General features: G+C 38.6%; 97 protein-coding genes, 2 other RNA genes and 3 other annotated features. Of the genes, 21 read left to right on the top strand and 78 right to left on the bottom strand.

The window, feature by feature from the left end; genetic code table 11:
• Positions 1–83 precede the first annotated feature (83 nt).
• On the top strand, positions 84–2,201 hold the full coding sequence (locus tag LMF89_RS10820; RefSeq protein WP_229535082.1) for a transglycosylase domain-containing protein: 2,118 nt from the start codon (positions 84–86) through the stop codon (positions 2,199–2,201).
• A 583-nt stretch (positions 2,202–2,784) separates the two neighbouring features.
• Here LMF89_RS10820 and LMF89_RS10815 read toward each other — a convergent pair.
• Positions 2,785–3,189, bottom strand: coding sequence for a hypothetical protein (locus LMF89_RS10815; RefSeq protein ID WP_229535081.1), 405 nt, complete (start codon positions 3,187–3,189; stop codon positions 2,785–2,787).
• Positions 3,190–3,393: 204 nt separating this feature from the next.
• Between LMF89_RS10815 and LMF89_RS10810 the strand changes: the two genes are divergently transcribed.
• Entirely contained in the window at positions 3,394–3,714 is a 321-nt protein-coding gene (locus LMF89_RS10810; RefSeq protein WP_007961508.1) for a YbaB/EbfC family nucleoid-associated protein, read from the top strand.
• Positions 3,715–3,726: 12 nt separating this feature from the next.
• A complete protein-coding gene (locus LMF89_RS10805) occupies positions 3,727–4,311 on the top strand; it encodes a hypothetical protein (protein ID WP_229535080.1) in 585 nt (194 codons plus the stop codon).
• Between the two features lie 75 nt (positions 4,312–4,386).
• Here the strand turns inward: LMF89_RS10805 and LMF89_RS10800 are convergent, their stop codons facing one another.
• The 26 genes from LMF89_RS10800 to LMF89_RS10675 form a co-directional block, all read right to left on the bottom strand.
• Entirely contained in the window at positions 4,387–6,750 is a 2,364-nt protein-coding gene (locus LMF89_RS10800; RefSeq protein ID WP_229535079.1) for an endonuclease MutS2, read from the bottom strand.
• 42 nt (positions 6,751–6,792) lie between these two features.
• A complete protein-coding gene (locus LMF89_RS10795; RefSeq protein WP_229535078.1) occupies positions 6,793–9,300 on the bottom strand; it encodes a U32 family peptidase in 2,508 nt (835 codons plus the stop codon).
• Positions 9,301–9,433: 133 nt separating this feature from the next.
• Positions 9,434–10,060 carry a DUF421 domain-containing protein gene (locus LMF89_RS10790; protein WP_229535077.1) on the bottom strand — a complete coding sequence of 209 codons (627 nt, stop codon included), beginning with the start codon at positions 10,058–10,060 and terminating at the stop codon, positions 9,434–9,436.
• A gap of 66 nt (positions 10,061–10,126) precedes the next feature.
• Positions 10,127–10,381 carry a cell division protein ZapA gene (locus LMF89_RS10785; RefSeq protein WP_007934931.1) on the bottom strand — a complete coding sequence of 85 codons (255 nt, stop codon included), beginning with the start codon at positions 10,379–10,381 and terminating at the stop codon, positions 10,127–10,129.
• A gap of 149 nt (positions 10,382–10,530) precedes the next feature.
• Positions 10,531–11,919, bottom strand: a complete 1,389-nt coding sequence (locus LMF89_RS10780) for an amino acid permease (RefSeq protein ID WP_229535076.1) — start codon at positions 11,917–11,919, stop codon at positions 10,531–10,533.
• A 182-nt stretch (positions 11,920–12,101) separates the two neighbouring features.
• Positions 12,102–14,537, bottom strand: a complete 2,436-nt coding sequence (pheT, locus tag LMF89_RS10775; RefSeq protein WP_229535075.1) for a phenylalanine--tRNA ligase subunit beta — start codon at positions 14,535–14,537, stop codon at positions 12,102–12,104.
• A 39-nt stretch (positions 14,538–14,576) separates the two neighbouring features.
• Entirely contained in the window at positions 14,577–15,599 is a 1,023-nt protein-coding gene (pheS, locus tag LMF89_RS10770) for a phenylalanine--tRNA ligase subunit alpha (protein ID WP_007952628.1), read from the bottom strand.
• A 393-nt stretch (positions 15,600–15,992) separates the two neighbouring features.
• The gene (locus LMF89_RS10765) at positions 15,993–16,796 is read right to left on the bottom strand and encodes a TrmH family RNA methyltransferase (protein WP_229535074.1); all 804 of its coding nucleotides are present in this window, start codon (positions 16,794–16,796) and stop codon (positions 15,993–15,995) included.
• Entirely contained in the window at positions 16,793–17,452 is a 660-nt protein-coding gene (locus tag LMF89_RS10760; protein ID WP_229535073.1) for a potassium channel family protein, read from the bottom strand. Before LMF89_RS10760 ends, LMF89_RS10765 begins: the two co-directional genes overlap by 4 nt.
• 13 nt (positions 17,453–17,465) lie before the next feature.
• On the bottom strand, positions 17,466–18,821 hold the full coding sequence (locus LMF89_RS10755) for a TrkH family potassium uptake protein (protein WP_229535072.1): 1,356 nt from the start codon (positions 18,819–18,821) through the stop codon (positions 17,466–17,468).
• A gap of 131 nt (positions 18,822–18,952) precedes the next feature.
• Entirely contained in the window at positions 18,953–19,801 is an 849-nt protein-coding gene (locus tag LMF89_RS10750) for a class II fructose-bisphosphate aldolase (protein ID WP_229535071.1), read from the bottom strand.
• 192 nt (positions 19,802–19,993) lie between these two features.
• Positions 19,994–20,350: a 50S ribosomal protein L20 gene (gene rplT, locus LMF89_RS10745; RefSeq protein WP_229535070.1), complete on the bottom strand. Its 357-nt coding sequence runs from the start codon at positions 20,348–20,350 to the stop codon at positions 19,994–19,996.
• A 33-nt stretch (positions 20,351–20,383) separates the two neighbouring features.
• Positions 20,384–20,581: a 50S ribosomal protein L35 gene (gene rpmI, locus LMF89_RS10740; protein WP_007934943.1), complete on the bottom strand. Its 198-nt coding sequence runs from the start codon at positions 20,579–20,581 to the stop codon at positions 20,384–20,386.
• A gap of 15 nt (positions 20,582–20,596) precedes the next feature.
• A complete protein-coding gene (gene infC, locus LMF89_RS10735; RefSeq protein WP_071524641.1) occupies positions 20,597–21,115 on the bottom strand; it encodes a translation initiation factor IF-3 in 519 nt (172 codons plus the stop codon).
• Positions 21,116–21,143: 28 nt separating this feature from the next.
• Positions 21,144–21,269, bottom strand: a sequence feature (ribosomal protein L20 leader region).
• 60 nt (positions 21,270–21,329) lie between these two features.
• Positions 21,330–23,240 (bottom strand): threonine--tRNA ligase, encoded by a 1,911-nt coding sequence (thrS, locus tag LMF89_RS10730; protein ID WP_229535069.1) that lies wholly within the window; start codon positions 23,238–23,240, stop codon positions 21,330–21,332.
• 358 nt (positions 23,241–23,598) lie between these two features.
• Positions 23,599–24,516, bottom strand: a complete 918-nt coding sequence (ytxC, locus tag LMF89_RS10725; RefSeq protein WP_229535068.1) for a putative sporulation protein YtxC — start codon at positions 24,514–24,516, stop codon at positions 23,599–23,601.
• 228 nt (positions 24,517–24,744) lie between these two features.
• On the bottom strand, positions 24,745–25,902 hold the full coding sequence (locus LMF89_RS10720; protein ID WP_229535067.1) for a DEAD/DEAH box helicase: 1,158 nt from the start codon (positions 25,900–25,902) through the stop codon (positions 24,745–24,747).
• Positions 25,903–26,043: 141 nt separating this feature from the next.
• Positions 26,044–26,211 (bottom strand): hypothetical protein, encoded by a 168-nt coding sequence (locus LMF89_RS10715; protein WP_007952603.1) that lies wholly within the window; start codon positions 26,209–26,211, stop codon positions 26,044–26,046.
• Between the two features lie 148 nt (positions 26,212–26,359).
• On the bottom strand, positions 26,360–27,703 hold the full coding sequence (locus LMF89_RS10710) for an anaerobic C4-dicarboxylate transporter (RefSeq protein ID WP_229535066.1): 1,344 nt from the start codon (positions 27,701–27,703) through the stop codon (positions 26,360–26,362).
• 539 nt (positions 27,704–28,242) lie between these two features.
• A complete protein-coding gene (locus LMF89_RS10705; protein WP_229535065.1) occupies positions 28,243–29,967 on the bottom strand; it encodes a diguanylate cyclase domain-containing protein in 1,725 nt (574 codons plus the stop codon).
• The gene (locus tag LMF89_RS10700) at positions 29,930–30,493 is read right to left on the bottom strand and encodes a GAF domain-containing protein (protein WP_229535064.1); all 564 of its coding nucleotides are present in this window, start codon (positions 30,491–30,493) and stop codon (positions 29,930–29,932) included. Before LMF89_RS10700 ends, LMF89_RS10705 begins: the two co-directional genes overlap by 38 nt.
• Before the next feature lie 219 nt (positions 30,494–30,712).
• Positions 30,713–30,887: non-coding RNA, 6S RNA (gene ssrS / locus LMF89_RS10695), on the bottom strand.
• A 125-nt stretch (positions 30,888–31,012) separates the two neighbouring features.
• Positions 31,013–31,165 carry an amidohydrolase family protein gene (locus tag LMF89_RS10690; RefSeq protein ID WP_229535063.1) on the bottom strand — a complete coding sequence of 51 codons (153 nt, stop codon included), beginning with the start codon at positions 31,163–31,165 and terminating at the stop codon, positions 31,013–31,015.
• Positions 31,166–31,302: 137 nt separating this feature from the next.
• A complete protein-coding gene (locus LMF89_RS10685; protein ID WP_229535062.1) occupies positions 31,303–31,845 on the bottom strand; it encodes an amidohydrolase family protein in 543 nt (180 codons plus the stop codon).
• Positions 31,846–31,991: 146 nt separating this feature from the next.
• Positions 31,992–32,166, bottom strand: a non-coding RNA gene (gene ssrS, locus LMF89_RS10680) — 6S RNA.
• A 164-nt stretch (positions 32,167–32,330) separates the two neighbouring features.
• Complete coding sequence (locus LMF89_RS10675; protein ID WP_229535061.1) at positions 32,331–34,481, bottom strand: ABC transporter transmembrane domain-containing protein; 2,151 nt, start codon at positions 34,479–34,481, stop codon at positions 32,331–32,333.
• A 179-nt stretch (positions 34,482–34,660) separates the two neighbouring features.
• Positions 34,661–34,887: a binding site (T-box leader), on the top strand.
• Positions 34,888–34,979: 92 nt separating this feature from the next.
• Between LMF89_RS10675 and LMF89_RS10670 the strand changes: the two genes are divergently transcribed.
• Positions 34,980–36,542 carry a 2-isopropylmalate synthase gene (locus LMF89_RS10670; protein WP_229535060.1) on the top strand — a complete coding sequence of 521 codons (1,563 nt, stop codon included), beginning with the start codon at positions 34,980–34,982 and terminating at the stop codon, positions 36,540–36,542.
• A 103-nt stretch (positions 36,543–36,645) separates the two neighbouring features.
• Here LMF89_RS10670 and LMF89_RS10665 read toward each other — a convergent pair whose 3' ends face one another.
• The 21 genes from LMF89_RS10665 to LMF89_RS10565 all read right to left on the bottom strand — a co-directional run bounded on the left by LMF89_RS10665 (position 36,646) and on the right by LMF89_RS10565 (position 64,131).
• A complete protein-coding gene (locus LMF89_RS10665; RefSeq protein WP_229535059.1) occupies positions 36,646–37,197 on the bottom strand; it encodes a gamma-glutamylcyclotransferase family protein in 552 nt (183 codons plus the stop codon).
• A gap of 329 nt (positions 37,198–37,526) precedes the next feature.
• On the bottom strand, positions 37,527–37,847 hold the full coding sequence (locus tag LMF89_RS10660; RefSeq protein ID WP_229535058.1) for an XdhC family protein: 321 nt from the start codon (positions 37,845–37,847) through the stop codon (positions 37,527–37,529).
• 49 nt (positions 37,848–37,896) lie between these two features.
• The gene (locus LMF89_RS10655) at positions 37,897–38,613 is read right to left on the bottom strand and encodes an XdhC family protein (protein ID WP_229535057.1); all 717 of its coding nucleotides are present in this window, start codon (positions 38,611–38,613) and stop codon (positions 37,897–37,899) included.
• 60 nt (positions 38,614–38,673) lie between these two features.
• Positions 38,674–40,053 carry a dihydropyrimidinase gene (gene hydA, locus LMF89_RS10650; RefSeq protein ID WP_229535056.1) on the bottom strand — a complete coding sequence of 460 codons (1,380 nt, stop codon included), beginning with the start codon at positions 40,051–40,053 and terminating at the stop codon, positions 38,674–38,676.
• 92 nt (positions 40,054–40,145) lie between these two features.
• Positions 40,146–41,096, bottom strand: a complete 951-nt coding sequence (gene arcC / locus LMF89_RS10645) for a carbamate kinase (RefSeq protein WP_229535055.1) — start codon at positions 41,094–41,096, stop codon at positions 40,146–40,148.
• Positions 41,097–41,098: 2 nt separating this feature from the next.
• Positions 41,099–42,103 carry an ornithine carbamoyltransferase gene (locus LMF89_RS10640; RefSeq protein WP_229535054.1) on the bottom strand — a complete coding sequence of 335 codons (1,005 nt, stop codon included), beginning with the start codon at positions 42,101–42,103 and terminating at the stop codon, positions 41,099–41,101.
• Between the two features lie 63 nt (positions 42,104–42,166).
• The gene (locus LMF89_RS10635; protein WP_229535053.1) at positions 42,167–43,414 is read right to left on the bottom strand and encodes a YgeY family selenium metabolism-linked hydrolase; all 1,248 of its coding nucleotides are present in this window, start codon (positions 43,412–43,414) and stop codon (positions 42,167–42,169) included.
• 63 nt (positions 43,415–43,477) lie between these two features.
• Entirely contained in the window at positions 43,478–46,756 is a 3,279-nt protein-coding gene (gene ygfK / locus LMF89_RS10630; protein WP_229535052.1) for a putative selenate reductase subunit YgfK, read from the bottom strand.
• A 47-nt stretch (positions 46,757–46,803) separates the two neighbouring features.
• Positions 46,804–48,183, bottom strand: coding sequence for a nucleobase:cation symporter-2 family protein (locus tag LMF89_RS10625; protein ID WP_229535051.1), 1,380 nt, complete (start codon positions 48,181–48,183; stop codon positions 46,804–46,806).
• Between the two features lie 15 nt (positions 48,184–48,198).
• Positions 48,199–49,527 (bottom strand): putative aminohydrolase SsnA, encoded by a 1,329-nt coding sequence (ssnA, locus tag LMF89_RS10620; RefSeq protein ID WP_229535050.1) that lies wholly within the window; start codon positions 49,525–49,527, stop codon positions 48,199–48,201.
• Between the two features lie 26 nt (positions 49,528–49,553).
• On the bottom strand, positions 49,554–50,771 hold the full coding sequence (dpaL, locus tag LMF89_RS10615; RefSeq protein ID WP_229535049.1) for a diaminopropionate ammonia-lyase: 1,218 nt from the start codon (positions 50,769–50,771) through the stop codon (positions 49,554–49,556).
• Between the two features lie 399 nt (positions 50,772–51,170).
• On the bottom strand, positions 51,171–51,425 hold the full coding sequence (locus LMF89_RS10610) for an adenine deaminase C-terminal domain-containing protein (protein WP_369412581.1): 255 nt from the start codon (positions 51,423–51,425) through the stop codon (positions 51,171–51,173).
• A 35-nt stretch (positions 51,426–51,460) separates the two neighbouring features.
• Positions 51,461–53,209 carry a sigma 54-interacting transcriptional regulator gene (locus tag LMF89_RS10605; RefSeq protein ID WP_229535047.1) on the bottom strand — a complete coding sequence of 583 codons (1,749 nt, stop codon included), beginning with the start codon at positions 53,207–53,209 and terminating at the stop codon, positions 51,461–51,463.
• Between the two features lie 245 nt (positions 53,210–53,454).
• On the bottom strand, positions 53,455–54,732 hold the full coding sequence (locus tag LMF89_RS10600) for an amidohydrolase family protein (protein WP_229535046.1): 1,278 nt from the start codon (positions 54,730–54,732) through the stop codon (positions 53,455–53,457).
• A gap of 64 nt (positions 54,733–54,796) precedes the next feature.
• Positions 54,797–56,149, bottom strand: a complete 1,353-nt coding sequence (locus tag LMF89_RS10595) for an NCS2 family permease (protein ID WP_229535045.1) — start codon at positions 56,147–56,149, stop codon at positions 54,797–54,799.
• 179 nt (positions 56,150–56,328) lie between these two features.
• Entirely contained in the window at positions 56,329–57,147 is an 819-nt protein-coding gene (locus LMF89_RS10590; protein WP_229535044.1) for an FAD binding domain-containing protein, read from the bottom strand.
• Complete coding sequence (locus LMF89_RS10585) at positions 57,141–57,611, bottom strand: (2Fe-2S)-binding protein (RefSeq protein WP_229535043.1); 471 nt, start codon at positions 57,609–57,611, stop codon at positions 57,141–57,143. Before LMF89_RS10585 ends, LMF89_RS10590 begins: the two co-directional genes overlap by 7 nt.
• A complete protein-coding gene (locus tag LMF89_RS10580) occupies positions 57,608–59,722 on the bottom strand; it encodes a xanthine dehydrogenase family protein molybdopterin-binding subunit (protein ID WP_229535042.1) in 2,115 nt (704 codons plus the stop codon). Before LMF89_RS10580 ends, LMF89_RS10585 begins: the two co-directional genes overlap by 4 nt.
• 82 nt (positions 59,723–59,804) lie before the next feature.
• Complete coding sequence (locus LMF89_RS10575) at positions 59,805–60,422, bottom strand: nucleotidyltransferase family protein (protein WP_229535041.1); 618 nt, start codon at positions 60,420–60,422, stop codon at positions 59,805–59,807.
• Between the two features lie 63 nt (positions 60,423–60,485).
• Positions 60,486–63,041: a selenium-dependent xanthine dehydrogenase gene (gene xdh, locus LMF89_RS10570; protein WP_229535040.1), complete on the bottom strand. Its 2,556-nt coding sequence runs from the start codon at positions 63,039–63,041 to the stop codon at positions 60,486–60,488.
• 118 nt (positions 63,042–63,159) lie between these two features.
• Positions 63,160–64,131, bottom strand: coding sequence for an NTP transferase domain-containing protein (locus LMF89_RS10565; protein ID WP_229535039.1), 972 nt, complete (start codon positions 64,129–64,131; stop codon positions 63,160–63,162).
• A 180-nt stretch (positions 64,132–64,311) separates the two neighbouring features.
• Here LMF89_RS10565 and nudC point away from each other — a divergent pair, with 180 nt between their 5' ends.
• The 9 genes from nudC to LMF89_RS10520 all read left to right on the top strand — a co-directional run bounded on the left by nudC (position 64,312) and on the right by LMF89_RS10520 (position 75,742).
• On the top strand, positions 64,312–65,103 hold the full coding sequence (nudC, locus tag LMF89_RS10560; RefSeq protein ID WP_229535038.1) for an NAD(+) diphosphatase: 792 nt from the start codon (positions 64,312–64,314) through the stop codon (positions 65,101–65,103).
• A 507-nt stretch (positions 65,104–65,610) separates the two neighbouring features.
• On the top strand, positions 65,611–66,000 hold the full coding sequence (locus tag LMF89_RS10555) for a hypothetical protein (protein WP_229535037.1): 390 nt from the start codon (positions 65,611–65,613) through the stop codon (positions 65,998–66,000).
• Between the two features lie 310 nt (positions 66,001–66,310).
• Positions 66,311–66,994, top strand: coding sequence for a phosphatase PAP2 family protein (locus LMF89_RS10550; RefSeq protein WP_229535036.1), 684 nt, complete (start codon positions 66,311–66,313; stop codon positions 66,992–66,994).
• Between the two features lie 168 nt (positions 66,995–67,162).
• The gene (locus LMF89_RS10545; RefSeq protein WP_229535035.1) at positions 67,163–67,930 is read left to right on the top strand and encodes a polysaccharide deacetylase family protein; all 768 of its coding nucleotides are present in this window, start codon (positions 67,163–67,165) and stop codon (positions 67,928–67,930) included.
• Positions 67,931–68,289: 359 nt separating this feature from the next.
• Complete coding sequence (locus LMF89_RS10540) at positions 68,290–70,929, top strand: bifunctional diguanylate cyclase/phosphodiesterase (RefSeq protein ID WP_229535034.1); 2,640 nt, start codon at positions 68,290–68,292, stop codon at positions 70,927–70,929.
• Between the two features lie 315 nt (positions 70,930–71,244).
• Positions 71,245–72,129, top strand: coding sequence for a LysR family transcriptional regulator (locus LMF89_RS10535; RefSeq protein ID WP_229535033.1), 885 nt, complete (start codon positions 71,245–71,247; stop codon positions 72,127–72,129).
• 73 nt (positions 72,130–72,202) lie between these two features.
• The gene (locus LMF89_RS10530) at positions 72,203–73,138 is read left to right on the top strand and encodes a DMT family transporter (protein WP_255711192.1); all 936 of its coding nucleotides are present in this window, start codon (positions 72,203–72,205) and stop codon (positions 73,136–73,138) included.
• A 127-nt stretch (positions 73,139–73,265) separates the two neighbouring features.
• Positions 73,266–75,155 (top strand): thiamine pyrophosphate-dependent enzyme, encoded by a 1,890-nt coding sequence (locus LMF89_RS10525; protein WP_229535031.1) that lies wholly within the window; start codon positions 73,266–73,268, stop codon positions 75,153–75,155.
• Positions 75,155–75,742: a 2-oxoacid:acceptor oxidoreductase family protein gene (locus LMF89_RS10520; RefSeq protein ID WP_229535030.1), complete on the top strand. Its 588-nt coding sequence runs from the start codon at positions 75,155–75,157 to the stop codon at positions 75,740–75,742. Before LMF89_RS10525 ends, LMF89_RS10520 begins: the two co-directional genes overlap by 1 nt.
• Before the next feature lie 99 nt (positions 75,743–75,841).
• On the opposite strand, the gene deoB is transcribed toward LMF89_RS10520, so the two are convergent.
• The gene (gene deoB / locus LMF89_RS10515; RefSeq protein ID WP_229535029.1) at positions 75,842–77,026 is read right to left on the bottom strand and encodes a phosphopentomutase; all 1,185 of its coding nucleotides are present in this window, start codon (positions 77,024–77,026) and stop codon (positions 75,842–75,844) included.
• Positions 77,027–77,162: 136 nt separating this feature from the next.
• Positions 77,163–78,611: an amino acid permease gene (locus LMF89_RS10510; RefSeq protein ID WP_229535028.1), complete on the bottom strand. Its 1,449-nt coding sequence runs from the start codon at positions 78,609–78,611 to the stop codon at positions 77,163–77,165.
• A 214-nt stretch (positions 78,612–78,825) separates the two neighbouring features.
• Between LMF89_RS10510 and LMF89_RS10505 the strand changes: the two genes are divergently transcribed.
• Entirely contained in the window at positions 78,826–79,281 is a 456-nt protein-coding gene (locus LMF89_RS10505; RefSeq protein ID WP_229535027.1) for an aminoacyl-tRNA deacylase, read from the top strand.
• A 74-nt stretch (positions 79,282–79,355) separates the two neighbouring features.
• Here LMF89_RS10505 and ileS read toward each other — a convergent pair whose 3' ends face one another.
• On the bottom strand, positions 79,356–82,457 hold the full coding sequence (ileS, locus tag LMF89_RS10500) for an isoleucine--tRNA ligase (protein ID WP_229535026.1): 3,102 nt from the start codon (positions 82,455–82,457) through the stop codon (positions 79,356–79,358).
• Between the two features lie 63 nt (positions 82,458–82,520).
• Positions 82,521–82,739: a binding site (T-box leader), on the bottom strand.
• Between the two features lie 81 nt (positions 82,740–82,820).
• Positions 82,821–82,958 (bottom strand): hypothetical protein, encoded by a 138-nt coding sequence (locus LMF89_RS10495; protein ID WP_229535025.1) that lies wholly within the window; start codon positions 82,956–82,958, stop codon positions 82,821–82,823.
• Positions 82,959–83,220: 262 nt separating this feature from the next.
• On the opposite strand from LMF89_RS10495, the gene LMF89_RS10490 reads away from it, so the two are divergent.
• Positions 83,221–83,367 (top strand): hypothetical protein, encoded by a 147-nt coding sequence (locus LMF89_RS10490; protein WP_007952533.1) that lies wholly within the window; start codon positions 83,221–83,223, stop codon positions 83,365–83,367.
• A gap of 69 nt (positions 83,368–83,436) precedes the next feature.
• Here the strand turns inward: LMF89_RS10490 and LMF89_RS10485 are convergent, their stop codons facing one another.
• A complete protein-coding gene (locus LMF89_RS10485) occupies positions 83,437–83,604 on the bottom strand; it encodes an aspartyl-phosphate phosphatase Spo0E family protein (RefSeq protein ID WP_007952531.1) in 168 nt (55 codons plus the stop codon).
• A gap of 195 nt (positions 83,605–83,799) precedes the next feature.
• Here LMF89_RS10485 and LMF89_RS10480 point away from each other — a divergent pair, with 195 nt between their 5' ends.
• A complete protein-coding gene (locus LMF89_RS10480; RefSeq protein ID WP_229535024.1) occupies positions 83,800–84,042 on the top strand; it encodes a hypothetical protein in 243 nt (80 codons plus the stop codon).
• A gap of 73 nt (positions 84,043–84,115) precedes the next feature.
• On the opposite strand, the gene LMF89_RS10475 is transcribed toward LMF89_RS10480, so the two are convergent.
• The 4 genes from LMF89_RS10475 to LMF89_RS10460 all read right to left on the bottom strand — a co-directional run bounded on the left by LMF89_RS10475 (position 84,116) and on the right by LMF89_RS10460 (position 87,941).
• The gene (locus LMF89_RS10475) at positions 84,116–84,790 is read right to left on the bottom strand and encodes a superoxide dismutase (RefSeq protein ID WP_007952527.1); all 675 of its coding nucleotides are present in this window, start codon (positions 84,788–84,790) and stop codon (positions 84,116–84,118) included.
• A 78-nt stretch (positions 84,791–84,868) separates the two neighbouring features.
• Entirely contained in the window at positions 84,869–85,894 is a 1,026-nt protein-coding gene (locus tag LMF89_RS10470; protein ID WP_229535023.1) for a DUF3231 family protein, read from the bottom strand.
• A gap of 176 nt (positions 85,895–86,070) precedes the next feature.
• A complete protein-coding gene (locus LMF89_RS10465) occupies positions 86,071–87,099 on the bottom strand; it encodes a patatin-like phospholipase family protein (protein ID WP_229535022.1) in 1,029 nt (342 codons plus the stop codon).
• A 152-nt stretch (positions 87,100–87,251) separates the two neighbouring features.
• Positions 87,252–87,941, bottom strand: coding sequence for an HAD family hydrolase (locus tag LMF89_RS10460; protein ID WP_229535021.1), 690 nt, complete (start codon positions 87,939–87,941; stop codon positions 87,252–87,254).
• Between the two features lie 251 nt (positions 87,942–88,192).
• Here LMF89_RS10460 and LMF89_RS10455 point away from each other — a divergent pair, with 251 nt between their 5' ends.
• Positions 88,193–88,369, top strand: a complete 177-nt coding sequence (locus LMF89_RS10455; RefSeq protein ID WP_229535020.1) for a hypothetical protein — start codon at positions 88,193–88,195, stop codon at positions 88,367–88,369.
• Positions 88,370–88,618: 249 nt separating this feature from the next.
• Here the strand turns inward: LMF89_RS10455 and LMF89_RS10450 are convergent, their stop codons facing one another.
• The 3 genes from LMF89_RS10450 to rarD all read right to left on the bottom strand — a co-directional run bounded on the left by LMF89_RS10450 (position 88,619) and on the right by rarD (position 91,193).
• Positions 88,619–89,383, bottom strand: a complete 765-nt coding sequence (locus LMF89_RS10450; RefSeq protein ID WP_229535019.1) for a serine hydrolase — start codon at positions 89,381–89,383, stop codon at positions 88,619–88,621.
• 290 nt (positions 89,384–89,673) lie between these two features.
• A complete protein-coding gene (locus LMF89_RS10445) occupies positions 89,674–90,210 on the bottom strand; it encodes a pyruvate kinase alpha/beta domain-containing protein (RefSeq protein ID WP_229535018.1) in 537 nt (178 codons plus the stop codon).
• A gap of 47 nt (positions 90,211–90,257) precedes the next feature.
• Positions 90,258–91,193 (bottom strand): EamA family transporter RarD, encoded by a 936-nt coding sequence (rarD, locus tag LMF89_RS10440; protein ID WP_229535017.1) that lies wholly within the window; start codon positions 91,191–91,193, stop codon positions 90,258–90,260.
• 198 nt (positions 91,194–91,391) lie between these two features.
• Between rarD and LMF89_RS10435 the strand changes: the two genes are divergently transcribed.
• Complete coding sequence (locus LMF89_RS10435; protein WP_229535016.1) at positions 91,392–92,000, top strand: TetR/AcrR family transcriptional regulator; 609 nt, start codon at positions 91,392–91,394, stop codon at positions 91,998–92,000.
• 194 nt (positions 92,001–92,194) lie between these two features.
• On the opposite strand, the gene LMF89_RS10430 is transcribed toward LMF89_RS10435, so the two are convergent.
• The 3 genes from LMF89_RS10430 to dcuS form a co-directional block, all read right to left on the bottom strand.
• Entirely contained in the window at positions 92,195–93,520 is a 1,326-nt protein-coding gene (locus tag LMF89_RS10430; RefSeq protein WP_229535015.1) for a 2-hydroxycarboxylate transporter family protein, read from the bottom strand.
• 154 nt (positions 93,521–93,674) lie between these two features.
• On the bottom strand, positions 93,675–94,349 hold the full coding sequence (locus LMF89_RS10425) for a response regulator (protein ID WP_229535014.1): 675 nt from the start codon (positions 94,347–94,349) through the stop codon (positions 93,675–93,677).
• Positions 94,346–95,950, bottom strand: coding sequence for a DcuS/MalK family sensor histidine kinase (dcuS, locus tag LMF89_RS10420; protein ID WP_229535013.1), 1,605 nt, complete (start codon positions 95,948–95,950; stop codon positions 94,346–94,348). Before dcuS ends, LMF89_RS10425 begins: the two co-directional genes overlap by 4 nt.
• A gap of 359 nt (positions 95,951–96,309) precedes the next feature.
• Here dcuS and LMF89_RS10415 point away from each other — a divergent pair, with 359 nt between their 5' ends.
• Positions 96,310–98,004, top strand: coding sequence for a spore germination protein (locus tag LMF89_RS10415; protein WP_229535012.1), 1,695 nt, complete (start codon positions 96,310–96,312; stop codon positions 98,002–98,004).
• A 47-nt stretch (positions 98,005–98,051) separates the two neighbouring features.
• Entirely contained in the window at positions 98,052–99,242 is a 1,191-nt protein-coding gene (locus LMF89_RS10410; protein ID WP_229535011.1) for a Ger(x)C family spore germination protein, read from the top strand.
• Positions 99,243–99,438: 196 nt separating this feature from the next.
• Here the strand turns inward: LMF89_RS10410 and LMF89_RS10405 are convergent, their stop codons facing one another.
• From LMF89_RS10405 to LMF89_RS10370, 8 genes are all read right to left on the bottom strand, one after another.
• Positions 99,439–100,530, bottom strand: a complete 1,092-nt coding sequence (locus tag LMF89_RS10405) for a GerAB/ArcD/ProY family transporter (protein ID WP_229535010.1) — start codon at positions 100,528–100,530, stop codon at positions 99,439–99,441.
• 286 nt (positions 100,531–100,816) lie between these two features.
• Positions 100,817–101,338: a D-glycero-alpha-D-manno-heptose-1,7-bisphosphate 7-phosphatase gene (locus tag LMF89_RS10400; protein ID WP_229535009.1), complete on the bottom strand. Its 522-nt coding sequence runs from the start codon at positions 101,336–101,338 to the stop codon at positions 100,817–100,819.
• A gap of 245 nt (positions 101,339–101,583) precedes the next feature.
• Positions 101,584–102,846: a class II D-tagatose-bisphosphate aldolase non-catalytic subunit gene (locus LMF89_RS10395; protein ID WP_229535008.1), complete on the bottom strand. Its 1,263-nt coding sequence runs from the start codon at positions 102,844–102,846 to the stop codon at positions 101,584–101,586.
• 68 nt (positions 102,847–102,914) lie between these two features.
• A complete protein-coding gene (locus LMF89_RS10390; protein ID WP_229535007.1) occupies positions 102,915–103,976 on the bottom strand; it encodes a PTS fructose transporter subunit IIC in 1,062 nt (353 codons plus the stop codon).
• Complete coding sequence (locus LMF89_RS10385) at positions 103,973–104,281, bottom strand: PTS fructose transporter subunit IIB (protein WP_255711196.1); 309 nt, start codon at positions 104,279–104,281, stop codon at positions 103,973–103,975. Before LMF89_RS10385 ends, LMF89_RS10390 begins: the two co-directional genes overlap by 4 nt.
• A gap of 96 nt (positions 104,282–104,377) precedes the next feature.
• Positions 104,378–104,824 carry a PTS sugar transporter subunit IIA gene (locus LMF89_RS10380; RefSeq protein ID WP_229535005.1) on the bottom strand — a complete coding sequence of 149 codons (447 nt, stop codon included), beginning with the start codon at positions 104,822–104,824 and terminating at the stop codon, positions 104,378–104,380.
• Positions 104,825–104,866: 42 nt separating this feature from the next.
• Positions 104,867–105,313 carry a PTS sugar transporter subunit IIA gene (locus LMF89_RS10375; RefSeq protein ID WP_229535004.1) on the bottom strand — a complete coding sequence of 149 codons (447 nt, stop codon included), beginning with the start codon at positions 105,311–105,313 and terminating at the stop codon, positions 104,867–104,869.
• Positions 105,314–105,561: 248 nt separating this feature from the next.
• Positions 105,562–105,786, bottom strand: coding sequence for a helix-turn-helix domain-containing protein (locus LMF89_RS10370; protein WP_229535003.1), 225 nt, complete (start codon positions 105,784–105,786; stop codon positions 105,562–105,564).
• 121 nt (positions 105,787–105,907) lie between these two features.
• Between LMF89_RS10370 and LMF89_RS10365 the strand changes: the two genes are divergently transcribed.
• Entirely contained in the window at positions 105,908–106,249 is a 342-nt protein-coding gene (locus LMF89_RS10365) for a helix-turn-helix domain-containing protein (RefSeq protein WP_007952484.1), read from the top strand.
• An 86-nt stretch (positions 106,250–106,335) separates the two neighbouring features.
• Here LMF89_RS10365 and LMF89_RS10360 read toward each other — a convergent pair whose 3' ends face one another.
• The 7 genes from LMF89_RS10360 to LMF89_RS10330 form a co-directional block, all read right to left on the bottom strand.
• Positions 106,336–106,734: a hypothetical protein gene (locus tag LMF89_RS10360; protein WP_229535002.1), complete on the bottom strand. Its 399-nt coding sequence runs from the start codon at positions 106,732–106,734 to the stop codon at positions 106,336–106,338.
• Between the two features lie 31 nt (positions 106,735–106,765).
• Positions 106,766–108,292 (bottom strand): DndE family protein, encoded by a 1,527-nt coding sequence (locus tag LMF89_RS10355; RefSeq protein ID WP_229535001.1) that lies wholly within the window; start codon positions 108,290–108,292, stop codon positions 106,766–106,768.
• Positions 108,293–110,284, bottom strand: coding sequence for a DNA sulfur modification protein DndD (gene dndD, locus LMF89_RS10350; protein WP_229535000.1), 1,992 nt, complete (start codon positions 110,282–110,284; stop codon positions 108,293–108,295).
• On the bottom strand, positions 110,274–110,468 hold the full coding sequence (locus LMF89_RS10345) for a DNA modification system-associated small protein (RefSeq protein ID WP_229534999.1): 195 nt from the start codon (positions 110,466–110,468) through the stop codon (positions 110,274–110,276). Before LMF89_RS10345 ends, dndD begins: the two co-directional genes overlap by 11 nt.
• The gene (locus LMF89_RS10340; RefSeq protein ID WP_229534998.1) at positions 110,465–111,805 is read right to left on the bottom strand and encodes a restriction endonuclease subunit S; all 1,341 of its coding nucleotides are present in this window, start codon (positions 111,803–111,805) and stop codon (positions 110,465–110,467) included. Before LMF89_RS10340 ends, LMF89_RS10345 begins: the two co-directional genes overlap by 4 nt.
• Positions 111,805–114,528 (bottom strand): N-6 DNA methylase, encoded by a 2,724-nt coding sequence (locus LMF89_RS10335; protein WP_229534997.1) that lies wholly within the window; start codon positions 114,526–114,528, stop codon positions 111,805–111,807. Before LMF89_RS10335 ends, LMF89_RS10340 begins: the two co-directional genes overlap by 1 nt.
• 107 nt (positions 114,529–114,635) lie before the next feature.
• Complete coding sequence (locus LMF89_RS10330; protein ID WP_229534996.1) at positions 114,636–114,815, bottom strand: AbrB/MazE/SpoVT family DNA-binding domain-containing protein; 180 nt, start codon at positions 114,813–114,815, stop codon at positions 114,636–114,638.
• Positions 114,816–115,343: the final 528 nt, after the last annotated feature.

Here is a 115,343-nt window from a genome sequence, read left to right as displayed (position 1 = left end):
ATTGGTGTCATTTTAGCTTATAGACAAAAAGGATATTATTTATGTTATAATAATTAGCGTACTCAATACTAAGGAGGTTGCCAATGAACAAGGAGCGAAGCGATAGCCTTAAAGATGGCCGTCGTTCTTCTAAAAATGGTAATTCAAAACTAACGGTTATAATACTAATTGTATTTATTGTAATGATCACAGGTGCTGGACTTGGCTTTTTAACAGCAAGCATTCACACCATGCCAAGTCTGAAAGACGAGATTAGACCTGCAGCTTCTTCACAAATTTATGATGTAAATGGGAAATTAATTAATACGGTTCATTCTGTAGAAAATCGCGTTCCCGTTTCTATTAATAAGATCCCTAAAAATTTGCAAAACGCCTTCGTAGCTGCTGAAGATGCACGTTTTTATCAACACATAGGTATTGATCCTCGTGGTATTCTGCGGGCAGTCTGGTCAAATATAACCGATCGAGGCGTTTCCGAAGGTGGCAGTACCATTACGCAGCAATTAGCCAAAAATGCATTACTGTCCCAAGAACGTACATTAAAACGTAAAATACAAGAGGCGATCCTAGCTCTACAAATTGAACGTCAATACAGTAAAAATGAAATATTAGAACTCTATTTAAACCAAATATATTTTGGACAAGGAGCTTACGGAGTACAATCTGCATCCATTGTTTATTTCAATAAAAATGTTGAAGATCTAACATTAGCAGAATGTGCAATGTTAGCAGGCATCCCAAAAAGTCCAAATTATTATTCACCTTTTAATAACTTAAAAGCTGCAACAGAACGGCAAGCTACAGTACTTGATCAAATGGTTAAATATGAATTTATTAATTCGTCAACTGCTATACAAGCTAAGAATGCCAAACTTCGCTTGGCAATACGCTCATCTCAAACAGATACCACAAACCAGACAGCGAGCTATTTTATTGATTATGTTACGCAATATCTGATTGACAGATATGGGGCTGATGCGGTGTATAAAGATGGACTTAAAGTTTATACCACATTAGATCTAGATATGCAGGAAGCGGCGGAAGAAGCCATGAAAAAGCTTCCTAATATACGTACTGATAGTAATGGTTTGCAACAACCACAAGGAGCCCTCGTTGCGATTGACCCACGTACAGGTTATATCAAAGCAATGGTTGGTGGTCGTGGCAATGATCAGTTTAATCGTGCAGTTTTAGCTGAACGTCAGCCTGGTTCAGCATTCAAACCATTCGTTTACTTAGCTGCTTTAGAAGGAGGAATGACTCCTTCATCTATGATTGAAGATAGTAAAATCAGCTTTGGTAATTGGTCACCAATGAACTATGATGAGAAGTTCCATGGATCGGTTTCTTTACGTACAGCACTCGAACAATCCCTCAATGTGCCAACTGTTAAGATTGCCAATCAGACAGGTGTTGATAAACCATTATACTATGCTCAACAAATGGGGATTTCCACGTTAGTCTTACAAGGTTCTATTAATGACCGTAATTTAGCAATGTCCCTTGGAGGTCTAACACGAGGTGTCACGCCTTTAGAAATTGCCAGTGCATATGGAGTATTAGCTAACCAAGGTGTACATGTAGATCCTATAACAGTCATTAAAGTTATTGATCGCAATGGTAAGACGCTAGAGCAAGTCACTCCAAAGGAAAAGGCAGTGGTTAACGAGCGCTCTGCTTATGTTCTAACGGATATGCTACGTGGCGTCATTAATAATGGTACTGGTTCAGCTGCTAATATTGGGCGTCCTGCTGCCGGAAAAACTGGCACAACCAATGATTATAAAGATGCTTGGTTTGTTGGATTTACTCCTGATTTAGTTGCATCTGTATGGGTAGGTTATGATTCTGGCGAATATTTAAATGGTATAACGGGAGGAACTCTTCCAGCTACCATTTGGAAAACTTTTATGCAAAAAGCCTTGGCAAAAATACCATCTCGGGATTTCATTCGACCTAACGGTGTCGTAATTGAACCGAACCCCACTCCCGTTCTTACAGAACAGCCTGCTGATGGTAAGCAACCTGCAAATCCATTAACACCCGATGGTAAAAATTCGAAAACACCAAATCAACAAGATGATGACTCGCGACCAGTTGATAAAACCCTTCCCCCTCCACCTGTCAAATCTGATAAAAACACCGCCCCACCTCCACCACCGAAAAAAACAACTGAGACAGATAAAAAAAATAATCCTTAAATATAAAAAACACGCGTAATTTACGCGTGTTTTTTATATTTCTGCATATACATTAATATAAACTATAAACAAGTAGACGAGTCATCATTATTATTGCAAAGCAACAAAATGATAATAATGATAATAATCCACACACTACCGAATCCGCCACCAAATCCACCAAATCGACGTCCGCATGCCATAGGGATTCCTCCTCCGTCTATTGATAATAGAAGTATTATCAATCTTTAAATAGATGCTCTATTACTATATGAATATGAATAATCACAAAGGAGTTACCTCGTTTTAAAAATTCAGGAACACGCTAGAATAAGTAAGATATTATTTTATATTATGAGAAGCTACAATCATCATTGTTAAAGAAAAAGAGTAAAAGGATGATAATGATAATCCACCAAGATTGACCTCCACCAAAACCACAACCTCTTGCCATTTACATGATTACCTCCTTAAATATAACATTTAAAGAGCAGCTACCTAAATATCTGTCCTTAATTATTTAAGTATTGCCCCCCCTTCTAGTTCAATATATGGAGGTATCTTTAAAAGTGTTACTCAACCTACTTAGTTTTTTTATTAAATTCTATTCTAATATCCGTCGAATGCTTTTAGGAAATTCTGAAACCATCTTCATTGACTGCATACCACTATTAACTAGCTCAGTAATGTTACGAACCTTGTCGATGGTTGTCGACATTCCATCTATCCTTCTATCCATTTGCATATCTTCGGAAGTTAAACTTAACAAAATAACCATGAGCTGCAAGTTAAAATTAGGGTTCTTTAAGATCTGGCCAAATCCACTCATAGGATTGACTGGTCTGGCTTTCTTGACTTTCTTATCTTCTCGTTCCTCATCTTGTATTTTGATTTGCTTTGTATCCTTCACTTTTTCAACGATTTTCTCCTCAGTCATCATCATTTCAACATCCTTACTTTCTTGCGCAACTGACCTCTTGTAGTTTTTATAATGTCTCCGAAAGCGCATCACTCTCACCCCTTATTCAATCAATAAGTGATATTTAATCTAATATATGATGCAATCTTACAATTGGCTATTAATTGATACACACAAATTTATATTTTTGCATAAATTATAATGCTATAATTGACTTCGTTTTTTTGTGGAATTGATTTTTTAATAAAATGAGTGACCATTCATTGGACAAAATTAGAGCGGAGGCGATTTTCTATGTGGGAAAATTTAGGTAACATGATGGAAATGGTAAAAAAAATTCAACAAAATGTTGATAATGCACAAGATCAGTTAAAAGCTCAACGTGTAGAGGTTTCAAGCGGTGATGTAATAAAATTAACCCTTAATGGACAACAAGAATTATTATCAATAGAAATCAATCCAAAATATTTATCTGTTGAGAATGCAACATTATTACAAGACTTATTAGTTGCAACCATAAATAACGGTCTTACCAAGTCCCGCGAGCTGCACCAAACTGCAATGTGCAAATTAACTGGCGATCTCAATCTTCCCAAAATTCCTGGACTATTTTAAGGAGGACACTTTATGCCGAACGAAAATCCTAATACGCTGTTACAATCCATAGCACACATGATTGATAACGTAGCGAATGAGGGTACCGGCTATGATAACCTCATTCATATTTTGTCACTGCTTTGTATTCTACATATACTAAACCGTACCCAACCTCTGACGGCAGCACCTGTTATTCAAAATTCATCTGCAATTACTACTAATAATACTACTACTAATCCATTACATAAACTTTTAGGAGAGCTTACAAAGGGCGGTGGTGGTGATGGAGGAGGAGGAGGCCCTTCTCCTGACATGCTCATGACTTTATTACCTCTACTAAATAACCCACAAATTAAGTCAAAACTCAACCCCGCTAATATCTCATCTATATTAGGTGTTTTAGGTAATTTGGGAGGTGGAGGAAATAACGATAAACAAGAAGGAAGTAAAACGGAAAAATCAGAAAAAAAAGATCCACCGGCGGCGGCTGTCACTTCTTCCTTAGCGAATTCCTCAATAGCAACCCCCTCTTTAGATCCATATGTCTCTGACAAAAAGGATTTAGGTCGCTCTTTAAACTGGAAAACTACATTTGAAAATGAGAAAGAGGTGTGAGAATTCTACTCACACCTCTTTACTTTTATATTATGCAGTTAGGAGACCGAAAAAGTTTTTATAACTCTGTTTTTTCTATAACTGCACCACAGTAACTCCATCGCCACCTTCATTTAATTCACCAATGCTAATATCCCTGACATAATGATGATTTTTCAAATACGTTCTTACTCCTTTTCGCAGAGCTCCAGTTCCTTTTCCGTGGATAACCAATACTGTACTTAACCCTGCTACTATCGCATCATCAATATACTTTCCTAAGGCATATTCTGCTTCTTCTACCATCATACCCCGTATATCAATTTGCCTGGCGACATCTTGGATTTTCATAAAATTTTTATCACGATTTTTATCTTTAGCAATCTTTTTAATAGGTAAGTTGTCGCTTACCAAGCGGCAGTCTGTAATTGCAACATTCATTTTCATAATGCCCAATTGAACAGTTACTTCATTTGTACCAATCGATACTACGGTCCCCTTTTGCTTCAGCGTAGTTATGTATACTTGCATTCCTGGTATTAAGACATTGGCAGTAACAATAGGCAACGGGTTATCATCTTCTTCATTTTCATTTAAATTTTCTAGATTGTCACGCAGACGTTTTCTACTTTTGTCAAAAATACCTTGCCTTGTCGAGCTGCTACTCTTTGCTGTAAACTGCGCTTTTAGCTCCGTTATAATTTCTTCTGTTTCTCGCCGAGTTTTTCGCAGTAGGGATTCAGCTTCTTCTTGCGCTTTGGCCAAGATTTTATGCTTCTTTGCAGCCAATATACTTTCCTCAGTCGCAAGCTTTTCTCTTAAAATTTGCAATGTTTGTTCTTGCTGAATAACCTCTTCATGGAGTTTATCATAAGCGATCTTCTGCTCTTCCAAAGCATTTAAAACGGTTTCAAATTCTGCATGATCTTTATCAATAAATTGGCTAGCTTGCTCAATAATACGATCTGATAATCCCAAACGTTTACTAATTGCAAAGGCATTACTGCTTCCTGGAACACCAATCAAAAGGCGATATGTGGGTCTTAATGTTTGTATATCAAATTCCACACTAGCATTTTCGATTCCTTGTCTTGAATATGCGAAGGTCTTTAATTCACTATAATGAGTTGTAGCAATTGTTTTAGCACCAATATTCAGCAAATGTTCTAATATTGACATAGCTAAAGCAGCTCCCTCATCCGGGTCAGTACCTGCACCAATTTCATCAATTAATACTAAATCTTCGGATGATATTTGGTTTAAAATTCTCACTAAGTTAGTCATATGAGCCGAAAAAGTACTCAGACTCTGCTCAATGCTTTGCTCATCACCAATATCGGCAAAAATATTATTGAATACAGCGATTTCAGAACCATTTTGTACAGGAATATAGAGTCCAGCCTGTGTCATAAGAGCAAATAACCCTAACGTCTTTAACGTTACGGTCTTGCCTCCTGTATTTGGACCTGTAATGAGCAATGTATTAAAATCCTTGCCGATAAAAATGTCAATCGGAACTACAACATCAGCCTCAATAAGAGGATGTCTAGCCTGACGCAGATTAACATATCCTTTATTATTAATAATAGGCATGGTCGCCTGCATGGTCAGACTAAGTTTTGCCTTCGCAAAAGCAAAATCAATGTTAGCTAACATATCACAATTCATATAAATAGTCTCTGAGACATTCGCAATTTGTTCCGTAGCGGATCTTAAAATTCGCTCAATTTCATTTTTTTCTGCAGACGTGAGTTGTTTAATTTCATTATTTAAAATTACTACTGCCATTGGTTCAACAAATACTGTAGCACCACTAGCTGATTGATCATGAATGATTCCAGGAAAATGATTGCGATATTCTTGTTTAATTGGTATAACATACCGCTCATTGCGCACAGTCACTAATGCATCCTGAAAATATTTTTGATATTCACTGGAGCGCAGTATACCGTCTAATTTATCTTTGATACGACTTTGAGATAACCGTATTTCCCTCCGTACATGCAAAAGCTCAACACTTGCATCATCACGTATCTGTCCTTGTTCATTCACAATGTTTTCAATAAAATTTTCAACATTACGCAATACATTGATTTTTTCAGCATAACCAAGCAAAATGATTAATGCTACAGGCATATCCATAAAAAAATTTTTCATTCTTCGAGATGCATATAACGTACTTGCTACAGCTACCAATTCATCAGGAGCAAGTACAGAACCTATTTCTGCACGTTTTAACAACGTGCGAATATCACGAATACCACCAAGAGGTATACTAGACATTGCGTCCAAAATTCCTCTGGCTTCCTCTGTTTCTGCTATTTTTTCTTCCACTTCAGCTAATTCACTTGACGGTATCAATTCCTCTGCAAGTTCTCGCCCCATAACAGAACTACATTTATCTGCGAGCATAGCACGTATTTTATGATATTCTAATGTTTTTAGTACTGATATATCCATTCATTTCCCCCTAGAAATAAAGAAATATACAATTATATTTCTTTATAATACACCACGGAAATAATGTCCCCGGGTGATATCTTCATGTTCAACAGTTTTCATTTTATCCTGCGCAAGCAGGGGATGATCTTCTCCTTGATCCAATAGTTCTCTGTAGAGTTTGCTTATTCTACCCAAGTGATCAGCAGTACTCTTCTTTCCCTCAATTCGTATACGTTTGATTCCCATTAAACCAAATCGAGGTACATGAGGCAACATACTTAATTCTTTTGCATTTAGTATATGCATACGACAATATTGATCTGTCACCACTGGAAATCTTTCATTTTTACGATCATTTAACCAATAATCACGGCGTAAACAAGCCTGATTACATTTTCCTGTACCTAATTTGCCAAGATAGCTTCCTATCGCACAATACTCCGATACCATTAATGTTACATATCCATGAACTAAACATTCTAAAGCCACCTTCTGATCGCTAGCCAGCTCTTCAATCTGGGAAAAATTTAATTCTGGTGATAAGGTCATACTGGAAATACCTTGTGCAGCTAAAAAATCTATCGATACATCATTGTATATATTTAATGAATAATCACCGTGGAGTGGCAGGTTCGTTATCTTTTTGGCAATATGCAATGTCCCCAAATTGCTTATAGCAACAGCATCTGGCTGTAATTCCTCAAATAAAGCCAATTCCCTTTTCACTTCGTCCATCTGCCATTTTTTTATAATACGAGGAGTATTTAAAATAATTTGCTTACCATATTCATGTACCATGGCTACAGCTCGTCCATATATCTCAGGAGTGATCATTTTATGATCAAAGGTTTCTCCGCCAAACATAATGCAATCTGCGCCGGATTCTAAAGACACTTTAATTTTATCAATCGTATCTGCATTTACCACCAATAAGGGCTGTCGTACGCCAGCTTTATCCCGAATTATATTCGATGATAGAAAATCTCGTGCAACATATTTTTTTCTAGGTAAATCTTCGCGTTGAAAGGGCATTAAGCGAGCTTGTTCTAATTCTTCAATTGCTCTGCGCCTAACATCATTGATCTCGCTAATTGGCACCATCACTTCACCAATTATATTGCATTCCAGGGTATTTACGTTAAAGATCGTAGATCCTAGCCGTTCAACCTGCTTGGCAATTACTTCTGAAGTTAAGGGTCTTTTAATAGCTCTTTGAGCAATAAAGGAAGTCCTAGCCCGACTACAGAAACCATCTCTATCTTGTATACTAATTTCCAAAGGTTGACCTTCCTGTACAGTTACTTTGATATCAACTGCTACACGTTTCACTGCATTTGGTTCAGTAAAAAAAGATCGTGCTCGTTCCATCAAACCCGCATCGAAAACTTTAAAGACCCGATCATTTATGCGCACAGGAGCATGCACATGAATTGCTACTTCTGCCCCAGCAGGAGCGCTAGTCACTTTCTGACCATTTACCACCATAGATGATACGGTTACACTAACCCTGCCACCAATCTTTACCCAAAAATCAACAATATCATTTATATATAAAGGTTCATCTAATTTTATAGTTGCAACTCGTTCCTGATGCTGATAATCGCTAACCCGGCCAATACGCACGCCCCGGTTGTTCGGACGACGGTCACTCATCATCTTACGTCCCTGATGAGTCTTTAAGTAAGCCGTAGTGAATTCACGATTGAAGATTTGTGCCAGTTCTTTTTGTTCCTGCTCTGCAACAACATAGGCATCTGGATTAACCAAACAAGCGTCAATCGCTCGCCTATACGTATCAACTACCACTGCTACATATTCTGGTCTTTTCATGCGTCCTTCAATTTTAAAAGAGGTTACACCTGCTTGAATAAGCTCAGGTATCAACTCCAATGTGTTTAAATCTTTAGGACTTAAAAGATATTCCCCTGCATCCGCATCTAGGAGTAAATCATTTCCTTTTTCATCTACAAGGGTATATGGCAAACGACAAGGCTGGGCGCAACGTCCACGATTACCACTTCGCCCACCAATCATACTACTCATTAGACATTGACCAGAATATGAAATGCATAATGCACCATGAACAAAAGCCTCAATTTCTGTAGCTGTATTCTTACAAATATGTTGAATATCATCCATTGATAACTCTCGTGATACTACTACCCGCTGAAAGCCAAGCTCCGTCAAAAGCTCTACGCCTTCTAAATTATGTACTGTCATTTGTGTACTAGCATGTATTGGCATCGCAGGGATAATTTGTTTTGCTATTTTAAAAACGCCAATATCTTGAACTATAATCGCATCTACACCAATTCTATACAAATACTGTAAATAAAGCGATAATGCAGGTATTTCACCATTATCAACAAGGGTATTTACAGTCACATAAACCTTAACACTACGCAAATGAGCCAAATTTACAGCTTCTATTAATTCCTCATCAGTAAAATTAGGTGCGCTAGCTCGAGCACCAAACATTTTTCCTGCTAAATATACGGCATCGGCACCACCTTCTACAGCTGCAATTAAAGCTTCTCGACTACCAACAGGAGCTAATAACTCTATCATTTAAATTCATTCCTTTCAAAAGCCTTGCCCTATAATATAAAAACATCTCCACATAAAGACGCAAAGTACACAAAGATGGCACACGCCCTCTTTGTGTGTACTTTGTGTACCTTGATACAGGCATAGTATTTATCTACTTAATCTTTTCTTGTCTTTTTATATACTCTGCTACATCATGTACATCTGATATAAATTGTTCGAATCTCGCCCATTTCTGACCTAACGGACTTAAGGGGTTCTCAAAAATACTTTTATAATACAACTCAAGTTCATATTTTGTTAAAGGCTCTTTTTCTGGAGTTCTTATAACAGTAAAAACTCCACAACTTTCCAATCGTGCCAATTTGATATCTGACAAATTAGTCATATCCATCCCTTGCTTATGAAGCTCTTGCCGTAAATCATCGTAATTGAAATGATTTTTGATAAAGTTTTCTCGTAAAATTTTTCCATCCTGAACAAGTGTAATTGGCGTACCCTCTACCCACTTCCGTAAAGTAAGGTTTTTTAAGGATACATAAGCAATCAATTGCTGCAATGCCAAAAGAGCAACTAATCCTTCTATGCCGCTGAGTATAGTCTGTGCTTTGTCCATAGATGCAGTAACAATGATGTCACCAATGCCTACCATAATAACAAAATCAAAAGGCGACAACTGCCCTACTGTACGATTTCCCATTAAACGAACAACGATAAGAGCTATAGTAAATAACACCACTATATGTAATAAAATCTGACCAACATCGGCAGTTTCAAACACTATATCACTCCTTTTAATTGTAGTATTAACAATCAAAAAGCCTGTTATACTGCACGATAGCGTCAGTTATTTTTCTTCTTCTACCATTCGAATCAATTGTTTATAATTTTGTTCTAAATCTAAATATGCCTCTGCAATATTGAGTGCCGCTAGCACAGCCACTTTACCTGGAGATAATCGCAAATTCTTCTGTGCAATTGTCTTCATACGAGAATCGACTTCTGCAGCAATGGCAATTACTTTTTCAAGTTTGACATCACTTTTTAAACAATAGGTTTCACCAAAGATTTCAACTGTTACTTTATGTTTTTTTTCATTCATAACGTCACCTATAATACCTATTTTACTAATTCTACATTCGACCTGACAAATATGATTTCCTGCATATGTAGCAAAGAAAACATATTTGTCTTTATTAATACAAAAAAAGGCAGCTATGAGATATCATAAACTGCCTTTTTTGTATTATCTTACGCCTTATCAGTTTTATTAAGTAAACTGTGGTTTTTACCATATAAAAAATATACTAGAAAACCAATTCCACTCCATACAAAAAACCGCACCCATGTTTCGTAAGGCAAATTATACATTAAATAACTACAGGAAATAACGGCCAACGGAGCGATTACACTAACTGCAGGGCATCGAAATGGTCGTCTTAATTCCGGCTTCGTGTACCGCAGTACTAAGACTCCCACAGAAGCTACTGCAAAAGCAAATAAAGTTCCAATATTGGTAAGTTCAGCAATGATCCCAATAGGAGTAAATCCGGCGATCAAGGCTACCGCAATTCCACCAAAGATTGTAATAATATGGGGTGTTCCATACTGAGGATGGACTTTGGAAATACTAGCCGGGATCAAGCCATCACGAGACATTGCAAAGAAAATACGAGATTGACCATACATTAATACTAGTAATACGGTCGTAATACCACATATAGCACCTGTACCAACTAATGCAGATCCCATATTATATCCTATCGCCCTCAATGCATAGGCCACAGGCTCTGCATTATTTAATTCACTATAAGGTACGACACCTGTTAATACAGCAGCAACGATAATATACAAGATAGTACAGACTAACAAAGAGCCAATAATACCAATTGGCAAATCACGATTCGGATTATGACATTCTTCTGCTGCTGTTGCTACCGCATCAAAACCAATGTATGCAAAAAATATAATAGCAGCGCCAGCAGCTACTCCCGAAAAGCCAAAAGGCATAAATGGATCCCAATTTGCAACATTCACTTTTGGACCTGCCAAAACTAAGAAAATAAAAACCGCAGCCAACTTTATCAATACTAAAATTTTATTAAGTGTTGCACTTTCCTTGGTGCCGCGCACCAAAAGCAAACTTAAAAAGAAAGAAATTAACATCGCTGGCACATTTGCAATACCGCCATCAGCTGGTACCGCAGTGTAGGCCTTTGACACCTCAATACCACCTGATTTTAAAAGACCTACCATATAGCCAGCCCATCCAGCTGCAACAGCACTAGAACCTACAGAATATTCCAAAATTAGATTCCAGCCTACAATCCAGGCAACAATTTCTCCCAATGCAGCGTATGTATACGTATAAGCACTACCAGAAATGGGAACCATTGCGGCTAACTCAGCATAGGCTAAGGCGGCAAAGGCGCAAGCCAATCCTGAAAGAACAAAGGAAAGTACTAATGCAGGGCCAGCATATTTAGCTGCAGCTACTCCAGTTAAAACAAAAATACCAGTACCAATAATACAACCAATTCCAAGAAGTGTTAAATCCATTGCACCTAACGATTTCTTTAAGCCTTTTTTCTCAGCCCCTTGTAAAAGTTCGCTGATACTTTTGGTACGAAAAATCCCCATTAAGCTCCACCTTTCTTTTTTATAAATAACAAAAAATCTCAAAAAAATAGACCTGCCCACAAGGACAGATCTATCAAAATCTAAACGTTTATAAACGCCTAAATAGCTATCCCGTTAACAGGATAACACAAGTAAAGTCATAGGTAAAGATTTTTTCGTGTTTTCAGAGGAGACATTTTGTACTAACTACGAATTCTAGCCGCTAACGAATTCTCTATGTGATCAATTGTCTTCTTGTAGTACACATCTATTTCTTCATCTGTAAGAGTCCGCATCTTATCCCTATAAATTAATGAAAATGCTAGACTTTTCGAACCATCAGCTACTTGTTCACCAACGTACACGTCAAACAAGCGAACATCACTAAGCAATGGCCCCCCACTGGTAATGATAGCTTCTCTTACTTGATCAGCAGAAATAGTTAAAGGCAAGACTACTGCTACATCTCTTTGAATAGCCGGAAATTTAGGTAATGGTTCATACTTGGCAAGTAAATTTACACAATCCACTACAGCTTCGATGTCAACCTCAAATATATACACTTTACGATGTATATCAAATTCATCTGCCACTTTCGGATGTAGTTCACCAACAGTTGCCAATATCTTACTATTTCTGGTGAATACTGCCGTCTTTCCTGGATGCAGAGACATATGTTCACCTGTTGTTACATGATAATCACTGATTCCTAAACCAGCCAGTAATACCTCTACAATACCCTTGGCATCATAAAAATCAACATTGTCCTTGCCTTGGCTCCAAGACAGTTCACTGCGTTTACCTACTAATGCGCCACAGAGCATCAAAGGCTCTTTAGGCAACGAATCTAGAGGAAGTTCTTCGGGCAAATATACTGCCCCAAGTTCATAAATTTTTATATCATCATTTTTTCTAGAAAGATTACGGACAATGGTTTCCAATACACCACCTAATAAAGTAGTCCTTAATATGGGAAAATCATCCGTGATAGGATTCAGCACGCGAATGGCACGATGTAGGACATGATCATCTGCAATATTTAATTTATCCAATACTTGCGGATGAGTAAAACTCAAAGAAATAATTTCATCCAAACCCGCTCCTGTTAAAATTGTTTTTATTACATCAACAATCGACTGGGCATATTCTTGCCCACCACGTAAAATATTACCATCAGGAGTTGTTGTAGGGATTTTATTATAACCATAAATTCGAGCAATTTCTTCACATATGTCAGGCTGATACTGTACATCGTTGCGCCATGTAGGCACATTTACAATTACTTTATCACTTTCAGAATGTGTATCAATTGCAAATTCCAAACTTCGTAAAATATTCAGCATTTCACTTTTACTAATATCTGTACCTAGATAAGCATTTACCTTCTGGGGGATAAAGCTAACCTGGCGCGGCAGTACCATGGTAGGATAGCTGTCCACAAGTCCTGGACATACCTTACATGCTCCCATATCTTCTAATAACTTAGCTGCTCTATCTAGAGCACGAATGCTATTAACCGTATCTACACCTCTTTCAAATCTTCCTGATGCTTCTGAACGCAAACCAAGAGCCTTTGAAGTACGGCGTATACTTACTCCGTTAAAAGAAGCTGCTTCTAATATTACATTTTGAGTATTATTAGTGACTTCTGTAGCTAACCCTCCCATTACACCTGCGATCCCTACAGCTTGTACTTGATCCGCAATTACCAACATATCAGAAGTAAGTTCACGCTTAATTCCATCTAACGTTGTAATCTTTTCACCAGATTGTGCTTTTCGCACTGTCAAGCTATGTTTTGAAACCAAATTATAATCATAAGCATGCATTGGCTGTCCCATTTCCAACATAACGTAGTTGGTTACATCAACTATGTTATTAATGGATCGCATTCCCACAGCCTGCAAACGGTGTTTTAGCCATTTTGGTGATGGGCCAACCTTAACATTTTGCAACACCCTTGCAGCAAAACGAGAACATAACGAAGGCTCTTCAATAGCAACCTTTACTAAACTAGCAGACTTTTCCGCTGCGGTCTCATGTAAGTGAATCATTGGTTTTTTTAACGTACTGCCTGTCAAAACTGCAACTTCTCGGGCTAAACCAATTACACTAAAACAATCTGCCCGATTTGCCGTTAATTCAAATTCTAGAACTACATCATCCATCCCCAACGCTTTTTTGATATCAACACCAACAGCTGTGTCTTCAGATAAGATATAAATACCTTCTTTTTCCTTTGCAGACAACAACTTACTGTCAATATTCAGTTCTGCCGTAGAACACAACATGCCATACGACATTACACCGCGCAATTCACTTGCTTTAATTTCCAGCCCACTTGGTAACTTAGCACCAACTAAAGCTACCGGAACAATATTTCCCACTGCAATGTTGTTTGCTCCAGTGACAATAACCAGAACTTCAGTTCCAACATCTAGTTTACAGATGGACAATTTCGTAGCATTAGGATGCTTTTCTACTTCAAGAATCTTACCAGTTACAATCTTTTCAATATCTTTACCTAAGTAGCTAATTCCTTCCACCGGAATACCAGCCATTGTTAGCATCTCTGCTAATACTTCGGGTGTTTGTGAAAATTCAACATACTCTTTTAGCCATTTTATTGGTGCTTGCATACCCATCCCCCTTTAAGATTGTATATCATTATTTTCTTACTAAAACTGTTTTAAGAAACGTAAATCATTCTCATAAAATAACCGTAAATCATCAATACCATATAGTAGCATTGCAATTCGTTCTACGCCCATACCAAAAGCAAAACCACTCACTTGTTCTGGATCAAATTTACTCATCTCAAGTACGCGAGGATGTACCATTCCCGCACCTAATATTTCTAGCCAGCCAGTGCCAGAGCAAACTCGACATCCTCCACCACTACACATAACACAAGAAATATCTACTTCTGCACTAGGCTCAGTGAAAGGAAAGAAACTAGGACGAAAACGCACGCCAACATCTTTGCCAAAAATTTCATGAATAAACAATTCTAGAGTTCCTTTTAAATCAGCAAAGCTAATATTTTTGTCAATTACTAGCCCTTCTACTTGGTGGAACATCGGAGAATGAGTTGCATCATAATCACGACGATATACTTTTCCAGGTGCTATAATACGAATAGGTTGATTTGGTACTGCTGCCTGCATAGTACGAACTTGTACAGGTGAAGTATGAGTACGCATTAAAAACTCTTCTGTAATATAGAAAGAATCTTGCATATCCCGTGCAGGGTGATCTTTAGGTAAATTAAGTGCTTCAAAATTATAATAATCCTGTTCTACTTCTGGGCCTTCTGCTATGGCAAAACCCATTCTCATGAATATTTCCTTTATGCGTACAAGGGTTACAGTTAAAGGATGCTGATGCCCTACATTTACCTTTCTCCCAGGCAACGTAACATCAATCTTCTCAGAAGCCAACTTTTTTTCTAGATCAGCTTGCTTAAAGCCTTCACTTTTCGTTTGAATAATATTTTCTAATTCAGACCTAATATCATTTACAATTTGTCCAATTCTCGGACGCTCTTCGGCGCTCAACGCTCCCATTCCCTTTAAGGCACTAGTTAAGCTCCCTTTTTTCCCTAAATATTTAACCCTAAGCTCGTTTAATGCATCCATATTATCTGCCTGTGATAACTCTAGCAAAGCCAATTGCTTTAAGGATTGTAATTCTTGTTCCATGTGTACCTCCTAAAACATCATTATAGATAAAAATAAAAAGACTCCACCCCTGCAAGGGGCGAAAGCCTTACTCCCGCGGTACCACCCTAATTAGTACTCAACTTTCTTTAACGCAGAAAGGAACGTCTGGCTTACACAAAAATCATTTCTTCAGCACAGATTACTCCAGAGCGAACTTCTGTTAACCGTTTTGGAACTGTTCTCAATCTACGACAGCATCCTCCCTGTATAAACTGGCACTAACATACTCTTCTCTATCATTGTAGTTACCTTAATATAGCAACTTTATCTCACTATATATCTTCAATTCTACAGAGCAGTTAAACAATATAACACTAACAGCTCCTTATCAGCAAAATTATAGCACATTATATCCCATATTACAATAAAAGACTACTGACGCTGACGCACCGCTTCATATAAAATAACAGCTGCCGAAGCTGCAACATTTAAGGATTCCACATACCCCAGTAAAGGAATATGTAACCGCTCTATTGCAACCTCGAGTAACTTTCTACTGACACCATTGCCCTCGTTGCCAAATACGACAGCCACAGACTGATTAAAATCAGTCCGAAAGTAAATGGTAGAATCCTCCAAAGATGTTGCTAAAATACGAATATCATACTTATCCAAAGAATTTATTACTTCGTCTTGGCTGAGCCCCTCGAATATCGGTACATAGAACAAAGATCCCATACTAGCCCTTACTGCCTTAGCAGCAAAAACATCAGAACAGCCTTTTGTCAATATTACTCCTGTACAACCAGCGGCAGCAGCCGTACGAATTATAGTCCCCACATTCCCAGGGTCCTGAACTTCATCAAGCACCACCAAAAGCGGTTTTTCTACATTAGCAAGACAATCAACTAACCTATACTCACGTTTTTTCATAATTGCCATTATACCTTGAGGTTGCTTTACTTCCGTTATTTTTCCATATATAGCTGCTGAAACTTCAATCATACGGCAGTTCCTGGACTGCAATAATAACAACACTTCTTGCACCCTTTGATCTTCCTCTGCTCCCGTTATATAGACGCACGCATCCACTGACCAATTTGCCTGAGCAGCCTCTTCTACTAACCGAACACCCTCAATACTAAATAAACCTAACTCATCACGAAATTTCTTTTCTTTAAGCGAAGCAGCCATTTTTATAAATCGATTCTGACTACTAGTAATTATTTCTTTCACGCTAGGTCCTCCAAGCGTTGTATCCCTTTCATCCCTCCCACAACAACTAAAATATCACGTTCAGTAAACTTTTCACTTGGTAAGGGTGGCACAATTACTACTTCTTCTCTTTTAATAGCAACAACATTAATTTCAAATTTTGCCCGTAAATCTGTTTCAGCCAGTGTTTTGCCTACTAAAGCCTTGGGAACACGAACTTCCACAATTCCTAATTCCGGTGAAAGTTCAATATAATCCATTACATTACTCGATACTAAATTATGAGCTACACGTTGCCCCATATCCCGTTCCGGATATACAACTCTATCAGCACCCATTTTCTCCAGCATTTTACCATGTAATGTATTTTTTGCCTTTGTAACAATATAGGGAACCCCTAATTCTTTAAGTTGTAATGTGGTTAAAATATTAGCCTGAATATCTTCCCCAATCGCAACAACAACCACATCAAAATTTCTAATACCTAGGGCTGATAATGTATCTTCATCCGTTGTGTCTGCTTGTACAACATGTGTTACTTCATCACTAAATTCTTGAACTCGTTCTTCTCTTGAGTCAATTGCTAATACTTCATAACCCATTTTATGTAAAGTAATCGCAACACTAGTGCCAAAACGTCCCAATCCGATAACAGCATACTGTTTTTTGTTCTTCATAAAAATTTGCTCCTCAACCAATATTAATCTTACCCTCAGGATAATGTATTGCACCTTTTCTACTACGTAAGGCCAAAGCTAAAACGAATGTCACAGGACCTATCCGACCTGCAAACATAGTAATAATAAGCCACAGTTTACCATGTACAGTTAATGAACTAGTGATACCTGTAGACAACCCCACCGTTCCAAACGCCGATACCACTTCAAATAATATCCTTAAAAAGGAGAATTCTTCGCTAATACTCATCATCATTGTTACAATAATAACTAATGTTGCAGCAATAAAAAACACGGTAAAGGCTTTATAGATGATATTCTGGTTAATGCGGCGTCGAAATATCTCAGCATCATGCTTACCTGTAATTAAAGCCCATATTGCCGCAATCATTACTCCAAGAGTTGTTGTCTTTACGCCACCACCTGTTGAAGCAGGAGATGCACCAATAAACATTAAGATAATCGTAAAAAACAAGGTAGCATCCTGCATTTTACCGATATCAACTGTATTATACCCTGCAGTTCTTGGTGTTACAGATTGGAAATAACTAGCAAGAATCTTACCTTTCCAAGATAGCTCACCAAGAGTCTCCGAATTATGCATTTCTAACAATAGAATAACTACGGTACCAAAAATAAGTAGCACTAAAGTAGTAATAAGTACCAACTTAGTATGTAATGAAAGCTTCCTCCATCGTCGATTATTCCAAACATCAAAAATTACAGTAAAGCCAAGACCGCCTAAAATAATCAAAGAGGTAACCGTAAGATTTACAGTAATATCATCGACATAGCTTGTTAAACTACTGCCAAACAAGTCAAATCCAGCATTACAGAAAGCAGATACGGCATGCCAATAACCATAATAAATACCTGTGCTACCCAAATCAGAATACCAATGGATTGCTAAGATTGTTCCACCAATAAATTCAAGAAAAAATGTAGCGAAAATGATATATTGGGTTAGTCGAACAACACCTGATACTGTCATATGATTCAAAGCTTCCTGCATAATCAGACGCTCACGCAATTGAATCTTACGACGCATAATCAGCGCCATTAATGTAGCCATTGTCATAATTCCCAGAGCTCCGGCCTGAATAAGAACAATAATTACCATTTGCCCAAATATAGAAAAATAAGTCCCCGTATCAACAACTACCAATCCAGTTACACATACCGCTGAGGTCGCTGTAAACAAGGCATCAATAAAAGATAAACCTTGACCAGTCGCCGAGGCCATTGGTGTCATCAATAACAAGGCTCCAGCTACGATTAACCCCGCAAAACCCAAAGCTAAAATTTGATAAGGCGTTAGTTTCCACTGCGAAATGTCAAATAAATTTGCAAATCTAGTATGAACGATCAAAATACTTCACTCCAAATTTCAAATAGCATTTATAAGTGCCATATCCAACGATACCAATATATTTTACCACTACTAGTAAGAAAAAACACACATTTTCTTTTGAAAATGTGTGTTTTTTATAAATATTTAATTTATATAGCTTTAGAAATACAATTAAAGTGGAACATATACTTACTAACTGACTCTTTCACACCTTTTTTAACTGCAGACATCAAAAATATATAATTAGCTCCCGGATTGTCACGCAGCTCATTTTTAAGTTTTTCACTTGCAGCCATAGACGTATCAATAGGGATATTAATCTTACTAATGCCACATTTTATAGAATTAGAGTAATCATCACTACTCAATTTCGATCCTCCATGCATAACTAATGGCACGCTAACAACAGTACTCAACTGACCTAATCTGGTGATATTGAGTTTTGTCATACCACGATATGCTCCATGCTTATTACCTACCGAAACAGCCAAAGCATCAATCTTAGTTTTATCCACAAAATTAGCGGCCACATCACATGTAACAATATTGTCTTCATTAATATCATCTACATGCTCGCAACAACCAACATAGCCCAATTCACCTTCGACAGAAACGCCGAGGGAATGGGCTATACGTGTAACTTCTCTAGTCTGTTTCAAGTTTTCGCTAACAGGCAAAGCAGATCCATCAAACATAACAGAGGTGAATCCCCAACGAATTGCTTTAATAATCCCTTCGTAAGTATGACCATGATCCAAATGGAGAGCTATCGGTACTGATGATTTTTGTGCAGCACGAACCATAGCCGCGCTTAAGGTCTCTACATCAACAAACTTGAAAAACCGTTCCGTAATTCCAAGTACTAATGGTGTTTTTAATTCTTCTGCCACTTCTACAACCGCACACAATGTCTCTAGATTAAACACATTAAAACCGCCAACTGCATACTTTCGATTACGCGCATCGTCAAGTAAATGATTCATTGTTACTAACGCCAAAATAAAATCCCTCCTTACGGTTAAATTTTACTTCAATTTGATTCTATTATATTCGCGAAACTTTTTTTAAAAACCTGCATATATTTTGAATATTTAATTTTTTTTATTCCTCATCTATAAATTTGCTCTGCGCGCAATGATAGATTCGTGTAAAAATAAAAATTCCTAGACAAAAGTCTAGGAATTTGATATCTATTTAAGTTGCTCTTTAGCAATTTCAACAAGTTTAGCAAAAGCAACTGTATCATTAACTGCAAAATCAGCCATCATCTTACGATTTACTTCTACACCGGCTTTACTCAAACCGCTAATCAATTTGCTGTAAGAAAGACCATTTAAACGAGCCGCAGCATTAATACGGGAAATCCACAATCTACGGAATTCACCTTTTTTCGCACGACGATCGCGACGAGCATAATATAGAGCTTTCATTACTGTTTCATTTGCTTTTTTAAACAGCTTGCTTTTAGAACCCTTATAACCTTTAGCTAACTTAAGAATTTTCTTATGACGTTTATGTGCTGTCACGCCTGTTTTAACTCTTGGCATGTTGCTGTACCCCCTATTTAATATATGTCAATTTTAGGCGTAAGGAAGCATTTTCGATACGCGTTCATGATCAGATTTGCTAACCAAACCAGCTTTACGTAAATTACGTTTACGAGCTGGACCTTTTTTCTCAAGGATGTGACGTTTAAAAGCTTTAGAACGTTTGAACTCACCGCTACCAGTAACTTTAAAGCGTTTAGCAGCAGCTCTACGTGTTTTCATTTTTGGCATAATTGGTCTCCCTTCTTAATTCTGTGGCTTAGGTGCCAGAATCATTATCATATTTTTTCCTTCAAGCCTAGCCGCGCGCTCAATATTGGCAATATCTTTAATTTGGCTGGCCATTTTATCCAAAACTTTCTTCCCTAGTTCAGGATGGGACAACTCCCGTCCACGAAACATGATGGTTACTTTTACTTTGTCACCATCTTCGAGAAAGCGTTGAGCGTTTTTAAATTTAACATCAAAGTCATGATCCTCAATGTTTGGACGTAGTTTTACTTCCTTGACAGTTACAACTTTTTGTTTTTTCTTGGCTTCTTTCTCCCGTTTCTGTTGTTCATATTTGAATTTACCAAAATCCATAATACGACATACAGGCGGCTTAGCCGTTGGTGCTACCTCGACTAAATCAAGATGTTGTTCTGCTGCCATCTGCAGCGCATCTCTTAGTTGGACAATACCTAATGGTTCATTAGTTGCACTAGTCAAACGAACTTCTCTAGCCCTGATTTCCTCGTTAATTCTTAATGTGTCTTTGCTAATTGTCGCTCACCCCCTGATAAATTTAGCTACATATAAATAAAAACGGATGGTATAAATACCACCCGCAACAAAAGCATAATCATACATGCTGTCATAACCTTACGAACTGCTAATGCGTTGCAAGGTGAGAAGCGGATGGCTTCTACTTAGACTCAATATTCTTGAGTACTTGATAATATTAACATTAGGAATATCGAATGTCAAGAACTATTTTTCAAGCTTTTTCCTTTATTTCTTTTAAAAGATCGGAAATAAACTCACTAGCAAGTTTCCCACCGACATCGCCGTGACCACGCTTACGTACAGCCACACTACCTGATTCAACTTCTTTATCACCAACAACTAATGTATATGGAATTTTTTGCAGTTGTGCCTCACGAATCTTATAACCAATTTTTTCACTACGCTCATCTACCTCAACCCGGATCTCTTGCTCAAACATAGCAGCTGCCAACTCACGAGCATATGCTGCCTGCCGATCAGTAATCGGTAATATCTTAACCTGTACTGGTGCCAGCCACGCAGGAAATGCTCCAGCATAATGCTCAATCAAAATCCCGATAAACCTTTCTATGCTGCCGAAGGCTACACGGTGAATCATAACAGGACGATGCTTTTGCCCATCTTCTCCCACATAATTAAGATCGAATTTCTCCGGCATCTGCATATCCAATTGGATCGTACCGCACTGCCAAGTACGTCCAATAGAATCTCTTAAATGAAAGTCAATTTTAGGACCATAAAACGCACCATCACCTTCATTTATACGATACTCCATGCCTCTTTCTTCCAAAGCATCTCTAAGAGCATTAGTCGTTAGGTCCCACACCTCATCAGATCCCATAGCTTTTTCAGGTTTTGTACTTAACTCTGCATGATATGATAAACCAAAAGTACTGTATACAGCATCAAATAAATCAATTACACCCTGTATTTCTGTTTTGATTTGTGAAGGCAGCATAAAGATATGAGCATCATCCTGAGTAAAGCTTCGAACTCGCATTAAACCATGCAGCGCTCCTGAAATCTCATGACGATGTACCAACCCTAATTCCGCTGTTCTAAGGGGAAGATCCCGGTAACTATGATGCTGAGTACGATAAACTAAAATTCCTCCTGGACAGTTCATAGGCTTTACAGCATAGCCTTCATTATCAATAGTAGTAAAATACATATTTTCCCTATAATGATCCCAATGACCTGATTGTTGCCATAATTTTTGATTCAGAATAATAGGGGTTTTAATTTCTTGGTATCGATATTTAAAATGCAATTTGCGCCAGAAGTTTTCAAGTTCATTTCTAAGCACCATACCTTTTGGATGAAAGAAAGGAAAGCCAGGGCCCTCTTCTTGTATACTAAATAAATCAAGTTCTCGACCTAATTTACGATGATCACGCTTTGCGGCCTCTTCCAACATCGTCAGATATGCCTCTAAATCAGCCTTTTTCTCAAAAGAAGTACCATAAATACGCTGTAACATTTTACGTTTTTCATCACCGCGCCAATAGGCACCAGCCACACTTTGCAACTTAATAGCTTTTACCTTGCCAGTAGAAGCAAGATGTGGACCTGCGCACAAATCAACAAACTCTCCTTGCTTATACATGGAGATCGCTATATCAATCGGTAAATCACGTATTAGCTCTACTTTATAGTCTTCACCTAACTCTTCAAATATACGGATCGCCTCATCACGGCTAACTTCCATTCTTTCAATAGGGAAATCTTCCTTAACGATTTTCTCCATTTCAGCCTGAATTTTTTCTAAATCTTCAGGAGTAAAAGCCTCATCTACATCAAAATCATAATAAAATCCATTTGCAATAGCAGGACCAATTGCAATTTTGACATTCGTAAATAAACGTTTTACTGCCTGAGCTAATATATGTGATGAAGTATGACGAAAAGCGTCACGTCCTTCAACATCTTCAAATGTAACAAACTCAACCTTTGCATCGCTATTTAATTGAATTGGTAAATCAGTCACATGACCATCCACTTTTGCAGCTAAGGCACTTTTAGCCAAGCTGCGGCTAATGGATGCTGCAAATTCAGCCAATGTAGTTCCTTGTTCAACCTCACGTATACTTCCATCTTTCAATGTCACTTGTATCTTTTTCATAGATGTTCCTCCTTAAAAATTTTCCAAATAAAAAAATAAACCCTCATCCCCATAGGGACGAGAGTTATAACCCGCGATTCCACCCTGATTGGCAAAAGCCCATCTTGATCATTGATAACGGGAATTACCCGGCACAGCTTACCGTTTTATAGCTATTACTTCTTATAGCAAAAAAAACATTCAGCATAGCAGTTTAAAGGTGGTAACAATAATGGTGTACGTAAAGATGCTTACAGCCGGTGACATCTTTTCTCTGAAACGACAGTGATACTATTGTCTTGTCCTTTGCATTACTTTTACTAGTATTAGTCTAATAATAGCTATTTTCAAGATGAATGTCAATAACTACATTAGCAGTTTAATGCGTAGGCATAAGGTCTTCCTTATAGGCCTTTATACAAAAGTCACATCCATTGCATATCATGAACCTGCCATCAAAGATGTTCTTTATAATATCCACCAAGCTCTTAGTCGTAGCACGATTATGATCCTCTACGTGAACCATAACACTATATGGTGCTATCGTGATGAGGGCTGTAATGAGCAAATCTTCATGATTGATTGAATCATCATTTTCTAGCACAAAGTTTTCTAATTTTTGATTACTAATTAAATTCCCCTGTTCATCTAAAATTTTGTACGTACCAGAATTAATAATAACTACGTGTACTTCCTCTACCTGCGGTTCCTGGATCGTAACAAAATATCGCAATACGCGGATAAACTCTTGATATTCTAATTCCATCATAAAATCATCTACAGCTGTATCTACTACTCTAGCCAATTTTTCCCGATATTCTTTCAATCTAAAATTGATAAATCCTTCTAATACAAGCTCATGATGTGCGTTAAGATATTCAGCAATTTTTTCCACTATGTTCTTGCTGCGCGTACCAAAACCAAAATCCGCAACCACACCATAATTATCATTTAATAACTGCAACGTATTATCATAAATGATTTTACGCTCTTCTGCAGAAAAATAATAATAATTATCTTCAACAATTTTATAAACAATTTTCTTTTCTTCTCTTGAAATAATTAATTCAGCTAACATATTGGCAACATGATGTTTAACTGCATTCTTAATCCGTTCATAATTACGAAACGATAATTCTCCTTCCATCACATTACAACCAATAAATGTATAATGTCCTTTATTGGTTTCATCAATCGCTATTCTATATCCATCTTTAATTAATGTTTTGCAATCCAATTGCAATCTTTCTCGAATATCCTGGGTTGTTCCGCTTAAACCAACCGAAAGCAATTTCACCACCCTCACTCCCTTCCTATTATATTATATGTATCACATTATATTTGCATACAATTCAAAAATATAATAAGAAGACCCTTAACTCTCTAAAACATAATCGAACCGTCAAAATGAAGAGAACACAAAGAAGAGACAGATAGGATTACTAGACTTTCCATCTTCGAAATTTATAATTCCTATAAAAAAGACTTGGCAAATGCCAAGCCTGCTAAGCCTTATACTTCATTTCTACTTACGAACTGCTTTATTTTTATCAAATATTTTTCCGTGTTCCATCTGTTTTGCAGCAATGTCTATTTTTAAAAGCTTCTCGTATTTATGAATTAAAGCGACTTCCTGCTTAGTAATAATCGATATGGCGATACCACTTTCTCCCGCTCGCCCAGTTCTTCCTACACGATGTAAATAGATTTGAGGATCTTCAGGCAAATCTAAATTAAATACATAATCGATACCGACTATGTCCAGTCCCCGAGCTGCTACATCAGAAGCAACTAATAATTGAACTTTCCCCTTGCGAAAATCTTCTAATGATTTCTTACGATCCCCTTTTACAGAGCTTCCATGTATGCCTGCAGCTTTCAGTCCATGATACACAAGCTTGTCAGTAGTTTCTTCAATATCATCACTTTTATTTATAAAAACTAATGCACGTTTCGCATTAACAAGGCGTACCATTTTACGCATAACTTCAATTTTATCTCTCTGCTCTGCCACAAAATACATATGTGAAATATCAGGTCTTTCGTTACTTTCTTCAGCAATTGTAATGACCTCTGGGTCACGCATGATCCCTTTAGCAATTGCTAACGTATTTGAAGTTATCGTAGCCGAAAACAACAGAATCTGCCGATCTTTAAGCGTAGTCTTTAGAACGGCTTTTACACTATCCACATTTTTGTCATCTAACAAACGATCCGCTTCATCAATAATAATTGTTTTAATCGTCTGAGACGTTATCTTCTTTTTTTGTATCAATTCCAATATCCGCCCACTAGATCCCACTATAATATGTGGCTTCTCTTTTAATTTGTCTATTTGCCTGGCTATATTTACATTCCCAATAATAGGAGTAGACGTTACAGCAATTTCTGAGTTCTTCGATAATATTTCAATTTGCCGCTGTATCTGAATAGCAAGTTCATGGGTAGGGGCAAGAATCATAACCTGCATCTCTTTTTTGCTCACATCAATCTTCTGAAATAGAGGCAATAAATAAGCTAGTGTTTTACCTGTACCTGTTGCCGATTGACCTATTATATCCCTGCCTGCTAAAGACAATGGAATTACTTTCGTCTGTATTGCCGTCGGGACGTCAATGTTCGCCTTCCCTAAACCTGCTGCCAATTGGGCAGAAACGCCGATCTTCTCAAATAATTCGCTCATTATTTTCTCCTCTTCATACGTCTATTTTTAATGGTCCTAATTACTTCATTCATAAAAAACGTTCCCTTATCGAATACTATAATGGTTCCGCCAGCATGCATCAAGTGCCGCCTCAATGTGAGGCGGCACTTTAGACTACGTTTACCCTCTTAACGTCTGGATTAAAGCATAATTAATAGCTGACATTTCATGAGGTACGGCGGCCATACCAACTTTACTGGCGGCCATATATCTCGCACATGTTTTGTGCCTTTCGCGATAAAGTTCTGGTGGACAAAACATGGAACAGTCACCTTTAAATGGACACACTAGCGATTCCTCCACTTCAGACAATAATACTTCATATATCAATATTATCTTATAAATTACATAATATATCAATATTTTTTCTCAAGACTCGTCATTTTATTCCTATAATGACTAAAAAGTCCCTCATCAAAGATGAGAGACTTTTTAGCTACATGAGTATTTTAACTAAGAAATAGCCTGTAAGACATCCAACCCCTACACCAATTAGACCAGGAGCAATAAAACTATGATTGATAATAAATTTACCAATTCGAGTAGTACCCGACCGATCAAATCCAATACACGCTAAATCACTAGGGTAGGTTGGTAAAACAAAATATCCATAAGATGCAGAGAAAAAGGCTACCATCATTTTGGGGTCGACTCCCAAACTAAGACCTAAAGGAGCAATTGCAGCAACAGCAGCCCCTTGACTATTCACTAATTTTGAGACTAGGAACAATACAACAGCATACATCCAAGGCTGGCTAGCAACAACGCCCGCCAATGTACTCTTCAATAAGGCGAAATGTGCATGAAAGAAGGTCTCACTCATCCATGCTACACCAAATACAGAAACAATTGCAACCATACCTGCTTTAAAAACAGGACCATTGGATATCTCCCGTTGATTCACCTTACAAACAATCAGAATAATAGCACCTGCAATTAGCATCAACATCTGGATAACTAGATTCATCGATAATGGCTTCAATTTACCAACAGGGCCAAAAGAAGGAAGTAAATTAGGGAATGCACCAAATAGAACAACAACACCAATGGCAGCAAAGAATATCCAGGTTGCCCAATAGGATTCTTTTGGGAATACCTTGTCTAATAGAGTATCAGAAGTTCCATAAATATATTCTTTTTGCTCTGGATCCTGAATTTTTGCTTGAAATTCTTCATCCTTGTCCAGATCCTTGCCACGCTTCATACTCCAAAGAGCAGCAACAACAACTCCCAACAATGTAGATGGAATGGAAACAGACAACAAATCAAGAAGACCAATCGCACTACCTACACCATGGGATTGAGCTAGAATCGAAGCCATAGACACAACTGAAACGGATACAGGAGATGCACCGATTCCCATCTGAGATGCAACGGAAGCAACAGCCATTGGTCTTTCAGGACGAATTCCTTTTTTAACCGCAATGTCATAGATAATAGGAAACATTGTATAAACGACATGACCAGTACCGCATAAAAACGTCAATGTCCAAGTAGTTATTGGGGCTAGAATCGTGATGTAAGAAGGGTGACGGCGTAATATACGCTCCGCAACCTTCATCATCACATTTAAGCCTCCAGCAGTTTGCAATACAGAAGCACAGGCAATTACTGCTAAAATCGTTAGCATAACATCAACAGGTGGTTGACCAGGTTGCAGATTAAAACCAAAAGTAAGAATAAAAAGACCGATACCACTAATTAACCCTAAACCCATTCCACCATAACGAGTACCTAAGATCAAACAGCCTAAGACCACTAAAAACTCCAAACCTATCATATTATTTACAATTCCCCTTTCTTTTAAGAGTCTAACAAAGTCGCAAAAGCAATTTTGTCTACTTTTGCATTATGCTTGCCTTCCTCTTTTTCACCTTATACATGTTTGCTATTAATATGGCGAAATCCTGCGAATTCGAGAGAATTCACAGGATTTCTTCGTTTTTTTTAATTATTTAATTTGAATTTAATTATTTAATTCAAATTAAATAATTTTGACTACATTTTTTCAGTTACAACAGCATTTTCTTACGCAAAAAAGGCTGTGATTTTATTACATCACAACCTAAGGTCCTATTAACACTCTTATTACATCTTCTAAATATAGATTCATTTAGAAGATATTCGCACATTAATAATCCTGCCACATCCTAAACATTTTCCCATACCAAAGCTATTAAAATATACTGTACCTCCGCATTGTATATGAATTAACAAGTATAGCGCCTCCTTATAAGCTATTATAAAGAGTATTTTATGAGATATTACTGGAAATTATGATCTTATTTATTTTTATAAAAATAGTAATATATATACAATTCAAATTTGAATTACATGACGAACTTCTTTTAGCTTGTCAAACTCCGCAGCAACAATCTGCTTAAAGAGCGGTACTAAATTAGGATCAAATTGTGTACCAGCACAACGTTCAATCTCAGCTATAGCCACTTCATGCTTCATGGCTTTACGATAAGGACGATCATTCGTCATTGCATCAAAAGCATCGGCGATAGATAAGATGCGACACGCTAAAGGTATTTCCTCATTCTTGATTCCTAGCGGATATCCTTCTCCATTCCACCATTCTTGATGTTTTAATATCCAATCCGCAATTGGCAATAACTCACCGGAAGACTGAGCCATTCGATAGCCGATCTCACAATGACGTCTCATAATTATAAACTCTTCATCTGATAAGCGGCTCGATTTAAAAAGGATGTGATCAGGTATGCCTACTTTACCAATATCATGGAAACGACCTAAAAGACGTAAGTCAGGTAATCTACTCGACTCTATTCCTATCGCTTCTGCCAACTTTACGACTAAGATCTCCAATCGATCAATATGCCCATCATCAACAAAATCCCGAACCTCCAGAGCTTTGCTAAGAGTCTTAACGATGGAACTCCGAATACTTTGGCTGCTATGTAATTTTTCCCGATACATATTATCATCAGCAACTTTAAATACATCAGCTACACTTTGCTTAGGATAAGCTTTAACACTAAATCCAATGGAAATGCTAAGAGGAATTTTAGCATTAGTCTCACGAAATTCACTAACCCGCCGACGAATACACTGGCAAATCTCTTCAATATCTATACTGCTTGAATTATACAATATCACTGCAAACTCGTCACCACCTACCCTTGCTACTTCAGCAATTCCTGAAAAGCACTCTTTAATGATCGTAGCAGCACTAATGAGAAGTTCATCACCAGCCTGATGTCCAAAAGTATCATTTACTAATTTAAGACCATCAATATCACATATCACAATTCCAATAGAACTCTGGCAATTTCTATCCAACTCCTGCAACTGCTCTTCAAAATACACTCGATTATATAATCCGGTCATTCTGTCATGTAAAGCATAATAGTGAAGTTTACCCTCCATATCTTTTCGTTGGGTAATATCCCTGACAATGGCAATAATTTCATTGGCATTAATCGCTATAATTCGTACTTCCTGATATCTGATGGTTTTCATTTCTTGATATTGATATTCAAAGAATTGAATCTTTTCTGTTATAAGCGCTTGCTGAATCTTCTCTGCCAAAATTTGCGGATTCTCCATCATTAAGAAATCTTCTAAATTTTCACCAATTTTCTCTTCCTGAATTATTGAAGTAAACTCCTTACCGTTTTTATAAGAAAGTACGATACCAGAAGAGTCCAAAAGATATATCGAATCTGGCAACGCATCAATTAACCTTTGATTCCGGCGTTGGCTTTTTTGTAACGCTTCATATAATAGAAAATTCCCTAAGGAAATAGATGTGATCTCGGCAAAACTTTTTAACACTTGTAATTCTTCTTTATCAAAAACATGCTCCACTGTATAATTCATGCTAAAGACACCAATTACTTTTCCCTCGGCTTTTAAAGGAATACCAATACCAGCTTTCAAAAGATTATAAACCGGGTCGCGTAATCGGTCTTCCCATTCATGATATCTTGGAACAATGACGACATCTCCGCTTTCCCATACTTTACCGATAATACCTTCACCTTTTTTTACACTCCCCTGGATCTGATAGCGCAAATCCTTCTATAACTTTTGATATCATAGAATTATCATTCTCACTAAGTAAGTAGATATACCCAAATTGAGCTCCACTTATCTTCATCATTTTTCTAACTACAATCTTTAAAAGATCATCTACCATAAAACCCTGCATGAGGGCAATGGATGCTTCATGCAAAGCATACAAACATTCATTTCGCCGATTTATTTTTTCCTCTCTATACAATAATTCATCAAATTGCTTTTTTAATTCTTCTTCAGAAGCAAGCAACTCCTCATATGTTGTCATAATCTCTTCATTTTTCTTCTGCATTTGCTCTTCAGATTCCCTAAGGCGCCTAGAACTACGGGAAATGAGTCGATACAGCATTAAGGCTGTAATCGCTACAAAAAAACATCCTTTTACAACCTCTATTTTAATAACCATCCCTGGATCTGAAACGAGACTGTTTACTAAATAATCAGAAAATAATATCCATAAGACACTGATAACTATATACATTAACGTGATTTTGAAACCAATAGAATATTTATTTTGAAACATAATATCAACTCCTTACTTCTATAACTGAGTAGATCGTTATTTTTTAGTTCGACAATATTTTCCTTTTTCCTGCGAAAATCCAAACATTACCACCCGTCAAACGGGCGCGCATAGCAGGTGGCTTTTTGTCTCGTGCGCTTCACTTACTCAACAGACTGAAGTCTAAATAAAAGCGAAAGAAGGATTCTATAATAGAATCCCTCTTTCGCTAATGAAATAAGTAAACCCATGATATCGTTTCTTTTATATGTCCAAACCTGCCGCTAGCAGGTGGGCATCACAGATTGGCTTTTGCCATCCACTCAAAGGAGGTCCGACAGCTACCATATCATTAGATTCCCTATTTATAAAAGTAGGTTGGACATATATAAGATAACATATATCACAGGTAGATCATTTTCTGATAATTATACATCCGTTGACTTTAGAATGTTCTTGGCATCAAACCTTCTTTCAACATTAAATATATAATACCATATCAATTATTAAGATGCAAAGCCATTTGCATAGAAAACGAAGTTAATCCGCCTTGTATACTAGTTTACCATCAAAAAAGGTCATGATGATTTTCGTTTTATCTATATCGATAGGATTCACCACAAATAAATTTTGATCAATTACCACCAGATCAGCAAATTTACCCACTTCAATAGAACCAATTTCATGTTCCATAAATAAAGTATAGGCACCATTTATAGTAAAACTTTTGATCATTTGCTCTACAGTGGCTCATTCGCCTTTATTTAAAAGATACCTTTCATCATCCATATCTGTAATATCTTCTACACCATGTAAGGCCGTTATCAATATTACGTGTGACACCAACATCCATCGCTAAGAAAGGCATTAACCGTCATAGCGCCACGAATACGCAGTTGCAGTTGTTTCGCTTTTTGCATTTCATCACAAGCTTTAAAGATGACATCAAAAGGCACGCTTGCCATACAAAGAATACTCGTAATACCAAAACGATGCATCTTCTTCTGAAAAGCAGTCATCGCAGTAATATATTGATTCAAACTATATTCAGGCAAAGCAATCAGCCACATAGCCCATTCTTTTAGTGTTCCCCACAGCTCACCATTACTCTGATCCGTTTCTATAACGCCGCCCTGAGGTACTTCTGTTTCAGAAGTTATACCATTTATTTCTAAGGCCTTGGAATTTACCCATAGGGTGTGGCCATCATGTGCTCGTAAAACGATGGGAATCTCGATCGTAATGGCATCGAGATATTCTTTGCAAGGTCCTTTAATCAACTCTTCACCTGTTAATATACCCCATGACCAGCCTCTGCCATAAACCATTTTAACATCTGGATGCTGCGCGATAAACTTTTTTACAGCTTCCACATATCCTTTTATGCTATTTATATTAAATAGCTGAACTTCGTAAAGCTCAATTTTATATTCACCTGCCTTTTCCCTTGCCCGTTCGCAACATTTCATATAAAGAAAAAAAGACTTACCCTCTGATAAGTCCTTTTTCAATAGAAAGAATAAAGCCCATAATATCGTCTCTTTGATATGTCCAAACCTGCAGCTCGCAGGTGGGCATCCTAGACATGCTTTTGCCTTCCACTCAATGATGGCTCGGCAGCCAGATATCATTTAGATTCCCCAGTTATAAAAGTAGGTTGGACATAAAAAAGATAACGTGCATTTCAGGCATCTTTTTGCTATGTGTATACATAATATCATATGAATCGTACTAGTGCAAAGTCCTTTATAATTTAGTTTTAGGAGCATTTTTCGGTTTAGGAAGGTTAATATACATGATACGTGCTTATTCTTTTAAATGCGCATTTTTGCGTTTCAAGATATGAATTTTCTACATCCTAAACTTTGTATTCTCTCAATATTTTAAACTGATCAAAAAACATCTGATAATAGACTCCTTCGTTGTGGATTAAGAAATCGTGGTTACCTTCTTCCACTATTTCACCATGATCAATTACTAAAATATTATTTGCACCACGAATGGTATTTAATCGGTGAGCAATGATAAAACTTGTGTGTCCCTGCATTATTTTTAGCAAGGCATCCTGTATATGTATTTCGGTACGAGTATCAATGCTGCTTGTAGCCTCATCCAAAATAAGAATCGACGGTTTGGCTAAGATCACTCTTGCAATCGCTAGAAGCTGTCTTTGACCTTGACTTAAATTTGCGCCATTTTCTGATAGTTGAGTTTCATATTGCTTCGGAAGCATTGAAATAAAACGATGTGCATTAGCCATTATTGCTGCATTTTCCACTTCTTCATCAGTTGCCTTACCTACTTGTGAGTAAAATATTTCTCGATAAATTTCACAACTTTCCATCAGTTCACTATGCTTGCCAATACCCACAATTTCCCCTTGATCAAGTACTATTATTCTATCTAAATCCATGACAGAGATAATCCGCTGAGCAATAATAAGACAAGTAAGATTTTTTGCATATTGTTTTAAGGCTTCTTTTATTTTCTCTTCTGTAAGCACATCAACAGCACTTGTTGCATCATCTAAAATAAGAATTTCTGGCTTTTTAACAAACGCTCTTGCAATCGCCAGCCGCTGCTTTTGTCCACCAGAAAAATTGACGCCACCTTGCCCAACTTTTGTTTGATACCCTTCAGGTAATGCAATAATAAAGTCGTGGGCTTGCGCAATCCTAGCTGCAGTTTCTATTTCCTCCACCGTAGCATTTTCTTTTCCCCATTTTATATTATCCATAATGGTACCAGTAAATAGTATAGATTTCTGAGGCACAATACCTATTTTCTCTCGTATCCACTTTGGGTTTATCTCCTTCACATCTTCCCCATCAACTTTGATAGAACCAGAAGTTACATCATAAAAACGAGGAATTAACTGAATAAGACTACTCTTGCCTGAACCTGTAGAACCAATGATCCCAACCCGTTCTCCTGGCATACAGGTCATCGTAACATTTTTAACAACTGCCTCTTCCTTCATTTTTCCATAGGAAAAATATACATTTTGAAAATCAATTCTACCTTTAATAGCCGTCATTTCACTAGGATAAAGATCCCATTTCATCTTATTTTCTTGAGCAAATACCTCACTAATACGCTCTGTTGATGCTTTTGCTCTCACAAACATATTAAAAACCATAGAAATCAGCAGCAATGAGAATAACATTTGTGTCATATAATTAATAAATGCAATAATATGACCTGCCTGCATTTCTCCTAAATGTACATACTTTCCTCCAAACCAAAGTACTGCTGCAATGCCAAAATTTACCGTAAGCATAATCCCTGGCCCAAAAACAGAGATCATCCGCATCGCTTTAACAGATTTTAATTGGAGTTCTTGATTTGCTTTATTAAATTTCTCTACTTCATAATCAAATCGATTAAACGCCTTTACAACTCTGACACCAGATAAATATTCCCTCATTACACTGTTTAACTGGTCAAGAACCTGTTGAACCTTTATAAAAAAAGGAAAGCCAAATTTCATATTAATAAGGATTAATATCCCCACAATCGGAATGACCACTGCCAAGATCAATGCTAATTTAGCATTGAGTTGTATCGCCATAATAAGACTTCCGATGCACAAAAAAGGCCCCTTGATAAAGATTCTCATGAGTCCATTTACAAGAGTCTGAATTTGTGTAACATCATTTGTTAAGCGAGTTACCAAAGAAGCTCTATCAAAGTGTTCAATATTTTCAAGAGACAATGTTTGAATTTTTTTATATAAATCCAATCTCAGTTCAGTCCCAAATTTTTGCGAAACAGTACTCGATATAATATTGCGGAAAGACGCTGCAATGGCTCCTAGTGCTGTAATAAAGAGCATGAAACCTCCTTTTAAAAGCACATATTCCATATTCTTCCCAGCTATCCCCACATCAATAATTTGCGCCATAATCGCCGGCAATATAAGATCACACACCGTCTCACACATTACAAAAAATACAGCTAGAAAAAATTTTTTACCATATTTTCCTGTGTAACGACTAAAAAAATTCATGCTTTCAATCTCCTTGAAAGTTTCAAAGTATACTACTAATAGCAACTATAGTACATTATACACTATATATTATAGTTGTTAAGAATCGCTGCACTTTGTATTCAAGATTCTTTTTTATTTTTTTCTTTATATTCTATTGACAAGAAGTCTTTTAATGATTAGAATAAGTAACAATATAGTCAAAGGTAATGACTGGGAATAATAAATGTTTAGAAATTTTCAGAGAGCTGAAGGTTGGTGCGATTCAGTAAATTTCATGCATTGAACTCACCCATGAGCTGCAGCCCGATAATGTAGGGTGTGCCGGAATTCCACCGTTACAAGGATAGATGGTGTTTGCCATCGAAAAAGGGGGTTCATTTTTGAACCAATTAGGGTGGTACCGCGAGTTTACCTCGTCTCTATTATAGTAGAGACGAGGTTTTTTAGTGTCTAAATCCGGATTAGTCACTAAAAATCTCCATGAATTATATAAAATAAACTTGGGAGGTATTTTTAATGAGTAGAAGAGTATTAGTATTGGATACAACCTTACGAGATGGCGAACAAGTACCTGGTGCAAAACTCAATATATACGAAAAACTTGAAATTGCTCATCAACTTAAAAAATTAAATGTAGATATTATTGAAGCAGGTTTCCCGTCTTCTTCTAAAGGTGACTTTGACTCTGTACAAAGGATTGCCAAGGAAATTATCGATGGTCCGATGATTACTGCTCTAGCAAGGGCTGTTAAAGGAGATATTGATGCAGTCTATGAAAGCATTAAATATGCGCAAAATCCCCTCATTCATATCGTTTTAGGAACTTCTGCGATTCATGTTGAGAAAAAATTTAATAAATCCAAAGAATCAATTTTAGAAATGGGCGTTGATGCCGTACGATATGCAAAGACATTACTTCCCAATGTTCAATACTCTACAGAAGATGCCTCCAGGAGCGATTTTGAATACCTTTGGAAAACGATTGAACAAGTAGTAAAAGCTGGCGCCACCATGATTAATATTCCTGATACAGTTGGCTATGCAGTCCCTGAAGAATTTGGCGAACTAATTAATAAAATTAATTATAGACTAAAAAATTTAAATGATAAGGTAATATTGAGTGTACATTGTCATAATGATACAGGGCTTGCCACGGCCAACACCTTAATCGCTGTCAAAAATGGAGCCAATAAAGTAGAATGTACCTTAAATGGTATTGGCGAACGTGCAGGCAATGCAGCTTTAGAAGAAGTTGCAGTGGGTCTTAAGCTACGTTCCTCTTATTACAATGCTCACACCAATGTGGTGTTGCAAGAAATAAAAACGACCTCAAAGCTTGTCAGTACTTTAATGGGATTAGATATCCAAGTTAACAAAGCAATTACCGGTGACAATGCTTTTGCTCATTCCTCTGGCATACACCAGGATGGTCTGCTAAAATCTCGTGATGCCTATGAGATTATTAGACCTGAAGATGTTGGCGTGGAAAATATGGAGCTCATTTTAACAGCCAGATCGGGAAGACACGCCTTTAAAGATGCTATCAGCAAAATCATACACAAAGACATAGAAAATAACGACTTCGAAAATCTTTTCAACAAATTTTTGAACCTTGCGGACTTAAAGAAAGAGGTCTATACTCATGACCTCTACTACCTCGTTGACCGCTACTATTTTGAGCAAGGCAATACCCAAGCAGAAGTACACACGGTAAGCGGAAAATTATATGAACTCGTGGCTTCCCAAGTAATCAGTAATGATAGTTTTCCATCTGCAAGTGTACGCTTAAAACGTGGTGAAGATATTTTTAAAGACAGCGCAGTTGGAGATGGTCCTATTGATGCGCTTTATACAGCCATAAAAAACATTGTAGGTTTTGACATCGAATTAGTGGAATATAAGATAACTAGTGTTTCTAGAGGCAAAGAAGCCCTAGGACGAGTCAATTTACAAATACGATATAACAATAAAGTCTATTCATCTAAAGCAGTCGACACCGATATTATAAGAGCCAGCGCATTAGCGTTTTTGAATGGCGTAAACACGATTATCATTGAAGACATTGGTAACGAAAAATAACGCACAATACTTGATAATTTACTATTGCAAAAAGGCATACAACTCCTTCTTCTATTGAAGTAAGAGCTGTATGCCTTTTATAAGGCAATTATAGTTTACTTAATCACTCTAAACACCCATCACATCCTCCACAAGCCTCCTGCTTACTCTGACCTCGTTGTCGTGGTACAGCATAAGAAGCAGGCTTTGAAATAATATGTTCTAGGGTTGCTATATAATTTTCAGGTAATCCCTGCTCTTTTGCCCCTTGAATAATTATATCCAAATACTCAGTGCTAGGCAGCTTAGGTTCTCCCAATCTGGCTTTCTTGTAAATACTTGCTTCTCTGACTCCATTTTGCTCATCAAGTACTTCCACCGGATAATGAAAATATTCCCCAGTTCCATCTAACCTCGCATCTTCGCAATTATCTAATTGTTCCCAATCATAAGATTCTAATTGATACAACACTCCCCACACTTCCGATTGAGTATCAGGAACAACAGTTTCTACGGCTCCATCCCAGATAACAGAATTTTCGTAAAACCCAATCTTATGACCCGGTAATCGGGCAATGCCAAGTACACAAGGCTTAGTGCATTTTTGCTTCATTCTTTCAAAATTAAGATTAAATCCATAGGCAAAATAAAGACGAGTTGGATTGGTTGTTCCCATATGATTACACCCCTTTTATTTTATACTCATGATCTGCAAGTTTTAAGCCGCTATCAGTGCAACAGAACATATCTTCAGCAGCATTTTGTATTATCAAGCATAGCAATAAATAAAAAAGCGCCAAAAACAATACGGATTGTCTTGGAGCGCCATTGCTTCACTACTTCATTCTCTTTTAGTTACTTTTAGAACATCATATCTCAAAGTAAGAGATATGTCTAATAAAATTTTAAGTAAGATATATTTCAGCTGCTTTTTCATCCGTGTCTGTCCAGAAGTCCCATGCCTAGCACCCAGTGTAGATTATTCTGTTGCACCAGGCGTTACCCCTAGCTGATACAAATCACTTGCAGAAAGATCTCCATTGTACCGCCGCAAACCATGCCTTCATCAGCGGCAGTATCATCGAGTAACGACAGAATATAAGTAAACGACATACCCTCATCCAATGCTCGAAGAGCTTGTAGCTTAGCCTCTGACTCTGTACAACCACCACCAATCGTACCTAGTATCTTTCCATCAGGATAGACAAGCATTTTGGTGCCAGCTTTACGAGGCGTCGATCCACGAGTATCAATGACCGTAACTAGTACAGCCCTACTCTTTTCCTCTTTAACTACGCAAATAGCCTTAAGAATTTTTTCATCCATCCTATCCCCTCCCTTTACCGCTAAGCGGTAAGCAAGTAGCATTTCGAGTCTATGCTAATACCTCTGCAACAATACTAAGAGCAATTTCCGCTGGTGTCTGGGCACCAAGGTCAAGACCAATGGGAGCTCGCAGACGTGATAAAATTTCTGCTGCGATACCTTCTTCAGTCAGCTTGTCCCTAATCCCTTTCACCCTTCGTTTACTACCGATCATCCCTAGATATGGTACCGGATAATTGAGTACAGCTCGTAAACATTCTAAATCATAACGATGTCCTCTAGTAACTATGATAATTGCCGAATAATCATTACTTTCTACGTCTTTTAAAGCAGTTCCAAAGTTTTCACAAATAACTTTTTCTGCCTTGGGGAAAGAAAGGGTATTGGCAAACTCTGGACGGTCATCTATAACTGTTACAGCATAACCAATCAGATGTAACAATTCTACTACGGGCTGACTGATGTGTCCACCACCCAGCACTAAAGCACTCAGACGAGTGCGCAAACAATCCCAAAAAAGGCGGTAAGCCCCCTCATATTCTATTTCTATGATAGTGGGCCTCTGCCAATTTGTTGTTTCTATCTTATTAACAACCAAAGCTGTAAATTCTTTGTCAATAAGCATTCCTTCAAACTCATTTTCCTTGGATATAGTCAACATTTTTCCTAAGTGAATTGCTTGCTCTTTCGGAGTGCCTACTATTGTTATAATTTCCGTCGATTGATAATGATTGAATTTTTGTAAAATATTTGAGAAATGATCCATATCTTCTCCTTTCCACAAACCTTAGATAAGGCCTACTAAGGGTAATCTTGAAATATTCCTTCATCTTATCAACTTACGTAGCAAATAAATCCCCTGAGGGTCTCCGTCACACAAATTGCCATTTTGTACAACCTGCTGCCCTCGCAAAAAAACGTGTAAGGCTTTGCCTTTTTGTTGAAAACCTTCATAAGGTGTATAGTCAACTCGCTGTTGCTGGGCTTGAGCGCTAATTACTGAGACATCATTCACATCCCATACTACAATATCAGCATCACTGCCTGGTGCTATCGTTCCTTTACGAGGAAATAGTCCGAAAATTTTTGCTGGCTGAGTTGCAGTTACATTAACAAATGTATTTATACTGATTTTTCCTGGGACAACACCATAGGTGTAGAGGAGTCCTAAGCGATTCTCCACTCCTGGAATACCATTTGGGATCATACTAAAGTCATGCAAACCAGCATCTTTCTGTCCATGAAAATTGAAAGAGCAATGATCTGTGGCAACAACATCAAGCATTCCATCATGTAAGCCTTGCCAAAGAAAATCCTGATTTTCTTTCTTGCGCAAGGGAGGCGATATTACATATTTGGCGCTTTCAAAATGATCTTTGCTATAAAAACTTTCATCTAACAATAAATACTGAGGACATGTCTCAGCATAAACTCGATTACCCCTACATTTTGCATTCATCACAACTTGCAAAGCATTATTTGAACTTAAATGTACAATATAAACTGACGATTGGGCAGCATGTGCTAAAGCAATAATCCTGTAAACAGCCTCCTCTTCTGCCACAATAGGGCGAGATAGAGGATGATAATAAGGCGCTACATTCCCTTGACTGCGATATCGCTTTACTAAATTGTAGATCATATCCCCGTTTTCACAATGGACACAAACTAGCACGCCACACTGTTTACTTTTAACTAAGGCTTGAAATAAAATATCATCATCAACCTGCAACAAATTTTTATAAGCCATATATAATTTAATTGAAGTTACCCCAGCGCTTTGTGATAACCAACCTATTTCCTCAGCTATATCATCATTCCATTCAGTTATGGCCATATGGAAGCCGTAATCTACATAACACGCTCCTTGAGCCTTAGCGTGCCAGTTGGTCAAAGCCTCCTTGAGGGTTTGACCTTTAAATTGGGTTGCATAATCAATAATTGTCGTTGTCCCACCCATGATTGCCCCTTGCGTACCACTGGTAAAATCGTCAGCAGTGACAGTATTGCCTACTGGCAAATCAAAATGTGTATGGACATCAACACCTCCGGGAAGTAAAAGATGCCCTTCTACATCCAAGATTATATCCTCTGGTAAAATAATTTCCTTGCCGATAGCAACAATTTTTTCACCTTCGATACGAACATCGGCTTTATAATAATCAACAGCTGTTACAATGGTTCCACCACGCAAAACAATCCCCACAGTAGCGCCTCCATTAAAACTACAGAGATACTCACCTTTGTAGTATCTCTGCAGTCTATCTATTCGGTGTAAAACAATTACCAGTTTAACAATTATGAATATATATGTGTACCAGTTTTTCCAGATATCGCTGCTTCCAAAGACTCAGTATTAGTAATAATGGCTTTTTTACCGCCACTTTCCAAGAAACTTATTACAGCTTGAATTTTAGGTAGCATACTGCCAGGAGCAAAATGATTTTCTTGAACATATTGCTTCAATTCATTTAAAGTCACTTTCTCCAATGCTCTTTCATCCGCTTTACCATAATTCAGATACACTAAAGGTACACTTGTTGAAATAATAAGTACATCTGCATTGATTTGCGCTGCCAGCAAGCTGGAAGCGAAATCCTTGTCAATAACCGCGTCAATTCCTTTTAATGTACCATCAGCCTGTTTAATAACAGGAATACCACCGCCGCCAACTGCCACAAGACAATATCCTTCTACAACCAACTTTCTAATAATATCAATCTCGACAATTTCTTTGGGGAAAGGGGACGCAACAACACGACGATATCCTCTGCCAGCATCACTTACCATCACCCAAGTAGGATTTTCCGCTTTGATCTTTTGAATATGCTCTTCCGTATAAAAAGAGCCAATAGGCTTTGTTGGATTTTCAAAAGCCGAATCCTTAGCATCAACAATCACCTGGGTGACAATGGTAACGGCAGACTTATCAATACCTCTTCTACTAAATTCATTATCCATAGCCTGCTGTATCTGATAACCAATAGCCCCCTGCGTATCTGCACCGCAGCTTACCAAAGGCACAGGATGCATTCCTGCTATCTCGGTCGCAATTTCGGATCGTCTTAGAATAAAACCTACTTGAGGACCATTACCATGAGTGATGATTACATTGTAGCCTTTTTCCATCATGCCAGTAATACTTCGTGCAGTTTCACAAACAGAACTATACTGATCTTCAATAGTTTGATGGGAATTGTCACTAATCAAAGAATTACCTCCGATAGCGATAACAGCCAGCTTATTCATCCTTATCGGCCACCCATTAAGAGAGTCATAACGGCTTTTGCAGTATGAAGGCGGTTTTCAGCTTCATCATATACTATAGAATGAGGACCATCAATCACAGAATCTTCAACTTCATTATTTCTATCAGCAGGCAAAGCGTGCATATACATTACATTTTTATCTGCAGTTTCCATCTTAGCCTCAGTACACTTCCATGATTTTTGCGCTATAAGTTTATCATCAACAACAGAAACAGCACCAGAAGCAGCAACGCCTGTTTGGTCATTAACCCAATTTCCCCAGTTTTTAGGAATAACAATTTGTGCTCCTTCATAAGCTGCGGCCTCATCATTCGTGACTGTTACAGTACCGCCATATGTAGCAGCATTTTCCTTAGCCTGTTCAATGACCCAATCAGGAAGTTCCCAACCTTTAGGATGAGCCAGCCATATATCCATGCCATAACGAGGGAATGCCAACAATTGTGATACAGGCACGGAAATTGGTTTCTTATGACTTTCAGCATACGCCCAAATGATAGCAACCTTTACACGTTTTAAATCACCAAGTTTTTCTTTCATGGTCATTAAATCCGCTAATGCTTGGAACGGATGGTAGAGGTCACACTGTAGGTTCATGATAGGTTTATGGGACCATTTAGCCATTTCATTCAGATATTTATTACCATAACCCCAGTTGCAATAACGGCAAGCAATAGCATGACCAAAACGAGAAAGGATAATAGCTGTATCTTTCGCACTTTCACCATGTGCAATTTGCATGCTGCTAGAATCAAGAAAACCTGCATGCCCACCAAGTTGAGCAAAGCCAGCTTCCATAGAGTTCCTAGTGCGAGTTGATTGCTCAAAGAACATTAAGAACATAGATTGATTTGGTAAATAATTCGTAGGAATACCCATAGCAAATTTTTTCTTAAGATCAAATGACACTTCGAGCATGGTATCTACTTCTTCTCTAGTGAAATCTTCCAAGTTGATGAAATGTCTCCCACGAAAAATGGTTTGCATAATAATAATCCCCCTAAATTTTTATATTTTATAGAAAAAATTGTTTTTAATAAAAAACAAAATTTATTTATTTACAAGGTTTGCAGTATGAGCAGGCATTTTAGCAGCATATTCGGTAGTATAAATCATGGGGATAACTGCATATACTGCGGCACAATTGACCAATTCTTTCTTCCAAGTTCGTTCATTTGGTGCATGAGCCTGATCTTCATGTCCAGGTCCAAAACCAATACAAGGAATACCATAACGCCCCATAATCGAAACCCCATTGGTAGAGAATGTCCATTTGTCTACTTTAGGCTCTTCTTTAAATAAGCCTTTATAAGAATCAACTACGGCGTGGCAAACGGGATGTTCATCTTCAATCAACCATGTTGGGAAATAACATTCGGTAGGATAAACCAAGTTCGTATAAGAAGGTCTTTCATATAGATACATTGTAACTTCTGCATTTGCAGCTTTTACAGAGGGAAGGTTTTTAATCTGCCCAATTGCATAGTCACCTGTCTCACCCACAGTCAATCGTCTATCAATAGAAATCCAGCAACTATCAGCCACAGCACATCGGGAAGGTGAAGTATGGAAAATTTCCGATACTGTCAGGCTACCTTTGCCTAAGAAATCATGATCCACTAGATTTTCATGAAGAGCTTTCAAATCATTTAGAATATCAGCCATTTTGTAAATTGCATTATCCCCGCGTTCAGGAGCTGAACCGTGACAGCTTACACCTTTCGTTGCTACTTTGATTTCCATACGCCCTCTTTGACCTCTGTAAATCTTACCGTCTGTTGGTTCGGTAATCACAACAAACTCTGGTTTCAACTTATCTTCATTAATGATATATTGCCAGCAAAGTCCATCACAGTCTTCCTCTTGCACAGAGCCAACTACCACTAATGTATAGTCCCCTTCCAGCTTGAGATCTTTAATGATTTTTCCCGCATACACCATGGAAGCCATGCCGCCCTCCTGGTCACTGCCGCCACGTCCAATGATAATTTCGTCATCTTCATAACCCTCATAAGGATCATATTTCCAGTTTTCAGGATTGCCAATGCCCACGGTATCAATATGAGCATCCATTGCAATCAAATGTCTACCATGACCCATATAACCCAGAATATTTCCCATAGGATCAATTTCTACCCTGTCAAAACCGACTTTTTCCATTTCTTCTTTAATGCGAAGTATCACTTTTTCCTCTTGGCAGCTTTCGCTGGGAATAGCAATCATATCCCTTAAAAACTTACTCATATCAGGTTCATACTTTTTTGCTAATTCTAAAACTTTGTTAAAATCGACTTTCAAAATGTCAGCCCCTCTCTAACTATTTTTATAATATGTATCACTATTTTTGCTATCCTTAATTCTTTATGTAGCAGAATTAGAGGATAGAAATGGCAACGAAGTGGTAATACCTTGGAAAATGAGCGCCATCTGAACTGCTTCTCGCAAGGAAAGTATCTCTGTAAAGTCTTTCTTCAATGCCATCTCCTTGATTGCAAAATCAGGAGATAATTGAATCGTAATGAATGGATTTTCAAATATTACTCCATCTTTCTCTACAGAAAGCTTCGACTCTATGCTGTCCGCCCGTCTATAAATGGTATTTCCTTGGATGTAAAACGCATTATCTTTCTCTTGTTTAAAATCATTTTCTCTGAGAAATAACCTTGGCTTATCGACATATGGCTTCCCATTATGAACACAAAAGGAAGCACAATTGCCACACTCATTACAAAAATCATCAAGATGGATAATCTGGCGATGCTGATTAATATTATAACTTTCTTTCCCTACCACCATCAGTGTGCCATTCTGACAAGCAAGTGTGGATAAGGTTGTTCTTATTGGTGAAATAATGTAGGTATAATTAGCCCGATTAGGACATACCTCAACGCACTTATCACAGAAAGTAGAACACTGCATACAACGAGCTGCTTCCTGACGAGCAGCCTCTTCTGTAAAGGTTTGCTCAATAAGGTTAAAACCAATGCGCTCAGCCACTGGAAGCCTATCAGGTCTAAGTTGGACTTCTTTTCTGGCGCGAACTTGTTTTACTTTTAAAATCTCTGCTTCAGAGAGTATTGTTCCAGGACAAATCCCTTGTTCAAAAACAATACCAAACTCTTGGCAAATCGATTCCGCTGCTCGGCGTCCATCCTCACAAGCCTGAATCACAATGGCTGGTCCCCGAGTAGCATCACCACCTGCATATACCCCTGTCTTATCTGTCATGCCTGTTTTAGCATCTACAGCAATTGTACTGTTTTTATGTTGAAATACGGAACTACCATTCAGAAAGGTAACATCCGGACTTTGTCCAATAGCGATAATAATAGAATCTGCTTTTATTACAAACTCACTACCTGGAATACTTACTGGATTTCTCCGACCGTCAGCATCGGCTTCACCTAACTGATTACGTAAGCACTCCAGGGCCGCTACCCGGCCATCTTTTAGAAGCACTTGCACTGGCGTAGCAAGTGCTTCTAATAAGTTGCCTTCTTCAAAGAGTTCTTGCTTCTCTTCATCCGTAGCGGGCATTTCCTTTTTAGTCCGCCGATAAACAACCGTTACTGGTTTACCTGTAATTTGCTGAGCGGTGCGAGCTGCATCCATGGCAGTATTACCACCACCAATTACCAGAACATTGGAACCTAAATCCGGATTCTCACCTTTGGCTACGAGCTCTAGCAGTTCAAGAGCAGAATAGACACCTTTTGCTTCCATTCCTGGAATGTTCAAACGAGCATCTTTCGCAAAACCACAAGCTACATAAACGGCATCAAAACCATCTTTTAACAACTCCTCTGGAGGGGTAGCAACAGGATGAGAAAGTACTATTTTTACCCCCATATCTGTTATACGATCAATATCCTTTTGTACTACATCCTGAGGGATCCTAAAAGCCGGAGCTATCGCCGGCATGCCGCCTGCTTTATCCTTTCCTTCATAAATAGTAGCCTGAATACCATTTAATGCTAAGAAAGCTGCTGCTGCCAGCCCTGAAGGCCCCCCACCAATGATTGCTGCCTTTTTATTGGTCATATTTTTTGTTAGTCTTGTAACCTGGCCTTTTTCAACAGCAAATCGTTTCAACGCTCTGATAGCTACTGGTTCATCATAGTTATTCCGAGTACAGCGGGTCTGACAGAGATGAGTACAAATATACCCGTTTATTGCTGGCAGAGGATTACGAGCTAAAATTACCTCCAGAGCCTTATCATATTCGCCATTTGCAATCAGCCAAGCATATTCGGGAACATCTTGGCATACTGCACACTGTTCTATACAGGGAGCTGTTACACAATCAAACATATCAAGATTAGATGCAACTTTAGGTAGATCATATGGATGATAACTTTTTTTATAACGTTTATTTATTAGTGCCTCTGCAGCTGCTTTCTCTAAATTAACCATTTTATTGCTAGCAAGTTCCTCTAGACTTCTCGCGCCACGCTTTGCCATTTCATTTTTCAAGTTTTCTAGATATTGGACAAATCTAGAATAGCCGCCAGGTTTCAGTAGATCAGAAGCAACCGTTACGCTTTTTGCACCAGAAGCTAAAATATCTGTCAAATTAAAAGCATCTGCTCCCGCAGAATAGGAAACATGTAGATCACCATGAAACTCTTTTAGAATTTTATCATATAGATTCATTGCAATAGGATATAACGCCCGTCCTGACATATACATCTCATCACCGGGTAAATTACCCTTGTAATTTTTCATAGCTAATGTATTGGTCAATTTTATGCCAAATATTAATTTTTGCTCAGCAGCAACCTTCTGTAACATTTTGATCAATTCTAACGCACGCTCATATTGCAAGTCATGGGCAAAGACGGCATCGGGAATGACAATATCCTTATAACCTAAATCATCATGGATAATGCTCATTAACCTTTCTTTACCGAGAAGGGTAGGATTCAGTTTAACGGTGGTATGCATTTTTCTCTCTTCCATTAAGTAACAGGCAATTTTCCCAATTTCATCAGGAGGGCAGCCATGCATGGTAGAAAGAGTCACATTATTGGTAAGCTGAGTAGGAATTTCAAGATCTGCGAACTGCGGAAACTGATCTTCAATAATAGCTTTAATCTGAGCAATTTCTTCTGAGGCGTCTGTCATACGATTCATAAAGCGAGTCATAGCTGGGCTTTTTATTCCTTCCAGATTATAACCTACACTCATATTAAAGATAGTTCCCACAGGAAGATGTGTAAAACCAAGCATGTTGTGTAAAATATGAATCAATGCCCAAGCTTTTATATATTCATTTGCAGATTGATCCAATTTCAATTCCTGAGACCATTCGACGTTATAACCCTCGTCCTCCATATCAATACAGGGTCTAGAGATTTCTAACTCATCCATAATCTGAACTGTCTTAAGCTCAATAAACCGTCCGCCGGACAGCCAGCTACAAATAATATTCTGAGTCAATTGCGTATGCGGACCTGCTGCAGTACCAATGGGAGTTGCCAGATAACTTCCAAACATATTCTTAATGACATAGGGATTCTCTTTTGAAGGAATGTAGAACAACGAATGATGTATCCCAAAGATAGAATGTTTTTCCTCAAACTCCTTTAAAATCCATGTAAGTATAACTTCAAAAGGCTGAACTTTCATGGTGTGAGACATGTAGATTTTCCTCCTTGATCCATTTGAATTTGATAATAAAACATTACTTACGCAACACTAGACTCCTGTTTTTTTATAATTGTACCAAACTCATTGAAGAAGGCATTTAATAGAATCGCAGCTAAGGTACCTCCCGTAATACCACTATGTAAAACAATTCCTGCCCACTCTGGCAAGGTATGGTAGAAGCTAGGAACAGCCAATGGAATCATACTCACTCCCACACTCACTGCCACAATCAGAGAATTTTTATTCCCTTCATAATTTACTTTTGCTAATGACTTAATGCCACTGGCAGCTACCATACCAAACATGACAATTCCAGCACCACCAAGTACAGGGCTAGGAATAGCAGCTACAAGAGCTGCAGCCTTAGGTAGAAGCCCCAAGACAATCAATATAAGTCCACCAGAGGCAACAACAAAACGACTTTTAATGCCTGTCAAACTTACAAGACCAACGTTCTGGGCAAATGCAGTATGAGGAAAAGAATTAAATATTCCGCCAATTAATGTACCAATACCATCAGTCCGAAGTCCCTTAGTTAAATCATTTGATTGGAGAGGTTTTTTTACAATTTCAGCGATAGCAATGAGATCACCCGTTGTTTCTGTCATTACTACAAGCATAACTACAGTCATGGCTAAAATGGATGAAAATTCAAAGGTAGGCAGCCCAAAAGCAAAGGGCGATGTAATTCCAATCCAGTTTGCTTGAGATATTTTTGATAAATCTGTTATTCCTAGAGGTATGGCAATGATCGTACCAAAAATCAATCCCAGGAGTACAGAAATATTACTTAAAAAGCCCTTGCAATAACGATTTAATAGCAAAATAAATGACAGTACCACAAAAGCCAAACAAATATAGGTACCATTTGCATAATTCGGAGCAGAAGGATTACCTCCAGCCGACCAGTTCACAGCAACTGGTAATAAAGAAATACCAATGATGGTAATGATAGTTCCAGTAACAACCTGTGGAAAGAAACGCAGAAGTTTACTAAAATATGGGCTAAGCAGATAAGTTATAATACCTGCTGCAATGGTTGAACCGAAAATACTAGTTAACCCATGAGTCTGCCCGATAATAATCATGGGCGTTACCGCAGCAAACGTCACACCTTGCATCAAAGGAAGTTTACTGCCAATCTGGCCAAACCCAATACACTGAATAATTGTTGTAATACCTGCCACAAATAGATCTGCATTAATAAGATAAATAAGTACATCATTTGGTAATTTAAGCGCATTAGCAAGAATCAAAGGAACTGCAACAGCCCCAGCGTACATCGCCAAGACATGTTGCAATCCATAGACAAAGGTCTGCCCTAATGGCAATTTTTCATCTACTGGATGACACACGTTTTCTGGCATTTCAATCACCCCATTATTTATTTCACCAACGCTGCTAATAGCAAAATACAATAATTACTTCTGCCATTATAATCTAGACCATAACTTAGAGCTTAGCTCCCGTGCTTTACTGCAGATCTCAACCTCATCCAGATCCACTAGTTTTCTTTCAAGCATAAGGATCTTTCCATTGATAATCGTTGTAACAACCGCTCTGCCTGATATACCAAATAAAATATGACCATTAACATTATTTTCATGTAAGGCAGTGGGCGGATCATAATCTACGATAATGACATCGGCATAACAACCGGGAGCTAATTTGCCAATAGGATGTGAAAAATACTGGTTGCTGATTGTAGGATTATTTTCAAATACCATGGTTGGTATTTCCCCCCATGCTACGCTAGGATTTCCTTGGTTATGCTTATGTAAGATATTGGCGACTTTAAATGATTCAAACATATCGCTGGTGTAACCATCTGTGCCCAAACCAACTGTAATGCCCTTTTTCATTAAGGTAAGAACAGGTGAACAGCCCACTGCATTTCCCATATTTGATTCAGGATTATGAACTACATTGGCACCTTTTACCCGTAAAATATCCATTTCACGTTCATCTATATGAACGCAATGTATAGCAAGGGATTTGGGCCCAACCATCCCAAACTCAGCCAAACGTTCTACAACTCGTTTTCCATATTTCTTTACTGAATTCACTTGATCAGCAGCGTCTTCAGCCACATGAACATGAAAACCTATTTTTGATTCATCATTTACTTTAGAACACTTTGCAAGGGTCTCATTACTTAATGTCATGGAGGCATGAAGACCAAACATACCTCTTGTCAAATCATCTTGCCGACTAGCAGCATAATTGATAAACTCGATATTTTCCTGTATCCCTTCTTCCATAATTTGCTTACCATCCCGGTCCGATACTTCATAGCACAAACAGCTCCGTATGCCAGCAGCCTGAGTGGCCCTTGCCATTTCAAATAAGCTCTGCCGCACTGCCCCTGGACTAGCATGATGATCGAAAATGGTGGTCGTACCATTTTTGATACAATCAATCAATACAACCATTGCACTATAATAAATATCCTCTAATGTCAAAGCCTTGTCTATCCGCCACCATAATCGCTCTAAAATTTCCACAAAATTTTGTGGTGGAGCATCTTTAGATGACATGCCACGCGCAAAGGTACTATATAAATGCATATGAGTATTTATCATTCCAGGCATGATGACTCTGCCTTTGGCATCCATAAATTCAGCATCAGGATATTGCTGCCGCATCTTTTGAGTCAAGCCAACTTCAATAATCATATTTTCCTGAATTACTACACAACCATCAGCCAGATACGGCTGACACGTATCCCTCGTTATCACTTTGCCATTGCCAACAAGCAACATGCCTATCCCCTCACTTACTTTTATATTTACTCATTTACAGGAAATTTACCATCCCACACAATATCACGGTACTTCTCAGGATCGGTATCGCCTTCTGTACTAAAGAGGAGTATTTTGGAGTTTTCATTAAGACCAAACTTAGCTCTTACCTCTTTCATCTTTTCATTGGTCATGATTGTAGCTAATAATCCAGCTGTAACCGCTCCTGATTCTCCTGAGATAACTTGAAAATCTTCTTTTATTGGGCTTCCCAAAATACGCATTCCTCTTGCTGCCACCCAATCGGGACAAGAAACAAAGCTATCACTATAATCTCTTAAAACATTCCAACTAATAGTGTTGGGTTCACCACAAGCCAAGCCAGCCATAATCGTATTAAGATCGCCTGTAACAGCATGAGGCTGACCATCATTCGCTAGAATAGACTGATATAAGCAATCCGCTTGATCAGATTCAACAATGATTGTTTTCGGCCGTTCTTCACCAAACACAGAGGAGAAATATCCTTGTACAGCACCTGCTAACGAACCAACACCGGCTTGAATAAAGATATGTGTAGGTTTGTCAACTTTCATTTCCTGTAATTGTTCCAAAGCCTCAGCAGCCATGGTGCCATATCCCTGCATAATCCAAGCAGGTATTTCCTCATATCCTTCCCATGCAGTATCTTGGACGACTACCCAGCCATTTTTTTGGGCATTTTCAGATGTTAATCGCACAGCGTCGTCATAATTTAATTCGGTTATATATGCTACTGCTCCCTCTGCCTTAATGTTGTTGAGTCGTGTAATGGAAGACCCTTTAGGCATGTATACTACGGACTTTTGTTTCAATCGGCTCGCAGTCCAAGCCACCCCCCGCCCATGATTTCCGTCAGTTGTCGTAGCAAAAGTAATTTCGCCTAGCTGCTTACGTGTCTCATCCGAAACTAAATTTTTATAATCTAATTGGCTAATATCTTTGCCCAGACATTGTGCTAGATAATTAGCTATGGCAAAGGATCCTCCCAGTACTTTAAAAGCATTTAAGCCAAAACGATACGATTCATCTTTTACATATACCCCAGCCACTCCTAAATGAGTAGCCAAATTCTTTAAATTACGCAATGGTGTACGACTATATTCAGGAAAACTCTCATGAAATTTTTTAACTTTTTCTATTTCTTTCTGACTCAAAAAATTAGTAGAAACCTTTGCTGTTTTTCCCAACAAATCATTCATAGCCCATTTTATTTTTTGTTCCATATACTTCTGCTCCTTTTCCACGATTATCCCATACGTATCATATTGCAAGAACTATGCCAAAATTCAGATAACAGCATAAATACTTATTCATATTAAGGCACGCATAGGAAGAAGCAGCTAGATACTTAGTAATGTACATGTAAATACCTAAAGCCAATCAGACAATATAAAGCAAAAACTTTTCCTATGATATAAGATAATTACCGATTTTTTTATCAATATGATATTTTTTATCAATATGATAAATATCGCATTTTACATTTTTTTATTCTCTCACCAACCTCTAATGAGAACTCTCAAGAGGTATATATCAATTAAATTTTAAAAATTTATTATCATTATGATAATTTTATTTTCGATATCACTATTAGCTTCATTCCAACTAAACACCATTGACTCCTAAACCGACACCTCTAAAACGCCAAACTTATTTACATCAACAAGCCCTTTATCGGTCAATTTTAATGCTGGTATCACGGGCAAGCTCATAAAAGCCAACGTCATAAAGGGATCATAACAAGCATTAACGCCAAGTTCATAGGCAATATTATGCAATGAGGCTAATTGATCATGAACAATATGAATATCCTGGTCTGCCATTAACCCTGCTAAGGGCAAAGCAAGGCTCCCTAACACCTTTCCCTTATTGACAATAGCTAACCATCTTCTTTCTCCTCAATAAATACCAATTATAATAACTCATTCAATTTTCGATATAAGGTAGCAACTCCAATTCCTAACTGTTTTGCAGCTACCTGCTTACCTTTTGTAGTATTGCCATGAAAAGCAACAGCCTTCAATATATGCTCTCGTTCTACTTCTCGCAAAAGCCGAATACTTTCACCCTCTGCCTGCCCTATATCATTTTTATATTCACGAATATTGCGAGGTAATGTGTCCTCAGTTAATGTCCCTAATTCGTCTGCCATGTTAATCATAAACTCAATAGTATTTTCTAACTCACGTACATTACCAGGCCAAGGATAATGAATTAGAATATTCATAGTTTGCTGATCAATAGCCTGTACTTTCTTATGAAATAAACCACAGTATTTTTCTATAGTACTAGCTACAACCAATGGTATATCTTCTATTCTTTGCCCAAGAGCCGGTGCTTCAAGTGGAATCACATTCAACCTATAATATAAATCCTCACGAAACTTATTTTCTTTGATTAAAGCTTTCAAATCCTTATTTGTGGCAGCTATAACCCGAACATCAAATGATATTAACTGATTAGAACCAATTCGCACTAGCTTTCGCTCTTGTAAAACCCTTAGCAATTTAACTTGTAAGTAAATTGGCATATCACCCACTTCATCTAAGAAAATAACGCCTTTATTCGCAAGTTCAAACTTGCCAATTTTCCCACGTGGGTCCGCTCCAGTAAAAGCCCCTTTTATATAACCAAAAAGTTCACTTTCTAATAAAGTATCAGGTATAGCTCCACAGTTTACAGCAATGAAGGGTTTATCACTTCGATTACTTGTAGCATGAATGGCCCTAGCAATCAATTCTTTACCTGTACCACTCTGCCCTGTAACAAGTACTGTAGATGTAGAGTCAGCTACCTTGCGTATTTTATTTTTTAGTTGTTTAATCACTTCGGCTTCACCAATAATATTATCTAAGCTAACCAATTTAGATACATTTGTTAAGCCATAAATATCTGATTTTACACTTTTCATTTCGTCAAAAATAAAAATTTTATCATAAACTGCTAAACCTGGAGATACGCTTAATAAATTTCCCATTAAGTAGAACTTTTTGTTTGCAATCATGATTTTATATTCCTCTACCCCTAACATCGAATCACCAGTAGCCTCAATGACAACTTTTTCGTAGATACAAGATGAGGTTAATTGCAATTGCTTTAAAGCACTCTCATTAATTTGAATAATTTGATTACATTGATTTAAGATCAGTACACCTTTGTCTACATTATTAATCACTTGCAGTAATAAATTAGTTATGACTTGGTTTCGTTCGTTCTCTCGATGCTCATAGGCTTTCGCTCCTATAAATCCTGCAATTTGCAGTATGAATAGTTGATAAAAATCTATATCATCTAATAACCTTTGCTTTTGCTCTTCATCAAAACAAATTAATCCAATTACCCCAATAATTTCATCATTTAATTTAATAGGAGTACATAACTCCATTTTTTCATCACAGCAGTTCTGTTTGGAACACAACTTACAAAATATATGTTCACCAGGTTCTTTAATTAATTGGGTTTCACCCGTAGCCAGCACTTGCTGATAAACAAAGCCTTCTTTCGACATATCAACATTTATTTGGTTAATGTATTGTCCTGTACCAGAAATACGAAATAAATTACTATCAACAATCTCCACATCCACTTTAATCACATGAGAGATCATATTTCCATACTGAATAACTACATCCTGAATTTCCTGTAAAATTGTTTTTTTCACAACAGCCTGCCCCCCACTACTCTTTTCTCAGTAACTGCTAGAGCTGCTTTCTTGCTAACTATGAGGAAATCCATAAGCAATATGGAATAATTTCACATAAGCAATTGCTTCTCCTTCAACTAGTCCTAAAGCCTTAATAACATGGATCTGTCCGCCTTAAAGCAATCTAGTACTATAAGAAAAAGACTTGATCTGAAGGAGCTTATACTCTACTTGATCAAGTCTATTTTATCCTACGAAGCAGATTACGGATGATCGACTTTTTTACCAGCCACATATCTAGCAATAATATCTCGATCGTCGCCGATATAAATAAACCGATGCAGTCGTTCTTCCAAAGACCGTTGATTCGGATCAACTACATAGTGATCATGAATGACTAATGCATCAAATTCGTATTCTGCCTCAAAGCTGCCTACCTGACCAAAAAAGCTGCCGCCACCCTTGGTTGCCAGATAAAAAGCTTCTCGCATAGTAATAAAATCTTCCGTCTTCTGCGTTTCCAGCCATTTCAATTTGGACGCTTGCACAGTTGCTACCATCACCTGCGCTATGGACACCTGGTGTCCGCCCGCGACGTCGGAACCCAATCCAACTGAAACCCCTTCTTTAATAATCCTGCGAATAGGTGCTATCCCGCTGGATAGGTTAGCATTGGAAGATGGGCAATGAGCCACATATACATTATTCTTCGCCATTAGTTCTATTTCGGCAGCATCACTATGGACACAGTGTGCCATAATGGTTGGCTGCTGGCCGAATAATTCAAATTGATTATAAACGTCTCCATAGTTCTGGCACTTCCGATGCAATTCTCTCACCCAGGTGACTTCAGCAGTATTTTCCGATAAGTGGGACTGGACCGGCACCTGATACTTCTTGGCTAAGCAAGCCAGTCCCGTCATCAGTTCCGGTGTACAGGAAGGTACAAACCTTGGCGTGACAATCGGCTTTACCAATGCATACCGACTGGCAGTGTCTTGCAGAAATTCCTCCGTATCGGCCAATGACTGCTTTGTTGTTTCTGTCAGTGCCGGCGGAGAATTCCGGTCCATATTGACTTTTCCCACATATCCTCCCAAACCTGCCCCTGCCAGCAGTTCCAGCAACTTAGCCGTAGCCTCTTTATGAATGGTGCCAAACAGTACAGCACGCGTGGTCCCCCATCTCCAAAGATCTACAACAACCGCCTTATAAACTGCTTCTGCATATGCCAAATCGTTAAATTTAGCCTCTGCTGGAAAAGTATATTTTTCCAACCATGGAAGTAATTCCAGATCAAGTCCCAAACCGCGGTTGACAAATTGCGGTGCATGGGAATGCAAGTCCACAAATCCCGGAATTATCAGATCATCTCCATAATCGGTTACAGGCAACCCTGTAAATTCTTCTGGAAGCTCAGTATACGTTCCTTTGATCCACTGTCCTTCAATTACAATATAACTATTTTCCAGAACTGTTAACTGACCAAAACTGGGTGTAAAAATGAAATTTCCTTTAATAATCATCACGTCATTATTCATTATTATATTCACCCACCTTTTTTACTTAGAACCGCTCACAAAATCAAATATTCCCAGACCGTCACTACTTCATCCAAAGATGGATTGCGAAAATAATGGATAAAATGTACATTAAAGGATTAATCTCTTTCACTCTGCCAGTAACCACTTTGAGCAGTGTATAAGCAATGAAACCGAAGGCCATGCCTTCCACAATACTAGACGTTAACGGCATCAAAATAATTGTTAAAAACGCCGGCAGCGCATTGGTAAAGTCGGTAAAATCAATGTGTGCAATTTCACCGATCATTAAAGCTCCCAAAATAATAAGGATGGAGGAAGTAGCAGCCCCTGGAACCAAAGCAGCCAAAGGCGTTATAAAAAGAGTGGCCAAAAATAATATCCCGGTAGTAACGGATGCCAAACCTGATTTGCCTCCAGCCCCAACACCTGCCGCACTCTCCAGATAAGAAGTCACTGTACAGGAGCCCAAAAAGCTTCCCATCATAGCTGCCAAAGAACCCGCCAGCAAAGCTTTATTAATATCAGGCAGATTACCGTTTTTGTCAAGTAATTTAGCCTTACCGGAAATAGCAATTAACGTGCCGATATTATCAAACAGATCCACAATGGTAATCGTAAAAATAATGGATACCAGGCCATATCCAATGGCTGCCATAATATCCAATTGCCCCATAGTTTCAACCGGCATTGGCGGAATAAAGGAAATTAAATCGTTAATGCTTGTTGGCACTTTGGCAACCCCCATAAACATGCCGATTACCGTGGTCGATAAAATGCCAATCAGGAAAGCACCTTTTACCTTGCGTGCCAATAAAATACTGTTTATAATCAGACCGATAATCGCTAAAAGTACCCCAGGTTGTTTTAAACTGCCTAAGGTTACAATGGTGCCCGGGGATGGAACAATAATGCCGGCCCCCTTAAAGCCAATAAAGGCGATAAATAAGCCAAGCCCTACACCGATAGCGGATTTAAGCATGGTAGGGATCGCTTCAATGACCGCCTTGGTGATATTGGTTATGGCGAGTATAAAGAATAACACTCCTGATACAAAAACCGCGCCCAATGCTGTTTGCCAACTTAGGCCCATGCTGCCCACCATAACGAAAGCAAATACAGCGCCTAAACCTAATCCTGGCCCCATCGCAATGGGTAAATTAGCGTAAAGACCAATCAGTAAAGTAGCAAATACCGTCGAAAGAATGGTAGCCGCCGTAGCACTGGTGTGAGGCATGCCAGCCGCGGCCAGAAATTGTCCCGGAATGACAAAAATCAGATAAGACATAGCAATAAAGGTAGTTAAACCAGCTAACATTTCAGTCCTTATATCTGTTCCTCTTTGCGATAATTTAAAATATCGGTTCAAGAAAACTTGTATATTGCCTTGATTTTCCGTTACTTGTGTTTTCAACATGTACTTACGCTCCTTATTTTTAAATAGGGCTATTTCATGCTAGATTTAAAATAATGAATTACATTAGTACTCTTTAAAATTCACTAGCTTCCTTTGCCAAAAGCACAGCGGGATATCGGCACTCGCAGCAATTGGCACACAAACTACCATGGGCATCAATTCATCGTGTCATTTTGAAGTCAGATTCCATTGCTTTCTAGAAAATCACGAAGCAAATTCATACAAACAGCTTTTCTGTATTCTGCCGAAATTCTACCTTTGATAGGAACAATTGCCTGATCATACGCTGCTATATACTCTTTCTTAACAACCTTGGCCTCTTTCGTCGTTTTACCGACTAACATTGCATCAATATCTGGGCGTCTGATGTTAATATCGCTGACTGCGCCATATGCAGTCATACAGTTCACAATCTTACCATCCGCTACATTCAAAATGGCAGCAAAGGAGACTCGAGAAATTGCCAACGCATCTCTGGCCCCCACTTTCTTATAATAATAATTACTGAGATTGATTCGATCTATCAGAATTTCAACAAGTAGTTCATCCGACTGCAGAGCGGTCTTCTTTCTACCCAGATAGAACTCTGCAATCGGAAGAACTCGTTCCCCCCTGCTGCTGACAAGGCGTAGTTTAGCATCTGTCGCAAATAAGATCAGTGCACTGTCCCCTTTAGCTGAGCCATTACAGATATTGCCACCAATCGTAGCTAGGTTTCGGATTGCCGGTGCCGCAATCTGCGCTGCTGCTTCCTTTAAAATAGCCGGTACCAGCTCATTTTCAATAATCTCAGTAAAAGTGCATGCAGCACCAATTCGGAGATATTCTGTATCTTCTACGATATTTTTCATCTCGGGTATTCTAGCAAGAAACAAAAATGTCGCATTTTCCTCTGGATCAATCATCAAATCGGTACCCCCGCTGTAAGGAGTCACCGATGCTTTGGCAAGGATCTTCAATGCTTCTTTCAAAGATGTTGCCTGATAGCCATTTACCATAAACCTTTCCCCTCCTTTGCTGCAATGCTAATCGCTTGTACGATGGCATTATAACCAGTGCATCTGCAAAGGTTACCGGAAATCCCTTCACGTATCTCTGCTTCCGTCGGGTTTGGATTCTTGGCAAGAATACATTCGGACGCAAGTACCATACCTGGCATACAAAAACCGCACTGTACTGCACTAACCGAGGCATATGACGTATCAAGAACTGCAAAACGCTCTGTTTTACGATAACCTTCAATGGTCATAACCGTACAGCCTTCAACATGCCCCATCGCCACCATACAGGAATTAACTAATCTGCCATCAAGAACGACAGAACAGGCACCGCATTCCCCTTCCTTGCAGCCACACTTTACTCCAGTGCAAGCAAACTCAGTGCGAAGTATATCGAGAAGACGCTCATTTGCTTTAGCAGTTGACACAACCTTTTGACCATTAAGAATAAAGTTTATCATCATGTATCCACCCCCTGTAAAATTTTCATAACATCTTCTGGTGTGAATGGCACCTTATTTAAATTAGCACCAAGAGCATTTTCCATCGCTTCCACATAAGCAGGGGCCGCACCAACCAGAGGAAGTTCACCTGCCCCTTTGGCTCCATAGGGACCATGGGTATATGGATTGTTCATAATTTCAGCCACAAGATTTGGCACATCTACCGCTGTAGGAATGATATAATCGCTAAAGCTATTATTACGAATAATACCTTTATCGTTATAATCCATCTGCTCCATGGAAGCATAACCAATTCCTTGCAGAAAACCGCCTTCCATCTGCCCCACGACAATATTCGTATCAATGGGTACACCCACATCAAAAATGCCCCATGCCCCAAGGATTTTTGTCGTGGCGGTCAGTGTGTCTACTTCCACTTCAATCGTATTCACTGACCAGGAATAAGTTGGATAGGCGTCGCCACTAAAGTCCTTAAGGTTAAAAGGAATTACAAAATCAGGTTCAACAAAATGCTCCTCTATCACTTGTTCTTTTCCTTCCTGCCATTCTTTCTTAAGTTTCTCTGCTGCTCGCTGCAGCAATCCGCCAACGGTCATTAAAGAACGGCTGGCTACAGTAGGACCTGAATCAGGCACACGATCTGTATCCGGATTATCAATATATACCTGATCATAAGAAATACCAAGGGTGTCCGCAACGATTTTACAAAACGTAGTTTTAAGCCCTTGACCAATATCCGCATTGCTAGCGAGAATCTCTACTGTATTATTTGGATTTTTCCTAATCTTGGCCACGGCCTTAATAATGTCACGTTCGCCGCTGCCGGTAAAACCACAACCATGAAAGAACATCGATAGACCGATGCCTTTTCGGTACCGTCCAATCTGCTGCTGGTATTGCTTACGCTTAGCACGATAATCAGTCAGCTCATCAATCCGCTGAATCATCTCAGGCAGTGGCACATGGAAATGATATTTGCCGCTTGTGGAAGTAGAATCACCTTGTTTAACCATATATTTTTCTTTCAGCTCCAAAGAATCCAGACCCATTTCCTTGGCGATATGATCCATAATCATTTCTACGGCAAAAAAGGTCTGTGGCGCACCAAAACCGCGGTATGCGCCGCAAGGTACCGTATTTGTCTTAACCGCACGCCCGCCAACGCGAAGATTATCGATGCGGTATACACCATTTGCACAAATCAAGCCACGCTGCAAAACAACTGCTGAAAGTGTAGTATAGGCACCGCTATTAAAGAGAACATCAATATCCATACCTGTAATTTCACCATTTTTAATTGCTACTTTATAGGTACTAAGGGATGGATGGCGTTTCGAAGTAAACTCCATATCTTCCCGTCGGTCAAAAATGACCTTAACTGGCTTATTTGCCTTTTTTGCTGCAACTGCGACCTGACAAGCGAGTATGGAAGGGAAGGCTTCCTTGCCGCCAAAGCCACCGCCAGTAACATCTTGGATAATCTGAACGTCTTTTCCCTCGCAGCCGATCGCGTTGGCAACTGCACTATGCACATAGTATGGACACTGCATCGAACCACGTACCGTCATGCGACCATCCTGAGGATAGGCAATAAGCCCCTGTGTTTCCAGATAAGCCTGTTCCTGATAACCAGTCTGAAACGTCTCGATAAAAACACGATCCGCTTCCGCTAAGGCCTTATCCATATCTCCTTTTGTATAATTGTAATCAAAGAAAACTGTATCTGATGTCAGCATATCAAGAACTGGGATTTGCTCTTCATACACTACCACAATCTTATGCAAAATTTTCTCAACGACTTGATCATCCGGGCCAACAACCATTAAAATTGGCTCACCTACATATTCTACCGTATCCTCGGCATAAACAGGCGTGTCATGAATTATAATTGCAACACGATTTACACCTGTTACGTCGTTTTTATCCACAATCAAATAACCCTCAGGCAATTCAGGAAGAATAATCTTGGTAATACGTGCTTTTGCCTTGGCGGAATGTAACATTCTGCCATAAAGCATGCCGTCCATCAGATGATCATCTACATAAAGAGCACTACCGTTTATTTTGGCTTCATGGTCTTTCTTCTTTATTGATCCGCTAATATTTTCCATATTCTCCTCCCACGCGCATTCTAGTAATAGACATTTTCAAAAGTGCCAAAACCATAAATTATAGTTTTGGCTGACAAATGAATCAGGATAAAATCAAACTCTCCATATAATCTGAAAGCCGATTGTAATCTTCCTGGGTATCTGCATCTAACATGCAGCCCATATCCTCAACAGGAACGGTTACAATTTGGCTTTCCAGCTGGTGCCATACTTCTCGCAGACCGCCCTCGCCAGTAAAAGCAAGGATATGTTTTATACATTTGCACGAAATCAAAGGCGGGTGTTTTCGGTATCCGTCAATAGTAGGAAAAGCGACTAAGGCATGTTTCCTTAACATGGCTTCTTTCACTGCAAGAAAAGTACGCGTATGAATGGCTGGCATATCTCCAGGAAGAAGATAAACGGCTTCGCAGGGTCTTAATCCTAAGATGCCAAGTTTAACTGACGTTAACATATCCGTTTCTGCATATTTCTCATTATATTTAAATACTAAACGGGAAGGATCATAAGTCTTGCACAGCAACGATTCCACCTCTTCCCCACGATATCCCAATACCATAATGACTTGATTTACACCCGCGCGAAACATACTATCCACACTATGTTCAATCATCATTTTTCCTTTTATTTTTAAAAGAGGTTTAAACGCTTTCATACGGCTGGATAAACCAGCAGCCAATAGAATACCATTGGTTTCCAATGAAATATCACCTTCTCCAGTCCGAACATCACTGCAATCTTTTCTTTTACAGCTGTTTGTGTTTTACTTTTTATAAAAGGTATCTTGTAACGGCAGTTGCGTACGGAATTTGCCGTCTAGCCGATAATAAGCATGAGAACAAGCTGGAGCCGTCGGAATCAAACATAATTCTCCACAGCCTTTTGCTCCATACGTTTCAGGAATCTTGCCCTTCCCCTGCACCAGAATCGTTTCCAATTCAGGAGCTTCCGTTGCTCTCATAAGTCCTAAAGTACCAAGTTTAGTCTTTGGATAACCACATTCCACTTTAAACTCTTCCGTCATCGCATAGCCCAATCCCATGATGATGCCGCCTTCAATCTGACCTTCAACAGCTTGGATATTAACAGGTGTCCCCACATCATAGGCCGCCACTACTTTTTCAACTTTCCCCTCTTTATTCAGAATAACAACCTGCGCTCCATAACTATAACTGACATGACTGATGGGATTGTCTTTAATAGCTCCCATTGGATCCGTCTTGACAGAATACTCTCCAGAAAATTCCCGACCTTCCAAATCTGCCAATGTTAATCCTTTATCTATTTCTGCTTTCAATTTTTCAGACCCTCGTCTAACCGCTTCACCAGTTACTACCGTTTGCCGCGAAGCCGTACTTGTTCCCGAATTAGGTGTACGTATCGTATCGGCTCTTTCGTGTACGATGCAGGAAGGATCTAAGCCCGTTGTCTCGCACAACACCGTCACACACATGGTTCCAAGCCCCTGCCCCATACAAGCTGCCGAAGTTCGAATGTGAACCTTGCCTTGATCAATGGATAAAATACAACGGCCAATGTCCTTCTTGCCTACACCCGTGCCGCTATTTTTAAATGCTATAGCAATCCCTGCATATGGATTAGATTCATATACATCCTTAACTGCTTCTAAACATTCTGCCATGGCGACACTTTCATCGGCAATCTGTCCATTGGGCAGCACCTGTCCGGGCCTTATTGCATTGCGGTAACGTATTTCCCATGGGGAAATACCCGCCATTTCTGCCAATAAGTTAATATTATTTTCCGTGGCAAAGCAGCTTTGTGTTACACCAAAACCTCGAAATGCTCCAGCAACCACATTATTGGTATAAACAGACATGCCAAAAATGTCAATATTCTGATAATTATAGGGACCAGCAGCATGAGTACAGGCGCGATGCAATACAGGTCCTCCCAGGGATGCATAGGCACCTGTATCCGCAATAATAACCGCTTTCATGCCTGTTAAATAACCATATTCATCACAAGCTGTCGTAAATTCCATTTCCATGGCATGACGCTTAACATGATAGTCCAGACTTTCCTGCCGTGAAAATTTTACTTTGACTGGCTTTTTCGTATACCATGCCATTAATGCGGCGAGATGTTGAACGCTCATATCTTCCTTGCCGCCAAATCCGCCTCCCACCAACTGCGTCTGACAATGTACTTTTTCCAGGGGGATCTGAAGCATCAATGCAATTTCACGCTGCTCATCATACACAGACTGGGCACCAGAATATAAGAAAATGCCGTCTTCTCCTTCTGGCATAGCAATGGCACATTCCGGTTCCATGAAACCATGTTCCTGAAATGGTGTTTTATATTTTCTAGTTACGACATATTTAGAATTTTTAATGGCTTCATCCGCATTGCCTCGTTGAAGACTCGCACGACTCATAACATTTCCATCCGCATGGATTAAAGGGGCATCTGCCTTTAACCCATCGGTAGGACAGGTAATCGGTGTTAACTCTGTGTAATCAACTTCCACCAATTTACAGACTTCATCCAATTTATCTTTATGATAGGTTGCTACCAATGCCAATGAATCCCCTACATATCTAGTTGTTTGACCCTCAGCAATCATTACGTCCCAATCTTGCTTGGCATGACCGATCATATTATGGGGAACATTCTTCGCCAGTAAAATTTTCACGCAGTCTGGGTGCGCTTCTGCTTTACTAATATCTATTTTGTTGACAATCGCTCTTGGATATCGGGACCGAACTGTTTTTGCATAAATCATTCCGGGTAAATTAAGATCATCGACAAAAATACCAGTTCCATTTACTTTTTCTGCTACATCGATACGTTTAAATCTCTGAGCCACCTTTAATTCACTTGAAGAAATAGGAATGGACAGCTCATTCCTGAAATATGTCGCTGCCAACAAAATGGCTTCTTCTATTTTTTTATAACCGGTACAACGGCAAAGGTTTCCTCTGATTGCTTTCTTTACCTCTGAAATCGTTGGATTCAGGTTAACGTCCAATAATGCCTTTGCAGAAATAATCATACCTGGAATACAAAAGCCGCATTGAACTGCACCTGCTTCACCAAAAGAATGTTCATAAACAGTCCTTTCCCGCTCGCTTAATCCTTCTACTGTTAAAATTTGTTTGCCTACAAATTTTGAAATTTTTTGCACACAGGCTTTCACTGCTTTTCTATCCACTAATACAGTACATGTTCCACAGGCGCCTTCACTGCAGCCGTCTTTTGCAGAAGTAATTTGCAAATCATCTCTTAAAAAAGCCAATAAAGGTTTGTCAATTTGAGAAACTACCTCTTTACCATTGATATGCAAGGTAAACATAAATAACCTCCTATTCTATAACAATTCAACGATTTTTTGTTAAATTTATTATAAAATGGAAGTTATTTTCCATCAAATTCTTTGTCAAAAGAACTTGCTTCCTATTTAGTTCCAACTGCTAGAATAATCGGTCAAATTCATTTTTTGCATATTGGCGTACATTGTGTTCAAATTCCTGATATTTTTCCAAAAAATCAATACCCTCTTTAGTCAAATATGTTTTTCCGCCCTTGCTGCCGCCATGTTTTCTTTCTACCACTGCATACCCTAACTCTTGTTCTAATTCATTTAGCATGTTCCATGCTTTACTATAAGACAAGGCAATATGTCTGCAAGCACTCCGTACCGAGTGGGTATCCTGAATCAAAATCAAGAGCAGCTTTGTTCTTGAATTAAAAAACAGAGATTCTTTTTCAATACTAATTCTAACAAAAGGATGTAGAATCTGATGATTATGTTTTTTTAAAAGTTGATCTAATCGACCAATAGCATCCGTATCATGGAGGATACCCTCATCTTCTATCGCTATCCATTTCCTTTCCACTCCAATATTTTCAATGGCTCCCCGCATTCCCATATTCCCCTCATACGTTAGAATCCTAGGAATCAATTCGGAAGATACCAAAAGGGGATGACCAGCTTTTCCATGATAAGATGGAGATATTAACTTTTCACCACGTTCCATCATTCTTTGAATCGTATCGGGTGTAAATAGTGAAATATTTACTGGATTGAAGATTACCTGATCACATTTATTCTGTAAAAACTCAAGTCCGATTTTTGCAGAATCAAACATCTGTGAATTTTCATACTGTGAATTTCGCAAAAATATGACCCCATAATCTGCTAAATCATGTTCAATTTCTTCAGCTCGATGCCCCGTAATGACCACAATAGGCGAAATTCCAACTTGCTGAAAGGTTAAAACAATTCTTTTTACTATTGTAATAGAGCCAATCTTCAATAGCGGATCTAGTTCGTTTCTTACTGACGCCTTTCCTGCTGCAACAATTATGCCACCCGTTGTTTTTTTTCCCTTTTGTTCATACTCAAACGACTTACTCTGTCCAGGTAGTGTCAAATTTGACACCTCCCTTTTTTATTTGAACTCTCACGAAAAATTCAAGTATCTCTTATGTGCAATGCCTAGAGAATGCTAGTAGCCCGCTCAAAGTAAGATAAAAGTCTAATAAAATTTTGACTTTATTCTGTTCTATTTTGTGATACTATAGTAGCTAGAATATATTTGATTACTAAGGTGGTAAATAAAATGGATATTAAAAATGCATATTGGTTTTTATTTCATGATGATGAGCTTTTAGTCAAGGAAGTGGAAGGAATCAGCACGATCCTTTCAAGTTCTGATATAGAATTATTAAGACTTAATCCCATCAACGTCCAGTGTATTGGTACTCTTCATGAACAAGAATGCTTTATTGCTCACTTAGATGATGAGACAATACCGGAAGAATTATTTTGGAAAAAAGTACGTCCTTTGTATGGAAATATGGAAGACGAATGTTTTGGGTTTGCTTGCCGCGCGCTTCATATCATAAACTGGATGAAAACCAGTAAATTTTGCGGCTGCTGCGGAACTCCCATGAATGTATCCCAGCAAGAACTTGCCATGCAATGTCCGAGCTGCGGTCATATTGTCTACCCTCGCATATCTCCGGCTATTATTGTAGCTGTTACAAAAGATGATCAAATCCTTCTAGCACGTTCCAATCGATTCCCACCTAACCGTTATAGTGTTATTGCAGGTTTTGTAGAGCCAGGTGAATCACTAGAAGATTGTGTTCAACGAGAACTAAAAGAAGAAGTCGGAGTTGAAGTACATTCTATCAGTTATTTTGGAAACCAGCCGTGGCCTTTCCCCGATTCTCTGATGATTGCCTTTACAGCTCAATGTTCAACAGAAAAAATAACCATTGATAACCAAGAAATCGTAGAAGCCGGCTGGTTTTCTGCTCATAACCTTCCTGATATTCCCGACAAACTAAGTGTAGCAAGACGACTGATTGACTGGTTCGTAGAAAAACAAACAGTGAGCCACACCTAATCTGACGTTGATTTAAAGTTCCCTGCCTTCACCCCTTTCGTGCAATCATTTCGATTTCAACTTTAGTCTAAAAAAAACAGTACGTCCATTTTGTTTTTTTCAAAAAATACCTCTTTAAGTAGTTTGCATTGGACTCCAAGTCCATGTGCTATCTTAAATGAGGTATTCTATTTTTATCTACGGCTCTTAATTTCTATCATTTTCTCCATGAAGAAGTATCAATGCAATAATTATAACATCGAAACGCAATGAGAACTATTACCCAAACTATATTATCAAATCTACAGAATCCCATGCTACATTCCTCCTACAACCCGATATGCTGATACAATATGCTATGTTTGATCCCATCATTAGGTCATTGGTTATATGCAAGCTATGCACTATCATCCTTGTAAAAAATGAGTCAGCAAAACCCAATACTAGGAAAGGAAAGCTGCAGTTTTTGTCGAACATTAATTGTAGAGTACATTCCTAATATTCAATTTTTTATTGTGAGGCTTTAATATGAAACATCTTCATAAACTACGTGGATCTAAGACCTTATTAAATACGCTACGCAAAAAAGCAATCTCCACGGTTCTTTATGATACCGCACTTGGATTGCTAAATCATCTCGATCTTACAGGCTTACTTCAAAAGGTAGTTATAGAAGCTACACAGCTAATTAAAACAGAACATGGATACTACAATTGGGTAGAACTTGATCAAAACCAAATGATTCGAAAAGTGGGAGTAGGGGTTTATCAAAGTGATGTAAATCGGATGATGCGTTTAGATCAAGGATTGATACAACGTACTATCGAATCTGAAAAAATTTCACTTATTGCTGACTATAGTACGTGGAAGAATCGGCTAAACGACCCTTTTTTTGATAAAATTCATACAGAAATGTAAGTACCTATAAAAATTGGCTGTAACATTGTCGGCGTTCTTGGTCTATCCTTTACAGAGCCTCATCTTAGATTTACGCTAAATGATGTTGCTGTATTCCAACAATTTGCTACCATTGCATCAATGGCTATTTATAACGCAATTCTAACCTTTATCTGCTGACAAATTCTTTGAATGGTATTATACTAGATAATAGGTTACGAAAATTATTATAAAGAGAAAACCATAGCATCATTGCCATGGTTTTTTCTTATGATTGAATCTAGTAACGTGAATGGAAAGTCTACATTATAAAAGCACAAGGAGTTAATATATGTACAACATAATAAAAGATATTCTGTCTTCCCTACAGCAAAAATGGCCTGGATTGTATATTTTAATTGGATTCTTGATTAGCGGGTTGATGCTGGCAGAATTTGCTGAATTGGCATGGAAAACACTATTTGTACAGCAAATGGATCTTTTTGATCATCTAATCATTGGTATTGTCCGTTATTATGCCAATCATAACCTTGACAAAATCATGATTCATATTACAACGTTAGGTTCGGCTCCTTTCTACGGAGCATTATCAGTACTGATTCTGATCGGCCTTGCTTTTTTTCGAAAATGGCTGGAGGCTTCTGCGTTAACCGTTTGTCTGCTAGGCGGCGGGCTGCTTAATTATTTATTAAAACATCTCTTTGTACGTGCTAGACCCGATATGTTCCATGTTATTAAGGAAACAGGGTATAGCTTTCCCAGTGGGCATGCCATGGTTTCACTATGCTTTTATGGAATGCTTGCATATTTGATCAGCCTTAAAATTTCCTCATGGACTTGGCGATTTGTATTATTTATAGCAACAGCCATCTATATTGTTATCATTGGAATCAGTCGCATCTATTTAGGAGTGCATTATCCCACAGATGTTTTAGCAGGATACGCTGCAGGTTCTACTTGGCTATTTTTTTGTATATCCTTACTTATGTGGTGGGAACACAAAAAGAATACATAATCGGAGTCTGCTACTCTAAATCTATTGATATCTAAACATTTAAACCATTTCTACCTGACTCTTACAGCTCTTTTATAGCGATTCTTCATTTGCATTTTATGGAAAAATGATATAAAATCCAAATGAGCTAGTATTAAAAAATATCGTATATGAAAAGAGAGGAAGTTCGTGGTTACCAGACGTCAGTTTTTATTCGGTTGTGCCGGCACTTTGGCCGCCCTCTCTGGAGCATCATTTGCTTCAGAGTACAAAAAAATTAATAAAAGCATACCTATTTTGCTATATCATAGAGTCGGTTATCAATTAGATAATTATACCGTTAGCCCTACACGATTTGAAGACGATATGAGAACACTAAGCAGAGAAGGCTACACCTGCTTATCCCTCGCACAAGTTAAACAATGCCTACAGTCTACCCGATCTACACCACTACCAGATAAATCTATTCTCATCACACTAGATGATGGTTATCTAGACAATTACATCAATGTCTTTCCAATTCTTCAGCAATATAATATGAAGGCTAGCTTTTACATTATTACTGGCATGATTGGAGAAGATGATCGATTGACAGCTTCTCAAATACGAGAAATGCAAGTAGCAGGTATGGATTTTGGCTCTCACACCGTCACTCACCGATTTCTTAGTGAATTAACTCCTGCAGAAATGAAAATAGAGTTAACCAACTCTAAATTTACCTTAGAGCAACTTTTGGGAAAGAGCATAGACTTTGTCGCTTATCCTGGCGGCAGCTATAATACTCAAACACTTACCATTGCTAAGGAAGCTGGATATGAAGCAGGTCTTTCAACCCACTATGGCTATGAAATGTTCCATAGCCCTTTTGAAATGAAACGGATTCCGCTTTTCCATTACGATCGGTCTATTACGTACGTAATGCTACGCAAAGGCCTCCTTCCTACCCTACTTCAATAGTTTTGCCTTTCTGATATCAAAATCGTTTCCACTAATAAGTAAAAGAGCATCTTGCCTTTTACTAAAATTAATTTTAAACGATGCAGGCCTGCTATCATTTTTCTAAATGATAGCAGGCCTTTTTAGGTTAATGTCTCCATTTCTAGAATAGACCAAGTTTACAAAACATCTATAATTTTTACAAATTAAGTAATTTTAGAAGGAGTTCATCCATAAAATGTGTAATATTAATTTAAGGTATTAGGTCTTAAATGATGAAATAAATGTACTTTTCAAATTAATATTCATATAATTCTGAAATATGATTCAATAAAAGAACCATTGATAGTTTTACATACCGCTACTTAAGGAGCCGCTGCATGAAGACACAGACGCTACAGCAACAAATTAAATTATGGACAGTTTTGCTTATTGTTGTCCCCAGTTTACTGATCATGACGATTTATACGGTTGGACAGATTTCACTAGCTAAACAACAAAATCTAGAATTAATCGAGCAGCGAGTACATACTCAAAAGCGATTAATTGACTATTGGCTGGAAGAGAGAGCTGAAAATATTCGTGACCTAAGCCGGACAGAAGCTTTTCGAACTTTAGACGAGTCACAAATGGAACGTGCTCTTTATTTCAAGCAGCAGCTTGATAATTATTTTGATTCATTTTCATACATTGATAAAAAAGGATTTTTTAAAATTTCTACTTTAACTTTAAAACAGCGCAATTCTCCTGCAATCGATAATCCCTATTTTGAAGCGGCCAAGGCAAGAAAATCATATGTATCAAATGTAGTTATTGACCCGAATAGTGGTCAGCCCATAATTAACATTTCTTCCCCTATCTATGATTATAATGGAGATTTCCAAGGGCTAATACTTGGATCAATCAAAATCGTAACATTAGAAAAACTCTTACGCGAGAATTGGATTGGCCAAACAGGAGAAATCTTTTTGATTAACCGAGAGGGTACCATGCTTACCGATCCACGGCACCTTAATTTGCAAGCTGACAAAGACATCGTCAAAGATGCAGCTAAAACGAATTTTAAACTTACAGAAAATACATTTCGCTCTATAGCACCTGGCGAGTCAGGTACAACAACTTGGATTGATTATCTAGGAAATAAAGTTCTAGGTGCTTATCTAGACGTACCTGAGCGAGGTTGGACGCTAATCGGCAAGATCAACGAAGATGAGGTGCTAGCCCCTATTTATAAACAACTGGCAATGATGACTAGTGCTACAGCCATTTTAATATTACTAATTCTCCCCTTGGCTAAGAAGATAACCAATCAGATTAAATTACCCATTGATTGGTTGATTCGGCAATCGAATCAAGTAGCAACTGAAAACTACCAACTGGTTGATCAATACAACGCCTCCAAAAATATGCCCTATGAATTAGACATCTTATGCGAAACATTCTTCAATATGAGTCACAAAATAAAAAACACAGTCAGTCTACTCAAACAAAATGAAGCGAAACTAGGAAATCATATGCTAGAAATACAAAAAATTAACGCTACCCTGGAAGAAGAAATGATGGAACGACAAGCAGCTCAAGCTGCACTCGTTAATCTAAATATTGACCTGGAAAATAAAATTAATGAGCGAACACAAGATTTACAAGATATGAATGCAGCTCTCGAAGAAGAAATCATGGAGCGCCAAGCAGCCCAAGAAGCTTTGAATAAAAAAAACCAAGTCATCAAGAACATTGCTTATTCTGATAGTCTCACTGGCCTACCTAACCGCGCACTTTTAAATAAGCGTCTAAAGAAAGAAATGGAAAGAACTCGCTGCGGTGAATCAGCCGGCGCTGTCTTGTTCATTGATTTAGACGATTTAAAGATGGTAAACGATACCTTTGGTCATACATATGGTGATGCCCTAATCACCATGGCCGGAAAACGGATCGTGGAAACTGTTAGTGATCATGGTTTTGTTGGTCGCATTGGTGGAGATGAATTTATGGTAATTTTATCTGGTGAACATAACCGTAAAAACATCATTCATAGCGCTGACATGATTGTTGAAGCTTTCAACCAGGATATGGAAGCCCTTGGAATTCGCTTTCATACTTCAGCCAGCGTTGGCATTGCTGTATATCCTACTGATGGAGACACAACGGAGGAAATTTTCAAAAATGCAGACAACGCGATGTACGCAGCCAAGAAAGCGGGGAAAAACTGTTGGCGCTTCTACGAAACAACAATGCAAATAGAAGCCTATGACAAAATCCTGCTCATCAATAGTTTGCGTCACGCAATCGAAAATCAAGAGCTATCATTACATTATCAACCACAAGTAGACATGAACGGCTGCACTGTTGGATTTGAAGCACTACTTCGCTGGAATAGCCCAGAACATGGTGCAATATCACCAACCCGCTTTATTCCTTTAGCCGAACAAAACGGTCTCATACAAAAGATTGGAAATTGGGTTCTCAGAGAAGCAAGTCATTTCGCACGTAGATTAGTCGATAACGGCTGGGGGCATATTCATGTTGCCGTTAATGTATCTCCCTATCAATTATGCGCCGATGACTTTATCGATGGCGTAAGAGAAGCACTCTTTAACGCAGGAATTGAACCTAACCAGCTGGAAATTGAAATAACTGAAAATGCATTAATTGAATCATTAGAAGAAAGTACTCATATTCTTGAAAAAATTCGAATAATGGGAGTGCGCTTGTCTCTGGATGATTTCGGCACAGGCTACTCTTCCCTAACCTATCTTCAGCGCTTACCAGTAAAGACCTTAAAAATTGATAAAGCTTTCATCGATATGATCTTGACGAATAAAGCACAAAAAGCCATTATTCGAACGATCATAGACATGGCTCACATTATGAAGATGAACGTGGTTGCTGAAGGTGTAGAAACAGAAATACAAATTGCATATTTAGCAAAATGTCACTGCGATCTTTTGCAAGGATACATAATCAGCCCTCCATTACCAGAAGCTGAAGCGATTGATTTCCTTTCTTATTGTAAACAATAAAATGAAGAGCTGCCCCTTCTGATTTACTTCAATTATGAAATAAACAAGAAGGGCAGCTTTTTTACTATACAATAGTAGAAACATCTAACCAATTTGCGCATCAGTGATTACTCCACCCATTAGAAGAGTAATCATCGCCGTATAAACAGGAATCAGATTTACAGTAAGATTAGCAATACTTGCACCAACCGTACGAACTGATAAATTCCATATAGAAAACCTGCATAATATTTCCACCAGTCAAAATTTTTAATTGTTCAATGTAATAAATTTTAGTATAATCATTGATATAAACTATGATTGGACGTGAGGATAATGGAGCTTCGTCATTTAGAATATTTTATGACCATGTACCAAGAACTTCATTTTACAAAAGCAGCTGAAAAATTAAATATTTCTCAACCTACCTTAAGTCAGCAAATTCGTATTTTAGAAAGTGAAGTAGGCTCTCCCCTATTCGATCGAATTGGCAAAAAGGTTTTCGTCACCAAAGCGGGTAATATTCTCTATCATCATTGCTTACAAATTTTTGGAGAATTAAAACAAGCACACACTGCGATTGAAGAATTAGAAGGATTAAAGCGAGGTCATCTTGTTGTTGGCTGCTCTGGAAGTCATTTGCTAATTTCTTCTGTTGTAAAATTTCATACCCGCTACCCTGGTGTTAAAATATCCATTGTGCAACTATCAACAGAAGAAATAAAAGAGCAATTACTAACAAATGAATTGGATATTGGTATTGCCTTTCTTCCATTAGATGATCTTCAATTAGAAAACCTTCATCTCTATACCGAAGAATTATGTATTGCAGTGCACAAAAACAATCCACTTGCCAAGCACTCAAACGTAGCTTTGGAAATGCTAAAATCCATCCCCATTGTTTTACTCCCTCCGAAATATATCATCAGACAATTTATTGATCAAGCTACAGAAAAACTCGGTTTTCTATTAAATCCTATGATAGAAATAATGCCTTTCGAGCATTTATTAGAAATTGTAGGCCGTGATATTGCAGTAACAATTCTTCCTCGTTCTTATATTAATAGTTTCGGAAATGACAATATAACCTCCATCCCTATAGATGACCCTCACATGAAAAAATCCATGGGCGTTATCTATCGAAAAGACATCATTATTCCTGCAGCCACTGATAAATTTATAGAAGAATTAATACTTGGATTCAAAAATTTTCATTTCTAACAAATTCCATAATGCCTCTTCCCCTTTCAGCAAAGCTATGATAAGATAAACAAATATTTAATTTTTGCAGAGGATGACGATATTGAAAAACATAACAAACAACCGCCGTATATACCTGCTACTGATCCTAGTTGTGGTTCTCTGGGGGGTTAATGTGGTATCTATTAAGTATCTCACTCACTTTTTCCCACCACTAGCATTGGCTCCAATACGCTTATTTTTAGCAAGTGCTTTACTCTTGCCCTTTGCATGGCGACAGCATGGTTATAAGAAACTATCGAGCAGAGAATGGGGCCCCATCATTGGTGTTTCGATGTTCTGTATTTTTCTTCATCAAATAGTACTCACCACCGGATTGACTGCCACAAGCGGAATACATGGGGTTCTTATTTTGGGACTCAATCCCTTATTTACAACTATTTTTGCTAGCTTGCTGCTAAAAGAAGAATTTACCTGGGCGAAAGGAATCGCAATACTGTTTGGATTCAGCGGCTTATTATTAGTTGTTTCTGGCAGCTCAGAAGGCGGCGCTACACTGACTGGCGACGGGATGATGTTTATTGCAACCATCACCTTTGTCATAGGATCTTTATTTGTAAAAAAAGCTACTTTATTTGTCCCCCCTTTAATCGTTACTGCCTATAGTCACTGCTTAGCCGCCATTGGTTTACTGATCTTGGGTCTCTTTGTAAATCCGATATGGAACTATCCAGGTGCTTACGATTTTTGGCCGATTGCAGTTTTACTATTTTCCAGCTTCTTTAGTACGGCGTTAGGAGCATTATGGTGGAATACAGCAATACAGCAAGTTGGTGCTTCTACATCCTCCCTTTTCCAAAATGGCTCTCCTATAATAGGAGTACTTGCATCAGCTATCTTCCTGGGAGAACAGCTATATTGGTATCACTTTGTGGCTCTTTTACTTGTAATCTTAGGAGTCAGCTTAGGCACAGGAGTCATTCGTATTCCAACCCGTTTACTACTGCTAGGCAGCAAACTTCGTCATTAAGAGAATATGTCACTACAAAGAAGGTCTTACGATAATCCGGTAAGCCCTTCTTTTTTTATTTTTGCCCTAGTTAATTTTCTAGCATGCTACAGTCATTAATTCTATAATAATACATAGAGGTGATGGAATGAAAAAACTAGGTGATTTTCTTATTTCCCCACATAGAAGTACCGAGATTGTCATGGGTAATACGGCTATCGTCCGTGGAATGATTGAATCAGGTGTTAGAGTTGTCACATCCTATCCTGGTTCCCCCACACCAGAAATTGCTGCAGCTATAACAGCAATTCCCAAAGACAAAAACCCTCTTTATTTTGAGTTTTCCACCAATGAAAAGGTCGCCACAGAAGTTGCCTTTGGTGCTTCTATCAATGGGCACCTGTCAACCGTCTTTTTCAAAAGCGTAGGACTAAACGTTGCTGCCGACACCTTTGTTCAGCTAGGACACATGGAGGTAATCGGGGGCATGGTGATTGTAATCGGTGACGACCCAGGAGCTAATTCATCGCAAAACGAACAAGATAATCGTCATTACGCCCGCCTTGCCTATGTTCCTATGTTAGAACCATCAACACCCACTGAAGCCTATACTATGTTTAAAAAAGCCGCTCAACTATCCATAGAACGTTATATGCCAGTGATTCTAAGAATGACTACCCATGTGTGCCACGCAAAAGAAAAAGTTACCTTTTCCTCGTGGACGCCTCTGCCCCTTAATCATTCATCCCGCTTTAACGTAGACAATGGCCCCTATATACCATTAACTACGAAGCTGGTCCTGCCTTTAAAACGGCGAGCCCTAGAAAAATTAGCTCAATTTGCTGCCGATGCAGATACATCCTCTCTAAACACTGTTATTAACAATAACAACCCTCTTTATGGAATCGTAACTATGGGAGCACCCTTTCAATCCTTACAAGATGTATTAGAGGAAACAGCGCTAAAGCCTGATATCCTAAAACTAGGTATTATTCATCCTCTGCCGAAGCAGCTAGTTGCCGATTTTCTTCGTCAGCACAAGGAAGTCAAAATCGTAGAAGAATTGGATGACTTCATCGAGCAGCAAGTGAAGGCACTCGCTTATGATATGGATATCTCCACGAAGATAATCGGTAAACAAGACTATGAAGACTGGCTGAATGAATATACCCCTGAAAAAGTATCTACAATTCTTCAAAAAACATGGCCTCACTTACTCGCGAATAAAAAGCCGCGCATCCCTCTTTTGCACTGGTCACCCAGGCCAGCACAGCTATGCCCAGGATGCGGGCATCGTTCCGCATTTCATGCTATTAAGCAGGCTCTTGATCCAAATGATATTACGGTTGCTGATATCGGCTGCCACACCCTTGGTATTATGGAACCTTATAATATGGGGCAAGTACTATTGTGCATGGGGCATAGCAGTGGTACTGCTGCCGGTCTTTCCCTCTTTAATAACAGCCGTAAGGTAGTTGCATTCCTGGGAGATTCCACCTTCTTTCACGCTGGTTTACCGGGAATTATTAATGCAGTTTTTAATCATCACAACTTCACTCTGATTCTCTTGGACAACGGAACTACCGCTATGACTGGTCATCAAAGTCATCCTGGCGTCGGTTACAATGTTAATGGTCCAACAGAAAAGATCACAATACGACATGTATTAGACGGCATTGGGATTACGAATATCCGTGAAATCGATGCCTATGCACAAGCGCAGTTAACAGAAGCAGTCAAAGCAGCCCTTACTGAAAAAGGATTTAAAGTAATCATAGCCAAACACCCCTGCATGCTAAAAGCAATGAGAGAGCGTAATGCAGCAGGGAAACCACTGCCTCCCTCTGTAGAAATTACAACCGACTGCAATCAAAACTATACCTGCGTGAGTGCCTTCGCATGTCCAACATTTCAGCACAACGATGACGGCAGCATAATCGTCCATAAGGATCTTTGTATCGGTGACGGATCATGCAAACAAACCTGTCCGACAAAGGCCATCCTTCATAAACGCCCAAAAAAGGAGGACAATAGCTGATGCCTGACATAAAGATGGATATTTACATTATTGGAGTCGGCGGACAAGGCATTGGCCTGTTGAGTGAAGTGATAATCAGAGCTGCTGACTATGCTGGATTTCCAGTGCGCGGAACCGATACCCATGGTCTTGCCCAACGTGGCGGTACCGTATCATCCTGTGTTCGTATCGGCTCACATGCCCATTCTGCTCTTATTCGGACAGGATGTGCTGATATGGTCATTGCCTTGGAAAAAAATGAAGCCTTACGCGGTCTTAACTCCCATCTAAGAGATGGTGGAACACTGATATATTACGATACCCAGTGGCAGCCTCTGCTGGTCAGACTAAAAAAAGAATGTCTTTTAAAATCAGAAGACATCAGCGCTGAGTGCCAATGCCGCAACATCCTGGAATACCAGATAGCACCTACAAAATTAAGTAACCCTAAAATGCAAAACATTGCCCTTCTTGCTAGCATTGCAAAACACAATAAAATTCCTGGTATAACCCCGCTGCACTATGAATTAGCCCTTAAAGATCTGCTAGAAGGAAATAAACTAGAGCACAATCTCTCCCTCTTCCGCTCCCTAATAGCAGCATTATGATGAATAAATCGGCTTGCATAACCCCAAAAGGGTGCTGCAAGCCGATTACATGTGGTTATTCTTCTCTTGATTTGTATTAAGCACTGGCTCCTACCATAATTATTTTAAATCTTGTAAAAAACTAGTACCGTATTCCGGCATCTTCACTTGAAAATTCTCTGCAATGGTTGCACCAACATCTGCAAAAGATGTTCGTAGAGGCAGTTCCTTGCCCTTAGCAAAACGAGGAGAATAAACAAGCAAGGGTACGTACTCTCGCGTGTGATCAGTGCCATGATAGGTCGGATCATTTCCATGATCGGCGGTAATAATCAACAAATCTGCATTTGTCATCTTCCCAAATACTTCTGGTAAACGAGCGTCATACTCTTCTAATGCTTTCCCATATCCTTTAGGATCACGGCGATGTCCGAAGGAAGCATCAAAATCCACTAAATTTAAAAAACTAATTCCAGTAAACTCTTTATCCAAAATCTCAATCCACTTATCCATGCCATCCATATTGGAAACGGTATGAATCGATTCTGTAACTCCCTCACCATTATAAATGTCAGATATCTTCCCCAGGGCAATCACATCAAAGTCTGCATCCTTCAACTCATTCATCACAGTCCGACCAAAGGGCTTTAATGCATAATCATGACGGTTAGCAGTGCGGGTAAAGTTACCTGGCTCTCCCACAAATGGGCGAGCAATGATACGCCCTAACTTATAAGGTTCTTCAAGAGTAATTTCTCTGCAAAATGCACAAATCTCATACAGTTCCTTCACTGGAATAATATCTTCATGTGCGGCAATTTGCAGCACCGAATCAGCAGACGTGTAAACAATAAGCGCCCCTGTTTTCACATGCTCCTCACCTAGCTCCTGAATGATTTGGGTTCCGCTTGCAGGCTTATTGGCAATTACTTTCCGTCCTGTTTTTTCTTCAATTTGGCGAATCAATTCATCAGGGAAGCCATTCGGAAATACACGAAAGGGTTTGGCGGTATAAAGCCCCATGAGTTCCCAATGTCCCGCCATAGTATCCTTCCCTTTTGATAATTCCTGCATTTTCGTATAATAAGCAAGTGAATGTTTTATTGGCTCAATGCCTTGAATGTTTCTAATATTAGAAAGACCGAGTTTTCCCATATTTGGCATGTTAAGACCTTCGCATGCTTTAGCAATATGCCCTAAAGTATCTACATCAAAATCACCAAAATCTGCCGCATCAGGCGCTTCCCCAATTCCAACAGAATCCATCACAACTAAATGAATTCGTTTAAAACTTGTTGTAAGCATATTTTCCTCCTTACCATACATTCTCTAAGATCATTCATATCATGATGAAAGTAAAACATATAATGGTACTATTCATATAATTACCAAGAATATAAAATCTTCAACATATTGTCTAAAAATTCCTCCTGCACTCAAACTATGAAATATCATTTTTATCCTTTTCCTCTTTTGCTTTTTGCAGCTTTTCCTGCTCAATCCCCAGCTCTCTTGCCGCTTCAAACTGCAAACGATGAACGAGAGGTCTTTTTTCTACTAGCCTTTTCTGGTACATACTTTGACCTGCATAAATTCCGGAAAATAAAACGACTAATAGTACTCCGGCTAACAGGCCAGCACCCTGTCCAGGAACTAAGGGCATACTAGAGATAACCAGAAGAATACTGATGAAAGCCAACCAAGAAGTAATCGGATATCCTGGAAGCTGGCATTTTCCTTTAGGTGGACAATCATTGCCTCTTCGCAATTTATAATGAGTGGCAACAATTACTGCATAGGAAAAGAGCAATGCAAAGCCACCAGAACTTACTAAAAAAAGATATACTTGCTGAGGCAGCATAAAGCCAAGCCCAAGTCCTACAAGCATCGCGACCCCAGAGAAAAGAATTCCACGATATGGTACATTGCCCTCATCCTTGATCCATGAGGGAGCATGGCCTTCATCGGCTAAAGAGCGAATCATCCGACCTAGCCCAAACATAGCAGCTAACATAGTAGAAAGTATGGCTGTCACCAATACAATTCCAATTGCATTTCCTGCCCAGCCCAAGTTCCATCTGAGCAAAGCTAAAGCCAGAGGACTTTCCTCAGCCGTCAAAACATTCGTTGGCACTAAGGGCAGCAACACAAGAATGGCTACGATATACAATCCCACTAATCCGACGACCGTATATGTGATGGCTCGCGGCACAATCCTAACAGGATCAGTCGTTTCTGATGCCGCCAAGCCAATAATCTCGAAACCAGCATACGTAAACATCACAATGAGCATACTCCCAGCAATGCCCCATATCCCTGCTGGAAACAGCGGCTCATCTGCTATTGCTCCCAATCCTACAGGTTCAATTCCTGGCATAAAGCCGCCAATCAAAGCCACTCCCAAAGTAATAAAACCGATGATAGCAAATAGTTTGACTGCTGCTAACCCACTCTCTAGCTTACTAAGCTGATTGGCTCCTAATAAGTTGAGCAGTGATACCCCGATAATGATGACAGCCCCTAATAAAGGCAGAGAAATGTTAGGAAGCCATGTACGCAAGATGATAGATACAGCAGTAGCTTCACTGGACATGGCTAAGACCAGACCGCTCCAATATACCCAGCCAACAACAAACCCTGCTCCAGGGCCATATGCGTTTTGCGCAAAAGTTCGAAAAGAGCCAGGTGCTGGATCAGCTACCGTCATTTCTGATAAAGCAAACAGTATAACATAAACGATGGCACCTCCCAATAGATAAGAGATAATAATTCCTGGTCCCGCTGTACGAATCGCTACTGCCGATCCTAAGAAAAATGATCCCCCAATCACAGTTCCAAGTGCCATCATAGCTAATTGCCAAGCTGATAATCCATTTTCTCTTTTTTCCAAATTCAGACCTCCTAATTCGTAAAGAAAATATCACATATTATCAGTATCTCCTTCACCGATTTAAGTTATGATCTTTATATGAAAAATTTCGAAATCAAAATTGATGGCGAGTGATATATTCATACTAAAATGAAATAGTATGATAATTTTCAACTTCTTGTGATTCTTATGAGTCATAATCAATATAATAATAGAAAAGCATAGGAGGTGCTTTATGGATATTGTCAAAAACATCTTAGAAGCCAGTCACTTTGCTCATGAATTCATTTATCACAATCAACCTCTGCTTACTGCTCAGGAAGGTGCTGATTACTTTAAAATTGACACTGGTCAGACTGCACCTACCCTAATTATTAAAACGGATAATAATTTTTTTGCCCTTATTATTTCAGGTAGTTCCAGACGTGTTAAATTAGAAGAACTCTCTTTTCTTTTAGGCTGTAAAAAAACTAGGATGGCAAACCGAGAAGAAGTTGAAGAAAAAACAGGCTTCGATGCAGGGAATCTTCCGTTGATCGGCATACCACTCCCCCACATTTTAGATAAACAGCTGTTTTCCTACCCTTGCGTCTATGGCGGTTCGGGCCAATTAAATCGGACCCTGAAAATTACACCTCTTGCCTTACCACAACTAAATACGGTGATTGCAATTACAACCGTGTTCAGATAAATAATCACCACTGTGGTGATTCCATCGAAACAAAAAACTACTCACATTTTTTAACATGAGTAGTTTTTGTCATCTTACTGCTTCACAAGAGCCATCTTCAGCGGTTCGCCATTAATATTTACATCCGCATACTCCCTTGCTTCATCAAATACAATTTCCACAGCCAGGGTTTCACTTATAATGTAGTCTTTATACTGCTTTACAACGTCTTCCAGAAGAGCATTTCCCGTCATATAGATCTTAATCTTATCCATGACTTCAAACGAACTGTCCTTTCTCATAGTCTGGAGTTTACTAATTATTTCTCTGGCATATCCTTCAATTCGTAACATTTCAGAGATATGGGTGTCGAGAACAACACCAACGTCACCTTCGCCTGCAAAGGCAAAGCCCTCCAAACCACTCATGGTAACCAATAAATTTTCAGCATTAAATTCAATAGGTGTACCATCAATTTCGATTACAATAGACTGACCACTTGCGATTTTCAATGCTAACTCCATTTGATCCATATCTGAAATTGCTTTTCTGATCCCAGGTATAAATCTACCGTGGGTTTTGCCTAGTACAGGCGAATTTGGTTTTACATTATAACTTACATAGTCTGACATATTGGCATTGACTTCTACGTCTTTAAGATTCAATTCTTCCTTAATAATAGCAATGTAATAATCAGGTAGTTCCTTGGTGCTCAGCAGCATTTTGGAAAGAGGCTGCCTATTTTTTATATTAGCCAGATTTCTCGCGCTCCGGCCAAGACCGCAAATCTTGTAAGTCAATTCCATCTCTTTTTCCAGTTGCTTATCAACAAGCTTTTCATCGTATTCAGGCCACCTGCACAAATGAACACTCTCTGGTGCCTTTTCATCAAGCTGTACTACAAGGTTTTGATAAATTTCTTCCGTTATAAAGGGGACGAAAGGTGCTGCTACAATTACCAGATTTTTCAGCACGATGTGTAGAGTAAGATAGGCATGGATCTTATCATCAATCATATCCATCGCCCAGTAGCGAGTTCGATTTCTCCTTACGTACCAGTTTGACAGTTCATCGGTAAATTCTTGGATAAGCTCTGCGGCTTTCGTTATATCATACGCTTCCAAATTTTCGTCCACTTTATGGATCATGGTATTTAACTTGGATATAATCCACTTGTCCATGACATGACTGCTTGTTCTTTCTTGGTACTTGGTAGGATCAAACTGGTCAATCTGTGCATACAGCACGTAGAAAGAATATACATTCCATAAAGTATTCAAGAATTTGCGCTGTACTTCAATTACTGCATCTTCATAAAACCGTGAAGGAAGCCAAGGAGCACTGGCAGTATAAAAATACCATCGCAATGCATCAGCACCTTGATGTTCTAAGACTGTAAACGGACTTAGAACATTCCCTTTATGCTTTGACATCTTAATACCATTCTTGTCCAGTACATGCCCAAGAACGATACAATTTTCAAAGGAACTTTTATCAAATATAGCCGTAGATATGGCAAGCAGGGTATAAAACCAGCCTCTCGTCTGGTCCACTGCCTCTGATATAAACTGCGCAGGGAAGTTTTGCTCAAACAATTCTTTATTTTCAAAAGGATAATGATGCTGCGCAAAAGGCATGGAACCGGAATCATACCAGCAATCAATCACCTCGCTCACTCTTTTCATTTCTTTACCACAAACTCTACATTGCAGCAGCACATGATCAATATAGGGTTTGTGAAGCTCGATATCGTCAGATACCTGAATTGCTTTTTCCTTTAATTCGGCAATACTGCCAATACAATCCCGATGCCCACAATCGCATTCCCAGATGGGCAAAGGAGTACCCCAGTAGCGTTCCCTGCTTAGCCCCCAATCAATAACATTCTCTAGAAAATTACCAAAGCGGCCTTTCTTCACATTGTCAGGATACCAATGAATAGTATCATTATTCTCTAAGAGTTTATCTCGCAGAGAAGACATCCTAACAAACCATGAATCCCGTGGATAATACAAAAGTGGTGTATCACAGCGCCAGCAAAATGGGTAGGAATGAAGATATTTTTCTGCTTTGTAGAGAATGCCTCTCTCCTTCATGGTCTCAATAATTTTCTCATCGGCTTTTTTAACAAACATTCCCTGCCATGGAGTAACTTCTTCTACAAAATTTCCCTGAACATCCACCAAATTAACCAAGGGAAGATCATATTTCTGCCCTACCCGGTTATCATCTTCACCGTAAGCAGGTGCAATATGAACCACCCCTGTACCATCGCTGAGTGTTACAAAATCTCCATGAATAACATAATAGGCTTTTTTCTCTGGAGTAACAAACGAGAACATAGGCTCGTATTCCTGATCAAGAAGCTCTTCGCCTTTAAACTCCCTAACGATCTCATATTCACCTTCAATCCTGCTAAGCAAATCCTTGGCAAGAATCAAATGCTCTTCTTGATTGATAATTTCTACATAGTCATATTTTCTGTTAACGGCAAGAGCTACGTTACTTGGCAACGTCCAAGGAGTTGTCGTCCACACCAAAATTGAAGCATTTTCGTTCTTCAATCTGAATTTAACGTAAGCAGAACTGTCCTTCACATCTTTGTAGCCTTGGGCAACTTCATGGGAAGACAAAGAGGTGCCGCATCTTGGGCAATAAGGGACAATCTTATGTCCTTTGTATAATAATTCTTTATCCCAAAGCTGTTTTAATGACCACCATACCGATTCAATATACTCATTTTGATACGTAACGTAAGGGTTATCCATATCAATCCAGTATGCTACTCGCTCAGACATATCCTTCCACTGGCTGGCATACGTGAATACGCTATCCTTGCACTTCTTTATAAAGTTTTCTACACCATATTTTTCAATTTCTGGCTTGCCGGATATGCCAAGGGTTTTCTCGACCTCCAATTCCACTGGAAGGCCATGCGTGTCCCACCCCGCTTTACGTAAAACCTTATACCCTTTCATTACCTTATAACGAGGAATCAAATCCTTAATGACCCGAGTTACGACATGGCCAATGTGAGGAGCGCCATTAGCCGTTGGCGGTCCATCATAAAAGGTGAAATATTCATTGCCCTCATTCATTTGGAAATTTTTTTGGATAACATCTTTTTCATCCCAAAGAGTAAGAATGGATTTTTCCATTGCTACAAAATTGTTTTTAGGATCAACCTTTTTATACATAGTAAAAACTCCTTTTATCAATATACTTACTACTTTCCTCTGTAATAAAAAAAACTCCGCCCTGCTCAGGACGAAGTTTCACCTTCGTTATACCACCTTATAACAATTCATTCAGATACTACCATACCCTATCCTTTAACGCAGGATTACGAATTGACTTACTAGAAGGTTCAGTCATCAGCTCTCAGGTGATTTTCTTCCGATTATCCTGGCAGGTTCTCAGCACTCCCTACTCTCTGTACATTCAAAATCATGAATACTCTTCCTGATCATAGCTTTTTAGATATCTCTATTAAAATCTTACTAAGAGTATACGTCCTGATTTTTATAATGTCAATAGTCATATAATCAACCGTACACCGCCTAATTCAGCGGAACTATATTTGAACTCACCCCTTGGTGGTGAGCAAGGCCATCAGACCAGCCAGCCAAGACAGCTAACAATGCACCTGTAGCAGGTATAATCGGTAGATTATGCCACATGGTTTGTAAATAATGCATTATAGGCTCCCCCATTTAAGGGCAATGCCCCTACAACTTCTCCATAAATACTTCGATAAAATTTGTACAACATATAGATTCCAATCCATATTATAGCACTTATCGTACTATCCACGGCACATACGCAGAACTGTTTAGTGTTCTTTTGTATTTCTAAAAAAAATGGTTATAATACGGAATATAATGAAACGCTATCAATGAAAACAAATATAAATAGTTTACTAAAAATAATCTATATGAACACTAAAGGAGGTACAATACTATGGAAGAACCTAAAAGCCCCTCTATGAATGAGCAGGAAAAAGAACAAACCAGCGAACCTTCCGTTGAATCCAGCGATCCAAAAACAAAACAAACCGTTCCTACCCTTTATCCTGACATAGAATTCATCAACAGAACGTTACCATGACAGAATGCTCCACGTGATCAAAAAATAAGTGGAGAAAGCCTAATATGGCTTTCTCCACTTATTTTGATCTTACTTACTTTCTCTTTGGCTTAATAGTCTCTGGTAGATAATAATTAAATCATCTAATTGCTGGCTTATTTTAATGACTTCTGCGTCTACCAGGCATTGTCTTCCTCCCATCTCATTTAATTGCCGGCGTGTTAATTCAATTTTTTCAACTATTTCACCAATTCTCATCTTTATCCCCCCTTTCCTTGTTAAATTTATCAAGAAAGTGAGGGAAAATGTTTATTTTTCGACATGAAATTTACTTATTTTTTACATTTCTCTATCTTTCGATAGAGGCAATTGGTTAAAAAGCACATTATGATATAATTATTGTAATAAATTAGTTGAAAATTGTAAAATTAGAAAAAGATTGGAGTAATGTATATGGCAATATGGCGAATTAATATGGACTCTAGAGATTTCGAGCAATATCGTAAAAGACTAGTGAACCGAGGCTTTATTCCCACCAATTATTTTTCTGCTAATGGATTTAACATAAAAAAGATGAAAGAACTTGCATTAGCTGGAAAGATGGACGCTATGCAATGTGTTGTCGGAAACTCCATCAGGTGGTATTATTGCGAAGATCAAGCTGAGTTAGCTCGTCTTAGAGGAGAACTTTCGTAAGATAACATCTTTTTCCTATATATTGAAAAGGCTGTCTGATCTAGACAGCCTTTTCAATATCGTCCTATGCATACTATTCCGAATCACGCTCTCCTATCACTAAAGGGAGTTCCCCTTCCATTGCCAATCTAAGACGATTCTCAACTTCATACCAATTAATTAATTTTAACCATTCTTTCACATATTCCTCACGGTTATATTGATAATCAAGATAATATGCGTGCTCCCATACATCGATTACTAAGATAGGAATTGATCCCCATTGAGTAAGATTTTGATGCTTTTCTGCAGTAAGAATCTCCAGGTGGCTCCATGCTGGATTCCACACGAGTATTCCCCAGCCAGATGCCTCTACTTTAATAGCTGCATTGACAAACTGATCCAGAAAAGCATCAAAGCTGCCAAAGTATTTATTAATTTCTTTGACCGTACATCGTCCCGGCTCACTTTCAAACCCTTGCGGTGCCATAATCGTCCAGTAAACACTATGCAAGATATGTCCAGAACCGTTAAACGCCAACTCATTTTCCCAATATTTTATAAATGTAAAATTTTCTTTCTTTCTTGCATCTACCAAAGCTAATTCAGCCCTATTAAGACCATCTACATAGGACTTGTGATGATGATCATGATGATACCGAAGTGTTGTGGAGCTAATAATTGGCTCTAAGGCATCATATGGATAGGGCAATGGGGGCAGCTTATGTTTCCCCGCTGGAGTATACGCACGCAAATCTGTGTCAGACACGATTTTTTCAACCTCCCCACTCAATCTCTTACCGCTGTGTCGTATTATATTTCTACAACGAGAGGGGGGTGACAAAAATCAGCTAAAAATCTCCATATTTTGATTTTCAACCAGCATCTGACGATCTACTGCTTGTGGCGGTTCCTCAAGCCATCCATATTTAATCATTAGGTTTGCTCCATCCTCTGCGTAAAGAGCAATTTCTGCCATTAATCTAGTATAATCAATTGCCAAATCATAACATTGGCTTGTCGAAATCGCTACGCCATAATTACCTATGCCCATCTGTATTAAGGCTGAAATATGAAATAACATTAATTTTTCCGAAAAAGGCGACTGCGTTACTGTCGTAATTAAAGGTTCCATAGATGATCCTCCAGTCAGATCATCTGCCTCCAGTCTCTTTGTAAATATTTCGATGTGTTTTTGCGCAATTTCTTTACCTCTTAGAAAATGAGACCGAATATCAGGCGAAGAGGCTGTTTGCCAAAAACCTGTTATCATTGCTTTTCCCATAATATTAGTTTGAATGTTCATAAAGACATGCATAATCTCTACAGCTGTCAAAGGGCGGCTTTCTTTAAATACATTACCTAAAAAAGCTTGCTGCTTTGCAAACTCCACATGCTTATTGGCTGGAATATATGGAGACCTAGCATAAATCCCCTTTTCTAACATCAGCTTAACGACTCTTTCGTTAAGCTCTATCGACTCATGCAGTGTCTGAATGTAAAATTCTCTTATATCCTGACGAGAGGCTGTGCTTAACGCTAATCCATAAGCAGCCAGCCCCACTCGAGACATATTATTGAGATAATGCAATGTGAAAATGTCATCAAACAGTTTTTCCGCATTGGTATTTACATCTTCATTCGTAAATCCTACAGGACTAGCAAACTCCTCTTTTTGGTACGTACTGCGGATCCATGCGACATGATTTTGCGATAAAGATAGAGCAAACTCCAGCAATGGACGAATTTCTTCGTCCTCAACCTTTGCTAAAAAGTATTTCAATACACACTTTGCTAAACTATCACTTTGATATTGACTCCACATAATTGCAATTTCTGCAGAGGTTAAACGGATATGGCTGATGTTAGACATACATACACCCCCATTTTTTTATTATTATAACCCTAGTTCTTTATTATTAACTACTTATGCAAAAAAAATAAAAAGAAGGGGGGTATCACCCAACACTGAGAAGATATCCCTAATAGGCATCCTCTCAATTGTTAGGGTATTTTTTTAGCCAAGTCTTTTGGCATCGTCTGTTTTACTTATATTGGGCGATTATGTACCGTGTTCGCTGGATCATCATACCATTCAAAATAACGTTCTGCACATTCACGTCCAGACTGAATGAGAGCATTCTTCTTTTCATCACTTAAATGGAATTCAGTCGTTTTCACATGCAGTGTATTGATATAAATCGTTCTATGCCAATCATCACTATGCAGGTGCTGATTTTGTTGACTCTCCATATAAATATCAACAAGACTTTTTGTAAACTCAATCAAATCTTTTATTTCTTTTCTTGCAGGATCAACCAGCTCGTAAAACATAGCAATCTCACGACCAGAATCCAAACGAAATCCGAGAGTCTCTTTATTAAATACATAGAGGCCTGCAGCTTCATCATTTTGTTTTAATTGCTCATTAAGTTTCTTATAATATTCCGGTTCACTAGAATACTCATGGACATATTTTTCTCTATCGAATAATTTAATGGGATAATTATCAAGAACTCCACCATCTACGTATACATCATTGTGCTCACCTCTTTTTGCTGCAAAGAGCAATGGGATCGACATCGATATACGGACAGCATCTGCTATACAAAGATCAGGAGTATGTTCCATGGAGAAGACTTCAGAGCGCCTGGTAGAAAGATTCGTACCAATAAAAAACATATCTTTAACTCCTAGTTCTTTTCCTGTTTCAAAGATCTCCTTAAAAGTGGCATCAGGATTTCCAGTCTTTAACTGAATCAGATCACCTATCCAATTTCGAAAATAGTCTCCTTTGTACCAGCCGAATTCTTTAAATAACCTAGTCGTATCAAGCACTACTCCAAAAGAATCATCTAGGAATCTCGTAAAATCCAAATTTAGTAAAATATCTTCAATTTCTTTGAAGCTAAAATTCAAACCGATCAGCAGACCCATGATGGCACCTGCTGATGTACCACCAATACGTTCAATTTTCGGCAAGATCCCTCTCTCCTGCAATACTTTAAGAGCTCCAATATACGCGATTCCCTTCACTCCTCCCCCTTCAAAAATAAAATTGCGGAACGGATAATCCAAAACAACACCTCCTTCAATATATCTAGCATATTAAATGGATTGATCATATATGCTTACAAATTTCAGTCGATTATATCTAAAAAAAAGAGAGCGAATTCAATTGAGAATTCGCTCTCTTTTCTGTAACAAGTGCCGCTATAGAAGAATACTTGCTATCCTACTGTCAAAAAACTCTTTTTAGCAAAGTCAGTAAATTCACCAATAACCATATCCACACCCTCCAGCTGTCGTAGTCGATTATGTGCTTCCTGAGGGCCGATGGCTATAATTTGACCAATATTAGCTCGCCTAGCTGCTTCAATGCCTGCATCTGCATCTTCAAAAACAATGCATTGTTCTGGAGACAATCCTAGATTTTGAGCCGACTTTAAATAAATTTCAGGAAATGGTTTTCCTGGAAGCAAGCCATCATCATATACCACTTTGTCAAAATCAAACCACTTTTCTAGCTGAAATACCTCAAAGTAGAAATTAACATTATTAATTTCTGACCCAGTAGCAATCGTGCAGGCAATATGATTCTCAATCAAATAATCAAGTAAATTAATGGCGCCCGGTGCCAATTTAACATGATCAGCATCTTTACGGCATAAGTCACGATATATCACTTCTTTTTCCTGACTTAGCGCTTCTCCTTCTTCATCGGAAAGCTGCTTACCAGCTAAATATGACATTGTAACTTTGTTAGGTCTGCCTAAAACAAAAGTAGCCATTTCATGATCGCTAACTGGGTATCCTCTCAATTTTTCAGCCATAGCAATCCAGGCACTGGTTTGCTTATCAGTATCCCAAAACAACGTTCCATTAAAATCAAAAATTACTCCCGAGTACTTTTTAGACATCAACTTTCCCCCATTTTCCTAGTATAATCTCCGATAAATTAGCCACACAACCCAGCCAAAATTCTTCATTATCATAATCCTATTCTACTTTATTTAACATTATAAAACAAAACTCCTGCAAACTCTCTCACAACGTTAACATAAACACGCACTTGTAGTAGCTTTATATTGCTGTAAAAACATTACCATGATTATCATTTTTAAAGTTGGGAAAACTATTGTCAATCGTTGAATAAAAGGAGGTGTATCATTTGCCTATTGAAAAAGTATATCAACAATGGAATGGTAAAAGTACCAATGGCAAGGTTGAATCCAGTAATAAATTCCTTTCCAAGGAAGCAATGAAAAATTCGACAGCAGAAATGGAATGTACAGTAGGGATTGATACGTTTTCCGCCGCTGATTTACAAAATGACTCGGAAGATTAGCAGCCAATATGAAATCTTCAGTAGCTAGGTAGACTCGCTAAATTATATCTTAGTATACTGCAATACGATGAAAGGCTGCATTACAATGATATGCTCTCCTAAAGGTAGACGAGTTCAAGTATAAGAACTTACTACCATTAGGAGAGCATTCCATTTCAAAAATTATTAATTACAGTGCACCCGAAAAACCACTCGCATTATGCAAGGAATCATGTCAATCACAAAATTAGTATCTTGGCAAACTTGCTGCTATTTTCTCCGCAGGGCATTATAAATCTTCGCGGATTCACTGGCAATAAAATTGCTGGAATACGTATGATCCGCCGTAGTTGTAAAAAAGCTGATCAGAATCGGATCATGACCATCCTGAATTACTCCCACATCGCAAAGTATTTCATCCAGTTCACCAACTTTATGAAAGACTGGAGTCTGCATGTAGCGCGGGATTTCATCGTTATAAATCGTATTAGCCAACTCATCCTTTAACTGCCCATTTTTGCTTTTATTCAGATACTTGCCAGTATAGATCTTCTCGAATACTTTTCCCATTTCGTAGGGCGTTGTTACACTATGATATTGGTATTTCTGAAAAGCATCTTTATTATGAATTTGGGTCTTGCGCAGTTTAAGGTCCTTTACTGTCTTAGTAAGAACGTCCTGGTTATTAGTATCCATCTCATTTAATAATTCCTGAAATGCGTTATTGTCACTCACCGTCATCATCAGCTCTATCTGCTGATCATATTGGCTGGCCTTGGCTGATCCGGCCTGAGGATACAAATATTTGTAGGTAGCTAAGGCAACTACTAATTTACTAGTTGAAGCTGTTGGAAATATTTCGTCCTGGTTAAATTCGATAGTACGACCAGTATTTAAATTTTGGGCAAAGACTCCAACCCGGCCATCAAACTGCTTTAAGTCGTTTTTTATTTCCCGCTCAAGTGAGGAAGCTGCCAGTGCATGAGCAGTAAAGACAGTCACCAAAGCAAGCAGTATCGTAACCTTTTTTATCATGTAACCACCTCGTCAAAATAATTTGGTCTTCAGGAAATTCATACGCTCTTTCGCTATGTATCCTATTTTCTACCTATATTAGTATAGAATAAAACTATGACCAAATTATGACACCAAACTGGCAGTTAGAACTTTCACCTCCCTCAATAGATCTAGCAGATTCACTATATATCCCATATATGCTTACAAAGTCTACTATATGGAAAAAAGAGAGCGAATTTAATTGAGAAATTCACTCTCTTTTCTATAAACGTTCCAATATAGAAGATTGCTATCCTGCTGATAACATCTTAGGGTTTACAAATGATTTCAGCGATATAAGTATTTAAAATATTAGCTGAATAATCCGGGCGTATCACCACAGCGGTATCAACGCCCTTACCCGTGCCGCCTACGGCAATGATATCTTCTCCATAGGGAATCAATCCCGCATCAAGAGCCATGACAGCAACCTCTACACTAACCTTAACTCCTTGCCCAAACATTCTAAGCGTACCTGCCATAATTTCTACTGGATACACCCCGCCGAATTTCTTGCTAATTCCCCGCTCTGCACCAGATAATACATGATTGGTTGTCAATACTTTTACATTTTTTCCGATCAGTATCTCACGTTGCTGAGGCGTCAATTCATTTACTCCGGGATCTTTAAAACCATTGACATGCGTTACACATACTATGTTTTCAGCTTTTCCCACAAATAATTCGGCTGTTTTACCGCTAACGGATGCTACCACAATTGACTTTATGCCATATTCTTGAGCTTTGCGCGATGCCAGCTCCACCGTTTTTTCGGTATGAATAGCTCCTACAGATTTCCAGTACATACTCATCATCTCCACATTATAAATTTTCATTTTACATTGTACTTTATCTATTCTTTAAATAACATATTAAACCTCTGCAGTAATATTTCACTTCTTAGAAAAAATTTGGTGCCAGCTAAAGAAAACACCAGCAAGGCTGCCCAAATTAGGCCAAATGATACAGCATGAACGATAGTAAATGCCTCATGGTATAAGAAAATTCCTAATAACAGTGAAATGGTAGGCGCTAAATATTGGATAAATCCAAGCATTGTTAGTGAAAGTCGGTTCGCACTATTCGCAAATAATAATAATGGAATGGGCGTCACGATCCCCCCTCCGACTAAAAATAGAGAAGTAAGCGACAAACCGTCAAAACTTCCACTTCCATTATAACCCAAATATAAAAGATACAAAAAAGCAAACGGTGCTACGATGAGTGTCTCCAACGTAATACTTGTAATCGGCGATAGAACAGCCTTTTTTTTGCATAACCCGTACAAACCAAAAGAAAGAGCCAAGCAGATTGCAGCCCAGGGCACACTGCCAAAGTGCATTGTCATGTATAAAACACCGCTGGCTGCTAGTATAACAGCAATGCTCTGCCCCAAAGACAGCCTTTCCCTAAAAAATAGAATGCCTAGCAGAATACTAACCAGTGGACTAATATAGTAACCTAAACTGGTCTCAATTACTCGATTATTATTGACTGCCCAAATAAAAATAAACCAATTGAGGGTGATAAAGATCGTTCCAATCATCAATGCCAACAATTGAGTAGGAGCAGCAAGCAACTGAGTGATTTCTTCATATAACTGTTTCTTGCGATTCATAAGAATCACCACCGCCAGCATGAACAGTAGAGACCAAAAAACGCGATGCGCTATAACCTCTTGCGCCGAAACGTTAGAAACCAATTTCCAATAGATCGGCAATATCCCCCAAAGAAAGTATGCACCAATCGCTGAAGTGAGTCCTCTTTTTAGATTTTCATTTTGTTCCATATTCATTACCCCAATTCTTTCTTAATATCGTCGACTGTAATAGATTGGTGGGTTCTAAAAACTTTGCACAGTAAATAAATTGATTTTTCAGGCGAATTTATGATATAATTCAATCGGACAAGTTGTCCTTAATGAATTATACCGGACAAACTGTCCGATTGTCAATATACAATCTTTCATTTTAAGGAGAATGTAAAAATGAGTAAGGCACTTGACGCTACCCAACTCTCTAAAGATGAGGTAATTCGGCGGCGAATTTTAGAATCGGCGCGAATGCTCTTTATCGAACAAGGTGTTGAGAACGTAAACATGCATCAGATTGCAAAAATGGCTGAAGTTGGCCAAGCAAGCTTATACCGTCGGTACACGGAAAAGGGCGATATTTGTATGGAGGTCGTCCTAGAAGAGTGCCAGCCTTTATTTGATGAAGTCAAAGCGTATCTTGATCAATCTACTGATATTCCCATTTTAGATCGACTTTATCAAGTAATCATAAAATTTGTGACTTTTACGGAGGCGAAGGTTCCCTGGTTATGCAGCGTCAGCCGCGCTACACCAGGCTATCGTCCACTACAATCGCGTCTATATCAATCCATGCGGAACACTTGCCGGGAATTGCTAACTGAGGCCGTAGAGCAAGGAGAAGCTGCAGATATAGATGTTTTCTATACCGTAGAGGTATTACTGGCAGCACTCCACAATATTGATTTTCATATCCACGACCAAGGGTTTTCGACTAAGCAAATTCTATTAGGATTACATCGACTCTTTATTGAAGGGTTGAAAAAAGACATAATTGATAATTAGTGCTTATAACTATTGCCTTATATATTTCAAAAAGGGAACGAATTCAGTTAAGAATTCGTTCCCTTTTTGCCTAATAAAGATTGTTTTCCTCTTATTGGTTCACCTGACGTACGACGTCAATGACACTGCCATCCCGATATTCTACCACTCATTATCGCCTGCAACCATCATCATCACTCTCCCTATTCTCTAGATTACAAAGTCAATCGCATTAAAATAGCTGCCATCACAACCATGCAAGCTCCGCCTAATCGTGTGGAAATTTGTGCAAAGGGCATGAGTTCAATTCGCCCCGCCGCTGACAGAATCGCTACATCACCCGTACCGCCTAATCCACTATGGCAAGCCGTTACCAGTGCCGCCTCCACAGGATACATATTCATCACCTTTCCCACATAAAAACCGGATGCAACCATGGCAACCACAGAAGCGGCGACTGTCGCAATATAGGCAGGACTAATGGCGGCAACAACATCCTTCCAAGGAGTATACAAGGCTCCCACGCCAATGAGCAGCGCCCAAGTCAAATTCGCAGACACAAATTTATACATATGATACGCCCCTTGTTCCATTTTTGCAGGCATAATGCCTAGCGCCTTCACCAGAGCGGCCGAAAAGATCATAATAATCGGTGCGGGAATAAGAATAAACTTACTGGCTAACTGCCCCCAGATATAAAAACAGCATGCAAGTAACAATCCGGCGCCCATGAGGGAAAAGTTCACAGGTTTGTCAATATTCTGAGCAGCATGCATTCTCTCGTCATCCCCGGTTTTGACTAATACTCCGTTACCTGTTAGATGGGGTTTTTTAACTCCCAAGGTCCGAAGGCCACCAGCCATCATAATGGCGATGACATTGCCCAGCATAGCAGCTGGTACCAAGTGAGGGATAAAACTCTCATAAGGCTGATTCAAGATTTCCGAATAGGCCATAGACAAAGGCAGAATTCCTTCCCCTAGCCCACCGGAGATAATAGGAATGACAACATAGAAGAAAGAATGATGCGCGCCGAGTCCAGTCAGCATCCCTACGCCTACTCCTGCTATAATACTGCCAATGGAGCCAACCACAATTGGAATAAACATCCGAATAAAACCTTGGATCAATACCACTCGCAGCATGCCTAAGATGCTTCCCGTGATTAGACATGCAATATAGAAATACAAGAAATTCGAGCCCTTCATAAAAGCGGTAATGGCTTTCATGGAGTCCACATTGAGTAACTGATAAAAAACCAGAATTGACGGTACAAAAATAGATAAAATAGCAGGTCCACCAATGTCTTTCAAAATCGGCACTTTGAGGCCAATATCCCCTAGTAACATTCCCATAATCATCATGATGGCGATGCCGCCAATCATATCCGCTGGTAGTTTCCCATTCAAGGATGCAATGTAGATCAGTGCAGCCAGAATCAAATATAAGGGAAGAGGCACGGAACCAATAGTAAAGGATTGTAAATAGGTCAAACTTTTTTGCAGCAGATTTTGAGATGAGGTTGTCGCTTCCATATTCATAATAAATTCCTCCTTTTCGATTTGCCTTGAGTATAGCATTTTATCTCTCTAACGCTAACGCTATTGAAAGATATGGAACCATTATGTAAGTAATGTAAAGGCAAAAAAAATCCAGGAACGGCCATAGCCGAACCCAGAATAAAGAATGAAGAATCTACCGCTTTATATAACAAAACATTGTAACAGGACGTCCAACAGCCCGATAAATGAGTTTCCCCTGTAGAGTACCCGTCTCTTTGAGAAACGTAAGATATTTACGGACAGATACTCGTGATATGCCAACACACTTCGCCATTTCTTCTGTTGTAAAGGATGTGGAAAACAGTTTCGCCTGGGTAAGTATACTGTTCAACGTGTCCCGCTCCAGCCCTTTTGGCAGATCACCCACTGGCAAATCACCTTTCGACAGAATCCGGCGGTCAATTTCATTTTGATTTAAGACAGTACTGTCCTGAATGAGCTGAATGCGATCCCGATAAGCAATCAGTGCTGCATACAAGCGCTCAAATTGAAATGGCTTAACTAGATAATCCACCACACCTTGCCTAAGTGAGTTCTGTATACTGACACTATCCCGTGCTGCCGTTATCATAATAATATCAATACTATGGTCTAGCAAGCGAATTTCATGTAATAATTCCATACCATCTACAATCGGCATAAAAATATCAAGTAGAATCAGCGTGACTTCATTTGTTTTTAAAAATTCAAGAGCCTCAGCGCCATTGGACACCGTTCCCACTAAAACAAAACCTTCTACTTGCTCTAGATAATGCTTATTCAACTCGGCAACCATAGGATCATCTTCCACAATCAAAATTTTGATCAAGTACCCACCCCCTCTTTACTTTGATATGCAATTGTAACCTTAAATAATGCACCACTTCCCGGGGTAGTTACAACCTGAATGGTGCCGTTTAATCGTTCTACGGCCCTTGCAACAAGAAACAGACCAAACCCACGACCTGAGGATTTTGTCGAATATCCCTTAACAAAGATTTGCTCCACAAACTCCTGCTCTATGCCAGGACCACAATCCTTCACTTCAAGCGTCAATTCCGCATTTATATATTTCATCAATACAGTAACCTGACGCTGCGGCGAATCTTTCACCGCATCAAGGGCATTATCAATCAAATTGCCTATGATCGTGACCAATTCATTCGTAACCTGAGCATCTACTGGCTCCGGAAGAAAACTTTCCTCCGCTAATACCATATCAATTGCCATTTCTCTGGCTCTGCTAAACTTACTTAAGAGCAAACCTCCAAGAACAGGATCACGGATACATTGACTCACAAAATCCGACTCGGCAATATCCTGATTTGCAATTCGCGTGATATAAAGCTCCAGTTTGTCGTAAAACTTTAAGCGAACCAATCCTAACATTACATGGATCTTATTCATAAACTCATGGGCTTGAGATCGCAGTGCCTCGACATAGCTATTAACATCAGTGAGCTCTTCCGCTAACTGGCGCATGTCCGTCATATCACGAAATGAGGCTATCGCTCCAACAATTTCACCATTTACCACAACAGGAACTCGATTGGTCAAAATGGTGACCCCATTAATTTTTTGTTCCTGATCCAATTCCGCCTGTCCCGTATTCATTACGTCCTTTAAACGCGTATGAGGAACATATTCAGCGACTTGGCGTCCAATGGGATCACCCGGTATCCCAGCCAACTTTAAAACACGTACGGCCTCGCCATTCGCTATCGTTATCATACTATTTTTATCAACTGCTAAAATCCCTTCCCGCACGCACTGCAGCATCGCACTACGTTCCTCAACCAATTGGGCAATGGCAAAGGGCTCCAAACCAAACAGGGTTTTCTTAATATTTCGCGCTAATAAAATAGCAAAACCAATACCGATGAGTAATCCAATAAGAGTAGCAATATATATAATTTTGTGACTTTCGAGTAAGGCTTTCTCCACATCACCTAGCAAGATTCCCACAACCACTGCCCCTACTTGCCTCCCATCTGGAGTAAACACAGGAGAAAATGCGCGCAAAGACGGTCCATAGGTGCCTTCAGCGTATGAAATATACTCATTGCCCTGCAATGCTGACGCTTCATCACCGCCCTTGATATGTTGCCCTACAAGGGCCGCATCTGGATGGGATTTTCTGATTCCTTGCATATCGAAGACCACAACGAACTCCACGTTAACAGCATTGCGAATGGTATTAGCATATTCCTGAATGGCTGCTGTATCATTCGCTTCTAATCCTGAAATGACAGTAGGAGAATGAGTCATCGTCCTACATATATCCAAAGCTTTCTGCCCGAGTGTAGCCCGTACATCTGACTCAACACGATTCGTAATCAGAGCATTCGCAGCCAATAATGATAATGCCACCACGCCGCAAACTAAAAGAATAATTTTGGTTTGCAAATTAAATATCGGCTTTGCTTTCATTCTATCACTCCGTAATACACATTTACCTTACTGCCTATGTTACTTGGGTTCTCTGTCCACTGGCTCGTTAAATTGCAGACTCTGCAAAACACAATACTGCATAAAAAGCATTCTATAAACGGACACATATCAATACTGTATTTCTCATCAAATACAAAATCCCTGCAAAATCTTACAAATTAAAACATTCCGAATTTTTCATCATCCCCAATAATCCTTTCTCCCCCCCAAAATGAACGCTAATATCTGATTCGGTTACTATACTACTGATTAAAGAAGATAATGTAATTTTACATATTAAAGCAACAAATAAGAGAATACTATACAAAAACAATTCTATGTTCTTATGAAGGAGCACAATGAAACAGGGAAAAAATCTGCATAACACTGCACCTTCAGTTAGTATATCAGAAGCTTCTCGCGACGAGACTGCAAATAAGTTAGCTGCCCTCAAACAACTTAATAAAGAAAGTAATAAAATTGCCCAAGAAATATCACAAATTATTACCAAACTCAAGCAGACACCCACATCTGCTAATCAGGACCGTTCGGACTCAAATAAAAAAGAGAAGTATTTTGAAGGTCAATACTTTATTCATAAAGAAATAGAAGCTAACTTGACAACGCTGAAGACTATTTTGGGCAAAAGCGCTGATATTATTTTCAGAGAATTTATTATTGGTGTCAACAAACAAACAAAAGTATTTCTCTGCTTTATTGACGGGTTGGGTGACAAAAAACTGATTGATGAATATATTGTTAAGCCTTTGCTTGTTAACATCCATATTATAGATCCTAACGAAACATTATTATCTCATGACATTCTTACCAATGTAAAAGACCATGTATTTAATGCAGTTGAAATTAGAGAAGATAACGAATTTGATGAAGTTCTAGATGCAATATTAGGAGGTAACACTGCTTTATTTATAGACGGTTATGATACAGTACTTATTCTAAGTGCCAAAGGCGGGGAAACAAGGAGTATTCAGGAACCCGAAACCGAAACGGTTATCCGGGGATCCCGTGAAGGGTTCGTCGAGACCCTTCGCGTCAATACTTCAATGATACGAAGAATCATCAAAAATCCTAAGCTAATTATTGAGCCATTCAGACTGGGAACACAAACCCATACAGATATCAATATCGCTTACATTGAGGGGATAGCCAATCAAAAAATTGTCGAGGAGGTTAAAAGCCGCTTAAATAAAATAGACACAAATTCTGTTATTTCATCAGGATATCTTGAGAATTTTATTGAGGATGCTCCCTTTTCCTTCTTCTCTACAATGGCAAACAGCGAAAGACCAGAGAAAGTTACAGCAAAAATATTAGAAGGAAGAGTGGCTATTCTTGTAAATGGTACACCGTTTGTACTGACAGCGCCTCATTTATTTATTGAGAATTTTCAGGTGGCTGAAGATTATGTTAGTAAATTTTATTTTACATCTTTTGTAAGGTTACTACGCTTGTTGGCATTTTTTATCACACTGACATTTCCTGCTTTATATGTGGCAGTGGAAACATTCCACCAAGAGATGCTTCCTACCGTCCTTTTGATCACAGCAGCAGCAACCCGCGAAGGAATACCTTTCCCATCTTTTCTTGAAATATTAATTATGTCATTAGTATTCGAACTACTCCGGGAATCCGGGATTAGGCTGCCACGGCAAATAGGTCAGGCCGTCAGTATTGTGGGGGCCTTAATTGTTGGCGACGCAGCTGTTCGAGCAGGAATTCTCAGCGCTCCCATAGTTATCATAGGAGCGATAACAGCAATTACAAGTTTCGTCATTCCGTCCTTGTTAGAAGCTTTACTGTTCTTTAGACTTCTTCTTCTTCTTTTAAGTGCATCACTTGGATTATATGGATTCATTGTAGGGCTAATTATTATGCTTGCCCATCTATGTTCTTTACAATCTTTCGGTACACCCTATTTATCCCCCCTTACTCCTGTTATCTGGAAGGATTTGAAAGATTCATTTGTCATTTATCCGCTGCGGCTTATGAAATCACTGCCTAAGTCAACTACAGGGAAAAACTTGAAAAAGTAGGAGCTCCATCAATCATCAACAAATTCATAAGAAAGCGGGGAGAATAATTGAAAAGGATACTCGTTGCCGTTATACTTTGTACTTTGTTGCTAACAGGTTGCTGGGACAGGCGAGAACTAAACGATATCGGCATTGTAGTTGCCATGGGACTCGATAAAGATGATCTGACAGGAAACATCATTGTGACTTCTCAGGTGGTAAGACCAGGAGCATTAAAAAAAGACGGCGGTGGTGAACCATCCTCCCCTGTTGAAGTTCTTACTACGCAAGGAAATACTGTGGCTGAAGCAGTCAAAAACATTTCTAAACAATTTGATCGAATTGCGTTTTTCGCCCATGTTAAAGTACTTGTTATTAGCGAGCAGCTCGCTAAGGAAGGGCTTCTACCTATTCTTGATTATTTTATGAGAAATAGTAACATGCGAACCTTAGCTTGGCTGATCATTGCTAAAGACGTAAAAGCAAAAGAAATATTAATCACAAACTACGGAATCGAAAATGTGCAGGCAAACTATTTGAACAACATGATTAAAAATAAAGGGGAAAACTCTGAAGTAAGTACTCCTGATATATTAACTTATTTAAAAGCAATAACAAGTGAAGGCAATCCAATTGGCGGAGTCATGGAAATTGCAGAATATCCTACCATGCCTACTAAAGAGAAAAAAGATGTAACCACCCAAGGAGTCAAACTTTCAGGTACGGCGGTATTCAAAAAAGATAAGCTGGTAGGATACCTCAATAATACGGAAACAAGAGGTCTTAATTGGGTAACAGGAAAGGTAAAAACTACCATTATCAACATCCCTTCTCCTAATGAAAAAGAAAAATTGATTTCTATTAACATAACGAAAGTGAGTAGCAGGATCACACCCGAAATGATAAACGGGAAAATTTCCTTTACTATTGAAATAAAAGTGGATGGAGACATAGCAGAACAGCAAGATACTTCCAATTATTTAAAAAATCTAGAATCATTTGAAACATTGGAAAAGGAACCGAAGGACATAATAGAAAGAGAGATACAAGCAACTCTCAATAAAATACAAACAGAACTTGGTTCGGATATTCTTGGCTTTAGCAGTGCTTACAATAAAAAATATCCACAAGAGTGGAAAAGCATCAAAGACGATTGGAATAATATCTTCCCCACTGTATCCTCTGAAGTGAAAGTAGATGTCAAGCTTAGAAGATTAGGATTGATGTTGAAACCGATTACATCTGATGCTACTAAATAAATCATCATTTTCTTTCTCCAAACACTATTTTTTTAATATAACAAAGAAAATAGTATAAAAGAACTATGAGTAAAATAGCAGCATAAAGCCATCCACCTAGAATTAAAATATCCGGAATCAATCCAGCTTTAGATAATACATACTTAAAATATTGTATATCAAGCATATCAGATCACCATCCATGAAAATAAACGATTCAACAAATTGAGTCCTTGCCTTTGAACCAGTAGATAAGCAGTAGGAAAGGGGGAATAATCGTCTGAAAGACATTATGTATATATGGTAAGGACACTTTGTGTCCAAGCCAGATATGATATGGATAATTTGGTTCAAAAACAATGGACAGCCATAGGACGAAAATAGCCGATAAGACCATGATCCAGCGTGAGTCTACGCCTTTAAATACTGTGGCAAATGCCTGCACACCCCCGTAAAAGAATAGTATCATTTTATAAAAGCCTCCAATAAACATCAGGACTATCCCGAAGGCGTCTAAATTAGTTATAATATCACCTATATTGATTAGTTTAATAACTCCTAAAAAAGGTATAGTTGTAGCACCAGCAATAGTAACTCCTAATACACAAATCGAGATAACATCAATAATAGTAATGATTAATCCTGCTGTGCTTATTGCCCAAAATGAGATCTTGCGGACAGGTTGCTTTGTATCCAAGTAGCACCAATACATCATAAAAACAGCTGCCTCACCAAAAGGGGAATTCACAAATTTGGGGTAAACCTCCTTGAAAACAGGTTGCCATCCATTTGCTAATACAGGTGATAACCCCTCTAATTGGATTCTTCCCGATATACCAACCATGATAATTACACTTATAATGGAGAATAAAACAATAGGGAGTAAAATTTCACTTGTACGCCCTAGCACCTCTAACCCTAGAAAAAGAACATAAAGGGCAGTCAGCATAAAAACGATAAGTACTACTAACAATGGAGTCTTTACAAGAAAAGTAGTAACAATGACTTCACCAAAATCGCGAAAAATTCTGGTTGAACAATAAAGAAAGAATAGTGCATACAATAGCACAAGGGGTATCCCAAGGTATTTACCTAAAATCTTAATAATAATCGCTGCTAAATTTTCTTGAGGGAATTTTTTTTGCAGTTCTGTATAAACCCACATTAAAGCGAACCCGACAAACATACTTAATAGAACAACAATCCAAGCGTCCTGCTTGGCATCAATTCCAGATACAAAAAGAATACTACTGCCAATTTCAAATAGTACCATCAGAGAAAAAAGTTGATAATTGCTAATCCGTATCATTTGCAAAACCCCATCCTATTGATCTGTATAGTCACTATTTTGTCCGAAAAATTCTTTAATAACCCCTACGCTAGAAGATATGAGAGCTTACTTTGAGAAACAACTGGCTAACCATTAACAAAGCTCTTGCAAGAGTTCCCATTCGAACTCTTGCAAGAGCTTGCTGATAATGAATTCAATCCACTGACTGATCTGTCGCCACGACACATGATTCAACCTTTCGCACTAAATCTGGAATTTGCTGACTGTTTCACGAAGATCCATTGCCAGATGAGCCAGTGCTTGGCTAGCTGAAGCGATTTCTTCGGTTCAAGATTTCCTGAACCAAATCATACAAACTCCCCTCAGAAAATAGATGTCCGGGTATCCCAGCGGCATGAGCAGCATCAATATCTCGCTGCATGTCGCCGATCAAGAACGATCCATTAAGATCAACCGGCCATTCCAGACATGCTTGCTCAATGAGCCCCGGTAAAGGCTTACGACAATTGCAAATGGAGGAGTACTTCTCCATCGTCCCTTCTGGATGATGGGGGCAGACATAAAAAGAATGAATTATCGCTCCCTGCCTTTGAGCCTCTTCTGCCATAAACTCATGAAAATCAAATACTGTTTCTTCCGTAAAAAAACCTCGGGCAATACCGCTTTGGTTCGTAACCACAAATACCCAATACCCCGCTTGGTTCAGTATCCGAATTGCCTCAATCGCCCCAGGCATCCAGGTCATTTCTCTCGGTTTACAAATATATCCTCGATCCACATTTAATACACCATCGCGATCAAAAAATACCGCTGGTTTATGCTTCATACTTTCCCTCTCCCCTCCGTAAATATCCCAGCTACTACTGATAGCATCTAAGAAAATTCCTTTCCATCCTCAATTCCCCTCTTGAGAGGGGTGCCCAAAGGGCGGGGTGTGTTAGGCTCAGAGAACTTAGATAAAACAAAAAGTATTGAACCACAAAGACACAAAGTACACTATAGAACGTTTCATTTTATGTGGTACGATAGCGGCATTGTGTCTTTGTGGTTCGTATAGCTTAGAATGTGACTTTAATTGAGCAGCTTACTAGTTAACCCTTGCAAATTAAAGCATTGCACATATCGATCAATGGAATTTTTGATCTTATCCAGTACATAGCGATTCCCATCGATTCCTAATGTTTTCATGTTTGCAAACAGTGTTGTGATTTCTCTCTTCACCTCTTCATTCTCATAGGTATAATGACCGCAGATTTCACATATGGTTGCGGTCAATTCTTCCTCTGCTAAAATTGCTTCCACAGACAAATGTACGTCATCACCAATCACCCATTTCTTCCATCGACCGCTGTTCACAGCTTCTTCCGACATCACCCGCTTTAAATTTGACGGATACTCCAATCTGCCATTTTCAACTTCCTTCTCTTCTAAGCGAAGGAGTTCCAAGTATGCTTTGGTTTCGATATAACCAAACTCCGGAGCTACATTCATAGCGGTTATATGCAAAGAAGGATGGTCAAGGATAATATAGTCCTCCAGATAGTCCCCGTTATGCTCTTTCAAACCGACTCCATATTTTTTAGCAGTATCCGCCAAGAGCTTTGAGCTATGATAGCTAAACTCTCCCACATTTTTCGTCAATCGGGTCAACGTACCTGTCTGTCCCACGATAAATACGGGGATGGGAAGTCCTCTCTTAGACAGCTCGGTAGTCAGTTGTCGGATGAATAACTCATAATTCTCCTGACTCGTCAGCCCTCCATTCGTCTCCTCGGTGCCCACTTCATAACCGATTTCCGGCAACTGCCGAAGCCTTCTTTCATTCTCCACATATGCAATGAGTTCTATGGTTCTGTTGATTACAACATCCATCGCAATGGATTTGCCCATCACATAAGGATCTTTGGTAGGATCAATATGCAGCAGATCAAAATTGTGAATTAAATCTTCTATATAAGACCTTTTTGCCAATTCCATAGCAGTGGCTTCGGACAAATGACTGTTGCGTTCATTATCGCGCTGCCAAGGTCCACCATGGTCCCGGCACAAATAGTAGAGACCTGTAAAATCTACCTCTTTAGCAATCTCTTCTATAGCCTCTTTAAACCCTTGCTGATCCCAATTGCAGACATAACCTCCCCCCAATTCTTTGGCATCCACTTGGTTGCGACTGGCGATAAACAGGATGGGAAAATCTTTTTCCTTTGCTAATTCCAGGGATGCGACTATCAAATTTCTGGACATAGGCCCGATGCCTAACAGGGTAGTCCGAAAGCCTGTCTCTTCCAAGGTAAAAATCTTATCAATCACTTCTCGGATATTCATTTTATTCATTGTAATAATCTCCTCCATTACACCATTTATAACGCACTCGTAGTCATTGCGAGTACGAAGCAATCCCCTCATGCCTGCCTAGCGTATTCTTTGCTAACATCTACTTTTAAGGAATTCACCAGCAATGCCGTAACCACAGTCCCGACAACAATCCCTAATATATAAAACAGTGGATTATCAACCACGGGCAATACAATAGGACCACCATGGGGTGCATGATCCGCTACCTTACCCAAGGCTCCAATAACGGCCCCCACTGCCGACCCGGTCATAATAGAAGGCAACACTCGCAAGGGATCTGCGGCAGCAAAAGGAATGGCTCCTTCGGTAATGCCAATCATGCCCATAGCCAAAGCTGCTTTTCCAGCTTCTAACTCTTCCTCGTTATATTTCCTTTTCGCTAGTAAAGTGGCAAGCCCCATTCCTAAGGGAGGCGTGCAAATGGCAATACCAATCGGTCCCATGACGGTATATACCCCTTCTGCCATTAGTCCAAAAGCAAACATGCAGGCGGTTTTATTGACAGGACCGCCCATATCAAAAGCAATCATAAGACCAGTAATAATGGCGATCACTACAGCCCCTTGTTGGCTGATACTCTTTAATCCATCGGTAATTCCGCCCATAACGGAAGCAATGGGTTGTCCCAGTAAATAAATATAAGTAAGACCAACGAGTAAGGAACTCAAAATGGGAATCACAAAGATGGGCATAACAGGACGCAAGTAACTAGGAACCTTCCATCCCTTGATCCATTTCACGATATAGCCTGCAAATAACCCCATAACAATAGCTCCCAGAAAACCTGCTTTATAGGGACTATCTGCTATAGGCTGATTTGCCAGATAGCCGCCGATCATTCCGGGGACAACTCCCGGCTTACCCGCAAGACTATAGGCAATATAGCCCGCCAAAATCGGAATCATCAAGGTAAAGCCTGCCACACCGATGTTCAATATGTGATTTGCTAAGACACTCGTGACCTCCATACCTTTGGCTCCCGGTGTCCCCGTTGCTAACGCTCCGGCAATACAAATACCACCCACCACAACGGATGGAATCATATAGGAAACGCCTGTCATCAGATGGTTTTTCACTTTCTTTAGTTCATCCATTACCAATTCGCTCATATCTCTTCCCCCTTCTTCTCTGCTTTTTCGATCACAGCAACCGGATTCTCAATGGCTTTGCCAACTTCCACCATGATGCTTGGCTTACCATGAAACCGTTCTTCTCCTTCTACGTTCACACCCACGGCAAAAATAACAACATTAGCTTCTGCCACATCCTGCATCGACAGCTCATTTTCAATTCCCATCGCTCCTTGGGTTTCAATCTTGATATCATGTCCTCTTTCCAATGCAGCTTTCTCCAAGGCAGCCTGAGCCATATACGTATGGGCAATCCCCGTTGGACATGCACATACAGCAATCATTTTCAAAATACTCCCCCCAATACTTCTAGATTAGAAACCATCCAATTCCCCTCTTGAGAGGGGTGCCTTCAGGCGGGGTGTGTCACGTCCCCCTCCCTATAATCCCATCTCTGCGAATATTGCGACTATTTCCGCTGCACTTATGGCCTGTACCAACCTTTCCCGATAAGAATCATTCATCAGCCCCCTACTAATATTCGCTAAGATTTTCAGATGCAAATCATTCGCTTTCTCCTCTGGTACGCCAATGAGGAAAATAAGTCTGACTTCCTGATCGGTCCTGCTATCCCAGCTAAAGGCTTCTTGGCTTTTGGCAAAAGCGATAAAGGGCTCCTGCACATAGCTGCTTTTGCCATGAGGAATGGCAATACCATAGCCGATGGCAGTAGAAAATAACTCTTCCCGTGCAAGAACTGCCTGCAGAAACCCAGCAACATCATTGACACGACCAAGTTCCACAGCTTTCCGGGCTAAAGTTTTAATGATTTCTTCTTTGTTTTTCGATGTTACATTTAATTCCATAAGTGATTCATGGATAATCATTTTTCGCCCCCATTTCATTTTTTAATACAACGATGATCAAACCTACAGTCCCATTTCTTTAAACATAGCTACTACTTCCGCTGCATCGGAAGTCTGCAGGAGCCGCCTCCTAAAGGACTCATTCGTGAGACCGCCACTCATATGGGTTAGCATTTTAAAATCGAAATCATCGTCCTGCTCTTCTGGTACGCCAATAAGAAAAATGAGCCTCGCTTCATGATCGACTCGATGATCCCAGCAAAACGCCTCATCACTTCTGGCAAAAGCGATGAAGGGAGTCAGGACATAGCGACTTTTGCCGTAGGGAATGGCGATCCCATAGCCGAAGGAAATAGGAAAAGATTCATCCAGGGCAAAAACATCTTCCAGATAGCCTTCTACTTCACTGATACAACCAAGCTCCTTTGCTTTATGGGCTAGGGTTTCGATAATTTCCATTTTGCTTTTGGATTTCATATAGAGTTCGATAAGTGATTCGTGAATGATCATTTTCTTCGATCCTCCAGCGATAGTTTATATTCTTAAAAGACATTTTAATTATTTTCCAGAAAAATGGATTTAGTATTTTCTTTTCGCTATACTATAGATAACAACTACTATAGGAAAATTTTTACTTCTACCCTCCTCTCACTTACAAAATTGCTCATGCAAGTATCATTACTCTTACTTTCAAAATCTTATAGGCTTTATGTATTGAGTTGAAAAGATTGTCCATTTGTAAACAATTCATCACCTCCTTAGCTGGCTTTAGGTTTTGGGGATTTAAATTTTCCATTTAGCAATTTCGAAAGCGTTACTTTTAAAACCGCTGCAAGTTTTAATGCTTCCATAACATCAGGAAGATATTTATCATTTTCCCAATCACTAATTGTTGTTTGGGGAAATCCCGTTTCGGAAAAAAGCTTTGTTTGTGAAATTCTTTTCCCTTTTCTAATTTTTCTTAAATTCTCCCCAAATGTCATGATTTCACCTCCCTTCCATCATTATAACGACACGTCGTTGATTTGTCAACGACGTGTCAGTAACTATTTTTACTTATATGTGATAAAATAACGATAGCACGTTAACAAAGGAGATAATATTATGGATGTAGCAGCTAAAATTGCCACTAGAATCATCGAGTTATGCAATCAAAAAGATATAACAGTTAACAAGTTGGCAGACTTATCTGGCTTAACCCAATCTACAGTAGACAGCATCGTTAACGGCAAGAGTCGCAATCCACAAGTAGTTACCATCTATAAAATTTGCGAAGGTTTGAATATATCGTTATCCGAGTTCTTCTCCGACAATGAAACCATAGATGCAACTTGTAATGATAACGAAATGGACAACTTACCAGAGCATATCAGAAAAGAAATTGATATGGCTAAGGAATTTGTTCTTTATAAACATGGCATAAAAAAATCTACTACAGATAAGTAGCAGATCAAACCGTAGATAAAAAGGGATTTTCGATGCCACACTGGCTCGAAAATCCCTTTTCCATTTTTAGATTTCGAAATATATAGTCAAATACAAAATTTAATTCTTTCGTTCTTTAGCAATGTATCCTCTTTTTGAACAGACCAAAGTACATTTTCATCCGCAAATAATTTATGCTTCGCTACTCTACTAAGTACAACTAAGCCCTCTCCACCAAATTCTTCTATAGCTCTTCGTACATAAGACTTGTCCATTTTGCATAACAAGTACACACATTCAATGTCGGAGTCAAGATTATCTTTGATCCTTATGTTCGTGACACGCGGAGGTAACAAACCTTTTTCACTGATAGAATCAAGTATTGCTGTCGAAGTAATGTGCCCTAAAATAAAATGATCATATTCGTTTATTTCTTCAGCATTGCGAACACTCGTGCCACTCATATCCTTTGCAGCAGGATTAAAGCACTCTAGAACCCGTCTCATTAAAACACCTCTCAATATTAGAATCAATATTTCAAAAACATTTATAGAATGCTTCGGCTGCAAATTTCATAAATTCAGCGGTCTTTTCTCCGCTTCTTGCTATCACCTGAAAGGGCTCTAGCCTTGCAACTTCTGTTTGTAAATCATTTGCAGTTTTCTTGCTACAACCCAAGATATCTTGCATAGAGCTTGCAGAAACTCCTTCACATTGGAATATGTAGGCGAACTCAAGTAATTCCTGAAAGTTAAAAAACTTCTGCTGATAGTCATTTGGTGATTGACTGGCAAAGAAAACAACAATACCTTTAGATCGGCCTTCACGAATAATACGTTCAAGAAATATATTTTTCTGCCCTAAGTAGTTGTGTGCTTCATCTATAACTAGAATAGTACGAATTGTTCTTCTTCCATCGTGGACTGGACTATCTGGTAACGCTGCCATCTCTTTATAGAGTCGTTCAATAACCAAATACCCTACTAGTTCTTTGAGTACTGGCATTGCATGAACATCGATTAAAAGTGTTCTATTTGTGAGCTTCTCAATTGGTTCATTTTCGCTGCCATGCTTCCAGAACAGGTCGAAATCGGATAAGTCTCTTAATACTTCAATGAGGCTATCATCTCTTTTGTTGCCCTCTTCATACATCTCCATTGTAATTTCAAGAACATCTTGAAAGTCGGGAAATGGCAAAGTGGAGTCAGATCTTTTCGCATATGCAGCACGAATTGCCTCAGTCAAGGCACCTTTCTGAACTACTCCTAATTTTGAATTGATAGAGGCGAAACTTTCGGCTTTTTCACGAGCCGACACATTGATTGTTTGTTCATCGTAATTAGGTAGAACAAATGGGTTGATGGGCAATGTCTGACTACCTTGTAAGAGTCTAAAGGGTTGAACCTTTGCAATATCTAGAAATTTTTGATTATCTACTACATCACCTTTGTAATCAAAAAATATGAAGTTAGTTAGGTAGTTTGATTTAATTCGAATGTCCGCAAGAATCTTTAGTAAAAATTGTGTCTTACCTACCCCTGGTTTACCCATTATGGCTAAGTGAGAATTAGCGTGTTTACGAGTATTATTAAACTCAAGAATAATCTCTTTTTTATCGAGAACCGTTTTTCCAATATAGAGATCAAGCCCAGAACCTCGAATTTCTTTACGACCGCTAAATTCTACGAGTTCAGTAATTTTTTTTAAAAGTAATTCTGAACTATGCCCCGATTCTTCAAATATTCGTGATAAATGTTTACAACCATTATCAATATGATTTTTAATAAGTGATTTATTAGAATAAAAGTCATCTTCAATGATATCGGTAATCTTATGTACATAAGCTAAAATCGCCTTAAGGAAAACCTCATCAGTACCTACAAAAGTAGGTCTTTTCATTTCGCTACCACTAAAATTACTGCTTATTGGCAAATCAGCTCCATCTATCAAAAGTGAAACCGAAAAAGCTATTCTTGCTAAAATATATTTTTCAAGTTTTGTCTCAAACCTAAGAGCACTTAATATTTCATCAGATTCAGAACTCGTATATAATCTATCTGCCATTTAAACCTCCCAAAAATAGCCGTTTTTAATCGTCGTAATCTCTTGTTTCTGATTAAACACTAGACTTGCTGCACCGCTCAAATGGCTTTGTAAAGTTCTATAATAGTTGTTATCAATTTCCGTATCAGTTGAAAGAATAATTACCTGCTCACCTGCGTTAGGAAAGTAATTGCGAATAATATTATCCCGATGAGTACTATCTAATCTTGATAGCGGTGTATCAATAATAATAGGCAATTTCAATTCACTTGTTTGAGCTAGTCCCCACAACAGTGCGAGTGCAAAGACCTCTTTTTCACCTGCAGAAAGTCCCGATTTTTTAATTTCTTGACCATTACGGTCTAAAATACGAATCTCAAAACTTTTATCATCAATAGTTATGTCCTTAATTAAGCCACTTTTTGTTGATAATAACTTGTACATTTCAAAGGTTTTTTCTTGTAAAAGGTGAACCTTGTTTTTCCGCATTCTAATAACAAATTGATTTAAAAGTCCCGCAATAGCATCACATTCACTGATAAAATCAGCTTTGACTTTAGAAACATTATGCTTTTCATATAGTTTTTCGATCTCGATTTCAATCTCTCTAATTTTCTTTTCATAACTTAGAATATCTTCTTCCAATATTCTAAGTTGTTCGGTTTTACGGCCTATCTGAGTAGTACAACCCTCAATTTCTGATTGAAGCTGTTCAAAGATGTCTTTTTCAGAATCGGAAGATACGCCACTTTGTAGAGAGGATTCAATTTTCTTAACTTCAACTCCAAGCTCTTTTTTCTCTTCAAGCAAAGGCTGTAAAAGGAAAATATCACTACACTCCAGTTCATCCATCTGCTGAAGTATTTTTGCAGCATCTCGGTCCGAAATGTTTAAAATTTTCTTAATAGAACTTCGCGAGTCTCCTTCACGCAGGAGTGAAGATATCCGCTTTTCAAGTTCAGCCATTTTCTCAGCAGAGAGACGTTCTATATATATCGGCTCAGGTTCTTCTACTACACGGACTATTCTTTTTGCAAGATCAGCCGCATTTTCTTTAATTGCTTCCCCTTGGGCTGACTCTCTTTCACATTCTATCTGTTTGCGGATTCCACTAAACAGACCTCCTAAAAGACTGTAGGGTAGATCTTTTTCACAGAGAATGCGAATTTCATTCTCCACCTGACCCAAACGATTAGCTACTTGCACTCTACGTTTTTCGATTTGTCTAATGGCATCTCGGGATTCAGGCTCTACATTGAAATTTGCCTGAAATCTTTTTTTTGCTTCTTCATTCTGAGTTTTGAATGATTCGAGATCATCTCTTACCTCATCCCGTTCTTTGTTTAACCTTGTAATCTTACTTCTTTGAAGTTTAAGCTCACTCTCCTTAAACTCGAGATCTTCATCCGAGATCTCGACAAATCCCTTTCGTTCTTCTTGTTTTAGATAGAGCAAGTCCGAAGAGAGCTTATTAATATACTCAATTCCCAGGGCTGCTTCTAGTGAGGATTTAAGCCGAACTTCTGAATGATCATCAGCTGCAATCTCTTGTATTTTTTCACCATCAAAAAAGAAAAATTGAGTAATCCCTGGTGGAATAGTTGCTCGAATAAAATCTTGCCACATCTGCTTATTTTGCACCGAGACTCTTTTTCCATCTCGCACAACTACAAGACGTTCTTCAAAGTCTTTTACTTTAGGTTTATCAATGACTCCAGCACTCCAAGAGCGCCTCACTATGAGCGGAGAAGCATCATCCATCTCAATTTCAAGTTCAAAGCTTACGCTGGCATTACCCAAAGCTAATGATTTTCGATTGATAGAACGAAAAATTTCTTCTACCTTGCCCCCATAAAGGCAAAAATTGATCCCTTCCATAATAGCTGTCTTACCAGCACCGTTCATACCGCCAATAAGAAATATCGACTTACCATTTTCACTATCAGGGAAGAGTATATCTGTAGGGAATTGAAAGGATTTATAGTTTTCTATGGTGAATTTTCTAAACTTCATCAGCACCCTCCCCATTAGATACACTTTTTACAATATCCCGAAGAGCATCATAGATACCTGTTCGGCGTTCTTTAAACTCATATTCTTGCACAGTATTCAAAAGTTTAAGAACCTTTTCAAAGTTCACTTGGTGTTGTGAGCACAACTCTCGCAATAGTAATTTATCTTCAACGGATAATTTCATTGTTCAATCACTCCTTCGATAAGGTCTTCGACACGTTTTTTTGTTTGTTCAAGAAGCTGCTCTGATTCTAAACAAGCTTTAATAGAGGCTTGTAATAATTCAGATATACTCTTTTCTAAATGAGCAGCTAATCTTGGAATAACAATCTTATTTACGTCTGTCGGTGATAGATGACCATTCGTAGATCCTGTGATCCATCGTTGGCATTGACTTTGGCCAATTCGATTTGATATAACAGCCAAAAGATAATACGGATCAATATTATCTTTTGTTTTAAGCGATAGCAAGTCACCTGAGAAGGCTACCTCTTTGGATCTTGAAACAATTCCGATTTTTCCTATTGTAGCTCCAGTAATTGCAAGGAGCAAATCACCTGTTTGGGCAACCCTGATTTTAGATGATTGTCTACATTTTTCTCTTGAGTATATTTCAAGTCCTGTTATATCCTTTATACTGACGTATTCAATATTGCCACTTACTACTGCTTTCGCTTGTAGACCTTTAATCGAAGAACTAAGGACATTTCGTAAATAATCAAAGTTTCCTCTTTTACGAAGGTATTTTTCATAGTCAATGTAATCAGGTTTATAGCACTGAGCATCAATTCGATGGCTCCCCACAACCTCGCTAAAAGTAGCTTCATAGCTTTTGTTTTTTTCAAGTACCAACTGATCCATTCCCAACTCTTTTTCGAGAAGTTCTTGAGCTTGGAAGTAGAGGGAGTGTGAGAGGGATTTCAATTTGATTGACCTCTTAAATAGCTCTGCAATTTCTTGCTGATCATCTGTATCAGGTTCATAAATAAATATTTTTCTTAAATTGGGATAAACAATTATGGGTTGAACATTCCCTGATGCGAGTCTAATAATTTGTCTGGACCCAAATCTAGTCATCAAAAATATTACCAAGTAATAAGGATTGATATTAGCAATGCTCATTCTAACAAGATTTTGATTAATCGTACACCTCTCAATATTTTCTGGAACAATTGCTACTTCACCTAACGTTCCAATTGTGGTTATTACTATATCTAGCGGTTTCAGCTCAGCACGTTTAGATTCATTGCTTTCGTTTAAAGAGATATATTTTTTATCCAAAAAATCAATATTACCATTCTTAATATTCTGGTTCCTTAAAAAAACAATACCTTCCTTTGTATAGGTTACACCACCATGTTTACCATCTGTTAATTCAACAATATATTTCGCAACCGGAAATGTTTTGTTCGTCTGACATAAGATATCCATAATCAATTCGTTTTCTGGTTTATAAAATTCTCCATCAAATCTCTGAAATTCTGTTACTCTTGATTGATTAACTTCACTCCAAACAGCCATCAATTCACTCTCCAGAACTCAAATCCGTGTTTCTGAGCAAACTGTACAAAAGCCTCGGCGATACATATCTCATCATCAGATAAACCTTTTGCATCTTTCAAGTCTTTTGATTCTAAATTGAAGTTCACCAAGTCTTGATCAATAACGGGTTGTCCATCGTCGTACTCCATAAAGTTGCCTTCTCCATCAGTAAGGTATTCGTAGTCGCCTGAATTGTTTTTGCCTCCTTTTTCTGAAACGGCCATAAAAATTGGGTAATCCAATTTCTTAGCTACTTCGGCATCTATCCAACGCTCTTTAAGTGCTCCCACCACCTCATCATCCACAAGTAGTAGTTGCAACTTGCCACGGTTGGTGAGTTTCTTTAGTTCCTCTTCTGCATTAGGAATAGTAATTTCTAATGCTTTTATGGTTGACTTAATTCTTTTGGTCTGTTCTTTCCGTTTCGCTTTGAGTTCCTTTTCATCAGCTTTAAGTTTTTCTTTAAGGGGCTTTAGCTCTGCAGTTAATTCTTTCTTAGCTCCAGCCCAATTATTTGAAAGAATATCTATCTCTTGTTGGGCTTTCGTCTTTAAGGCTTCAAGATCAGATTCAATGTCTTCTATTTTTTGCTTCTCATACAAGAGTTCTCTTCGTAGAGATGCAATGTATTCAGTTGCTCGTTCAATTAGGTCAGCAAGCTCTGGAGCTTCTTCAGATCTATCATCTGCATTTTCTTCTGTTTCGGTTGCTTCGGATTCTAATTCTCCAAAGCTTTCGAACAGAATGTTTGCAATAGCTTCTGGTATATTTTCATCTGGTATATCTACTTCATTTTTAAACTGACTTAATAGCTCTTTGATTTCAGTTTCATAATCAGGGCAAGCAGCGGCTACTTCTTGTTTGACAAACTCAATCTTTGCAATCTCTGCTTCGGTATATTTTTGCACAAAAAGAACTGATGTCTTCGTTCCTGTATGAGGCTTAAATGTATTGGGGTGTAAACCAACCACGGCAAGCAACCGAGCCTTACGCAAGATCCATTCACGGATGAATGCGAGAGATGAGTTGTTGAATTTACCCTGTGGCAAAACAATAGCCGCGCGACCGCCTGGTTTTAAGAATTTAAGGATTCGTTCAATAAAAAGAACATCTCGCTCCTCTTTGGCAGCTTTGTTCTTACCTCTTTTGAGTGCAGGCTTTGCTAAATCATAGTGAGAAAGCATCTTTTTATCTTTCATCTCGCCAGCAAAAGGCGGATTAGCAAGAATTACATCAAATTGAAGTTCATCAAAGTATTTCCATGCAAGGTCATCATCTTTTAGGACATTTGGCTCATCTTCCTTTGACGGCTTGTTTTTAAGAAGTTTTGCCTCTAACAACTTACTCATTAATTTTTGTCCAGACTGGGTTTCATACCATGTTTTAGGGTCTAAACTGCTTACGTCAGGACCAAATATATTGGTATGTCCATCTCCAGCAATAAGCATCAATGCACGGGAAGTTTTAGCAGCTCTCTCTTCGAAATCAACACCCCACAAGTACTTTGCAGCGTAGCGGTGTTTTCTGAGCTCTCGACTATCGTTATCATGGGCTGGGTAGCACCATTCCATAGCGTGTAACAGAAATCCTGCAGATCCACAAGATGGGTCCATCACAAATTCTGTTTTCGTCGGGTTCATCATTCTTACACACATTTCAACAACATGGCGTGGTGTAAAGAACTGTCCTTTTTTCTTTTTTGCTTCTGTTGGTAAGAGGTATTCAAATGCATCATCCATAATCCGAAGATTTGAACCCATTAAACGAACACCTTCAATTGGACCAATACAAATTTGCAAATGTCTTTTAGTAAGTTCAATATCTTCACCTGGTTTAAAAATACCGGGCCACTCGTTACAAGCTTTTCTGAAAAGGTTGTTTATTCTTTCATAAGTAATTTCCGGGTCCAACGCCTTTGTGAATTGAATTTCTTGATTTTGACGAACTTCTAAAGCTTCTTTTTCATCCCATATTTTAGCGAAAATCATTTTGAATATCTCATTAAACTCATCTTTACCACTATCAGCAAGTACGAGTTCCTCAAGATCTTGAATAATCTTTTTAAAGTTAAAACTCTTTTTAAGATGAGCAAGAGTTTTCTTGGCTTCAAGAACATCTTTTGGCTCTTGCCCTCTCTTAGGGATATCTACAAGAGTATCATCAAAATTTGCAGGGTAAGGTCTGAACAGAATAATGTTATCACTTCCGTTTGACCAAACTCCTACAGGCGACCCCTGAGCATTAAGATAACTTTTTAGTTGTTCAATGCCGTCTTTGCGTTTGGGCTTTTTAACTTCAATGATGATCTTGGGTGTTTGCTTTGTATTATCTGTATATACAACAATATCTGCCGCTTTAGCATTAACTTCAGTTCCAAAATATACACTCTTTTCAAGATCAATCTCATCTGCCTTATACTCATAAGTGTTGAGTAGTTTATAAACCCAAAGCTGACGGACAATTTCTTCAGGATTTGATTTTCCATTTTCATCAAAGACCTGCACTTCTTCCTTGCCAGAAGAAAAAGGAACAAAGCTTTTCAAGTAATATTTAGTTTTTCCTGCATCACGACCAAACTCTGATGTCCTTGGATAAATATTAACTATATTATGAATGGGTTTTCCCAGCGTATCAAACTCAGTAAGTTCATATAATGTTTTAGGATCTTTAAAAATTTTATCTAAAATTTCTCTAGTATTCATGTTTTTCTCCTCTATTGGGCGTTTTTTTATTTTGATAAGGTAAATAACACCTAATTTGCAGTTTTACATTTTTAAATACTCTTACATGTAAATAGTTGGTATTTAACTTACTTTTCAGCTGGCAAAAATACTGCTTTCTGCAAACTAACTGTACCATCACGCTCTATTTTGAAAATAACGCGATCTCCCTCACAAATCTTTAGAAATTCTCTAACCTCTTTGGGAATTGTTGTTAAGCCCTTTTGGCTGACCGTCGCCACACATACTTTTTCTTCAGGTATATTCATATTACTTACCGCCTTAGATTCTAAGATTATTAGTTACTAGTTACTTCTATGATAATTGTCGAAAATCCTGTTAAATCATTCCTAATATGTATAAAATGCAAAGATTCCATGGTCTTATCCGAATCAGCAACTGTAAACTTCTCAAAACTTATCGGGACGGTTCTTGACTTGAATTATCTAAAACGATTTCCCTACTATGTTTGTTAGTAGCTATTTACTTTTAAAAAAATTTCCTATTTTACATTTCAACTTTAGTCATTGATTTTCCTTGTTTGACAAAAAATACAACACCTGTTTTTCAGAGCATTGTATTTAAAGAGTAACATTCAGCTTCCTGACAATCCAAACGGTCACAAATAAATGCTGCCGATTTATCCCATGTAAATAGAACAAGGTAGAAGCAACAACAACGTCGCTTCTACCTGTTAGTCATCTCCATTTATAGTCCGTCCCACTTGAGACACTAAGTCGAGTAGAAGTGCGCCTCACGACGCGCAACCCTCACGGAACCGTGCGGGTTGCAGATCG

The sequence above is a fragment of the Pelosinus baikalensis genome, assembly GCF_020819555.1.
Lineage (GTDB): Bacteria > Bacillota > Negativicutes > DSM-13327 > DSM-13327 > Pelosinus > Pelosinus baikalensis.
Note: the sequence above shows the minus strand (reverse complement) of the source record. Positions and strands in the feature narration are given on the sequence as shown.

Coding starts and splice junctions, on each gene's coding strand:
- LMF89_RS10330 (WP_229534996.1), bottom strand. CDS start 114,815: ATGAATATACCTGAAGAAAAAGTATGTGTGGCGACGGTCAGCCAAAAG.
- LMF89_RS10405 (WP_229535010.1), bottom strand. CDS start 100,530: ATGATACGGATTAGCAATTATCAACTTTTTTCTCTGATGGTACTATTT.
- LMF89_RS10690 (WP_229535063.1), bottom strand. CDS start 31,165: ATGGAACATGAAATTGGTTCTATTGAAGTGGGTAAATTTGCTGATCTG.
- LMF89_RS10710 (WP_229535066.1), bottom strand. CDS start 27,703: ATGATAGGTTTGGAGTTTTTAGTGGTCTTAGGCTGTTTGATCTTAGGT.
- LMF89_RS10590 (WP_229535044.1), bottom strand. CDS start 57,147: ATGGTAAATGGCTATCAGGCAACATCTTTGAAAGAAGCATTGAAGATC.
- LMF89_RS10655 (WP_229535057.1), bottom strand. CDS start 38,613: ATGGATCATTTCTCAAATATTTTACAAAAATTCAATCATTATCAATCG.
- LMF89_RS10580 (WP_229535042.1), bottom strand. CDS start 59,722: ATGGAAAATATTAGCGGATCAATAAAGAAGAAAGACCATGAAGCCAAA.
- LMF89_RS10530 (WP_255711192.1), top strand. CDS start 72,203: ATGACGATATTGAAAAACATAACAAACAACCGCCGTATATACCTGCTA.
- nudC (WP_229535038.1), top strand. CDS start 64,312: ATGGATATTAAAAATGCATATTGGTTTTTATTTCATGATGATGAGCTT.
- deoB (WP_229535029.1), bottom strand. CDS start 77,026: ATGCTTACAACAAGTTTTAAACGAATTCATTTAGTTGTGATGGATTCT.
- LMF89_RS10445 (WP_229535018.1), bottom strand. CDS start 90,210: ATGTACTGGAAATCTGTAGGAGCTATTCATACCGAAAAAACGGTGGAG.
- LMF89_RS10430 (WP_229535015.1), bottom strand. CDS start 93,520: ATGAATATGGAAGCGACAACCTCATCTCAAAATCTGCTGCAAAAAAGT.
- xdh (WP_229535040.1), bottom strand. CDS start 63,041: ATGTTTACCTTGCATATCAATGGTAAAGAGGTAGTTTCTCAAATTGAC.
- LMF89_RS10815 (WP_229535081.1), bottom strand. CDS start 3,189: ATGCGCTTTCGGAGACATTATAAAAACTACAAGAGGTCAGTTGCGCAA.
- LMF89_RS10640 (WP_229535054.1), bottom strand. CDS start 42,103: ATGCAAACCATTTTTCGTGGGAGACATTTCATCAACTTGGAAGATTTC.
- thrS (WP_229535069.1), bottom strand. CDS start 23,240: ATGAAAAAGATACAAGTGACATTGAAAGATGGAAGTATACGTGAGGTT.
- pheS (WP_007952628.1), bottom strand. CDS start 15,599: ATGGAACAAGAATTACAATCCTTAAAGCAATTGGCTTTGCTAGAGTTA.
- rpmI (WP_007934943.1), bottom strand. CDS start 20,581: ATGCCAAAAATGAAAACACGTAGAGCTGCTGCTAAACGCTTTAAAGTT.
- LMF89_RS10365 (WP_007952484.1), top strand. CDS start 105,908: ATGGATGTAGCAGCTAAAATTGCCACTAGAATCATCGAGTTATGCAAT.
- LMF89_RS10805 (WP_229535080.1), top strand. CDS start 3,727: ATGCCGAACGAAAATCCTAATACGCTGTTACAATCCATAGCACACATG.
- LMF89_RS10495 (WP_229535025.1), bottom strand. CDS start 82,958: ATGCATTATTTACAAACCATGTGGCATAATCTACCGATTATACCTGCT.
- LMF89_RS10380 (WP_229535005.1), bottom strand. CDS start 104,824: ATGATTATCCATGAATCACTTATGGAATTAAATGTAACATCGAAAAAC.
- LMF89_RS10795 (WP_229535078.1), bottom strand. CDS start 9,300: ATGATAGAGTTATTAGCTCCTGTTGGTAGTCGAGAAGCTTTAATTGCA.
- LMF89_RS10555 (WP_229535037.1), top strand. CDS start 65,611: ATGAAACATCTTCATAAACTACGTGGATCTAAGACCTTATTAAATACG.
- LMF89_RS10375 (WP_229535004.1), bottom strand. CDS start 105,313: ATGATCATTCACGAATCACTTATCGAACTCTATATGAAATCCAAAAGC.
- dcuS (WP_229535013.1), bottom strand. CDS start 95,950: ATGAAAGCAAAGCCGATATTTAATTTGCAAACCAAAATTATTCTTTTA.
- LMF89_RS10760 (WP_229535073.1), bottom strand. CDS start 17,452: ATGAAGAACAAAAAACAGTATGCTGTTATCGGATTGGGACGTTTTGGC.
- LMF89_RS10470 (WP_229535023.1), bottom strand. CDS start 85,894: ATGTCTAACATCAGCCATATCCGTTTAACCTCTGCAGAAATTGCAATT.
- LMF89_RS10460 (WP_229535021.1), bottom strand. CDS start 87,941: ATGTCTAAAAAGTACTCGGGAGTAATTTTTGATTTTAATGGAACGTTG.
- LMF89_RS10700 (WP_229535064.1), bottom strand. CDS start 30,493: ATGTTTCAAAATAAATATTCTATTGGTTTCAAAATCACGTTAATGTAT.
- LMF89_RS10345 (WP_229534999.1), bottom strand. CDS start 110,468: ATGAAATTATCCGTTGAAGATAAATTACTATTGCGAGAGTTGTGCTCA.
- LMF89_RS10400 (WP_229535009.1), bottom strand. CDS start 101,338: ATGAAGCATAAACCAGCGGTATTTTTTGATCGCGATGGTGTATTAAAT.
- LMF89_RS10435 (WP_229535016.1), top strand. CDS start 91,392: ATGAGTAAGGCACTTGACGCTACCCAACTCTCTAAAGATGAGGTAATT.
- LMF89_RS10665 (WP_229535059.1), bottom strand. CDS start 37,197: ATGGGAACAACCAATCCAACTCGTCTTTATTTTGCCTATGGATTTAAT.
- LMF89_RS10340 (WP_229534998.1), bottom strand. CDS start 111,805: ATGGCTGTTTGGAGTGAAGTTAATCAATCAAGAGTAACAGAATTTCAG.
- ygfK (WP_229535052.1), bottom strand. CDS start 46,756: ATGTCTCACACCATGAAAGTTCAGCCTTTTGAAGTTATACTTACATGG.
- LMF89_RS10585 (WP_229535043.1), bottom strand. CDS start 57,611: ATGATGATAAACTTTATTCTTAATGGTCAAAAGGTTGTGTCAACTGCT.
- LMF89_RS10600 (WP_229535046.1), bottom strand. CDS start 54,732: ATGAATAATGACGTGATGATTATTAAAGGAAATTTCATTTTTACACCC.
- ileS (WP_229535026.1), bottom strand. CDS start 82,457: ATGTATAAAAAGGTTGATCCTAAAAACAATTTTGTAGCAATGGAAAAA.
- LMF89_RS10415 (WP_229535012.1), top strand. CDS start 96,310: ATGAAACAGGGAAAAAATCTGCATAACACTGCACCTTCAGTTAGTATA.
- LMF89_RS10660 (WP_229535058.1), bottom strand. CDS start 37,847: ATGGATGAAAAAATTCTTAAGGCTATTTGCGTAGTTAAAGAGGAAAAG.
- LMF89_RS10540 (WP_229535034.1), top strand. CDS start 68,290: ATGAAGACACAGACGCTACAGCAACAAATTAAATTATGGACAGTTTTG.
- LMF89_RS10780 (WP_229535076.1), bottom strand. CDS start 11,919: ATGGGGATTTTTCGTACCAAAAGTATCAGCGAACTTTTACAAGGGGCT.
- LMF89_RS10490 (WP_007952533.1), top strand. CDS start 83,221: ATGGAAGAACCTAAAAGCCCCTCTATGAATGAGCAGGAAAAAGAACAA.
- rplT (WP_229535070.1), bottom strand. CDS start 20,350: ATGCCAAGAGTTAAAACAGGCGTGACAGCACATAAACGTCATAAGAAA.
- LMF89_RS10390 (WP_229535007.1), bottom strand. CDS start 103,976: ATGAGCGAATTGGTAATGGATGAACTAAAGAAAGTGAAAAACCATCTG.
- LMF89_RS10520 (WP_229535030.1), top strand. CDS start 75,155: ATGCCTGACATAAAGATGGATATTTACATTATTGGAGTCGGCGGACAA.
- LMF89_RS10335 (WP_229534997.1), bottom strand. CDS start 114,528: ATGAATACTAGAGAAATTTTAGATAAAATTTTTAAAGATCCTAAAACA.
- LMF89_RS10360 (WP_229535002.1), bottom strand. CDS start 106,734: ATGAGACGGGTTCTAGAGTGCTTTAATCCTGCTGCAAAGGATATGAGT.
- LMF89_RS10395 (WP_229535008.1), bottom strand. CDS start 102,846: ATGAATAAAATGAATATCCGAGAAGTGATTGATAAGATTTTTACCTTG.
- LMF89_RS10525 (WP_229535031.1), top strand. CDS start 73,266: ATGAAAAAACTAGGTGATTTTCTTATTTCCCCACATAGAAGTACCGAG.
- LMF89_RS10595 (WP_229535045.1), bottom strand. CDS start 56,149: ATGTTGAAAACACAAGTAACGGAAAATCAAGGCAATATACAAGTTTTC.
- ssnA (WP_229535050.1), bottom strand. CDS start 49,527: ATGTTGCTTGTTGGCAATGGCAAAGTGATAACGAGGGATACGTGTCAG.
- LMF89_RS10720 (WP_229535067.1), bottom strand. CDS start 25,902: ATGAGCGAATTATTTGAGAAGATCGGCGTTTCTGCCCAATTGGCAGCA.
- LMF89_RS10820 (WP_229535082.1), top strand. CDS start 84: ATGAACAAGGAGCGAAGCGATAGCCTTAAAGATGGCCGTCGTTCTTCT.
- LMF89_RS10370 (WP_229535003.1), bottom strand. CDS start 105,786: ATGACATTTGGGGAGAATTTAAGAAAAATTAGAAAAGGGAAAAGAATT.
- LMF89_RS10810 (WP_007961508.1), top strand. CDS start 3,394: ATGTGGGAAAATTTAGGTAACATGATGGAAATGGTAAAAAAAATTCAA.
- LMF89_RS10550 (WP_229535036.1), top strand. CDS start 66,311: ATGTACAACATAATAAAAGATATTCTGTCTTCCCTACAGCAAAAATGG.
- dndD (WP_229535000.1), bottom strand. CDS start 110,284: ATGAAGTTTAGAAAATTCACCATAGAAAACTATAAATCCTTTCAATTC.
- LMF89_RS10480 (WP_229535024.1), top strand. CDS start 83,800: ATGGCAATATGGCGAATTAATATGGACTCTAGAGATTTCGAGCAATAT.
- LMF89_RS10675 (WP_229535061.1), bottom strand. CDS start 34,481: ATGAATTTTTTTAGTCGTTACACAGGAAAATATGGTAAAAAATTTTTT.
- rarD (WP_229535017.1), bottom strand. CDS start 91,193: ATGGAACAAAATGAAAATCTAAAAAGAGGACTCACTTCAGCGATTGGT.
- dpaL (WP_229535049.1), bottom strand. CDS start 50,771: ATGGAACAAAAAATAAAATGGGCTATGAATGATTTGTTGGGAAAAACA.
- arcC (WP_229535055.1), bottom strand. CDS start 41,096: ATGAATAAGCTGGCTGTTATCGCTATCGGAGGTAATTCTTTGATTAGT.
- LMF89_RS10450 (WP_229535019.1), bottom strand. CDS start 89,383: ATGATAAAAAAGGTTACGATACTGCTTGCTTTGGTGACTGTCTTTACT.
- LMF89_RS10385 (WP_255711196.1), bottom strand. CDS start 104,281: ATGATTGCTGTATGTGCATGTCCAACGGGGATTGCCCATACGTATATG.
- LMF89_RS10670 (WP_229535060.1), top strand. CDS start 34,980: ATGAGTAGAAGAGTATTAGTATTGGATACAACCTTACGAGATGGCGAA.
- LMF89_RS10800 (WP_229535079.1), bottom strand. CDS start 6,750: ATGGATATATCAGTACTAAAAACATTAGAATATCATAAAATACGTGCT.
- LMF89_RS10505 (WP_229535027.1), top strand. CDS start 78,826: ATGGATATTGTCAAAAACATCTTAGAAGCCAGTCACTTTGCTCATGAA.
- pheT (WP_229535075.1), bottom strand. CDS start 14,537: ATGCAAGCACCAATAAAATGGCTAAAAGAGTATGTTGAATTTTCACAA.
- LMF89_RS10535 (WP_229535033.1), top strand. CDS start 71,245: ATGGAGCTTCGTCATTTAGAATATTTTATGACCATGTACCAAGAACTT.
- LMF89_RS10485 (WP_007952531.1), bottom strand. CDS start 83,604: ATGAGAATTGGTGAAATAGTTGAAAAAATTGAATTAACACGCCGGCAA.
- LMF89_RS10785 (WP_007934931.1), bottom strand. CDS start 10,381: ATGAATGAAAAAAAACATAAAGTAACAGTTGAAATCTTTGGTGAAACC.
- LMF89_RS10355 (WP_229535001.1), bottom strand. CDS start 108,292: ATGGCAGATAGATTATATACGAGTTCTGAATCTGATGAAATATTAAGT.